This is a genomic window from Sphingobium sp. CFD-2 (assembly GCF_024611135.1).
Lineage (GTDB): Bacteria > Pseudomonadota > Alphaproteobacteria > Sphingomonadales > Sphingomonadaceae > Sphingobium > Sphingobium fuliginis.
In genome coordinates this window covers 1303333-1418189 of record NZ_CP084405.1, presented here as the reverse complement: position 1 = coordinate 1418189, position 114857 = coordinate 1303333, and the positions used below count along the sequence as shown (strand labels likewise).

Annotated in this window: 103 protein-coding genes, 1 tRNA gene and 1 pseudogene (2 of these 105 only partly in view); 45 read left to right on the top strand and 60 right to left on the bottom strand. The window is 62.9% G+C overall.

The genetic code is table 11. The annotated features are described in order from the left end of the window. A protein-coding gene (locus LDB29_RS06845) for a hypothetical protein (protein ID WP_056878445.1) crosses the window boundary here: on the top strand, nt 1–509 show its 3' portion. Its footprint begins 148 nt before the window's first position; the window shows 509 of its 657 coding nt (coding positions 149–657); its start codon lies beyond the left edge, outside the window; it ends in the stop codon at nt 507–509. Between the two features lie 33 nt (nt 510–542). Continuing rightward, entirely contained in the window at nt 543–1139 is a 597-nt protein-coding gene (locus LDB29_RS06840; protein ID WP_152569578.1) for a toll-Interleukin receptor, read from the top strand. Between the two features lie 62 nt (nt 1140–1201). Here the strand turns inward: LDB29_RS06840 and LDB29_RS06835 are convergent, their stop codons facing one another. The 3 genes from LDB29_RS06835 to LDB29_RS06825 all read right to left on the bottom strand — a co-directional run bounded on the left by LDB29_RS06835 (nt 1202) and on the right by LDB29_RS06825 (nt 5987). Continuing rightward, nucleotides 1202–1687 (bottom strand): toll/interleukin-1 receptor domain-containing protein, encoded by a 486-nt coding sequence (locus tag LDB29_RS06835; protein WP_235577909.1) that lies wholly within the window; start codon nt 1685–1687, stop codon nt 1202–1204. A gap of 531 nt (nt 1688–2218) precedes the next feature. After that, on the bottom strand, nt 2219–4717 hold the full coding sequence (locus LDB29_RS06830; RefSeq protein ID WP_114229177.1) for a S8 family peptidase: 2499 nt from the start codon (nt 4715–4717) through the stop codon (nt 2219–2221). Further along, nucleotides 4710–5987: an AAA family ATPase gene (locus tag LDB29_RS06825; RefSeq protein ID WP_235577910.1), complete on the bottom strand. Its 1278-nt coding sequence runs from the start codon at nt 5985–5987 to the stop codon at nt 4710–4712. The genes LDB29_RS06830 and LDB29_RS06825 overlap by 8 nt, the downstream gene beginning before the upstream one ends. Before the next feature lie 123 nt (nt 5988–6110). Between LDB29_RS06825 and LDB29_RS06820 the strand changes: the two genes are divergently transcribed. From LDB29_RS06820 to LDB29_RS06810, 3 genes are all read left to right on the top strand, one after another. Further along, a complete protein-coding gene (locus LDB29_RS06820; RefSeq protein ID WP_081420087.1) occupies nt 6111–6353 on the top strand; it encodes a DUF2188 domain-containing protein in 243 nt (80 codons plus the stop codon). Nucleotides 6354–6567: 214 nt separating this feature from the next. Continuing rightward, nucleotides 6568–6768, top strand: a complete 201-nt coding sequence (locus tag LDB29_RS06815) for a hypothetical protein (protein WP_025548941.1) — start codon at nt 6568–6570, stop codon at nt 6766–6768. Between the two features lie 305 nt (nt 6769–7073). Beyond that, on the top strand, nt 7074–7532 hold the full coding sequence (locus LDB29_RS06810) for a DUF983 domain-containing protein (protein ID WP_200887615.1): 459 nt from the start codon (nt 7074–7076) through the stop codon (nt 7530–7532). A gap of 220 nt (nt 7533–7752) precedes the next feature. Here the strand turns inward: LDB29_RS06810 and secA are convergent, their stop codons facing one another. After that, complete coding sequence (secA, locus tag LDB29_RS06805) at nt 7753–10482, bottom strand: preprotein translocase subunit SecA (RefSeq protein WP_099185780.1); 2730 nt, start codon at nt 10480–10482, stop codon at nt 7753–7755. 238 nt (nt 10483–10720) lie between these two features. Here secA and LDB29_RS06800 point away from each other — a divergent pair, with 238 nt between their 5' ends. Genes LDB29_RS06800 through LDB29_RS06785 form a run of 4 tightly spaced genes read left to right on the top strand, consistent with a single transcriptional unit; the run spans nt 10721 to nt 14932 of the window. Continuing rightward, a complete protein-coding gene (locus tag LDB29_RS06800; protein ID WP_025548944.1) occupies nt 10721–12232 on the top strand; it encodes a glycosyltransferase family 39 protein in 1512 nt (503 codons plus the stop codon). A 30-nt stretch (nt 12233–12262) separates the two neighbouring features. Further along, nucleotides 12263–13489 (top strand): bifunctional glutamate N-acetyltransferase/amino-acid acetyltransferase ArgJ, encoded by a 1227-nt coding sequence (argJ, locus tag LDB29_RS06795; RefSeq protein WP_025548945.1) that lies wholly within the window; start codon nt 12263–12265, stop codon nt 13487–13489. A 16-nt stretch (nt 13490–13505) separates the two neighbouring features. Beyond that, the gene (locus tag LDB29_RS06790) at nt 13506–14303 is read left to right on the top strand and encodes an inositol monophosphatase family protein (protein ID WP_025548947.1); all 798 of its coding nucleotides are present in this window, start codon (nt 13506–13508) and stop codon (nt 14301–14303) included. A gap of 17 nt (nt 14304–14320) precedes the next feature. Next, nucleotides 14321–14932 (top strand): glutathione S-transferase family protein, encoded by a 612-nt coding sequence (locus LDB29_RS06785; protein ID WP_025548948.1) that lies wholly within the window; start codon nt 14321–14323, stop codon nt 14930–14932. 45 nt (nt 14933–14977) lie between these two features. Here the strand turns inward: LDB29_RS06785 and trxA are convergent, their stop codons facing one another. Genes trxA through LDB29_RS06750 form a run of 7 tightly spaced genes read right to left on the bottom strand, consistent with a single transcriptional unit; the run spans nt 14978 to nt 26206 of the window. Then, the gene (gene trxA / locus LDB29_RS06780) at nt 14978–15298 is read right to left on the bottom strand and encodes a thioredoxin TrxA (RefSeq protein ID WP_044662313.1); all 321 of its coding nucleotides are present in this window, start codon (nt 15296–15298) and stop codon (nt 14978–14980) included. A 29-nt stretch (nt 15299–15327) separates the two neighbouring features. Further along, nucleotides 15328–18771 carry a double-strand break repair helicase AddA gene (gene addA / locus LDB29_RS06775; RefSeq protein ID WP_257556671.1) on the bottom strand — a complete coding sequence of 1148 codons (3444 nt, stop codon included), beginning with the start codon at nt 18769–18771 and terminating at the stop codon, nt 15328–15330. Beyond that, complete coding sequence (gene addB, locus LDB29_RS06770; protein WP_099185782.1) at nt 18752–21727, bottom strand: double-strand break repair protein AddB; 2976 nt, start codon at nt 21725–21727, stop codon at nt 18752–18754. Before addB ends, addA begins: the two co-directional genes overlap by 20 nt. Further along, nucleotides 21720–22430, bottom strand: a complete 711-nt coding sequence (locus LDB29_RS06765) for a nucleotidyltransferase family protein (protein ID WP_025548951.1) — start codon at nt 22428–22430, stop codon at nt 21720–21722. Before LDB29_RS06765 ends, addB begins: the two co-directional genes overlap by 8 nt. Then, complete coding sequence (locus tag LDB29_RS06760) at nt 22427–23413, bottom strand: aminoglycoside phosphotransferase family protein (RefSeq protein WP_025548953.1); 987 nt, start codon at nt 23411–23413, stop codon at nt 22427–22429. The genes LDB29_RS06765 and LDB29_RS06760 overlap by 4 nt, the downstream gene beginning before the upstream one ends. Beyond that, on the bottom strand, nt 23410–23868 hold the full coding sequence (tsaE, locus tag LDB29_RS06755; RefSeq protein ID WP_025548954.1) for a tRNA (adenosine(37)-N6)-threonylcarbamoyltransferase complex ATPase subunit type 1 TsaE: 459 nt from the start codon (nt 23866–23868) through the stop codon (nt 23410–23412). Before tsaE ends, LDB29_RS06760 begins: the two co-directional genes overlap by 4 nt. Beyond that, nucleotides 23861–26206: a PAS domain-containing sensor histidine kinase gene (locus tag LDB29_RS06750; protein WP_048578217.1), complete on the bottom strand. Its 2346-nt coding sequence runs from the start codon at nt 26204–26206 to the stop codon at nt 23861–23863. The genes tsaE and LDB29_RS06750 overlap by 8 nt, the downstream gene beginning before the upstream one ends. Before the next feature lie 167 nt (nt 26207–26373). Between LDB29_RS06750 and LDB29_RS06745 the strand changes: the two genes are divergently transcribed. Further along, entirely contained in the window at nt 26374–27570 is a 1197-nt protein-coding gene (locus LDB29_RS06745) for an IS256 family transposase (RefSeq protein ID WP_037449607.1), read from the top strand. 355 nt (nt 27571–27925) lie between these two features. Here LDB29_RS06745 and ettA read toward each other — a convergent pair whose 3' ends face one another. Next, complete coding sequence (gene ettA, locus LDB29_RS06740; protein WP_025551543.1) at nt 27926–29611, bottom strand: energy-dependent translational throttle protein EttA; 1686 nt, start codon at nt 29609–29611, stop codon at nt 27926–27928. Nucleotides 29612–29713: 102 nt separating this feature from the next. Between ettA and LDB29_RS06735 the strand changes: the two genes are divergently transcribed. From LDB29_RS06735 to LDB29_RS06725, 3 genes are all read left to right on the top strand, one after another. Continuing rightward, a complete protein-coding gene (locus LDB29_RS06735) occupies nt 29714–31090 on the top strand; it encodes a M28 family peptidase (RefSeq protein WP_099185783.1) in 1377 nt (458 codons plus the stop codon). Nucleotides 31091–31245: 155 nt separating this feature from the next. Next, the gene (locus LDB29_RS06730; RefSeq protein WP_007689093.1) at nt 31246–31458 is read left to right on the top strand and encodes a hypothetical protein; all 213 of its coding nucleotides are present in this window, start codon (nt 31246–31248) and stop codon (nt 31456–31458) included. A gap of 131 nt (nt 31459–31589) precedes the next feature. Continuing rightward, nucleotides 31590–31666 (top strand) — tRNA-Pro (locus tag LDB29_RS06725). 341 nt (nt 31667–32007) lie between these two features. Here LDB29_RS06725 and LDB29_RS06720 read toward each other — a convergent pair. The 7 genes from LDB29_RS06720 to LDB29_RS06690 all read right to left on the bottom strand — a co-directional run bounded on the left by LDB29_RS06720 (nt 32008) and on the right by LDB29_RS06690 (nt 41293). Beyond that, nucleotides 32008–33291: an alginate export family protein gene (locus LDB29_RS06720; RefSeq protein ID WP_306812540.1), complete on the bottom strand. Its 1284-nt coding sequence runs from the start codon at nt 33289–33291 to the stop codon at nt 32008–32010. A gap of 68 nt (nt 33292–33359) precedes the next feature. Further along, nucleotides 33360–34163 carry an ABC transporter ATP-binding protein gene (locus tag LDB29_RS06715; RefSeq protein WP_025551545.1) on the bottom strand — a complete coding sequence of 268 codons (804 nt, stop codon included), beginning with the start codon at nt 34161–34163 and terminating at the stop codon, nt 33360–33362. 17 nt (nt 34164–34180) lie between these two features. Then, entirely contained in the window at nt 34181–35137 is a 957-nt protein-coding gene (ntrB, locus tag LDB29_RS06710; protein ID WP_244968669.1) for a nitrate ABC transporter permease, read from the bottom strand. 14 nt (nt 35138–35151) lie between these two features. Further along, nucleotides 35152–36432: a CmpA/NrtA family ABC transporter substrate-binding protein gene (locus LDB29_RS06705; protein ID WP_099185786.1), complete on the bottom strand. Its 1281-nt coding sequence runs from the start codon at nt 36430–36432 to the stop codon at nt 35152–35154. Between the two features lie 663 nt (nt 36433–37095). Next, nucleotides 37096–37713, bottom strand: a complete 618-nt coding sequence (locus LDB29_RS06700) for a TetR/AcrR family transcriptional regulator (protein ID WP_235600751.1) — start codon at nt 37711–37713, stop codon at nt 37096–37098. Between the two features lie 146 nt (nt 37714–37859). Next, on the bottom strand, nt 37860–38702 hold the full coding sequence (locus tag LDB29_RS06695; RefSeq protein ID WP_044662299.1) for an NAD(P)-dependent oxidoreductase: 843 nt from the start codon (nt 38700–38702) through the stop codon (nt 37860–37862). Between the two features lie 128 nt (nt 38703–38830). After that, nucleotides 38831–41293 carry a TonB-dependent receptor gene (locus LDB29_RS06690; RefSeq protein ID WP_158298495.1) on the bottom strand — a complete coding sequence of 821 codons (2463 nt, stop codon included), beginning with the start codon at nt 41291–41293 and terminating at the stop codon, nt 38831–38833. Between the two features lie 310 nt (nt 41294–41603). On the opposite strand from LDB29_RS06690, the gene LDB29_RS06685 reads away from it, so the two are divergent. Next, the gene (locus tag LDB29_RS06685) at nt 41604–42512 is read left to right on the top strand and encodes a helix-turn-helix domain-containing protein (protein WP_061934146.1); all 909 of its coding nucleotides are present in this window, start codon (nt 41604–41606) and stop codon (nt 42510–42512) included. Between the two features lie 99 nt (nt 42513–42611). Here the strand turns inward: LDB29_RS06685 and LDB29_RS06680 are convergent, their stop codons facing one another. Further along, complete coding sequence (locus tag LDB29_RS06680; protein WP_044662298.1) at nt 42612–43835, bottom strand: cytochrome P450; 1224 nt, start codon at nt 43833–43835, stop codon at nt 42612–42614. A 116-nt stretch (nt 43836–43951) separates the two neighbouring features. Between LDB29_RS06680 and LDB29_RS06675 the strand changes: the two genes are divergently transcribed. After that, a complete protein-coding gene (locus LDB29_RS06675) occupies nt 43952–44317 on the top strand; it encodes a nuclear transport factor 2 family protein (RefSeq protein ID WP_044662297.1) in 366 nt (121 codons plus the stop codon). A gap of 36 nt (nt 44318–44353) precedes the next feature. Here LDB29_RS06675 and LDB29_RS06670 read toward each other — a convergent pair whose 3' ends face one another. From LDB29_RS06670 to LDB29_RS06660, 3 genes are all read right to left on the bottom strand, one after another. Next, entirely contained in the window at nt 44354–45157 is an 804-nt protein-coding gene (locus LDB29_RS06670) for an SDR family NAD(P)-dependent oxidoreductase (RefSeq protein ID WP_082718591.1), read from the bottom strand. A gap of 73 nt (nt 45158–45230) precedes the next feature. Continuing rightward, nucleotides 45231–47627, bottom strand: a complete 2397-nt coding sequence (locus LDB29_RS06665) for a TonB-dependent receptor (RefSeq protein ID WP_044662296.1) — start codon at nt 47625–47627, stop codon at nt 45231–45233. Between the two features lie 147 nt (nt 47628–47774). Beyond that, nucleotides 47775–48653: an AraC family transcriptional regulator gene (locus LDB29_RS06660; RefSeq protein ID WP_044662295.1), complete on the bottom strand. Its 879-nt coding sequence runs from the start codon at nt 48651–48653 to the stop codon at nt 47775–47777. A 234-nt stretch (nt 48654–48887) separates the two neighbouring features. On the opposite strand from LDB29_RS06660, the gene LDB29_RS06655 reads away from it, so the two are divergent. Next, entirely contained in the window at nt 48888–50174 is a 1287-nt protein-coding gene (locus LDB29_RS06655) for an MFS transporter (RefSeq protein ID WP_044663149.1), read from the top strand. 53 nt (nt 50175–50227) lie between these two features. Here LDB29_RS06655 and LDB29_RS06650 read toward each other — a convergent pair whose 3' ends face one another. The 4 genes and pseudogenes from LDB29_RS06650 to LDB29_RS06640 form a co-directional block, all read right to left on the bottom strand. After that, a complete protein-coding gene (locus LDB29_RS06650; RefSeq protein WP_009823703.1) occupies nt 50228–50620 on the bottom strand; it encodes a carboxymuconolactone decarboxylase family protein in 393 nt (130 codons plus the stop codon). After that, complete coding sequence (locus tag LDB29_RS29280) at nt 50617–50970, bottom strand: NAD-binding protein (RefSeq protein ID WP_306812574.1); 354 nt, start codon at nt 50968–50970, stop codon at nt 50617–50619. The genes LDB29_RS06650 and LDB29_RS29280 overlap by 4 nt, the downstream gene beginning before the upstream one ends. Before the next feature lie 27 nt (nt 50971–50997). Further along, a pseudogene (locus LDB29_RS29275) lies at nt 50998–51477 on the bottom strand (NAD(P)-binding domain-containing protein); the annotation flags it as partial. A 115-nt stretch (nt 51478–51592) separates the two neighbouring features. Beyond that, on the bottom strand, nt 51593–52921 hold the full coding sequence (locus LDB29_RS06640; RefSeq protein WP_044663148.1) for an MFS transporter: 1329 nt from the start codon (nt 52919–52921) through the stop codon (nt 51593–51595). A 145-nt stretch (nt 52922–53066) separates the two neighbouring features. On the opposite strand from LDB29_RS06640, the gene LDB29_RS06635 reads away from it, so the two are divergent. Both LDB29_RS06635 and LDB29_RS06630 read left to right on the top strand, forming a co-directional pair. Next, nucleotides 53067–53339 carry a PRC-barrel domain-containing protein gene (locus tag LDB29_RS06635; protein ID WP_044662293.1) on the top strand — a complete coding sequence of 91 codons (273 nt, stop codon included), beginning with the start codon at nt 53067–53069 and terminating at the stop codon, nt 53337–53339. A 70-nt stretch (nt 53340–53409) separates the two neighbouring features. Beyond that, entirely contained in the window at nt 53410–54039 is a 630-nt protein-coding gene (locus tag LDB29_RS06630; RefSeq protein ID WP_044662292.1) for a TetR family transcriptional regulator, read from the top strand. 15 nt (nt 54040–54054) lie between these two features. On the opposite strand, the gene LDB29_RS06625 is transcribed toward LDB29_RS06630, so the two are convergent. From LDB29_RS06625 to LDB29_RS06570, 12 genes are all read right to left on the bottom strand, one after another. Beyond that, the gene (locus LDB29_RS06625) at nt 54055–54588 is read right to left on the bottom strand and encodes a VOC family protein (protein WP_044662291.1); all 534 of its coding nucleotides are present in this window, start codon (nt 54586–54588) and stop codon (nt 54055–54057) included. Next, entirely contained in the window at nt 54585–55853 is a 1269-nt protein-coding gene (locus LDB29_RS06620) for a hypothetical protein (protein ID WP_044662290.1), read from the bottom strand. Before LDB29_RS06620 ends, LDB29_RS06625 begins: the two co-directional genes overlap by 4 nt. Then, the gene (locus LDB29_RS06615; RefSeq protein ID WP_044662289.1) at nt 55850–56626 is read right to left on the bottom strand and encodes an SDR family NAD(P)-dependent oxidoreductase; all 777 of its coding nucleotides are present in this window, start codon (nt 56624–56626) and stop codon (nt 55850–55852) included. Before LDB29_RS06615 ends, LDB29_RS06620 begins: the two co-directional genes overlap by 4 nt. A gap of 24 nt (nt 56627–56650) precedes the next feature. Beyond that, on the bottom strand, nt 56651–57838 hold the full coding sequence (locus LDB29_RS06610) for a sulfotransferase (protein ID WP_044662288.1): 1188 nt from the start codon (nt 57836–57838) through the stop codon (nt 56651–56653). Nucleotides 57839–57962: 124 nt separating this feature from the next. Continuing rightward, nucleotides 57963–59093 carry a phosphotransferase family protein gene (locus LDB29_RS06605; protein WP_044662287.1) on the bottom strand — a complete coding sequence of 377 codons (1131 nt, stop codon included), beginning with the start codon at nt 59091–59093 and terminating at the stop codon, nt 57963–57965. A 2-nt stretch (nt 59094–59095) separates the two neighbouring features. Next, complete coding sequence (locus LDB29_RS06600) at nt 59096–60178, bottom strand: TIGR03857 family LLM class F420-dependent oxidoreductase (protein WP_044662286.1); 1083 nt, start codon at nt 60176–60178, stop codon at nt 59096–59098. A gap of 60 nt (nt 60179–60238) precedes the next feature. After that, nucleotides 60239–60694 (bottom strand): nuclear transport factor 2 family protein, encoded by a 456-nt coding sequence (locus LDB29_RS06595; protein WP_044662285.1) that lies wholly within the window; start codon nt 60692–60694, stop codon nt 60239–60241. 11 nt (nt 60695–60705) lie between these two features. After that, nucleotides 60706–62019 carry a DUF1214 domain-containing protein gene (locus tag LDB29_RS06590; RefSeq protein WP_235600750.1) on the bottom strand — a complete coding sequence of 438 codons (1314 nt, stop codon included), beginning with the start codon at nt 62017–62019 and terminating at the stop codon, nt 60706–60708. Continuing rightward, entirely contained in the window at nt 62006–62770 is a 765-nt protein-coding gene (locus tag LDB29_RS06585; RefSeq protein WP_044662284.1) for a tyrosine-protein phosphatase, read from the bottom strand. The genes LDB29_RS06590 and LDB29_RS06585 overlap by 14 nt, the downstream gene beginning before the upstream one ends. Beyond that, nucleotides 62767–63288 carry a VOC family protein gene (locus LDB29_RS06580; RefSeq protein ID WP_044662283.1) on the bottom strand — a complete coding sequence of 174 codons (522 nt, stop codon included), beginning with the start codon at nt 63286–63288 and terminating at the stop codon, nt 62767–62769. Before LDB29_RS06580 ends, LDB29_RS06585 begins: the two co-directional genes overlap by 4 nt. A 63-nt stretch (nt 63289–63351) precedes the next feature. Further along, the gene (locus tag LDB29_RS06575) at nt 63352–64143 is read right to left on the bottom strand and encodes an SDR family NAD(P)-dependent oxidoreductase (RefSeq protein ID WP_044662282.1); all 792 of its coding nucleotides are present in this window, start codon (nt 64141–64143) and stop codon (nt 63352–63354) included. A 121-nt stretch (nt 64144–64264) separates the two neighbouring features. Further along, the gene (locus LDB29_RS06570; RefSeq protein ID WP_044662281.1) at nt 64265–65143 is read right to left on the bottom strand and encodes an AraC family transcriptional regulator; all 879 of its coding nucleotides are present in this window, start codon (nt 65141–65143) and stop codon (nt 64265–64267) included. Between the two features lie 124 nt (nt 65144–65267). Here LDB29_RS06570 and LDB29_RS06565 point away from each other — a divergent pair, with 124 nt between their 5' ends. The 3 genes from LDB29_RS06565 to LDB29_RS06555 all read left to right on the top strand — a co-directional run bounded on the left by LDB29_RS06565 (nt 65268) and on the right by LDB29_RS06555 (nt 67533). Further along, on the top strand, nt 65268–66584 hold the full coding sequence (locus LDB29_RS06565) for a sulfotransferase (protein ID WP_235600749.1): 1317 nt from the start codon (nt 65268–65270) through the stop codon (nt 66582–66584). A gap of 89 nt (nt 66585–66673) precedes the next feature. Further along, nucleotides 66674–66991: a 2Fe-2S iron-sulfur cluster-binding protein gene (locus LDB29_RS06560; protein ID WP_044662279.1), complete on the top strand. Its 318-nt coding sequence runs from the start codon at nt 66674–66676 to the stop codon at nt 66989–66991. Between the two features lie 38 nt (nt 66992–67029). Continuing rightward, nucleotides 67030–67533 carry an ester cyclase gene (locus tag LDB29_RS06555; RefSeq protein ID WP_009823722.1) on the top strand — a complete coding sequence of 168 codons (504 nt, stop codon included), beginning with the start codon at nt 67030–67032 and terminating at the stop codon, nt 67531–67533. Nucleotides 67534–67565: 32 nt separating this feature from the next. Here the strand turns inward: LDB29_RS06555 and LDB29_RS06550 are convergent, their stop codons facing one another. Beyond that, the gene (locus tag LDB29_RS06550) at nt 67566–68219 is read right to left on the bottom strand and encodes a TetR/AcrR family transcriptional regulator (protein ID WP_235600748.1); all 654 of its coding nucleotides are present in this window, start codon (nt 68217–68219) and stop codon (nt 67566–67568) included. Between the two features lie 78 nt (nt 68220–68297). On the opposite strand from LDB29_RS06550, the gene LDB29_RS06545 reads away from it, so the two are divergent. The 3 genes from LDB29_RS06545 to LDB29_RS06535 are packed head-to-tail and all read left to right on the top strand — an operon-like array spanning nt 68298 to nt 71460. Beyond that, on the top strand, nt 68298–69236 hold the full coding sequence (locus LDB29_RS06545; RefSeq protein ID WP_044662277.1) for a Rieske (2Fe-2S) protein: 939 nt from the start codon (nt 68298–68300) through the stop codon (nt 69234–69236). 14 nt (nt 69237–69250) lie between these two features. After that, nucleotides 69251–70324, top strand: a complete 1074-nt coding sequence (locus tag LDB29_RS06540; RefSeq protein ID WP_044662276.1) for an aromatic ring-hydroxylating dioxygenase subunit alpha — start codon at nt 69251–69253, stop codon at nt 70322–70324. Nucleotides 70325–70383: 59 nt separating this feature from the next. Further along, nucleotides 70384–71460: an LLM class flavin-dependent oxidoreductase gene (locus tag LDB29_RS06535; RefSeq protein ID WP_044663146.1), complete on the top strand. Its 1077-nt coding sequence runs from the start codon at nt 70384–70386 to the stop codon at nt 71458–71460. 94 nt (nt 71461–71554) lie between these two features. Here the strand turns inward: LDB29_RS06535 and LDB29_RS06530 are convergent, their stop codons facing one another. The 11 genes from LDB29_RS06530 to LDB29_RS06480 form a co-directional block, all read right to left on the bottom strand. Next, nucleotides 71555–73210 carry an FAD-dependent oxidoreductase gene (locus LDB29_RS06530; RefSeq protein ID WP_044662275.1) on the bottom strand — a complete coding sequence of 552 codons (1656 nt, stop codon included), beginning with the start codon at nt 73208–73210 and terminating at the stop codon, nt 71555–71557. 74 nt (nt 73211–73284) lie between these two features. Then, the gene (locus tag LDB29_RS06525; RefSeq protein ID WP_044662274.1) at nt 73285–74205 is read right to left on the bottom strand and encodes a TIGR03619 family F420-dependent LLM class oxidoreductase; all 921 of its coding nucleotides are present in this window, start codon (nt 74203–74205) and stop codon (nt 73285–73287) included. 393 nt (nt 74206–74598) lie between these two features. Next, complete coding sequence (locus tag LDB29_RS06520) at nt 74599–74985, bottom strand: 2-phospho-L-lactate transferase CofD family protein (RefSeq protein WP_235600747.1); 387 nt, start codon at nt 74983–74985, stop codon at nt 74599–74601. A 286-nt stretch (nt 74986–75271) separates the two neighbouring features. Continuing rightward, complete coding sequence (locus tag LDB29_RS06515; protein WP_235600746.1) at nt 75272–75424, bottom strand: coenzyme F420-0:L-glutamate ligase; 153 nt, start codon at nt 75422–75424, stop codon at nt 75272–75274. Nucleotides 75425–75434: 10 nt separating this feature from the next. Then, a complete protein-coding gene (gene npdG / locus LDB29_RS06510) occupies nt 75435–76091 on the bottom strand; it encodes an NADPH-dependent F420 reductase (protein ID WP_044662273.1) in 657 nt (218 codons plus the stop codon). Between the two features lie 43 nt (nt 76092–76134). Then, nucleotides 76135–78474 carry a 5-amino-6-(D-ribitylamino)uracil--L-tyrosine 4-hydroxyphenyl transferase CofH gene (gene cofH / locus LDB29_RS06505; RefSeq protein WP_044662272.1) on the bottom strand — a complete coding sequence of 780 codons (2340 nt, stop codon included), beginning with the start codon at nt 78472–78474 and terminating at the stop codon, nt 76135–76137. Then, complete coding sequence (locus LDB29_RS06500) at nt 78471–79478, bottom strand: LLM class flavin-dependent oxidoreductase (RefSeq protein ID WP_044662271.1); 1008 nt, start codon at nt 79476–79478, stop codon at nt 78471–78473. The genes cofH and LDB29_RS06500 overlap by 4 nt, the downstream gene beginning before the upstream one ends. A gap of 100 nt (nt 79479–79578) precedes the next feature. Beyond that, nucleotides 79579–81960 (bottom strand): TonB-dependent receptor, encoded by a 2382-nt coding sequence (locus LDB29_RS06495; protein ID WP_044662270.1) that lies wholly within the window; start codon nt 81958–81960, stop codon nt 79579–79581. Nucleotides 81961–82248: 288 nt separating this feature from the next. Then, nucleotides 82249–83343, bottom strand: coding sequence for a CaiB/BaiF CoA-transferase family protein (locus LDB29_RS06490; RefSeq protein WP_044662269.1), 1095 nt, complete (start codon nt 83341–83343; stop codon nt 82249–82251). Beyond that, the gene (locus LDB29_RS06485) at nt 83343–84272 is read right to left on the bottom strand and encodes a 3-keto-5-aminohexanoate cleavage protein (RefSeq protein ID WP_044662268.1); all 930 of its coding nucleotides are present in this window, start codon (nt 84270–84272) and stop codon (nt 83343–83345) included. Before LDB29_RS06485 ends, LDB29_RS06490 begins: the two co-directional genes overlap by 1 nt. Nucleotides 84273–84355: 83 nt before the next feature. Beyond that, entirely contained in the window at nt 84356–87037 is a 2682-nt protein-coding gene (locus LDB29_RS06480; protein ID WP_235600745.1) for a LuxR C-terminal-related transcriptional regulator, read from the bottom strand. Between the two features lie 215 nt (nt 87038–87252). On the opposite strand from LDB29_RS06480, the gene LDB29_RS06475 reads away from it, so the two are divergent. Genes LDB29_RS06475 through LDB29_RS06465 form a run of 3 tightly spaced genes read left to right on the top strand, consistent with a single transcriptional unit; the run spans nt 87253 to nt 89577 of the window. Next, nucleotides 87253–88254 carry a zinc-binding dehydrogenase gene (locus LDB29_RS06475; protein ID WP_044662266.1) on the top strand — a complete coding sequence of 334 codons (1002 nt, stop codon included), beginning with the start codon at nt 87253–87255 and terminating at the stop codon, nt 88252–88254. Further along, entirely contained in the window at nt 88251–89027 is a 777-nt protein-coding gene (locus LDB29_RS06470; RefSeq protein WP_044662265.1) for an SDR family oxidoreductase, read from the top strand. The genes LDB29_RS06475 and LDB29_RS06470 overlap by 4 nt, the downstream gene beginning before the upstream one ends. A 43-nt stretch (nt 89028–89070) precedes the next feature. Further along, a complete protein-coding gene (locus LDB29_RS06465) occupies nt 89071–89577 on the top strand; it encodes a nuclear transport factor 2 family protein (protein WP_044662264.1) in 507 nt (168 codons plus the stop codon). 35 nt (nt 89578–89612) lie between these two features. Here the strand turns inward: LDB29_RS06465 and LDB29_RS06460 are convergent, their stop codons facing one another. Genes LDB29_RS06460 through LDB29_RS06440 form a run of 5 tightly spaced genes read right to left on the bottom strand, consistent with a single transcriptional unit; the run spans nt 89613 to nt 95897 of the window. Continuing rightward, nucleotides 89613–90440, bottom strand: a complete 828-nt coding sequence (locus LDB29_RS06460; protein ID WP_044662263.1) for an SDR family NAD(P)-dependent oxidoreductase — start codon at nt 90438–90440, stop codon at nt 89613–89615. Then, nucleotides 90437–91315: a MaoC/PaaZ C-terminal domain-containing protein gene (locus LDB29_RS06455; protein ID WP_044662262.1), complete on the bottom strand. Its 879-nt coding sequence runs from the start codon at nt 91313–91315 to the stop codon at nt 90437–90439. Before LDB29_RS06455 ends, LDB29_RS06460 begins: the two co-directional genes overlap by 4 nt. A 23-nt stretch (nt 91316–91338) precedes the next feature. Next, entirely contained in the window at nt 91339–92496 is a 1158-nt protein-coding gene (locus LDB29_RS06450) for an acyl-CoA dehydrogenase family protein (protein ID WP_044662261.1), read from the bottom strand. After that, on the bottom strand, nt 92493–94661 hold the full coding sequence (locus LDB29_RS06445; protein WP_044662260.1) for a 3-hydroxyacyl-CoA dehydrogenase NAD-binding domain-containing protein: 2169 nt from the start codon (nt 94659–94661) through the stop codon (nt 92493–92495). The genes LDB29_RS06450 and LDB29_RS06445 overlap by 4 nt, the downstream gene beginning before the upstream one ends. A 33-nt stretch (nt 94662–94694) precedes the next feature. Beyond that, a complete protein-coding gene (locus LDB29_RS06440) occupies nt 94695–95897 on the bottom strand; it encodes an acetyl-CoA C-acetyltransferase (protein WP_044662259.1) in 1203 nt (400 codons plus the stop codon). Between the two features lie 152 nt (nt 95898–96049). Between LDB29_RS06440 and LDB29_RS06435 the strand changes: the two genes are divergently transcribed. Then, the gene (locus LDB29_RS06435) at nt 96050–97720 is read left to right on the top strand and encodes a class I adenylate-forming enzyme family protein (RefSeq protein ID WP_044662258.1); all 1671 of its coding nucleotides are present in this window, start codon (nt 96050–96052) and stop codon (nt 97718–97720) included. A 41-nt stretch (nt 97721–97761) separates the two neighbouring features. Next, the gene (locus LDB29_RS06430) at nt 97762–98544 is read left to right on the top strand and encodes an SDR family NAD(P)-dependent oxidoreductase (RefSeq protein ID WP_044662257.1); all 783 of its coding nucleotides are present in this window, start codon (nt 97762–97764) and stop codon (nt 98542–98544) included. A gap of 7 nt (nt 98545–98551) precedes the next feature. Here the strand turns inward: LDB29_RS06430 and LDB29_RS06425 are convergent, their stop codons facing one another. After that, a complete protein-coding gene (locus tag LDB29_RS06425; protein ID WP_235600743.1) occupies nt 98552–99262 on the bottom strand; it encodes a GntR family transcriptional regulator in 711 nt (236 codons plus the stop codon). Nucleotides 99263–99390: 128 nt separating this feature from the next. Between LDB29_RS06425 and LDB29_RS06420 the strand changes: the two genes are divergently transcribed. From LDB29_RS06420 to LDB29_RS06370, 11 genes are all read left to right on the top strand, one after another. Then, entirely contained in the window at nt 99391–100242 is an 852-nt protein-coding gene (locus LDB29_RS06420) for a fumarylacetoacetate hydrolase family protein (protein ID WP_044662255.1), read from the top strand. A gap of 52 nt (nt 100243–100294) precedes the next feature. Next, entirely contained in the window at nt 100295–101251 is a 957-nt protein-coding gene (locus tag LDB29_RS06415) for a VOC family protein (RefSeq protein ID WP_044662254.1), read from the top strand. 5 nt (nt 101252–101256) lie between these two features. Further along, nucleotides 101257–101997 (top strand): alpha/beta fold hydrolase, encoded by a 741-nt coding sequence (locus tag LDB29_RS06410; RefSeq protein WP_076605697.1) that lies wholly within the window; start codon nt 101257–101259, stop codon nt 101995–101997. Then, the gene (locus LDB29_RS06405) at nt 101994–102770 is read left to right on the top strand and encodes an SDR family oxidoreductase (RefSeq protein WP_044662252.1); all 777 of its coding nucleotides are present in this window, start codon (nt 101994–101996) and stop codon (nt 102768–102770) included. Before LDB29_RS06410 ends, LDB29_RS06405 begins: the two co-directional genes overlap by 4 nt. Before the next feature lies 1 nt (nt 102771). Next, the gene (locus tag LDB29_RS06400; RefSeq protein ID WP_044662251.1) at nt 102772–103326 is read left to right on the top strand and encodes an NADPH-dependent FMN reductase; all 555 of its coding nucleotides are present in this window, start codon (nt 102772–102774) and stop codon (nt 103324–103326) included. A 62-nt stretch (nt 103327–103388) separates the two neighbouring features. Further along, complete coding sequence (locus LDB29_RS06395) at nt 103389–104552, top strand: acyl-CoA dehydrogenase family protein (protein ID WP_044662250.1); 1164 nt, start codon at nt 103389–103391, stop codon at nt 104550–104552. A gap of 9 nt (nt 104553–104561) precedes the next feature. Further along, on the top strand, nt 104562–105020 hold the full coding sequence (locus tag LDB29_RS06390) for a hypothetical protein (RefSeq protein WP_044662249.1): 459 nt from the start codon (nt 104562–104564) through the stop codon (nt 105018–105020). Then, nucleotides 105017–105406 (top strand): MaoC family dehydratase, encoded by a 390-nt coding sequence (locus LDB29_RS06385; RefSeq protein WP_044662248.1) that lies wholly within the window; start codon nt 105017–105019, stop codon nt 105404–105406. Before LDB29_RS06390 ends, LDB29_RS06385 begins: the two co-directional genes overlap by 4 nt. Nucleotides 105407–105426: 20 nt before the next feature. Beyond that, nucleotides 105427–105981, top strand: a complete 555-nt coding sequence (locus LDB29_RS06380) for a VOC family protein (protein WP_235600742.1) — start codon at nt 105427–105429, stop codon at nt 105979–105981. 14 nt (nt 105982–105995) lie between these two features. Further along, the gene (locus LDB29_RS06375) at nt 105996–106835 is read left to right on the top strand and encodes an alpha/beta fold hydrolase (protein ID WP_235600741.1); all 840 of its coding nucleotides are present in this window, start codon (nt 105996–105998) and stop codon (nt 106833–106835) included. After that, nucleotides 106832–107587 carry an SDR family NAD(P)-dependent oxidoreductase gene (locus LDB29_RS06370; RefSeq protein ID WP_044662245.1) on the top strand — a complete coding sequence of 252 codons (756 nt, stop codon included), beginning with the start codon at nt 106832–106834 and terminating at the stop codon, nt 107585–107587. The genes LDB29_RS06375 and LDB29_RS06370 overlap by 4 nt, the downstream gene beginning before the upstream one ends. A gap of 15 nt (nt 107588–107602) precedes the next feature. Here LDB29_RS06370 and LDB29_RS06365 read toward each other — a convergent pair whose 3' ends face one another. Both LDB29_RS06365 and LDB29_RS06360 read right to left on the bottom strand, forming a co-directional pair. Next, a complete protein-coding gene (locus tag LDB29_RS06365; RefSeq protein ID WP_235600740.1) occupies nt 107603–108661 on the bottom strand; it encodes a hypothetical protein in 1059 nt (352 codons plus the stop codon). Nucleotides 108662–108746: 85 nt separating this feature from the next. Next, on the bottom strand, nt 108747–109271 hold the full coding sequence (locus LDB29_RS06360; RefSeq protein ID WP_017180908.1) for an ester cyclase: 525 nt from the start codon (nt 109269–109271) through the stop codon (nt 108747–108749). Nucleotides 109272–109431: 160 nt separating this feature from the next. Here LDB29_RS06360 and LDB29_RS06355 point away from each other — a divergent pair, with 160 nt between their 5' ends. The 5 genes from LDB29_RS06355 (at nt 109432) to LDB29_RS06335 (ending at nt 114588) form a co-directional block, all read left to right on the top strand. Then, complete coding sequence (locus tag LDB29_RS06355) at nt 109432–109887, top strand: nuclear transport factor 2 family protein (RefSeq protein ID WP_044662243.1); 456 nt, start codon at nt 109432–109434, stop codon at nt 109885–109887. Between the two features lie 37 nt (nt 109888–109924). Further along, entirely contained in the window at nt 109925–112261 is a 2337-nt protein-coding gene (locus LDB29_RS06350) for a membrane-bound PQQ-dependent dehydrogenase, glucose/quinate/shikimate family (RefSeq protein WP_044662242.1), read from the top strand. A gap of 141 nt (nt 112262–112402) precedes the next feature. Continuing rightward, nucleotides 112403–112846, top strand: coding sequence for a nuclear transport factor 2 family protein (locus LDB29_RS06345; RefSeq protein ID WP_044662241.1), 444 nt, complete (start codon nt 112403–112405; stop codon nt 112844–112846). Continuing rightward, the gene (locus tag LDB29_RS06340) at nt 112839–113840 is read left to right on the top strand and encodes an NADP-dependent oxidoreductase (protein WP_044662240.1); all 1002 of its coding nucleotides are present in this window, start codon (nt 112839–112841) and stop codon (nt 113838–113840) included. The genes LDB29_RS06345 and LDB29_RS06340 overlap by 8 nt, the downstream gene beginning before the upstream one ends. A gap of 22 nt (nt 113841–113862) precedes the next feature. Then, nucleotides 113863–114588, top strand: a complete 726-nt coding sequence (locus LDB29_RS06335; RefSeq protein ID WP_044662239.1) for an SDR family oxidoreductase — start codon at nt 113863–113865, stop codon at nt 114586–114588. Between the two features lie 30 nt (nt 114589–114618). On the opposite strand, the gene LDB29_RS06330 is transcribed toward LDB29_RS06335, so the two are convergent. Beyond that, a protein-coding gene (locus LDB29_RS06330; protein WP_076605696.1) for an NADH:flavin oxidoreductase crosses the window boundary here: on the bottom strand, nt 114619–114857 show its 3' end. It continues 910 nt past the right edge of the window; the window shows 239 of its 1149 coding nt (coding positions 911–1149); its start codon lies beyond the right edge, outside the window; its stop codon occupies nt 114619–114621.

Here is a 114857-nt window from a genome sequence, read left to right as displayed (position 1 = left end):
GTCAGCCAGCCATCACGCCAATGATTTGGGTGGTCGCCCATGACATTGGTGTCGATTATGGGAGCTGGGTTCAACTCTATCAGTCGAGACACTTCAAGGACGAGTTCCCTGAAGACAACGAACGCTTCCGGAACGTCACCTACACGGACGACATTGAGGGCGACCGTGAGAAAAGCCTGTTGGCTATGCGAGAGCGCATGTTCTCAGAACATGTGTTCAAGGCTGCCGTGTTTATCGGCGGCATGGGTGGAATCATTCAAGAGTATGAACTGTTCCGTCGCTTGCAGCCGCAAGCCTCCGTGATTCCAATCATATCAACGGGAGGGGCGACCTTGGAGGTGGCGCAACGAATCGGCGCGTTGCCCGCCGATCTCACCAATGAACTAGACTATGTGGCACTCCTTCATCGCCATCTTGGCGTATCGGTTAAGGAGGAGCGTTTCAGAAGTCCCGCCGAGCAGCCAGCCGCCGAGGATGAACGTTTCTGGAGACCTCGTGCCAAGGAGTAAACGCGAGCAATGGCTTTTCTAAGGGAACGCGAGATGCGCGCACGTGCCCAGCGTCGCGCCGCAGCGCAGGGGGCGACGGTTGAAGAGGCACTCGGTCGTGCGGCTCGGCAGCGGTCTGGGCATTACGACATCTTCTTATCCCAAACGATACGCGACGCCGAGATCGTGCTTGGAGTTTATGACCTCCTCACCTCCGCGGGTTATAAGGTCTTTTGCGACTGGATTGAAGCTCCGGCAGCCGATCGCAGCCAGGTCACACCAGCAAACGCTGCGTTTGTGCGAGCGACGATGGGCGTGAGCGATTCCCTCTTGTTTCTCGATACCGAAGGCGCGGTCCAATCACTCTGGATGTGCTGGGAGCTAGGATGGTTCGATGCGGCAAAGGGCACAGTCGGCGTTCTTCCAGTGCTGGAGGAACACGAGCGCTACTATCGTGGACGAGAATTTCTGGGCCTCTACCCTTATGTCGAACTTGACGGTGAGGGCCGGCTCAAAGTGGTAAGGCCGGTAGTCGCGGGGCCAAGCGGTATCATGATGTTTGAGGCACCGAACTCCCGCTCATTCGATTCCTGGCGGGCGGATCGTCGAGACTTCATGCGTCCGCGCGTAGTCGGAGGGCTTGGACGATGAAACGTCAAACTTGCCGTATTCGGCGAAGACACCGCGCGGCCCCCGGTTTAACCCCGGCGCGACTAAATGGCGACCAGCTCGGCTATCTTAGTCGCGACATCTGCCATCGACTCTTCGGCAGTGCTCAGCCCGGCTCGGGAGGCTAGCAGAAGACTGACCTGCTCAAGCTCGTCATAGGTCGTTCCGTGAACGACCGGGACCAGCCGCTCACGCCGAAGGAGCGCCGAAAGTTCCTTGTCGGCGATGCCTTCCGCCGGAAGGCGTCGCAACATAGCCGGGGTCACTAAAACGATACCGACGCGCGAATTCACTAAGCCCTTGTCGATCGCCCGCATCATCGGCACCCCGAGGCCAAGATCCTTCTCACTGAACCACACGCGGACACCGCGCGCTTCGAGCAGATCATGCAGCTCTTTGGCGGAGCCCTGCCTGTCATCCCATGCGTGGCAAAGAAATACGTCTCGAAGGTCAGGCTGCGAGGCTGCCAGATTCTCAACGTTCTCTCGAACGGGCGTAAGCGCCTGCACTTGTTCGGGCGTGTACCACACAGCCGAGCCAGTTCCTGACCAACGCGGCTTTGAGGTGCGCCGCCCCGACCCGCCAGTGCTCCTTGAGGGCGAATATGAAGGTGCTGAGTATGATCCAGAGCTGCCATATCCGCTGCCGTAGCCACCGTAACCGCTGTAACGACCGTACCGGCTCCCGCATGCAGGACAGTCGGCTGCGGCGGCTGCTGAACGGTGCCCCCTCGATGGTGCAGTGCATCTAGCCATGTCTTTTCCTCTCCTTCGTCATTCCGCCAACTCGCGGATCATATTTTTGCGCTTTGCGGCCCATCTAAATTGACTGGTAAGTCGCATCGCGCACGTCGAAGACGAGCAATGCCTCACGCCTTACGCCTTCAATATCTCGAACAGATGGGTGGCAGAGGTGATCTTTGAATCCACATCCTATCCTGTAGTCGCGACCAATCTTGGAAACGCTGACCACGACCTCAGTTCCATCAGGCCCCTTTCCTCTGAGATAACCAATTCGCTTCTCTTTCGAACGAGCCAAGTAATTTCTCCTATATGAGACGGCTAGATGCGCGGCGTGATACGGGCTGCGGTGCGAATGTCCGCGATCTGCGTACCAATAGCCTGAAGGCTTTGGCGCATATCATTAAAGACCGGCTTTTCCGCATCAGGGTCGCTGATCGTCAGGATCGCTGTGAAAGGAACGCCTTCATCAGGCATAACTTCGCCGGTTCGTGTCAGGTATTCAATGAACAGACGCCAGTTCGATGATGGTCCAACGCCCTGTGGGAATGTCTTTCCAAAGACCTTGACCGGGCTCCACTTGAGATCATGCTCGATACGTTCAGCTTCTACCGCATGGGCACCACGAGAAGAAGGGAGGTACAATGGGTCCAATCGCCCCTTCCAACCTTTGGCTTGCTCCTGTTGAAGGGCGGCATCGATGTTGATCCTAACGAACTCCGAGCCGAATCTCGCGTCCAGCGGAGGTGTAGTTACAAGAGTGAGCTTCGCACGCCCCCGGCACTTTCCTCCTGGACCAACAAGTGACGCCGGCCACGGAAATCGGAAACTAATCTGCTGGCCGTGCTGAATACGAGATGCGAACACCAGAGTGATGGAGTGATCGCCAGTCTCCAAAATTCGCTCTGCAGAAGGTGGCATTCCAAAGCCGACCAAATGGCGAGCTACAGCCCCCAACTCCTTGGCGCGTAACGGCTCAGGTATCTCCGCATGGTGGACCAGCAAACCAATCAACGTTTCTCGCGATACTTCCCCTTCGATTGCATGATCAAGGGCCGCCGCTGTTTTTGCGACCAACGGCGAGGCGTAACTGGTCCCACAACCATCAGTGACCGTGCCATCTGGCAAAATGGAGAATAGGCCATGTCCCAATGTCGGATGCAGCGTGCCAGAGCCACCGACATGAGCGAGATCAGGCTTGACGCCAGAACGAAGCCCCGGCCCCCTGCGGCTGAAGCGGGTGGGTGCGAATGGCAGGCAACCCGCATGGTCAGGCGGGTTAACAGCCGCCACAGCGACGTTCCGGGCGCTTTCTGCCGGAGTGAGAAGACCATCGTTACGAGCAAGCGCCAGGTTAGCCAAAGCTGCCGCAGCGTCAGACGGCCACTCCGCTCGGAGATCCTGCGGCTGGATGTTGCCTGCCGACACGAACACCACAGCGTTATTTTCCTCCGCGAGACGATCCAGACGGACGGCGTGCGGACTATATCTGTCAGGCGCAGCAGGCTGAAGAATGTTCAGACTCATATTAAATACGCGCACACCATGTCGCGCACGGGCATCCGCCACAGCAGCATCCATTTCATCGAAGAAATGTGGAAGTCCGCCCGAATAATAGGATGCGAAAGCGCCCGCTTTCCTTTCGTTGGGAAAAATCGCGAGATCGACAAGCTCCGTCCCATCTGCCTCCGGGCATGTGGCTGCACCGTTGAGGCTGGAACCCGCCACCGCAAGGCCGCCAATAAACGTGCCGTGAGACAGGTCCATGTCTTCATCAGCAAGAACATCCCATCGATCGATAACCCAATCTGCCAATGTCGGGCTGAGACCTCCGTCAATGATTCCCAGCTTCGGATGGGAACGCCGACTGTCGCGAACGGGCATGGTGACATTATCCGGACGGACACGCGCAGGTGCCGGAGGCCGGGCCGAACGCACGACGATACCAGGCAGTTCAATGCGCTTCACCAGCGGGTGCTTGTCGAGAAAATCCAGCAGTCTACCGTGACGCTGAATATCTGGATCGAAGGGAGCCAGATCACGTCGCTCTTTGGTCGGCGTTCCAGTGAGGCGCAGAATTGCGCCATCACCAGCTTGATCAAGGCGTACTGCCAGCATCGGCAACTTGTTTCGCCCAATGGGCAAGCGCTCGACCGACATGCTGTAACCAAGACGGTTAAACCCGTTTACGAAGGATTCGACGAGACGACGATGGGAGTCATCAAGACGATCCCACTCAGATCGCGGAGGCACCACGTCAAACAACTCAACCTCATACCCACTGCCGGTCATGGGGTTTGAAAGCCAGGCAACGGCCTCCTCGACGGAAAACCTGCGCTTATCGGATGCCCCATAGAGTTCAATCCGCTCGATGGCCCCGGTTTCGCTCTTCTGAGCGGAAGGGTTGGGAACGTCCTTCCCCTTGTTTTCATCGAACTTCATGCGCGTCAGCGTTTCGGCTTTCCCGATCTCAGCCTTGACCTTCGCAAGCGCGGATGGATGCCCCTCGACAATCATGACGCCAAGGTCGCCACCTCCAACGACTGGTGCGCGGTCATTTCGGAACAGCGCCCCGACGGGACGATGACTTTTGGCCCAAGCCTCCCGTTTCAGGATTACCTTCACATAACCAATGGGACCTTGCGATTGCGCAGAAAGGACATCGGCTATCGTGTCGAGCTGGCTCATAAGCGCAGCCTTGTGTGCGCCAAAATCGCGATCCCGGTTGGCGAAGAAATCCTTGCGCCCGCCGCCGCCGCCGGCCTCGCGCGCCTCCTCGAAATTCTCCGGGTTGAGGACGATCTGAATAGGACTAGCCATGCGTCACCTCGCCATCACCCGATTTTCCGCCCTGACGACCAAGCCATCTGCTGATTGTGGATTTATCCTTCCCGGCGATATCCCCAATATCGCCCATGGAAAACGCAAGTGCGGGATCCTCATGCATCGCTCGAAAGAGGTTGGCCGGATCGTCAAACAAAAGTGCTCGCCGCTCGCTTTGAATGCGCGCTGCATTGAGCGTTGCGAATTGCCGGAGCGTATCTAGCAAGCCGCGACGATCCTCCTCTCGAACCGTCGTGGCTTTCTTGTAAGTACGAACAAGCGCTTCGATTTCCGCGCCAGTTGACCCTTCGGTAAACCACGCAATTAATCGGAGATGACTGTCCGGTGCCTGGACCGGCGGCATGAAGTGCTGCGCTATCGCCTTTCTCACAGCAAAATCGGGCTTCGGAATCTCTAGCTGGATCTCAAAGCGGCGCCAGACCGCAGGATCAAGAAGCTTAGGATGATTGGTGATACCAATGGTGAGACCAATATTCTGACGCACATCCAAGTTTTGAAGAAGTGCATTTACAACACGCTTTATTTCGCCGACCTCTTGCGGATCATCCCGCACCTTCGCAATTGCGTCGAATTCATCGAGCAGAAGAACACAGCGATAGCGGTTGGCAAACGTAAACAGATTCCCGATGTTCCTGGCTGTCGTCCCAAGAAACGAAGAGACCAGCCCATCCAACTTAACAAGTATCACTGGCAAATCCAGCTTGCGCGCGATCCAGAGAGCCAAGCGCGTCTTCCCGGTGCCTGGTGCTCCATAAACCAAGCAGGTTTTCGCCGGCGAAATGTCGACGGCTGACAGTGCTTCAAAGTTTGTCCACTCATCAATGATCGTGCTGACCGCTTGAGCAACGGTCGGATTGAACAATGGCGAATCTGCATTGATCTCTGCGGGAAAGATAATCTCCGCCAGCGGTGCCGCAGTTTCACGGTCCACGGGCACTGGCGTATTACGGCCCAGCACTTCACCGGGAAGCGTTGCGCGAGAGCGCTCGATACGGCTGGGAGCCATCTCTTTCAGGCGCTCCGCCGCAGCCAGTATGCCGCCAAGCGACGCCGCCTGCTTATCCTCTCCATCCTTACTCAAGGCATCACGCAATCGCTCGACCTGCTTGCGCAATGCTGGCGACGGCTCCGCCATGGCTGCCCGGCAAAGGGCCTGTATGATTGAGAAGTGCTCCATGTGCGCTAAATCCGTGATTTGATGCATGCTTAATGTCGTATGGTGCATATAATGCGACAAATGTTGCATGTCAATCAAAATTGTTGTATCTGCCTTCTTGCTCGATGCGTAACACTAGCCATCCGTTGCACATGAAGTGAGGCTTGTTGCAAAACCGGGCGTGGATCACGGCAAAACGAAAGGAATTCGCCAATGTCCAAAGGTAAGAGCAGTGGGGGCACCCATCACGTGGTCCCGAACCCGAAAGGCGGATGGGACGTCCGTCGCGGAGGCAGCGACCGATCGAGCGGCCATTTCAACATCAAACAGGATGCAGTGGATCGTGGTCGTCAGATCAGCAGAAATGCCGAGACGGAACTGAAAATCCATAACCGGGATGGCCGGATCGGACAGTCAGACTCGCATGGAAATGATCCTCGCAACATCAAAGGATAGCCGAAACCCCTCCATGGCTACCCAAAGGCGCGCGATCGGCACCTATAGCTGCCGATCGCCGCACAGACTAAACTTTCATATCTGTAATCAGATGCTTATGACGACTTCATAGTGCTCATCTTCGTCGGGCACTGCCCGCCATCCAATTTGATCCCCGTTAAAGCGCGGCGGTTTTCTTCATGCTAGAAGCGGTCGACAATCATCGGAGGTGACGATGTCTGCCGATAACGATGCGCGCTACATGTTCCGGCGCGCAAGAGAAGAAGCCGCGAAAGCCGATGCTGCTGAAAGGCGCAGCGCTTCGTCGCAGGAGGTTGCGGTCCATCGCGAACTTGCGCTGCGCTACAAGGTCAGGGCCCTTGCCATGTCCTGTCCCGATCAGGTCCTTCATGATGCGATGGAACGGGAGCCCTGATCGGCTTCATGCCCATTATCATGGGCCTATCGGCCATCAGGCTGGCGGGAACTTTTGGCGTCGCAATGCATTGCAAATAAAAAGCGCTCCCGGGCAAGGGAAAGCCGGGAGCGCGATTTGTTTGCTGTCGGGCATCCAAATCCTCCCCGGATTAGCAGGTGCAGATGTTCTTGGCAATCTACCCAAAGGTAGAACGCTGCTTTCCGTAACGTCAATTCCATGAGCGGGGGCAGACTGCCCTGGGGCAAAAAGCCCAATTGAAAATCCGCAGGATATGACGACATTTCTGCGACAGGCAGAATGGCATGACGATGAGCGACACGGACAGGATAACAACGATGCAACCGGCGGCGGAAATGGAAGGTCGCTGGAAGCGGCTTTCTCCAATGGAGACCGGCCCCTTCGGCCGTTGTCCCCGATGCGGCGAGGGACATATCTTCCGCGGCTTCCTTACGGTGCGCGATCATTGCGAGATTTGCGGGCTGAATTATGATTTTGCCGATCCGGCGGACGGGCCAGCCGTATTCGTGCAGCTATTCGCCTGCGTTCCGGGCGTGGTCTTCATCATCATGCTGGAGATTTTGGCGCGGCCGGGCCTTTGGGTGCATTTGGCCGTCGGTGTCCCGGTGCTGATCCTGACGACAGTGCTTCCGTTGCGACCAATCAAGGGTTGGCTGATCGCCGCCCAATATGTGAACAAGGCGCAGGAAGCGGGTACAGCCCAATTATGGGCGAAACTGCATGGGGACGGGCCCGGCGATTAGGCTGTATCGGCATTCAGCCATATCGCGCGATTGCCCCGGCCTTATTCCCTTCGTCCTGCTGAAGCCGGGTCAGCATGCCCATTGTTGAAACGACGGGCTTGTTCCGGAGCGCGCTGCGTCAAATCGGGCGCAGGTCGCGCGCTCCGGTTTCCTGCTGTCGCATTCTTCCAAGCAGAAAGCCGCCATTTGCAGCCCGCCATGGGCTGAATCCCCACACAGCCTAGCTGAGCGCGCCGTGGCAATGCTTGTATTTCTGGCCCGAGCCGCAGGGGCATGGCGCATTGCGGCTGATGTCCAGATTGGCGAATTCTCCGCCCTGTCCGCCCACCGGCGGACGCGGCAGGGTGGTCGTGATCCCGCTGATCTGCCCGCCGTCGATGTCGCCGCTATTATCCTCGCCCGAAAAGGGGTCGATATGGGTGGTGATGAAGTCGGGCAGCACCGGCAGGTCGAATTCCGGCAGCGGCTCTTCCATGCGGAACTGGACGCGCGCGATGGAGCCGGTCACATCCTCGCGGATATTGCCCAGCATGCGTTCGAACAGGGCAAAGGCTTCCTGCTTATATTCGTTGATCGGCGTCTTTTGCGCATAGGCGCGCAGATGGACGACCTGGCGGAGCGCGTCGAGAGTCGACAGATGCTCCTTCCAATGGTGGTCCAGGCTCTGGAGCAGGATCGACTTCTCGATCATGTGCCAGTTTTCGGGATCGAGTTCCTTGACCTTGTCGGCCACCGCCTCGTCCGCCAGTGCCCTCAGCCGTTCCTCGATCATTTCCGGATCGACATGGTCCTCAGCCAGCCAGCCGTCGAAATCGGGTTCCAGGTTCAGCACTTCGGCCGTGCGGGCCTTCAGCCGCTCCATGTCCCACTGTTCGGGGTAGGTGCCCGGCGGGCAGGACGCGCCGACCAGATCGTTGACCGTCTCATGCCGCATGTCGACGACGACATCGTCCACCGTCTCCGCGTCCATGATGTCGCTGCGCTGCTCGTAAATGACCTTGCGCTGGTCGTTCATCACGTCGTCATATTCGACGACCTGCTTGCGGATGTCGTAGTTGCGCGCCTCGACCTTCTTCTGCGCGGTCTCGATCGCCTTGCTGAGCCATTTCGAGGGCGGCAGCGCCTCGCCATCTTCCAGATTGGAGCGGATCATCTTCGCGAACATTGTGTCCGGGCCGAAGATGCGCATAAGATCGTCGTCGAGGCTGAGATAAAAGCGCGACAGGCCGGGATCGCCCTGACGGCCCGAGCGGCCGCGAAGCTGATTGTCGATGCGGCGGCTTTCATGGCGTTCCGTGCCCAGCACGAACAGGCCGCCGGCGGCGAGCACTTCCTGCTTCTCCGCCTCGATCTCGGCATCGATGCGGGCGATGGCGGCTTCGCGCTCCGGGCCTTCCGGCATGTCCCGCAGCTCGTCCTCGACGCGGAATTCCAGGTTGCCGCCCAGCTTGATGTCGGTGCCGCGCCCGGCCATGTTGGTGGCGATGGTGACGGCGCCCTTGCGGCCCGCCTGCGCCACGATATGCGCTTCGCTCTCATGGAAGCGGGCGTTGAGGACGGCGTGCTTCACCCCCTCCTGCGTCAGGAATTCGGACAGCATTTCCGACTTTTCGATCGACACGGTGCCGACGAGGACCGGCTGGCCCTGCTCCGCATGGACCTTGATGGTCTTGGCGATGCCGCGGAACTTGTCCTCCAGATTCTTGTAGAAGCTGTCTTCCTCATCGACACGCTGCACCGGCCGGTTGGTCGGGATGGTGACGACGTTCATCTTGTAGATTTCGTAGAATTCGGTCGCTTCGGTCGCGGCCGTGCCCGTCATGCCGCCAAGCTTGGGGTACATGCGGAAATAATTCTGGAAGGTGATGGAGGCGAGCGTCTGGTTCTCCGGCTCGATATTCACGCCTTCCTTGGCTTCCACCGCCTGGTGCAGGCCGTCCGACCAGCGGCGGCCGTCCATCATGCGGCCGGTGAATTCATCGATGATGATGACCTTGCCGTCCTTGACGATGTAATCGATGTCGCGGCGGAACATGACGTTCGCGCGCAGCGCCTGGTTGACGTGATGGACGACGGCGGTGTTCTCGAAATCATAGAGGTTGGCGCCTTGCAGCAGCCCGGCCTCCTCCAGCATGCGCTCGATCTTCTCGGTGCCGTCCTCCGTCAGGGTGACGGTGCGCTGCTTCTCGTCCTTCTCATAGTCGCTGTCGTCCAGCCGCTTCACGATGGCGTCGACGGCGACATAGAGTTCCGACTTGTCGTCGGTTGGGCCGGAGATGATCAGCGGCGTGCGGGCTTCGTCGATCAGGATCGAGTCCACCTCGTCGACGATGGCGAAGTTGAACGGCCGCTGCACCATCGATGCGCGGTCATATTTCATATTGTCGCGCAGATAGTCGAAGCCGAGTTCGTTGTTCGTCGCATAGGTGATGTCGGCGTTATAGGCCTCGCGCCGCTGGTCTTCCGACAGGTTCGGCACGATGACGCCGGTGGTAAGGCCCAGGAAGCGATAGACCTGCCCCATCCATTCGCAGTCGCGGCTGGCCAGATAGTCGTTCACCGTGACGACGTGGACGCCCTTGCCCTCCAGCGCGTTCAGATAGGTGGCGAGCGTCGCGACCAGCGTCTTGCCCTCGCCGGTGCGCATTTCCGCGATCTCGCCGCGATGAAGCACGATGCCGCCCACCATCTGCACGTCATAATGGCGCTGGCCCAGCGTCCGCCTGGCGGCCTCGCGCACCGTGGCGAAAGCTTCGGGCAGCAGGTCGTCCAGCGTCTCGCCCTGCGCCAGCCGTTCCCGGAACCGCAGGGTCTGCGCCGTCAGTTCCTCGTCCGTCATGGCCGAGATGGTGGGTTCGAAAGAGGCGATCTGTTCGACGGTCTTGCCCAGCGACTTCACGTAGCGGTCGTTGGAGGAGCCGAAAATAGACTTGGCGAGTGCGCCGAACATGCAAGTTCCTGACAAAAGGGGACGCGCACGCCTTTGGGGCGATGCACGCGGACATGCGCGGCGATTTAGGGCGCGCACGGGCGTTAGTCAATCAGAGCGGGTATGTCGCGAGGGCGTAATAATGAGCGATCAAGCGGATTTTTCCGTGCCGGACATGGGCGGAAGCAGGATATGGGCGGATCGCGGCGTCCAGTGACGGCGCCGGTGCCGAAGCCTGAGGAATGAGAGCGATTTGACGATGATCTCCAGCCCTGCCCGCGTGGAACCGCGCGGCGCGACCTTGCCTGTGGCGGCGACGGCCGCGGCTTTGCTGTGGTTCGGGATCGCGGCGCTTGCGACGCCGTTCGATCATGATGAGAGCCAATATATAGCAGGCGCATGGTTCAGCTCGCACCTGCTGATCTATCGCGACTTCCTGTACCTGCAACCGCCGCTTCATGCCTGGCTGTTCGCGCCCCTGGCCCTCGGTTTCCCGGGCAGGATGCTGGTCGCCATGCGGCTCGCCACGGCGGCCTGCGCCCTGATCACGCTGCTGCTGCTCCATTTCGCGCAACGGCGCGCGGGCATATCGCGCGCCAGCGCGGCCCTTGCGACTGCCTTCATCGCCGCGACCGCCGCCTTTCAGTTCACCGCGAGCGTGACCCGCAACGACATGCTGCCCACCATGCTGGCCACATTGGCGATGCTTCTTTCGGTGATTGCACTGCAAGCCGGTGGGCGACGCCATTGGTTTGGAGCGGGGCTGTTCTTCGGGCTGGCCGTCGCCGCCAAGCTCAATTTCATCCCATTGGGGGCGGCGGTCGGCGGCTTTGCATTGCTGGCCCGCCCGCGCCATGCCGTCTGGCTGGCCCTTGGCGCGCTGGCGGGGCTTGCGCCCATGCTCGTCGCCAGCGCCCTTGCGCCGGCCGCCTTTTTCTATGGAGTCGTCACCTTTGCGGCAAGCGGCCCCTTTGCCTGGTATGCAGCCAATGGCGCGGGCGACGAACTGTCATGGGGCGAGAAGTTCGGGGATCTCGCCAAATATCTTTGGCGGGGGCCGGCGCTGCTCAGCCTGGCAGCCATCATCGCCCATGGATGGGCAAGTCGCGGCCGGGCCGGTCCGCCCGAAAGGCGCCTTGCCTGTTGGATGATCGGCGGCGGACTGATCGGGGCCGCGCTGCCGACGCCGTCCCAGCTTCAATATGTGATGCCGTTGCTGCCGCCGCTGGGCCTGGCGCTCGGCTTCATGCTGGACGACGCACGGGCCTGGCCCCGTCGCGCCCGTCCGGTCCTGATCGCATCGCTCTGCCTGTCCGCCGTGCCGGGGCTGCTGCCGGCGACCCGCCATGTCATCGCCATGGCGGGTCATGGATCGCCGATATTGGCGGCGAGCGACCATGCGCGCTGGGCCGGCGCGCAGGTGCGCAGGCTGACCGGCGACGACGAGATCGTCACCCTTTCGCCCCAGCAACTGGTCGACAGCGGGCTCAACATCGACCGGCGGTTCGCGCCGGGCCCCTTCGTGTACCGGACGGGATGGACGATGGAGGGCGCGGAAGCCCGGCGCATCCATGCCATGATACCGGCGACCCTGGCCGATCTGGACCGCGATCCGCCCGAGGCGATCCTGGTCGGATATGAAATGGGGACTCGCAAACTGCCGCTGCGGCCCGACGACAGCCTGATCGCCTATGCGAAGCGGCGCGCCTACCGGATGCTGGCCATGCCGGACGGCGTCGGAAAGCTCTATGTCCGCCCATCTCGCCGTTGACGGGCGGGCATATTGCGCTAAGCGACGGGCATGACTGAACGCTCCCCCCTCGCCCCCGCCGCTTTCCCCGACCTTCCGCCCGTGGCAGGCGTCACGGCTCGCGTAGCGCGGGCGCGATACAAGAATTGGGATCGCTGCGACCTCACCTATGTCGAGCTGAGCGAAGGCACGGCGGTCGCGGGCGTCACGACGCAGAGCAAATGCCCTTCCCCGGAAGTCGAATGGTGCCGGGACGCCATTCCGCTCGGTTCCGCACGGGCTCTGGTGGTGAATGCCGGCAATGCCAATGCCTTCACCGGGCACCGGGGCCGCGCGGCGGTGGAGGCGATTGCCGCCAAGGTCGCGAACCATCTGGACTGCCAGCCGTCGGACGTCTTCATCTCCTCCACCGGGGTGATCGGCGTTCCGCTGCCGGTGGACAAGGCAGAGGCGGGGCTGGAAGCCGCCTTTGCCGCCGCGCCCTGCGGCTGGGAGGATGCGGCGACCACCATCGGCACGACCGACACCTATGCCAAGGGCGCCCGCGCCTCCGCCATGATCGGCGGCGCGCGGGTCGAGCTTGTCGGGATCATCAAGGGGTCCGGCATGATCGCGCCCGACATGGCGACGATGCTGGGCTATATCTTCACCGACGCGGCCATCGAGCCCAAGCTGTTGCAGCAGATGCTGTCCGCCGCCAACCGGACGAGCTTTTCCTGCATCACCGTCGACAGCGACACCTCCACCAGCGATACGGTGCTGGCCTTCGCCACCGGCAAGGCGGGCAATGCGCCGCTCGCCTCCATGGAGGATGCCGGGGCGGACGCCTTCGCGGCCGCCTTGGACGATCTCTGCCGCCAGCTTGCGCATCTGGTGGTGCGCGACGGGGAAGGCGCGACGAAATTCGTCGAGATCGCCGTCGAGGGCGCGGAAAGCGACGCCAGCGCGCATCGCATCGCCCTTTCCATCGCCAACTCGCCGCTGGTGAAGACCGCCATTGCGGGTGAGGACGCCAATTGGGGCCGCGTGGTCATGGCGATCGGCAAGGCGGGAGAGCCTGCGGATCGCGACAGGCTTTCCATCCGTTTCGGCGCGACCCAGGTGGCGTCGGGCGGTCTGGCGGTCGAGGGCTATGACGAGGCGCCGGTGGCCGCGCATCTCAAGGGGCAGGACATAGCGATCGGCGTCGATCTGGGGCTGGGCGACGGCCGGGCGACGGTTTGGACCTGCGACCTGACCCATGGCTATATTTCGATCAACGCGGATTATCGCAGTTGAGAAAAGGACGGCCCTGATGCCGACGGAATTGCATGAACCGGTCGTGGCGCTGATGCGCGAGGTGGGGCGGGACGTGGTCATGCCGCGCTACCGCAACCTCGCCAGCCATGAGATCAGCGAGAAGGCGGCCGACGATTTCGTCACCATCGCGGACAGGGAAAGCGAAATCCGGCTGGCGGAAGGATTGGCGGCGATCCTGCCGGAAGCCGGCATCATCGGGGAGGAAGCCTGCGCCGCCGACCCCGCCATATTGGACCGTGCCGGCGAAGGGCTGAACTGGATCATCGACCCGATCGACGGGACCGGGAATTTCGCCGCCGGAAGGCCGCCCTTCGGCATCATGGTCGCGCTGGCGGACGCAGGAACGATCCTGGCCGGGTGGATATTGGACCCACTGACCGGACGCCTGTGCCACGCCATATTGGGCGCCGGCAGCCATATCGACGGGGAGCAGGTCTATGCGCGGGAGAGCGGCGAACCGCTGCCGATCGCGGCGCTTGCCGTCTATTTCATGACGGAGGAGGAGCGCGCCGACGTCAGACGCCGGTCGGAGGCCATTTTCCGGCTGGTGGATATTCCCCGCTGCGCCGCCGAGCAATATCCGCGCCTGGTGCTGGGACAGAATGACCTGTCGGTCTTTGCCCGCACCCTGCCCTGGGATCATGCGGCGGGAACGCTGTTCGTGAACGAAGCGGGCGGCCTGTGCCAGCGGCTGGACGGATCGCCTTATGTCGTGGGCGATTTGCGGCGCGGGCTGCTGGGGGCTTCATCCCCGCGCCTCTGGGATCTGGCGGCGGACCGGTTGTTCCGCTGAAGAAGGGAAGGATGGACATGCTGACGATCTGGGGACGCCCGAACTCGCATAATGTGAAGAAGGTCGCCTGGTTCGCCGGTGAAATCGGCCTGCCCTATGTCCGGCACGATGTCGGCGGTCAGTTCGGGATGAGCGACGCCTATGTCGCGATGAACCCCAACCGGCTGGTCCCGACGATCCAGGACGGCGACATGGTGCTGTGGGAATCCAATGCGATCCTGCGCTATCTGGCGGCACGCCATGCCCCGGAAGGCATGTGGCCCACCGATCCAGCGATACGGGCCCAGGGCGACAAATGGATGGACTGGCAGTTCAGCTTTGCCGATGCGCAGCGGGGCGCCTTTCTGAACCTCGTCCGCAGGAAAGTGGAAGATCGCGACATGGAGGCGGTGGCTGAGTCGGCGCGGCAATCGGGAGAGGCGATGCTGATCCTCGACCGCGCCCTGGCTGGGCAGCGCTGGCTGTCGGGCGAAAGCTTCGGCATCGCGGACGTGCCGATGGGCGTCTATGCGCACAGCTTCTTCACGCTGGACATGGAACGGCCGGACGTGCCCCATGTGCGGGACTGGTATGACAGGCTGCGCGAAAGACCCGCCTATGCCGGGACGGTCATGATCCCGCTGACTTGAGGCAAAATGCCCCTGCCTTTGCAGGGGCACCTTGCGGGCAGGCTATCAAAGAACGCTTTCGATCCAGCCCTTGAGCGCGCTCTTGGGCGCGGCGCCGACCTTGGTGGCGGCGGCTTCACCATTTTTGAAGAGGATCATCGTCGGAATGCCGCGCACGCCATAGCGGCCGGGCGCATCGGGATTTTCGTCGATATTGATCTTCGCGATGGTGACCTTGTCAGCCAGTTCGTCCGAAATCTCTTCCAGCGCGGGGCCGATCATCTTGCACGGACCGCACCATTCCGCCCAGAAATCGACGAGCACGGGCTTGTCCGCGTTGATGACGTCCTGCTGGAAGCTGAGGTCGGTGACTGCCTTGGTAGCCATTTTGGGTATCTCCTTCGGTTGCCGGATATTTAGGATGGCGACGCATCCGCCTCAACGGTCGGAAGCGGCAAATTCTCCTGCGCGGGCGGAAAGCCGGGCTTGTGCCGCTCCAACAGTTCCGGCGGCAGGGTGATCAGCCTCGGCGCGGATGTGTAGAGCAGGCCGGCCTCTATCCTGCGGCCCGGAAAGATCACCTGGAGCGCGGCGGCATAGGCGGCCATCTGCCGCACATGGGCCAATGGCACCTCCTCCACCACCAGCGGCGATATGCGGCCGGTCTTGAAATCGACCAGTTGCACCACATCGTCACCGATGCGCAGCCGGTCGACCGTGCCGGCGATCACCGCCTCGCCCACCACGGCGGCGATGGGCGCTTCGGCCAGAGCATCGGGACCGAACAGCGGGGCAAATCGCGGGTCTTCGATCACCCGCAATGCCTGTTCCATGACGTCATGCCGCCGCGCCGGATCGCCAAGGCCCTGTTGCGCCAGCCAGTTGTCGGCGCGGGAGCGGCGGGCATCCGACGGCACATCGGCCAGCCTCTCGAACAGCCGGTGCAGCCAGCGGCCGCGTTCGGCCGCGTCCCGCATCGCGGGGGTCGGCGGCGGATAGGGCACATCGTCCTCCACCGCAGCGGAGGGCGCCAGAGGACGCGGAGGGCGCGCCTCGACAGGGGCGCGGCGGCGGAGCCAATCCGGTTCGTCATGCGCCGTCCGGTTTTGCGCAACAGCCGTCTCCAGGGGTCTGGCGGGCAGGATTTCGCTTCCACGCCAGCTCCGCCGCGCGCCCCAGAGCGGATCGGCCTCCCATTCCGCGTCCAGCGAAATGAGCGCCGCTTCAACGGCGGCATACCAGCTTTCGGGCTTGACCTCGCCCCTGGCGCGGGGACCGAGCGAGCCGGCGACGACCAGCCTTTCCTCCGCCCGGGTGAGGGCGACATAGAGCAGGCGCCAATGTTCGGCGCGCTCGACGGCGCTGGCCTCCTCGGCCACCTGGCCGATCGCCCCCTGCCTCTCCCCCTTGCGCGGCGCGATGATCGGCAAGCCGTTCCACTCCAGCGAATCGGCGCGATTGCCTGCGTCCGGATCGAGGCATGCGTCGGCCAGGATGACGATGGGCGCCTGCAGTCCCTTCGCCCCATGCACCGTCAGCAGGCGGAGCGAGTCGCCCTGCGCGGCGGCATCGCGCACGATCTCCACCTCGCCCCTGTCGAACCAGTCGATGAAGCGCTGGAGCGAGGGATGATCGTCATTCTCGAAGGCGAGCGCGGCATTCAGCAATTCCTCTATCGGATCGGCCGCTTCCGACCCCAGACGCTCGATCAGGCGGCGGCGGCCATCCACCGGGCCGGACAATATCGCCTCCAGATAACGATAGGGGGTGGTGAAGTCCGCCTGCGCCAGCAACTGCCGCAAGGGGTGCAGCAGTGCATCGTCCAACGTCGCTGTCAGATGCTGCCACAACCCCACCCGGCGGCCGATGAGGCGGGTCATCAGTTCATCCTGCGTCCAGCCGATCAGCGGCGACACCAGCAGCGCGGCCAGGTTCAGGTCATCCTCCGGCTGCACGGCGAAACGCAGTGCCGCGAGCAGGTCGCGCACGGCGAGCGGCGCGTTCAGGCGCAGGCGGTCGATGCCCGCCACCGCCACCTTCTCCTCATTGAGGCGCGCGACGATCAGCCGCGCCAGTTCGGACCGGCGGCGGACCAGGATCATGATGTCGCCCGCCGTCACGGGGCGGCCCCGGCTCTCCAGCATCAGCCCGTCATCGATCCACTGCCTGATCTGGCGCGCCATGGTCTGGGCCAGCACCCGCTCCTGATCGGCGGCCCAATCCTCCTCCCCCTCCGCATCGTCGGACAGGCCGGCGATGACGGGTTTCCAGAGCAGCACTTCGCCCGGAAAGCGGTTGGCGCTGATGTGCCGGACTTCGCCCGGCTCCAGGCCGAAGCGTTCGGCGCGCAGGGTCGCTATGGTGCGGTCGACCACATCCAGCACGGCCGGCGTCGAGCGGAAGCTGTGCTGAAGCGAGAGGTCGTGGAATATATGGCTTGCGTCCTCCGCATGGCGTTGGAAGACGATCTGCGCGGCGCGGAAGGCTTCGGGGCTCGTCCCCTGAAATCCGAAGATCGCCTGCTTGAAGTCGCCCACCGTGAAGATGGTGCGCACCCTGTCGCCCTTGGCGCCCTCGCCCGCGAAGAACTCCGCCGCCAGCGCGCCGACGATCTGCCATTGGCTGACATTGGTATCCTGCGCCTCGTCCACCAATATATGGTCGATTTGCTGGTCGAGCTTGTAGCGAATCCAGTCGGCAATGCCCGGCTGGGACAGAAGTTGCGCCGTATTGGCGATCAGGTCGTCGAAATCCACGGCTCCTGCAAGGCGCTTGGCTTCCGCATAGGCCCGCGCATAGACGCGGCCGGCATGCAAAGCCCTGGCGAGCAGGGCGGCATAGGCTGCGCGGGTCCGAAGGCCCAGCAGCCCGGAACAGCATTCGTGCATCCGCGCAATCGCATCGCCATAGCCGTCCACCGAAGGCGCCCAGCCCCGGGCGGTCGAGATCGGCTCGCCGTCCGCCTTTGCCCAGACCGCGTGGAGGTCGGCCAGCGCAGCGGCCCGCCCCGCTGGATCGAGAGCCCGCCAGCGCGCGATCCTGTCGCAGCGTTCCAGCGCCCGTCCAGTGCCCCAGTCCGCATTGGCCTGCGCGATCCAGATGAGCGTGCGCATATCGAACAGCTCGTCCGCGCATCGTTCGGCAATATGCGCGTCGATGTCGCCTTCTGGCAGGTCCAGTTCCCGCAGCAGCCAGGGCGCGATGTCCTCCGGCAAGGCGTCCAGCGCGTCCAGCCGGGCCGCGCAGCGCAGCAGGAAATTCTCGGCCCCGCCCTCCCCCAGGCGCAGGCTCAGCGCCTGCAACGCCTCCATCAGGGCCTCGTCCCCCTGCTCCTGCGCGACCACCACCATGTCGGCCAGCGTCTGCCGCGCCAGCGTCGCCTGCTCGCGCTGGTCGAGCGGACGGAAACCGGGGGGCAGGCCGGCCTCCAAAGGGAAGGCCGTCAGCAACTGCTGGCAGAAGCCGTGGATCGTCTGGATGCGCAGCCCGCCGCCGGTTGATTCCAGCACCTCGGCAAAAAGGCGGCGGGCGCGGTCGCGGGCTTCCGGTCCGGACTCCTCGCCCAGCGCATCCAGATCGTGGAAAAGGTCGGCCTCGTCCATCAGCACCCAGGCGGCGAGTCGATCGTGCACGCGATCCGCCATTTCCGCCGCGCCCGCCTTGGTGAAGGTGAGGCAGAGGATATTTTCCGGCCGCACCCCCTGAAGCAGCAGGCGGAAGACGCGGGCGGTCAGCACATGGGTCTTGCCCGTGCCCGCCGATGCGGACAGCCACACATGCGCATCGGGCGCGGCGGCCTGCGCCTGCGCGCCCGCCAGCGGTTGTAGGGCGTTGTGCTTTCTAGCCATCGTCCCGGCCATACCATTCCTCCAGCCGCATGAGCTGGTCATAATCGCCATAATTGGCGACTTCCGGGTTCACCTGCGCATCGAAGGGCGCCGATCCGTTGAGCCAGGCGGCGGCGATTTCCTCGAACTGCGCATGAACCTGGGAGGTGAAGTCGGCGGTGACGATCTTATCCCGCTTGCCCAGCGGGTCGACGGGGCTTTCGCGATAGCCGAATGCGTCGCCCTTCTTCGCGAGCGACCAATATTCGAAACTGCCCGCCACGGGTGCGGAATCGGTGCCGGGGAAGCCGCCATGCTCCGCGATCAGGCCCAGCAGGCCGAGTTGCAGCGCATAGCCCGCCTTCACCTGCCGCGCGCTGGGCGGCTTGCCGGTCTTGTAGTCGACTATGCCCAGCCTCCCGTCCGGCAGCAGGTCGATGCGGTCGGCCTTTCCGGTCAGCGTCACCCCGGCAATCTCCGCCCGGCCCTCCGTTTCCACCGAAAGGATCTTCCGCCCGGCGGCAAGATCGCTCGCCACCTCCGCCGCTATCCATCGTATCGCTTCGATGAGGCGCGGTTGCCAGAGCGCCTTGAGCAAGGGATGGACGTCCGGCCGGTCGAACATCGCCCGCGCACGCGCTTCCAGATCGGCCAGATCGCCGTCGCCCTCCTCCGCCCATCGCTGGAGGATCTCATGCACGGCCGTGCCGCGCCAGGCGGGTCCGGCATCGGCGTCCACCGGGTCGAGCCGCGCCAGTCGCAGGATGCGCTTGGCGTAGAAGGCGTAGGGATCGGCCTTCAGCCGGTCGACGTCAGTGACCGGAATGACCTTCGGACGCACTGACGAAGGCGGCGCCGGCGCGGGCCGTCGGGCGGGCCTGTGCTCCTCCGCATGGTCGATCGCCTGCGCCAGAGCGGCATAGCGGTCGGCGCTCTTCCATTGCGGCCCCGCCATAGCCTTCAGCCGCAGCCAGAAGCGGGAGGCGACCGCCGGACCGCCCGCGCCGCGCCGGGCGCGCGTGATCAGCACCTGCGGCGCGCCAAGGGCGCTGGCGAAATCATGGGCGGCAAGGCCGATGCGGCTTTCCAGCCCGGGCAGCCCGATTTCCCGGCGGATGCGCGGGGCAAGCCATGGATCGGGGGCGGGCAGCCCCGGCCATGTGCCCTCGTTGAGGCCGCCCAATATCATGAGGTCGGTCTGCACCAGCCGCGCTTCGATCAGGCCGAGGATGCTGATCCGGGGGTGGCCGCCCTGCGGCGGGCGAACCGAAAGGCCGCCCAGAAGATGGTCGAACAGGGCAGGCAGCGCGCGTATGTCGGCCTGACGCGGCCCTTCGCTCGCCGCCTCCTCCATCTCCGCGAAAAGGTCGGCGGCGGCATGACCCTGATGCCCGGCCCAGACCGCATCATGGGAGAGACGGCCGGCATGTTCCCGGATGGCCGCCAACTGCCCGGCAAGGTCCGGCGCGGCCATGAAGGCCTGCTCCAGCGGTTCCAGCAGCGCGCGGGCTTCGTCCCACCACTGCCGCGTGCGGGCGCGCAAGGCGCTTTGCCGGTCTTCGCCCTCCCGTTCGGCCAGCAACAGGTCGATCCCATGGATGCCCGCCCGCGGCCTTGGTCCGCGCAGCAACAGGTCTAGCCCGCGCACGCCCTCCAGCCAGGCAAGCCGCCCTTCCCCCCGCATGACGAGCGGATGCTTGAGCAGGGTCAGCAGCGCGACGGGGGCAAAGCGCTCCGCCAGCGCCTCGGCCATGGCGATCAGCAGCGTTCCGGGCGGCAGGCGCGACAGCGGCTGCCCCGCCGAATCGTCCGCCTCCATGCCCCAGCGGCGCAGATGCGCGGACACGCGGGTCGCCAATTGCCGGTCAGGCGTCACCAGCGCGGCGGTGCGGCCCGGCGTCTCGACCGCTTCGCGCAGGGCGATGGCGATCGCCTGCGCCTCTTCGCCCGGCGTCGCGACTTCCAGCGCCTCCACCCCGGCGAGCGAACGGTCTGCGGTCCTGAGATCGCGCCAGCGGCTCGTCAGGCGCGGCGGCAGCATGGCGTTGGAGATGTTGCGCCCCCTGACGGCGCGGGCGTCATGCTCGCTGCCCCAGCGCCAGAGCGCCACATCGTCGCGCGTGACGCTCATCCGGTCGAGCAGGCGTTTCAGGGCATATTGGGGATGGGTCTCATGCCCCGCAGGCGCGCGGCCGGTCAGAGGGTCGGCATCGAAGGGGCCGATGGCGTCCCAGGCATCGCCGTCCATCTCCTGATCCAGACCGGCAAAGACCACCGCCCCCTGCGGCAGCATCGCGATCCGCCGGAGCAGCATGGCGACTGCCGGCGCCGTGGTGGACATGCCCGCCGCGATGACGAAGCCCTCCGGCGGCGCCTTGGTCCAACGCACCGCCATGCGGTCCAGCAGGCGATTGCGGCGGTCCGCGAGGTCGATGCACCCCAGCCGCGCCAACTCCTGCGGCCATTGCGCCAGCAACAGGCCGAACAGCCTTAGCGAGGTCTGCCAATGCTGCGACAGATCGTCCGACAGGCTGAGTTCCGCCAGCGCGCGCATGGGAACGCGCTCCACCTGCATCTGGTCGAGGATCGCGCCCAGCGCCTGGGCCAGCTTCAACGCCTGGCCCGCATCGACGGGGTGCGCCGATCCCTGTTGCACCATGCGCGCCAGGATCATCTGGCGGCGCATCGGCGCGATGGCGGGCGCTATGGGGTCATCCTCCCCCAACGGATCGAGCGCGCCGCCCACCTGCTCGCCCAGATCGGGATCGCCCAGCGCGACGAGGCGCGGCAACAGCAGGCCGCCGCCCGATTTTCGGACGAAGGCATCGCTGACCGATCGGATGGCGCGGTTGTTGGGCAGCAGGATCATGCCCTGCGCCAGCCGCATCGGATCATCGCCATGCCGGGCGAGGATGCCCGTCACCAGCGCGTCGGAAAAGGCGCGGTGCGCGGGTATGTTGAACAGCGCCGGGCGGGTGCGTTCACCCATGGGCCAACATCGACTCCACGACCGGAATGGCCTGCGGCGTGCCGACATCGAACCAAAGCCCCTGATGCGAGACGCCGTAGAGACGACCCGTTTCTATCGCCCGGTTCCAGAAGACATTGGTGGAAAAGACATCCGACGGCGGATCGACCAGCAGCGCGGGCGACATGATCTGGACGCCGGTGAAGACGAACGGCGCGACATGGGCGGTCTTGCGCCGTGTCAGCCGTCCGTTCGCGTCCATGTGAAAATCGCCCGGCCCCCGATGGCAATGGGCGCGTGCGAGCGGCACCAGCAGCAGCAGCGCGTCCATCCGGTCCGGGTTCCAGATCCTGCGCATCATGCCCAGCGTTTCCTGCGGGCCATCGATCCACAGATTGTCGCTATTGGCGCAGAAGAAGGGCGCGTCGCCCAACTGCTCCCTGGCGTGGATCAGCCCGCCGCCCGTTTCCAGCAGCTTCCTGCGTTCGTCCGAAATCGCGATCTGCATGCCTTCATTATGCGCGGCCAGATGCGCCTCGACCGTATCCGCCAGATAGTGGACATTGACGACCACCTTCCGGATGCCGCCAGCCGCCAGCCGGTCCAGCGCATGGTCCATCAGCGGCTTGCCGGCCACCTTGACCAGCGGCTTGGGGCGGGTGGCCGTCAACGGCCGCATGCGCTTGCCCAGTCCAGCCGCCATCAGCATCGCGGTGTCGATCATGCCGGGGCGTAATCCTCTAGCGCGTGGTGCCGCTTCCCGGCAGGGATATTGGCCGCGAACCATGCCGCCACGGGCGCCAGCGCCGGGTGGGCGAGGTCGCGTTCCAGCAAGTCCCACATGCGGGGCAGATAGGCGAGGTAACGCGGCTTTCCGTCGCGCTTCCACAGGCGGGTGAAGATGCCGATGATCTTCGCGTTGCGCTGCGCGCCCAGCACGGCATAGGCGGCGTCGAAGTCAGCCGGGGGATGGGCGATGGCGCGATAATGGTCGAGCATCGCCGCCTCCAGCGCGGGCGGCACGTCCCGGCGCGCATCCTGCAGCAGCGAGACGAGGTCATAGGCCGGATGCCCCGCCAGCGCATCCTGGAAGTCGAGCAGGCCCAGGCCATGCGACGCCGCCCGGTCGATCAGCATGATATTTTCCGCATGATAATCGCGCAGCACCGTGACGACCGGGCTGGACGACCGTTCGACCATCGGCAGCACGGCGTCCCATGCCGCGACATAGCCCGCCTCATCCACCGGCAGGCCGATGGCGGGACAATACCATTCGGTGAGCAGACCGGCCTCCCGCTGATAGACTGCACGGTCATAGGGCGGCACATTGCCGGCCGGCAGCCGATGCAGGGCGGCGAGCAGGTCCACGGCGCGGCGATAGACATCCCGTTCGGCTTCGGGCTGCTCCTCGACATGCTCCTTGACGCGCAGATCGCCGAAATCCTCGATCAGGACCAGCCCTTCGTCCAGGTCGCGCGCCAATATCCGGGGCGCGGCAAAGCCATTCTCCGTCAGATGCTCGGCAATGGCGATAAAGGGCCTCGGGTCCTCATGCGGCGGGGGAGCGTCCATCAGCACGGCGCGGCGAGGCCCGTCGATCACCCGGAAATAACGCCGGAAGGATGCATCGCCGGCGAGCGGCACGATGGCGGCCTGCCCCCACCCCGCCTGCGCGAGAAAGGCGGGAGCGGCGGCGGGCGGGATCATATCTGTGACCATCGCTCCGTCCAAGCGTCCGGCACGTCCGCTGTCAAGCGCCGAGCGCCGTCGGGTTCCATCGCGATGTGGAAGCGCAGGGCATCGGGCCATGCGCCCTCGCCCATCCGGTCGGGCCATTCGACGATCAGCAGGCTGTCCGTCAGATAGTCGTCGAGCGCCAGTTCCCCAGCCTCTTCAGGCCCGTCGAGCCGGTAGAGATCGACATGGGCGACGGGCAGCTTCACATCGGGAATGTCATAGGGCTGGACGATGGCGAAGCTGGGGCTTGGCGCTTCCTCCTCAAGCCCCAGTCCTTCCAATATCCCACGGGCAAGCGTCGTCTTGCCCACGCCCAGCCCGCCTTCCAGCGCAATGACGTCGCCGATGCGGGCCAGCGCGGCCAGCCGATGCCCGAATGCCAGCATGTCGGCCTCCCCGGCCAGCACGATCTCATCCTCAGCCACGGGGCAGCTCGATCACGACCATGGTCCCCTGCCCCGGCTCCGACACCAGTTCCAGCGTCCCGCCATGCGCCTGCGCCAATTGTCTGGCGAGTGGCAGGCCGATGCCTGCCTTGCTGCCGTTGCGCGCCTGCTCGGTCCGGGAAGACGCGTCGAAGATCGTCGCCTGTCGCCTGGCGCTGATGCCCGGGCCATTGTCCGATACGACGAGGCGTGCGGAGTCGCTCGTTCCATCGCCGTGCAGCAGCACCCGGCCGCCCCGGTTGCAATAGCGCACGGCATTTTCCAGCAGATGATCCAGCGCCTGACCGATCCGCCGCTTGTCGCCCTGCACCGTGCCAAGGCTCGATTGGAGCGACATGGCAAGGTCGATCCCCTTGCCCGTCGCGTCCGCCTTGATCCGCGCCACGGCGTCCCGCGCTTCCGCCGCCAGATCGACATCTGCCTTTTCGATGGGCAGCATCCCCGCCTCGCCCTGCGTCAGGTCCAGCACATTGTCGATCAGCATGGAAAGGCGGTTGGTGCTTTGCAGGATGCCGTCGACATATTCCCGGGCGGAAGTGCTCAGTTCGCCCGCATAGCCCGCGCTCATCATCTCCGCGAAACCGGCGATGGTGGTGAGCGGCGTGCGCAGTTCGTAGCTCATATTGGTGACGAACGCGGTCTTCACCTTGTCGGCCTGCTCCAGCGCGTCGTTGCGGTCGCGCAGCACCTGTTCCACGCGGCGGCTGTCCGTGACGTCGAGCATGGTGAACAGCGCATTGCCGTCGGGCAGCGGGATCGCGGCGAATTCGAAGATGCGTCCGTCCGCAAAGCCGACATGGCCGACGCGCTGCTTGCGCTCCACCGTGGCGGCGCGCACCAGTTCGCGGACGAGGTTCGCCTGCTGCGGCTTGGCGAGGCGCGACTGGACGGCGCGCATCAGTTCGTCGATCCGGGGATGCCTGGCCAGCAAATCCTCCGGCACGTCCCAGATCGACCGGAAACGGCTGTTCCAAAGGTGCAGGCGTCCGTCCGAGGAAAAGACGCCGATCGATTCGAACAGATTGTCGAAGGTCGCGGTACGGACGCGGAGCAGGGTGTCGCGGGCGCTCGACAACTGGACCTGCTCCGTCCGGTCCTCGAAGATCAGCAGCAGCCCGCCATCGGGCAGCGGCTGCGCATAGACGCGCAAATGGGTGCCGTCCGCCAGCAGCCAATTTTCCTCCCGCGGGTCGGGCGAGAGGAACCAGTCGCGCCTTTCCGCGCGCCATGCCGGAAAATCCCTGTTCTCGGGCAATCTTCGTGCTTCACGCATCTGGTCCAGAACCCGCTCGAACGGCGGATTGTCGGCCAGCCGCTCCTGATCCAGCCCGAACAGGCTCATGAAGGGCTGGTTCCAGAAGCGCAGCGCCCGGTCCGACCCGAAACGCGCCACGCCCGCGGACAGGCGATCCAGCAGGTCGCGTTGCGCCGCCTCCAGCCGCCGATGTTCGACGCGCGCCTGTTCCAGCTCATTCTGGTCCATGGCGAAACCGGCGACGCCTGCCCCGCCGAGGGGAACATCGACCACGCGCATGGTCCGCCTTTCGCCGTCGATGGTCGCGGGAACCATGCGCTCCACCGGCGCGCCGTCGGCAAGGGTCTGCGCGGCGGCCGCCTGCGGCGTCAATCCGCCGACCGTCTCGACCAGTTCGGTGCCGTTGGCGATGACCTCTCGAGCGTTCTCTCCGTCCACAGCACGGACATAGGCCGTGTTGACCAGGCTGAGCCGCATGTCCGCCGTGCGGTGCCACATGGGAAAGGGCGCCGCTTCCACCAGGCCTGCCAGCGCTTCCAGCGCTTCCCGAAGCTGTTCCACCCTGCCCTTCAGGGTCTGGATTTCCGACTGGCTGTCGGTCGCGTCGAATATCCAGAGGACAACGCCGCCGCTTTCGGCCAGCACCGGCCCGGCGGGCGCGCCGCGAACCAGCAGCAGGCGAGACGAATCGACGCCCCGCACCGGCAGCGCGAAGCTGCGCCCCGCGCGCTGGGCCGCCTCGATCTCCCGAGCCAGCGCGGCGGCATCATCGGGTTCCAGGCCGCCGTCGGGCGCGGTCAGTTCGGACACGAAAGTCGGCACCCGATCCTTGCCCAGCCATTTGGCGAGGCGGTCTGCCGCCTCCAGCCGCCCGTCGGGATGAATGACGATGGGCGCCGCGGGCGCGGAGGCGAGCAGGACCGACAGCCGGTCGAGCTTTCCCTGCGCCTGCATGCCTTCGCGGCGCCGGCGCTGGCCGCTCGACAGCGCCCAGACCGCCGCACCGAGCCAGAGGGCCAGGACGACGCCCAGTATCACGGCAGCAAGAGGGGTCAACGCCATTAAACCTGCTTCGCCCTCATCGCCGAATGTCTGCCCCCGTCCTTGGTTCTGAGGGGACTAACCCAAGTCAGGTAGTGTGCGGGATGTTCTGCAAAATCCATTGAGGATTTGAGCGGCCATGGCAGGCTGGTGATGTTCAAAGTCGCCAACCCCAATGGAGCCCCACCATGACCAGGAATGAGAATAGACCATCGATAGCGGCCGTCAAAGATTTGATGGGCGCGAACCGCGACGCCTTGCGGGAGATCGTGCAGGATTTGCTGCAGGAGATGCTGGAAGGTGAGATGACCGATGTCCTTGGCGCCTCGAAGAGCGAACGCATTGACGGCCGTGTTGGCTATCGATCCGGACATTACAATCGGACGCTGATCACGCGGGTGGGCAAGCTGGAGCTGCGGGTGCCGCAGGATCGCGACGGCCGTTTCTCGACCGAGCTGTTTGAGCGCTATCAGCGCTCGGAGCAGGCGCTCGTGGCATCGTTAGCCGAGATGTACGTCCAGGGTGTGTCGACCCGGAAGGTGAAGGCTATCACCGAAGAGCTTTGCGGCCACAGCTTCTCCGCCTCGACCATCTCAGCGATCAACAAGCGACTGGACGAGAGCCTGACAGCCTTTGCCCGACGTCGGCTGGACGAGCCGTTCGCCTACCTCATCATCGATGCCAAATATGAGAAAGTCCGCCAGGCAGGCGTGGTGCGCTCCTGCGCCGTACTCGTCGCACTGGGTGTGGACTGGGAAGGCCGGCGCCAGATTCTGGCTGTAGAGCTCGCCAACCGCGAGAGCCGCTCTTCGTGGAAGGACTTTCTCGTCGGCCTCAAGGAGCGCGGCCTCCACGGTGTCGAATATATCGTTGCCGATGACCATGCGGGTTTACGAGCCGCTGTTCGTGAAGTGTTGCCAGATGCCTGGTTCCAGCGCTGTTACGTGCACTTTTTAAGAAATGCTCTCGACCATCTGCCGCGTAAAGCTGATGACGACTGCCTGCAGGAGCTGCGTTGGATCTACGATCGTCGCGAACTATCAGAGGCCAAAAGCGATCTGGCTGCCTGGCTGAGAAAATGGTCGCCACGATACCCCAAGCTCACCAGCTGGGCGGAAGAAACCATCGAGGAGACGTTCACCTTCTACCGGCTTCCGCGGCAGCATCATAAACATATGAAGAGCACCAATATGCTCGAGCGCTTTAACGAAGAAATCAAACGCAGGACGATCGTCCTGCGTATCTTCCCCAATGAAGACAGCTGTTTGCGCCTCATACGCTCGCTTGCTGTCGAGACCCACGAAAACTGGCTCGAAGCCAACCGCTATCTCAACATGAACGACCTTAAGGAGATGAAGAAAGCCGATCTACGTCAAGCCGCCTAGCCAGCATGCCCGCCGCTATTTGCAGAACTTGACGCACACAACCCCAAGTCAGATGCAGGGTGAAGCACCGAGATGGAAAGAATCATGCTTTGCGGTGAAATCATTGTCGGGGAACATCGCGGAAGGGATCGCGGCGGTGCCGGAAGATCGCCCACATGGGTGAGCAGGCTCTATCGAGGCGCTTTACACCAAAAAAAAGGCCGATCCCGAAGGACCGGCCTGAAAGTTTTAGGAGAGGATGCCTGAAAGGCCCCTCCTATGTGCAGTGCAGCACGTCATTTTGCAAGTGCGAAAAACATGCCCATCGTTGCAATGATTGCAATCCCTTGGCCATATTCGCGCTGCATCGCCGGACTCAGCGCGTCAGCTTCTTGTAGGCAAGCCGCGTCGGACGATCCGCCGCATCGCCCAGACGACGCCGCTTGTCCTCCTCATACATTTCGAAATTGCCCTCGAACCATTCGACATGGCTGTCGCCCTCGAACGCCAGGATATGAGTCGCCAGACGGTCGAGGAAGAAGCGGTCGTGGCTGATGACCACCGCGCAGCCCGCGAAATTCTCGATCGCCTCTTCCAGCGCGGCCAGCGTTTCGACATCAAGGTCGTTGGTCGGTTCGTCAAGCAGCAGCACGTTGCCGCCCTTCTTCAGCATCTTGGCGATGTGCACGCGGTTGCGCTCACCGCCGGACAGCTTGCCGACATTCTTCTGCTGGTCCTGCCCCTTGAAGTTGAAGGCGCCCACATAGGCGCGCGTCGACATGTCGTGGCCGTTGACCTTCACATAATCGAGGCCGTCGGAAACCTCTTCCCACACATTCTTCGACGGGTCGAGATGGTCGCGGCTCTGGTCGACATAGCCGAGGCGGACCGTCGAACCGATGTCGATCTCACCCGAATCAGGCTGCTCCTGCCCGGTGATGATCTTGAAAAGGGTGGACTTGCCCGCGCCGTTCGGCCCGATCACGCCGACGATGCCGCCCGGCGGCAGCATGAAGGAGAGATTCTCGAACAGCAGCTTGTCGCCATAGGCCTTCGAGATATTCTTCGCCTCGATCACCTTGCCGCCCAGACGCTCGGGCACCTGGATGACGATCTGCGCCTTGCCGGGGGTACGGTTCTCCTGGCTGGCGACCAGTTCCTCGAACTTCTTGATGCGCGCCTTGGACTTGGTCTGGCGGCCCTTCGTGCCGGCCCTGATCCATTCCAGCTCGTCGTTGATCGCCTTTTGCCGGCCGGTCGCCTCGCGGTCTTCCTGCTCCAGACGCTTGGACTTCTTCTCCAGATAGGTGGAGTAGTTGCCCTCGTAGGGGAAATATTTCCCGCGATCGAGTTCGAGAATCCAGCCCACCACATTGTCGAGGAAATAGCGGTCGTGGGTGATCATCAGCACCGCGCCCGCATATTCCTTCAGGTGGTTTTCCAGCCATTCGACGCTCTCGGCATCCAGATGGTTGGTCGGTTCGTCGAGCAGCAGGATGTCCGGCTTCTGGATCAGCAGGCGGGTGAGCGCGATGCGGCGCTTCTCACCGCCCGACAGGCTGTCGACCGGCCAGTCCGAAGGCGGGCAGCGCAGCGCTTCCATCGCGATCTCAAGCTGGTTGTCGAGCGTCCAGCCGTCCACGGCGTCGATCTGCTCCTGCAACGTGCCCATTTCCTCCATCAGCGCGTCGAAATCGACGTCCTCCGGCGGATCGGCCATGATCATGCTGATCTCGTTGAAGCGGTCCAGCTTGTCCGCGATCTCCCGCGCGCCGTCCTTGACGTTTTCCAATACCGTCTTGTTCGGGTCCAGTTGCGGTTCCTGCGGCAGGTAGCCGACCGAGATATTCTCGCCCGGCCACGCCTCTCCGCTGAAATCCGTGTCGATGCCGGCCATGATCTTCATCAGGGTCGACTTGCCCGCGCCGTTGGGGCCGACGATGCCGATCTTCGCGCCGCGATAGAATTGCAGGTTGATCTGGTTGAGCACCGGCTTGGCGGCGCCGGGAAAGCTCTTGGTCATGCTCTTCATGACGAAGGCGTATTGGGAGGAGGCGGACATGGCTTGAAGCAGCTCCGAAAGGACAATCGTTGGAAATTGGCGCCGGGTTAGCGGAGGCGGAACGCGTTGGCAAATGGGGGATGTCCCGCTAAGCCCTGATCCATGCAGAAAATCCGATCGGGCACGCTTGCCGCCCTTTTCCTCGGCAGCATATCCACCCCTGTCCTTCCTCTTGCTGCGGCGCCGGCCGGGCTGGAGGCGATTCGCGCGTCGGCCCTGACGGACGAGGTCGCGATGGACTTCACCGAAGGCCTGACCACCGAGGTCGGACCCCGCCCCGCCGGCACCCCGCAGGAAGCGCGGGCCCGCGATTGGGCCGTGGCGAAGCTCAAGGGCCTTGGCTTCTCCAACGTCCGGGCCGAACCCTACACCATGCCCGTATGGCTGCGCGGCCATGACGAGGCCCGCGTGATCGCACCCTTCCCGCAGACCCTGGTTCTCGCCGCCCTCGGCAACAGCGCCGCCACCCCAGACAAGGGGATCGAGGGAGAGGTCGTCTATTTCCCCACGCTGGCCGATCTGGAGGCCGCGCCCGAAGGGAGCCTGAAGGGCAGGATCGCCTTTGTCAGCCATGCCATGCACGCGACGCAGGACGGCAGTTCCTATGGCTATTTCGGCGCGACCCGCCGCCAGGGTCCCAGCATCGCCTCTAAAAAGGGCGCCATAGCCATTCTGATCCGCTCGATCGGCACCGACAATCATCGCCAGCCCCATACAGGCGTCCAGATGTGGGCGGATGGCGTGAAACCCATTCCCGCCGCCGCGCTCAGCGTGCCCGATGCCGAACAGCTTGCCCGGATTGTCTCCCGCGGGCAGCCGGTGCGGCTTCACCTCACGCTCAGTTCGAAGATGCTGAAGGACCAGCCCTCGGGCAATGTCCTGGCCGAAATCCCCGGCAGCGATCCCAAGGCGGGCGTGGTCGTCGCCGCATGCCATCTCGATAGCTGGGACCAGGGCACGGGGGCGATAGACGACGGCGCAGGCTGCGGCATCGTGGCCGCTGCGGCGCTTCAGGCGGCCAAGGCCGGGCCGCTCCGCCGCACCATCCGCGTGCTGATGGCCGGTGCGGAGGAAGTGGGCGGCAATGGCGGCCGCGCCTATTACGACGCCCATGGCAAGGAAGCACATGCCATGGCGATGGAATCGGACTTCGGGGCAGATCGCGTCTGGCGGGTGGATTTCAAGCTGCCGCAGGGCCATGATGCGCTTGCCCGCCGGGTCGTGGCCGGGCTGGCGCCGCTCGGCATCGGGGCCAGCCGATTGCCCGCGGGCGGAGGTTCCGACATCGAACCGCTGGTGAAGGCCGGCGTTCCGGTGATCGATCTCCAGCAGGACGGCACCCGGTATTTCGACATCCACCACACGCCGGACGATACGCTGGACAAGATCGATTCCGCGCAGCTTCGCCAGAATGTCGCCGCCTGGGCAGTTGCACTTTTCGAAATCGCAAATGCGCCGGAATCGCTAGGCGTTAACTGAACTTTTATTGTAGACAACACCCTGTCGCGTGATTCTGTCGCTTCACCGACGCAGAAAAGCATTGATTTGTGCAGCGCACACGTTAATGCGGGTCGCTCGCGTAAGTCACGATTTTGGTGTGACGACGCGGCAAAATGCTATGGGAGCCGTACACAATGAAGAAGATCGCTGTTGTTTTCGCTTCGGCCGGCCTGATGGCCCTCGCCGCTTGCGGTGAGAAGCCGGCCAACGAGACCGCGAACGCTTCGAACGCTGTTGTTGAGAACGTTGTCGAAAACGCCACCAACGCTGCCGACAACGCCGCGAACGCTGCCGACAACGCCGCCAACGCTGCGAACGTCGCCGGCAACGCCGCGAACGCCGAATAATCTTCGCTCCAGCGAGATTTTCGAAAGGGCGGATCGTCTTGGTACGATCCGCCCTTTTTCTATGCGGGCGGGATTGGGGCCAAAAGCGCGATTGACGTGCGGCCTGCTTCGCCGCTAAGGCCCGCGAGCGCCGGGGAGTAGCGCAGTCTGGTAGCGCGCCTGCTTTGGGAGCAGGATGTCGCAGGTTCGAATCCTGTCTCCCCGACCATTACCCTGGATACCGGGCTCTTCCGGCAGGCCGAGCGACGGCCTGTTCAGCGAAACAGCAGCCACAGGATAATGATGATGGGAATGGGCACGCCCAGCAACCACAGCAAAATGCCCTTGCCCATCCTGTCGATCCTCCATCGCCTGCTATTACTTTCGCAGGCTCAACGAGCAGGGAAGCCAGGAGGTTCCGCCGATGCCGCGCCCTTGCCAAAGCGGCCGGGGGCAGCCCGGCAACGGGCCGTGGCGACAGGCGTTGGCAACAGGTGAAGGCCACCGCCGCCGGTCCTTTGATCCGGCAGCGATGGCCCGCAACGGCGGCCCTGGAGCCGCAGGCAAATGTCAGAGCGCGTAGTCGATCTGCGCCCAGAACTTCCTGGTGTCGGCATCGCCGGTGTAGCTGGCGATCCCCTTGCGATCATAATCCGCATATTTGACGAGCGCGCTCAGATGCCTGTTCAGCTTCAGCGTCACCTGCGCATCATATTCGTCGCCATAATGGATCGACAGCCGGTCGCTGCTGAACCGGTGGTAGATGAAGGAAGCGACCAGCGGTCCGGCCTTGCCTACATTCAGCACGCTATAGGCGACGCCGGCATAATAATCCTGAATGCCGGTGCCGGGCGTGGTCAGGAACTTGTCGGCCCAACCGTTGAACTTGTGCAGCGTGGCAAAGGGCGTCTGGAAGGCGAAACCGCCCGCAATGCCGGTCGCGCCCGCATCCGACCCCAGCAATTCATAGCCCGCCGTCAGCTTGAAGGCGGCAATGTCCAGCCCCAGTTCCGCCGTGACGAAATCCGCCGAATAATCGACGGGATTGGTCGCATGGTCGCTCTGCCGCGCATAGCTGGCGAGGTAGCTGAGCTTCACCTTCTTCGCCAGCGGCTGCGCACCGGTGAAGCGCAGGCCATAGGTCTGGCTGCTGTTGCGCCTCGGCGGGGCCACCGCCTCATCCTCGTCCACCAGATAGGCGAAGCCGGTCAAAGTCCCGAGCTTGGTCTTGTAGGAGATGTTGGCGAAGACATCGTCGCCCTTGATGTCCGTCGGCCGGTTGGCCGAACCGAACTTGCCGCCGTCCATGCCCCAGATCGTCCGCGCCGCCATCGCGTAGCTGAGGTCGACCTTCAGGTTCTTGATCCCCATATATTCGATGCGCACGGCATCGAAGGTCTGCTCATTCTGCCGCCAGGCGACGGAGCCGACGAAACGCTGATCGTCCAGGTTGATCCGCTGACGGCCCACGGTCACGACCAGCGGCTTTGTGCGGTACTGGATCTGCACCCGGTTGGCCTCGACTGTCTCCGGATCGGCTACGATGGGATAGAGCGTCTTTCCGTTGACGCCGCTATTATAGTCCTCATCGATCGCCAGCGTGCCTTCGGCTTCGGCCAGGAAGGCCCAGGGACCCTTCGAAACCTCCCCGCCCGCGCGCAGCCGCATCGTCACGGAATGGGCATCGCGGCTGCTGCTGAGCGGCGCCGGGCCCGCCTGATCGACCGTTTCGTACCGCAAGCGGGCCTCCACGATCGGCTTGAAAACGACATCCTGCGCCAGCGCCGGCGCCGCGATCGCGGACAGTCCCATTATTGGGGCCGACGCCGAAAACAGGAAAGAAACCTTCTTCATAAATCCCCCTTCATTTGCTCCCGATGGCCTTTCCGGGCCTGTTCAGGGCATCCTCTCCAAACCGGATTTCAGGCGGCAAGCGTCGCCGGATTGCGGTAGCGCTCGTGCAGGAAGTGGATGACGGCGGAACGCGCTTCGGCATATTGGGCCGTGTCGATAGCCTCCAGCCGGTTCCGGGGACGGGCCAGCGCCACGGCAAGGTCCTCCCCGATCCGCGCCGCCGGGCCGTTGGTCATCATGACGACCCGATCAGCCAGCAGCACCGCCTCGTCGACATCATGGGTGATCATCAGCACGGTGTTGTTCAGCCGCGCCTGCAAATCCATGACCACGTCCTGAAGCGCCGCCCGTGTCAGCGCGTCGAGCGCGCCGAAAGGTTCGTCCATCAGCAGGACGCGTGGGTTCATGGCGATGGCGCGGGCGATGCCGACGCGCTGCTTCATGCCGCCAGACAGTTCGCCGGGCCGCTTGCCCGCGGCATGGGCCATCTGGACCAGTTCCAGATTGTGCATGACCCAGTCCCTGCGTTCGGCCCTGTTCCTGCCGCCCGCCGTCTGGTCGACGGCCAGACGCACATTCTCCTCGACCGTCAGCCAGGGCAGCAGGCTATGGTCCTGAAAGACGACCGCCCGGTCCGGCCCCGGCGCGTCGACCAGTTCGCCGTCGAGGAAAATCGCGCCCCGCGTCGGCTCGACCAGCCCGGCGACCGCATTGAGCAGCGTCGACTTGCCGCAGCCTGAATGGCCGATCAGCGCCACGAACTGGCCCTTTTCAACCTCCAGATCGATCCCGTCGAGCGCGCAGAAGCGCCCTGCCCTGGTCGGAAATTCGACGGTGACGCCCTCAAGCGCGAGATAGCTGCGCTGTTTCATGAAAATGCCTTCCCCTGTCAGCCTGCGCGGCCGATGATGCGGCCCGCAAAGGCGACGATGCGGTCCAGCGCGAAGCCCACCATGCCGATCCAGATCAGCGCGACGATGGTGTCGGTCAGCAGCGAACTGTTGTAGCTGTCCCAGATGAAGAAGCCGACGCCGGTGCCGCCCTGCACCATCTCGGCCGCGACGATGGCCAGCCAGCTCATGCCGACGCCGATGCGAAGACCGGTGAACATGTGCGGCACGGTGGCGGGCAGCATGATGCGCACGAAATATTCGATCGGATTGAGCGCCAGCACCTTGGCGACGTTGCGATAGGCGGCCGGAATGGTCTGCACCCCTGCCGCCGTGTTCAATATGATCGGCCAGATCGCGGTGATGAAGATCAGGAAGATGGCGGAGGGCTGCGCCTGCTGGAAGATGGCGAGGCTGATCGGCAGCCATGCCAGCGGCGGCACGGTGCGCAGCACCTGGAACAGCGGGTCGAGCGCGCGGAAGGCGAAGACGCTTTGCCCGATCAGGATGCCCAGCGCCACGCCGATCACCGCCGCGATGCTGTAGCCGATCAGCACGCGGCTGAGGCTGGTCAGCACATGGCCGGCAATGCCGACGTCGCCGCCGTCCTGGATGCTGAAATGGGTGAGGCCGATCTCCACGCCCTTGAACGGATGCATGATGACGTCATGGCTTTCCTGCCAGACGGCGAGCGGACTGGGGAAAGTCGCGCTCGGCGATCCGCAGAGCAACTGCCAGAAGGCCAGCAGCCCCGCGATCATCACCATGGTCGGCAGCACGCTGGCCGCCACGGATCGCGCTACGCGGATCAGCGGATGTTCGGGCGCTGCCACCGGCTCGAAACTGCGGCGGGCGATAGCTTCCTCGGGATAGGGCAGGATGACACCCAATTCGGTGCTGGACCCGCCGGTCGAAGCCGACGGCCCACTCATCCTGCCGGGCGATGGCGATGCCATGCTGATCTCCTTCATCAGACGCGCTTGATCGCCAGGCTGGCGAGATAGGCCTTGGGGTTGGCGGGATCGAAGGTCTTGCCGTCGAAGAATTTCTCGACGCCGCGGCTGTCGCTGGCCGGGCCCTTGCCGCCCAGCATCGCGGCGGCCTTGCGCCAGATGTCGGACCGGTTGACCTTCGCGATCACGCCCTTGCTATCCAACGTCATGGGCAGCTTGCCCCAGCGCTGGTTCTCCGTGAGGAACCAGAGATCGTGGCTCTTGTAGGGGAAGGAGGCGTAACCCGCGAAAAACTTCATCCTGAAGGCCGCGTTGGGGAATTTACGTCCGTCGCCCATGGTGAAATTGCCCTGCAGGCGGTCGGCAATGTCGGTGATCGGGCACTTCAGATAATCGCGCCCCGCAATCGTCCCGGCCAGTCGCGCGATATTGCCGGGATTGTCCGCCCATCGCTGCGCCTCGATGATCGCCGCCGTGATCGCCAGCGCCGCCCTGGGATACTTCGCCACCCAGTCGGACCGCATGGCGAAGCTCTTTTCGGGGTGGTTCATCCACATCTGGCCGGTCGAAACGGCGGTGTAGCCCAGTTGCTGCGCGACGAGCTGGTCGTTCCACGGCTCGCCCACGCAGAAGGCGTCCATCGTGTCGGCCTTCATGTTCGCCACCATCTGCGGCGGCGGCACGGTGATCAGTTCGACATCCTTGTCCGGATCGATCCCGCCGGCCGCCAGCCAATATCGCAGCCACATGTCATGCGTGCCGCCGGGGAAAGTCATCGCCATGGAGATCTTCTTGCCGGCCGCCTTGCGCTGGGCGATCACGCCTTTCATCTTTCCGGCGTTGAGGTCCGCCCTCGCCCCCAGATATTCCTTGGATACGGAGATCGCCTGGCCGTTGACATTGAGGCGGGCGAGGATGCTCATCGGCGTCGCCTTGCCGATCGCGCCCAGCGTCAGCAGATAGGGCATGGGCGTCAGGATATGCGCCCCGTCGATGCCGCCGCCCGCGCTTCCCAGCACCAGATTGTCGCGGGTCGCGCCCCAGCTCGCCTGCTTCGCCACCTGCACGTCGGGCATGCCATATTTGGCGAAGAAGCCGAGTTCCCTGGCGATGATCAGCGGCGCCGCATCGGTCAGCGCGATGAAGCCCAGCTTGGCGCCCGTGACTTCCGGTCCTGCCCCGGCCGCGAACGCCCCCGATGGAAATGCCTGCTGCACCGCAGCGAGCAGCGCCGCCGTGCCGCTCCTCTTCAGCAGCCCGCGCCGGCTGACGCCATGCTGATTATCCCCCTCTGCCATTCCCTGATGTCCTTTCCTTGTTGCCCGTGACTGCCGGAAGCAGCGCGCAACCAGCCATCGCCGGAAGCGATCCAGCGCACGAAAATCGATGCCGAAAGCCGCCCGGCAGCATCCATGCCGCCAGCGAAAACCCAATAAAAAAGCCGCCGGAACGAAGGTCGTCGGACCTTGTCCAGGCGGCGTCATTGCCATGTCGGTCTTTTCATCAACCGAAGCTGAACCTGACCGTCATCGGCAGGCCCAACCTATGTGCCGAAGCGCCCCTGCTTCGACGGGAGGGAAGCTGTCACCGATTCATCCGAGTCGCAAGCGAAATTTTTGCATTGCACAAACTATAACCGCCAAGCGCTTTGCCGGATCGGGCGGCAGGCGTCATGAACCCTGCACGTTCGCGCAAGATATGTCCGGCCAAGCAGATCGACGGTGTGAAGAAATTGGTGGGCCCGGCATCTCCTTAAAATAACAAATAACCATTTAAAACTATTACATATTATTCATCTCCTTGCCGACGGTACCCCAATGGATACCCCTATCACCACGTGACTGGCTTTAATGCTTTTTTTCATTATGCTTCACTCTTCTCCATTCAGTAAGTACAGCATGGCCAACAAATGGACCTTATACAGGAGTGAAGTAATTGAGCATGAGGGTGATGAAGGCCGATTAGTTACGAGCAAAGGCACGGAGGAAAATATCCCGTACCTCATTCACATCGGAATCAATAACTTCAGCGCGATAGATTTCGGTTGCCCCAGACAGCAAGAAATCCTCGACTTTTGATATGCAAAGACCTCTCAATGCCTGGGCTAATCTTAGCGGGTTGCCTTCGCGTAATGAACCACAGCTCATGGCTTTGGCGAAATAATGGGCGAGTATCTTGTTGGTAACTGACTGTACTCGGGCATGATAAATTTGACCAATCTCCGGAAATCGGGCTCCCTCGCCTACGACCAATCGGTATAAGGATAAGGCATCTGCCGACGTTACCGTTTTCAGGAAATTAAAGCAAAAGCGTTCGACCGCCGTGGCGACATCCTCAGAGGGATCAAGTATCAAGCAAAGCCGTTTGTGATACTCGGAGGTTGCTTGGTCCAGGACGGCGGTAAACAGCTCTTCTTTCGAAGGAAAATAACGCCACAAGGTGCTCTTTGAGCCACCGAGCGTTGCAGCTATTCCTGACATGGTAGTCCGGGCATAGCCATCCTGCAGAAAGGATCGGCGAGCCACGGCAATGATGAACTGCCGTCGATCGGACTGACGCTCTTCCCTTCGAGAAGGCACCCCCTTAATCTTGGACGGCATAACCACAACTACAAGTTCGCCCTGGGATCAGAAAGGATAGGTCGCGGGTAGTGGGATAATCAATACAAAATCGCGCCCGTAAAGCTTTGTCCTCGAAACCTTATTTTCTGCGAATTTTTGACAATCTAGCTCTCACAGATTGCGAGCAGCGTTTTCTTGATCAGTGTCTTGGTATGGCTGGTGATTGGCGACGGGGCATCGGCACCAGCCGCCAGCTCTTCGGCCAGCGCAAGGTCCTTTTCGCCGATGCCGGCCTGGCTGGCGAAAAAGGCGCGACGGGCGGCGTCTCCCGGATTATTGCGAAAATCGATGAAACCCGCCATGGGCGGGGTGAGATTGCCGTTGCGCTTCATCACGGTCAGCAGCTTGTCCATCGGCACGCCGGACGCCTCCGCCACATTGGCGACTTCGACACCTAGCATGATACCACACCAAGATACGAGATTGTTGCAGATCTTGAGGGCCATCGCCGATCCGAGCGGGCCGATATGCATCGTGTTCGTCGAAAAGGCGTCCAGTACAATCTGGACGCGCGCGGCGACGGCTTCATCGCCACCCGTCATGCAAAAGACGAACGGGCCGTTCTTGGTCATTTCAGTGCGCGTAACTGGCGCATCGATGACATCGACACCCACGGTGGCAGCTCGTTCGGCTATCTGCTGTGCAGTTTTGGGCTTGATTGTGCTGTGGATGAGCAGGCTCGCCCCCCGCTTCATTACAGGCAGCAGCGCATCAACACATTCCAGCACCTGCGTGTCGTCCCGGACACAAATCCCGACGGCGTCGGCGTCCTCGCCTACCTCCGCTATGGAGGCGGCGAGCTTCGCGCGGCCCTCGAATTTCGCCAGCGCATCGGGAAACACATCGTAAACAGTCAGGTCGAGCGGCAATTTGGCCAACTCCCGCGCCTGATCGCCGCCCATGCTGCCGAGGCCGATGAACCCAATTTTCCTGATACTATCTGTCATGAAATATCCCTCAGGCTTCGTCCAAGTTCGCGAATGAGCTAATCACTCCGAACGTCTTTCGTAAATCCCCGACGGGGTCCGCCTGACCGCCAAACTATTGCGGGAGCGCCAAGGCCGACAGGTCACGCCTAGCTTTTCGGCCCGAAACGAAAGGTGGCGCCGATGCCCCATGTGAAGGGATCGCCAATATAGTCGATCGCCGTGCCCAGTGTCGGCAACTGATCGGCGAATGCGCGGGTCACATATTTCTTGCCGCCGATGTTGCGGCCGAATACCGACAACTCAAGATTGGGATCTTCGATCTGCAGGGCGATACGCCCATTAAAGAGCCCGTATCCCGAAATGGTGTTGATCCGGTTGGCGATGGCGACCGCATCACGATAAGCCTGCGGACGACGCGGATCGGCGGTGAACAGACCGAAATTCTGTCGACCGATATAGGCGTAGTTCGCGTGGATCGAGAGTTCCCCGACCGAAGTGACGAGTTTCTGGGTCACCGAGATGCCGAACTGCTTTTTGGGCATCTGCGGCAGAGCCTCGCCGCTGCGGACGACCGAACAGCGGACTGAACCCACAGCGGTGCCAGCGGCGCAATCGGACACATTGGCGCCGGCGACGGGAACGAACTGCTGCTGCTCAACGAAGGTACCGGCGACATATTTGCCGTCGAGCAAGGCAAGATTGCCGGAGACCAGCATTCCTCCCCAAGGAACAGCGCTTATTTCGAGTTCGCCGCCATAGACACGCGCGTCACCCGAGTTGCGGAGGAATTGCGTGGTTGTACAAGCGAGCGCACCCGGTGGAGTGATGCAGTCGGAAGCATTGCGCTGCACCTCAGACTGCCAGGAATGGAAAGCCGCGGCATTGATACGCAAACGGTTATCCGATGTACTGAACTTGACGCCGAGTTCAACGTCCCTGACCTTCTCCGGCTTGAACGGCGGCGTCGCGGCCGAACCATTACGCATGTTGAAGCCGCCGGCCTTCGATGCGGCGCTCGTTTTCACATAAGCAAACAGGCCGTCGGTGATCTCCACATCGATGCCTGCCGTCCAGGCGGGATAATCATATTTGACCGAACGCGGTAGGCTGCAAGGCGCAATGAAATCCGGATTTGAGAGCAGTTCAGGCGCGCAGCTATTAGCGGCCAGATTCGTTCTGTTCAGCAGAACAACCTCTCGCTTATCCCATGTCCAACGGACGCCTCCTGTAAGACGGATCGTGTCGGTCAGACGGTAATAGCCCTGGCCGAACAGGCCGACCGAGATATTCTTCACTGTGCCGTAATTCAGGCTGAAACCGAAATTGGGTGCCGGGGCTGCGGGGGTAAAGGAGCCGAACGTCTGCGCCACCGACGATTCACGGCCGCTTTCTGTCGAATAATAGCCGCCGAGAATATAACTGAACCGATCGCCAAGCTCTCCGGACAACTGAAGTTCCTGGGAATATTGATCGGACTTGTAGGCACTTTCGGCCGCCAGAATCTGAGCAGGCGTACCATCGAGTTCGTTCAGACCTATTGCGTTGCTGTAGCGATAGGCAGAGATGGATTTCACCGTAACAGAACCGATTTCGCCATCTATCGTGAGATTGCCGCCATAAGCTTCCAGCCTGTTATAGGCACTCCGGCTGCCTGCGGTCAGAAACCCATAATTGGACCCGACCGGCGGATTGGTGCTGAATGGAACGCCATAGGCATTATACCAATGGGCGTTGTTGTGCAGATATGCCGCAAGAGGGGTTGCGGCGTTGATCGCGCCGATTGCCGCGCTGGCGCCCGGATTGACCCCAGCGAGGCCGACGAACTGACCATGATCCTTGATGATATTGTAGTCGCCGCTGAGCGTCGCGGACCAGCTGCTGCCGGCGGGCGCCCAACGCAATTTAGCACGGGCATAATGGCTGTTACGGTCCTTCAATTCGCTGTTCGAGGTCACATTGCGGGCGTAGCCGTCGTGATCCACGAAATCATAGACGAAGCGCGCCGCCAATTCATCGCCCACCAATGGTACGTTGAGCACCGCGTCGATATTGCGATAATCATAGTTGCCGCCTTGAATGCGGAACTGTCCTTCGAAATCGCCCGTAGGATTGACCGTGACGATGTTGAGCGCGCCGCCGGTGGTGTTGCGACCGAACAACGTGCCCTGGGGGCCGCGCAGGACCTCGACCCGCTGGAGGTCGATGAGATCGGCCGAACCCTGCGAAGGACGCGGAATATAGACCCCGTCAACATAGGTCGCGACCGAAGGGTCGTTGGCGACGCCCGGGTTCAATGCCGGCATGCCGCGAATGGAGATATAGACGAAACCCGAACCGCCCGGGGCGCCGGTCGCGATCGACAGGCTGGGCGCGGTGCGCTGCAGACCAGCCACATCGCCGACCTGCGCCTGTTTAATCATTTCAGTCGAAAGAGCGGTGACGGCGACCGGCGTCGTCTGGATATTTTCCTCGGTCCGCCGGGCGGTGACCACGATGTCCTCTATTCCCACAGAACCGGTCTGATCCGCCGCCACCGCCGGCGCAGCGGCCGTGACAAAAACCGACAAGCTCGCCAAGGCGCTTGTCCGAAACCATTTCTCTGAAGCCATATTATCCCCTCCCAGAGCCATTGCATACGGGCAGGACGTTTTTCTATCTCTACCCATCCCCATCGACCGCTAGCATTGGCAAGGAGCCCGGAAAACCGGCTTCCGCGCCATGTCCTGTCTGCGATCAAACCAATGTCCGCTTCGCGATGCTTTGGAATTTTTCGACCGTCGGGTCATGAACATGATGACGGTTTCGCGATGGGATGTCCGGTTTGCGCAATATGATGAGCATCGACCTGTTTTGGATGAGGCCCCATAACATCGCTTATAAAAAGGGTCGACAGTAGGCTTTGAAAAGGGGGAGCGGACAATGGCGATGGCGAGCGAACGATCCAAGATTCAGCCGACTGGCACCATTCTCCCATGCCAACCGCTAACAACCGCCTATTTCCATGTCGAGGACAGCATCATTGCCAACGGCATTCGGGCCGACATCCGACATTTTGCCTGGGATCGCAGTTGTGACGCAATATTCGAGCCGAACAGTCACTATCTCGACTATTCGCTTGGCCCGCGCGCGCGCGGCTCACGCCTGTTCCCCGACGGGCGTCGTCATGCGCCGCCCTTTGGCGAAGTGTCCTATCTGCCCAAGGGGAGCCAATTTGCGGCGCGCTGCGAACCCAGCGAATATCGCATTTTCTGTTTGACGTTTGAAAGCCACGCAGCAGATCAACTCTTCGAGAATGACACGCTACCTTCCTCATTGCCCCCCTGTTTCGATGTGAAGGCACCGTGGATACTGAACGGTATGTCTCGGCTTGCACACGAGGTGCGCCATCCCGGCTTCGCTCCCGCCATCATGGTCGAGACCATTGCGTTGTCACTGGTCATCGACCTCTGTCGACACCTTCAAATTCCACACAAATCCGATGTTGAAACCGATCAACGCATGGCGGACTGGCACCTGCGCCGTCTTCAGGAACGGATCGAGGCGGAACTGGCGGGACCATTGTCGATCGTCGACCTTGCGACAGAATGCGGTGTCAGCTCACGGCATCTGGCGCGGATCTTCAAGAACACGGTCGGAAAGACGCTCGGCAGCTACATTGCCGATGCGCGGATTGCGCGGGCCAAACGGGAATTGGCGCAGGATGGCGCTCTCATCAAGGTCATCGCGGGCAATTGCGGCTTCCAAAGCGTTGCAGCCTTCAGTGCCGCCTTCCGGAAGGCGACAGGCCTCAGCCCGCGGGCATTCCGGAAGGATATATTATACAGCTAGACAGCACCAGAGCAGGGGCCGACGCTATCGACCCCGCTCCAGATTCCCGTTTCAGGCACTCACTCCCCATATCGGTGAGCGTGAGAGCGTTGGGAATATTCAGCCCCATTGCAGGTGGAGGTCCGGCACATGCAGGATATTGCCTACATAATATGGCACCCGGAAACCGTCCTTGATCCGGAATTCCGGTATGGCCTTGACGAATTCCTCGACCGCGATCTGCAGTTCCAGCCGTGCCAGGTGCATCCCCAGGCATTTGTGGATGCCACTGCCCAGCGACATGTGCGGCGCCTTGCGATCGAAGCGGATCGCCTGGGGATCTTCATAGAAAGCCGGGTCGCGTCCCACCACGGGGGAACTAAACGCCACATAATCGCCGGGCATTATTTTCTGCCCATGAATCTCGATGACCTTGGTTGCGATACGGAAGGCCGTAACCGGCGCGAAGGCGCGCAGGAATTCTTCGACTGCCAGGACGATCAGCGATGGATCAGCGCGCAGCTCGTTCTGTTTGTCCGGGTGCGACGCCAGATAGTTGAAGATGTTGCCGAGCAGGGACGTAACCGTGTCGAGGCCACCAATGTACAGATTGAAGCAATGGCCGAACACCTCGTCATCATTCCACAAACGGCCATCGACCTCGAAGGTCAGCACCTTGCTGATATAGTCGTCGCGCGGCTGCTGGCGGCGTGCCTCAATCTCTTCCAGCAGATAATCCTTCACGCAGCGTACGGCGTTACCGCGCACTTGCCAGTCGTTGGAATGGAGCATTTCCTTTTCCCATTTAAGGAATTGCGTCATTCTTTCCTGCGGAAGGCCCAGCAGATCGAGGACGATGAAGATCGGGAATTTTTCCGAAAACTCATCGATGAAATCGCATTGGCCGCGATCCTTGAAGGCATCGATCAAGGCCTGCGCTCGCTCGCGCACCTGTTCCTTCATCGCGAACATCTTCTGGGGTGCGAAATGACTGTTCAGCGCCTTGCGATAGCCGGTGTGGATTGGCGGGTCGGCCTCGGTCGGAATGACTAGCCAGTTCTCGCCGATATTCTGCGCCCATTTGCCCATGCCATTCTTGGTGAAATTGTCGGCATCGCGCAGCATCGCCTGTACATCCTCGGCATTTTTGAGCAGCCAGCCAGGTTGATCGCCCGGGAAGATGTTGGTGACATAGGTGATCGGCGGCAGCTCCGCATGCATCGCGGGGATCAGCACTTCCTGCGGGTTGTCATAGATCACCGTCCGCGAAAAGAGCGGCAGCGCCATCGCCAGTTCGGGCGGCACGTGATCCGGCAGGGATTGTTGTGCGACTTGGGTCATCATAGTCTCCGAAGCAAAAAGAGATAAATTCCACCCCTGCCAAAGACAGGTGCGATCGTGGCCGTCCGTCTGAGACTGACGAGCATGCGGACGATCCGCAATGACAGGAGACGATGCACATGAGTGAGGCAGACGTGCTGGATCTGGAACAGGCGATCCGGGACAATTACCGGCTGTGGAATGAAGGGAAGCGCGACGAACTCGATCGCCTTTTCCGGGCGTTGGGGCCAGAGGGGTTTACGATCGAATATGTCGGATCGCCCCCCGTGGACGGCGACGCCGCGATGGCCGACATGTGGGCGGAGTATGGCGGAAAATGCACGACAGAACCGCTGGAAGTGATCGTCAACGGATCCGAGGGCGCCGCCTATGTCGCCAACCGCCTGCAAACCAAGGAGGGCATCGTGACGCTGCCAAGCCTCGAAACCTACAAGGTCGCCGACGGCCGGCTGACGATCCGCTATTTTCATCGAACCGCCCATTAACCTTCCATGTTCCGACGTGCAGGCGCTGGACACGGCTCAGTCCTTCGCCTGCATGAAGGCCAGCAGGTCGGCATAATGGGGTTGGTGGACGAGGCCGCCGCCCGAAATCGAGATATTTTCGCCCGTGATGTAGCGCGCTTCGTCAGAAGCCAGGAAGGCGACCAACGCCGCGATATCATCCGGCGTTCCGAATTCCGGCGTCAGTATATGCCGCTGGATGATTTCCTTGAGCCCCGGCACGGTCTTTTCGAGGGCTTCGGTCAGCACGACACCCGGCGCGATGCTGTTGCAGCGGATATTCTGCCGCCCATGCTGGGTCGCCACATATTTGGTGAGTCCGATGATCGCTGCCTTCGACGAACCATAGGCGATCCGCGCCAGATCTCCCGCACTGCCCGAATTGGAGGCAGTGTTGATGATCGAACCGCCGCCGCCCGCGACCATATGCGGGATGGCATATTTGCATCCGAGCAGATAGCCGGTGAGATTGACGTCGAGAATTTCGCGCCAGATGCCGATCGGGATATCGACGGCTGTGGTATCCTGCGGGCTTTTGTCCGGATCGGTCATTGCCGCGTTGTTGTGCAATATGTCCAGCCTGCCGAAATGGTCTACGGTGCGATCGACCATCGCCTTTACCGATTGCGGATCGGCAGCATCGAACTGTACCGGCAGTGCCTTGTCGCCCAGCGGTTCCGCCGCGCGAACGGCGGCAGCTTCGAACAGGTCGGCGATCACGACGCGCGCGCCCTCCGCGACCAGACGTCGGGCGACCGCGGTACCGATACCGCCGCCGCCGCCCGTGACGATCCCTACCCTGTCTACCAACCTCGTCATCATGCGCCCGTCCCCGGTGATGGCTGGCGAGAGAGAGCTGCATGGATTGCAGATTGTCCCGCCAGCCGCTTATCGATCAAAATTTAAACGTTGTTTCAACGCCATAGGTAGCCGGCTGGCCAACATAGGCGGCTGTGATTCCCAATGTCCGATAGAGATCGGGGAAGCGGCGCAGCAGATATTTCTTGTTCGTGATGTTACGGCCATAGACCGCCACTTCGACATTGGGATTTTCAAGCTGGAACGCGATACGCCCGTTGAAAATGCCATAGCCAGGTACGAAGCCGAGGCGGTTTTCCGTCTCGTAGGCCGCCTTTGTCGCCGCCGACGCCTGATCCGCCGCCCGGACCGCATCGAAATGCTGACCCCCGACATAGGAATAGGCGCCAGTGACGGCGAGCGTGCCGCCGCCGACAGGAATCTTCTGCGTGGCGCTGACGTTAAGCTGCTTCTTGGGCAATTGCAGCAGCGGCAAGCCGCTCAGATCGACGACGCAGCCGTTGGCGACCCCGGCGCTGTTGGTGCAGCCGCTGCCGGCCACCACCTGGATTTCGCTGAAGCTGCCCTTCGCATATTTGCCATCCTGCAGCGAGCCGTTGACGCTGAGCGTCATGCCTTCCCAGGGCACGGCGGTGATTTCATTTTCTATGCCCCAGATACGGACCTTGCCGTTGTTCTGGATATATTGGGTAACACCGATACCGGTCACGAAGCTGTTGACGATCGCCTGATTGTCATCCTTCCAGGTATGGAAGACCGCCGAGTTGAAGCGCAAGCGTCGGTCGAAGAGATCGACCTTCAGACCGGCCTCCACATCCTTCACCTTTTCAGGAGAGAAGGCAGGCAGGCCGCCTGCACGCAGGTTCCAGCCGCCAGCCTTGGCCGCGCCGCGGGTCGCGGCATAAAGGAAGAGATTGTCGCTCGCCTGCCAGTCAAGACCCAGGTTCCAGGCCGGATAGTTGAACTTGGCATTCTGCTCCTGATTGCAGGTGGTGGCTGTCACGGGGCTCGTTGGCGTGACGGTGCAGTTGATGCCGGTCGGCGTGCCCGCCACGGCGACGTTATAGGGCAGACCATATACCTGTGCATTGTGCAGCACGCTGTTGCGGGTGTCCCAAGTATAACGGAAGCCGCCGACCGCACGCAGCTTTGGGGTCAGTTCATAGTAGGCCTGCGCGAACAAACCGAAGGTCTTGTTGGTGACGTCGGCGTTGGAATCGCGGATGAGTCCGCCAAAAATCTGCGAGCGACTGAATTCATAGCCGCTTTCCTTGCCGGCATAAGCGCCCGTGATGAAGCTGAGGCTGTCGGTGATATTCCCGGAAAGCTGGAATTCCTGAGAAATATAATAGGATCCAGACCCTGCAAAGGTCGCCAGCAACGGGACGGCCGTACCGTCCGTATCATTCTGGCCATAGTTCATCGAATGGCGATAGCCCGTGATCGACTTGAAGTTCAGCCCGCCCAGTTCGACGTTGAGCGTACCGGAAAACCCATATACTTCCAGCGTATTGAATGGCTTCACACCGTAGAGAGCCTGCGCTTCCGGAGTCAGCGCACCGATCGTGGCCGGGGTCGATGTCCCGGTCGCGGTGTTGCCCCACCAATGATCCTTGGTCAGCAGACCGGCCGTGAGGCCCGGCTGAAAGGCGGCGGGGACGATCGCCGGATTGAAGGCCCAGAGCGCGATCTGCTGACCATGGTTGGACTGGCGGTTCCAGTCGCCCGAAAGCGTCAGGTCCCAGCCATTGCCTTCATATTTAAGCTTGCCGCGTAAGAATTTGCTGTTGTTGTCGGAAAAGTCGCGGTGGGTGGCGAGATTGTCGCCATAGCCGTCCCGCTCGTTGATCGCGCCGCTCAGGCGGATCGCGAGCCCCTCTGCGAGCGGCACATTGATATTGGCCTGCGCACCTAGCGTACTGTAATTGCCAAACTCCGCCTTGAAGGTGCCGCTGAGCTGGTCGTTTGGATCGTTGGTGACGATGTTGATCGCGCCGCCGGTCGTATTGCGGCCGAAGAGCGTACCCTGCGGCCCGCGCAGAACCTCCAGCCGCTGCACGTCCTGAATGTCGGTCATGCCCGTCGAGGGCCGTGGGATGTAGATCCCGTCAATATAAGTGGCGACCGCCGGATCGTTGGCGAGAATGGGCTGGAGATTGCCCTGACCGCGGATGGCGACGAAGACGATGCCGTCGCCGCCCGCGGAACCGCGGCCGATGACCAAGCCCGGCGCGGTGCGCTGAAGATCGACGACATTTTCCACCTTGGCCGTCGTCAAAGCTTCGGGGGTGAGCGCCGTGACAGCGATCGGTGTCGTCTGAAGACTTTCTTCAGTGCGGCGCGCAGTGACGACGATATCCTGAATACCTTCGCTCGCACCCGATTGCGGCTGCTGCGCATAAGCGGGCTGCGCCATGGCGGCGACGAGCGCACCCATGCCGATCGCACCCTGAGTGACGGCCTTCTTGCTCATATCTTCCTCCCCATCATTGTATCTTGCCTCGATTTGCACATATGAGCCCGTCTAGCTTGGAGCCGATCTGCTCCATAGTGGCCGGTCCACGGTTGACTGTGCGGCGATAGAATTTGGCCGCTCATCGACATTTTCCTGCTTGCCCGATCAGTGGACCTGCGCTGATGTTGACCGGAAAGCCTTGGGCGTTTGACCCGTCGCGGATCGGAAAGCGGCGGAAAAGGCCGACGTGCTGTTGAAGCCGCATCGCCAGCTGATTTCCTTGATGCGGGCGCCATCGCTGCGCAGCAGTTCCTTTGCCAGGGCGATCCGGCTGCGCGCGACAAATTCACCCAGGCTGACGCCGGTCCCTTCCTTGAAAACGCGGGCGACATGACGCACGCTCATGTTGCAGTCGCGCGCGATATCGGCGACGCCAAGAGGCGCGGAGAGATTTTCCAACACATAGTCGATAATGTTTTGGACCTGGCGTGGGCTACGCGAATGCTGGCTGCCCCGTTCGCGCGAACCCATGTGCCGGGCCAGTTCGACCGCAAGCCCCATGAGCATCGATTCGACGAGCGTCTGGCTGGCAAATCCGGGCGTCCGCAATTCCGCAGCCAGTCCCGCAAAGAGTCGGCGCATGGAGATATTTTGAATGTCTGCGCACGGCTCTACCTTGTTCAGCGGCTGCTCCCCGTCGAACAATTCCTCCAGAAATTCTTCCCCAAGCGCCACGCAGACGAGATGCCGCTCCTGAAGCGCCGGCTCGCCGAAATATTGGCGGTGCGGCGGCATGTAGAGGATGTCCCCCGACGCGGCGCGCCGGTCCGGGCGGCCCATGCTGACCATGCTGCGCCGCGGCTGACCGTCGAGCGAATAATCCAGATAATGTTTCTCTGGACTAAAGACGCCGCTGCTAGGCTGGACCCAATCGAAATGCCGCACATCCACATGCGCGTCGCGAACTCTCGCCGCCGCTTCGATGTAGAAATTCTGGACGCCAGCTCTACCCTGACCGGTCCAATCGCTCTCCGGACGAAACATCTCTACCTCTGCCAGGTTCTATTCTCTCGATGCCCCGAATAGGCGCACCAATGCGCTTTTACTTCTATCTTCGGATAGGTGGTCAAGGCTCCATGCGCGGGCACATCCCTGCCTGTGCTCGATCGAGGCGCGGCATGGGAACAGGGGCGACAGGTTTCGCCATGCACCCGGTTCGATATTCAAAAACAGGAGGCGCTCAATGTCCATCGCACCGCTCTTGCAGCCGGGGACGTCATGAGAGCGCTGTCGGACAAACCAGCGGCCATCGGCCATTATCCCTGGTATGTGCTAGGTATATTGACGCTGGCGCAGACCTGCCATGGCATTGATCGCGCCATCATCGGGCTGGTGCTGGCGCCGGTCGGGCATGAATTTGCACTCTCGGATGGGCAATTGGGAATATTGGCCGGATTTGCCTATGGCATATTCTTTGCCCTTGCAGCCCTCCCCTTCGGCATAGCCGTAGATAGCTGGAACCGACGCAACCTGATGGCGGCCGCGTTGACGCTGTGGAGCGGTGCGACCGCCCTGTGTAGCCTGGCGACAGGGTTCTGGACATTGCTCATAGGCCGCGCCGCCGTAGGGACCGCCGAAGCGGGCGGATCACCGACCGGCATGTCGCTGCTGAGCGATTATTTCGGCGAAGACCGGCGCGCGACCGCCATCGGTATCTGGTATCTGAGTTCGGGAATCGGCCTCGCCATCGCGTTCATCGTAGGCGGCGCGATCGTGCAGAGCGCCGGATGGCGCTGGGCGTTCGTGGCCGCCGGCGTGCCGGGACTGGTGCTGGCGCCGCTGCTGCTGCTCACGGTAAGGGAACCCGTGCGCGGCGCACATGACGGGCCGGCCCCGCAGCAGGAAGAAACGCTGAGACTGGGGCAACGCATCCGCCTGCTCGCCGCGCAGCCCGGACTGCTGTATTGCATCTTCGCCATCGTCCTGATCGCGGCGGGCATTTACGGCATGAGCACATGGCTCACCACTTTCCTGATCCGGGTCCACGGCATGCCCATTGCGAAGGCGGGCATCCTCATCGCCATCGCCTATGGCGGCCTCGGTTCGCTGGGCGGATTCCTCGCGGGCTGGGTGATCGACCTCGTCAATCGGCGGCGGGGTGGCTTTGATCCGGCAAGGACATCCCTGTTCGGCGCGGTGATACCCTTGCTGACGGCTGTGACCGGGGTCGGTACGGTCCTGTTCCACGACGTCGATCTGATGCTGGCGCTGCTGATGGCTTGCGGCTTCCTCAGTGCGTCCTATAATGGCCCAATTTACGCCGTCATCGTGACAATCGCCGGACCGCGCCTGCGGGGCCTTGCGGTATCGCTGGTGCAGCTGGGCGCGAACCTGATCGGCGTAGGCGCGGGCACTTATCTGATCGGTGCGGTCAGCGACTTTGTCGGAGGCACGGCCGGTGTCGCTTGGGGGATCGGCACTGCAATGCTGTTCACATTCGCTGGGGGCATATTGCTGCTGCTGGCCTCGCGCGCGATCCGGCGTCGGGGTAGCGGCGAAGCATAAGAAAAGGGCGGCCCGGTCTTTCGACCAGACCGCCCTTCATTATGCGCACCCTGTCATTTCGCGGCGTTGCGTTCCTTGCGTCGGGCCTTGGCTGCTTCGATCCCCCGAAACACGGTAGTCGTATTGCCCGCCCCGGCATAGAACAGCACGAACAGCGGCAGGAAATCCAGCTCCTCATCAGTGAATTCCTCATTGATGAGGGCGCCGTTCATCTGGATTTCGACCAGATCTGCGCGGCCCAGCATAGCCGTGGCGCCCAGCACCAGCAGGCGCTTCTCCCGCATCGAGAAGATGTCGCTCGCCCACAGATTGGCGAACTGATTACCGACGATTTCTTGGTTGAAGGATGATTCCCGATACGGGAGGGTCATTTCCGACGATCCCGGTCCGTAGACCTTGTCGAAGACTTCCAGCCCCTTCTGCCACTGCGCTTCGTCGATGCTCATGCCTTTTCTCCCATTACATTTTCCAAGCCCACGACCGTCTGATCGGTTCGGCGCGTCAATTCGACCAAGGGCAGCGCGATGCCGTAGCTGCGCGCCAGATCGATGGCGGCGTCCAGATCCTTGACCATCAGGCTGCGGGTATATTCGCGCACCGCCGCTTCCTGCTCGCTGGACGACGGATCGTCGCGCACCGCCAGCATCAACGGGCCGCCCACGCTGTCCGAACTGGCGTCGATCACATGCGCAAGCTGGCGGACATCCACCCCGGCATTGCGGCACAATACCGACGCTTCATAGCCGGCGCGCAGGCAGCCGAAGACGATGACGTTGCGGGCGATCTTCGCGGCCATGCCCGCGCCTGGGCCACCCATATGCGCCACCAGCTTGGCAAAGCCGTCCAGAACCGGACGCACCTTTGCGATTGTTTCATCCGTACCGCCGACGAGGCAAACGAGGCCATGCTCGCGGGATTTGGGGCCACCCGTCACGCCGCAATCGACCAGTTCCACGCCCGCCGCGTCGGTCAGGACGCGAATGGCGTCCAGATCCTCGATCGAGACGGTCGCGACCAGCACCACGATCATGCCCGGCCGCGCGCGCGCAAGCACGCCGTCGGGGCCTGACAGCACATCGATCGTCTGTTTTGCGTTGACGACGGCGATGATGACGACGTCGGACTGCGCGGCCAGCTCCGCCGGGCTAGCGACGACGGGCGGCACGCCCTCCAGCGCGTCAGCAGCATCGGCGCGAATGTCATAGACCGCAGCCAATTGCTGTGTCCGCGCGAGGCATATGGCGACGCCCGCGCCGATCTGCCCCAGGCCGATAACCCCTGCTCTTCCCATCCTCATCTTCCTTTCTGCCGCTTGCTCGCGGTCCTGTCATAGCCAGGCCGCAAGGATGGCATGGCCGGGGCCGCGGCGTCATCCCATCCGGCGCTTCGTGGCCGAACGTCGACAGCTTTCCCGTCCTTCACGATGCATTTGCCTCCAGCGGCAGATTTTTCGCAGCCAGGCTATAATGGATAACCGCGATCAGGAGCACAGATGCCGACAATTGCATACTCAGTTGCAGGCCGCTTGCCGATGCCGAGAGACAAGCGGCTGGCAGCGATGCCTTGCCCGAGACGAGGCAGTCTGCGGCATAATTGCCCTTATAGAGAAAGACAGCGAGGCGATCGCTGAGATAGCCCAGCACAACCGATCCCAACCCCAGCCCGGCGACGGTCTGGCCGAAGGAGTGAAGCGCGGCGGCGGACGCCCGCATACGGGGTTCAACCAGTGACTGCGTGATGGTCATGATCGCGGGCGTGAACGCATAGAGCAAGGTCGTCGCGACGAAGAGAAAGGCGACCAGCCACCACCAGTCGGATTGATGGATCGCCAGCAGATAGAATGGCAGAGCCAGCCCCACCGCGATCGCGGGCGCCCAGCCGCCCCAGCGTATATCCCGCCGGATCAGCCGGCCGATCAGATAACCGCCGCTGACTTGTCCCACCATCGTCGCGAGACTGAACGACAGCGCGAACACCAGACCCGCCTGCGCCAGCGGGAGATCGAAGCGGCGAACCAACAAGGGAATGAGGAACAGGTTGGTGCCGAACCCCACCAGCCCGACGAAGCCGCTGCCAAAGGTCAGGTGCAGGAAGGAAGGCGAACGGGCGAGCCGCCGAAGCACCATGGCGAAGGGGGGCGTATCCGCACTCTGCCCGGCATCCTTCCGTTCAGGTTCGGGAATGGTCGCAAGCAGTAGCAGCGCCAGCAACAGGCCGGGCGCGCCAACCGCCACGAGCGCAAGCCGCCAACCAAATGCCTGCGCCACCGCGCCGCCCGCAATCGCAGCGATGGCGCCGCCCAGGGGCACCCCCATCGCAATCAGCGAAAAGACCACCGCCCGGCGCCCGGCATCGAACCGATCGGAAATCATCGAAACGAGCGCCGGTGTGAAGCCGGCTTCGCCGACGCCGACGCCCATGCGGCAGAGCAGGAGCTGGACATAGCTTGCCGCCGCACCGGACAACGCCGTCATCAGCGACCAGAGCATCGTCACCATGGCAATGATCCGCACCCGGCTGTAGCGTTCGGCGAGTCGCGCCAGCGGGATACCCAGCACGGCATAGAAGATCGAGAAGGCGAGCCCACCGAGCATACCGAGTTGGAGATCGCTCAGGCGCAGGTCGTGACGAATCGCCTCGCCAACTACGGCGATGATCGTGCGATCGATGAAATTGAACATGTAGATCGCGCCCAGCAGCAGCAGGAACCATTTGTCGTGGAGCCGAAACCCGCCTGCGCCCTTCATTGCCTCTCCCCCCACCATCCGGCAGCTTTCATTTTCCATATGGGACAGATAGAACAGATTCTTTTCGATGTGTATCGATTTTCCCTTGAAACCATCTTGGGACTGCGCCAACAGATCGTCATCTTCGACAAAGGAATCTCAGCATATGAAGACGATCATCATCGCGCTCGCCGCTCTGGGCCTGACCGCACCTGCTTTTGCCCAGGCGCCTGCGGTGGATCGCAACGAGACGATCTACTCCGCAGACGGCACCAAGATCGGCAAGGTCGATCGCGTGCTGACGGCTGCCGACGGCGCCGTATCTGCCATTCGCGTTATCTATCGCGGCAAGTTCATCGCCATCCCCGCCGCCACGCTGAGCGCGGGTGAGAAGGGCGTGACGACCAGCCTGTCGAATGCCGAACTGAAGAAGCTGTAATCTCTTGCTCCACGGTCTTGCGGCACCGTGGGGCATGGACCAGTGCCGTTCCTGCGCTTAAAGCAGACGCATGAGGGCAGACCAGCAACCGCTTGCACGGATTTCGCGGCGCGGCCGACCGCCGCAATGCGAAGGGCCTGCGCTTGACCGCGCGAGGCTGGTCGCAACGTTGCTGGACATGGCCCGGTCGGGCGGGATCGACGCGCTCAATATCCGCCCGGTCGCACAGCGTCTGGGCGTGTCGCCACGCCTGCTCTACCACCATGTCCGCGACAAAGAGGCGATGCTCGCCCTGCTGACCGACGAGATATTGCGCGGCCGGATGCCCGATTTGTCGGCGCCCGACTGGGAAAGCCGCCTGCGCAGCATCGCCCGCGCGGTCCATATGGCCTACAGGGATTTTCCCGGGTCCGCCGCCTTTATCCTGTCGCGCAGCGCCAATCGGCTGGAGTTGCCCAATGCCTTGGCGATCCGGCGCGCCATCTTCACCGCGTTGGAAGAGGCCGGGCTGTCGCGCCGACAAAGCGAAGAGGTGCTCGTGATCTTCTCGGTCATCGTGCTGGGCAATGTCGTCGTGGCGGAAAGCCTGGACGACAATGACGACCGGCTGGCGATGCAGCGCAATGTCGTGGAAGCCGCCCTCACCCGCGCGACCGACATGCTGCTGACCGCGATCCGTGCCATCGCGGAAGCGGCCTGAGCTCCAGCCTCGGATTCAGCCGAGCTCGGCGATGGACCGGATGGGGCGGTCGATCCCGTCCCATGTGCAATGGGCGGCGTGCATCCGGTGGAGCGACGCCTCCATCGCGGGCGAAATCTCCATGAGTTCGACATAGCCGCCATTGCCTGCGCGGGTATCGAACAGCGCGAAACGTTCGCCCGACGGCATCTGGCCGCTGAAGGCCATGGCATAGCCTTCGCTGGACAGCCGCTCCACGCCGTCATCATAGGGGATGCGCAGCATGACATGATGATAGCCCTCGCCATGACGGTCGAGCATTTCGGTGAAGACCGAAGGCCCGTCATTGGTCTGCTGGAGCAGTTCGATCAGCAGTCCGCCGGAAAAGCCGAACGCGACCTTCAGCGCCACCTGCGTCGGCGCGCCGCGATAGATCTGGCCCGGCAGCACGGGCACGTCGAAGACGAAAAACGGCCCCGCGCCCATGACCCGTGTCCAGTGATCCAAGGCGCGCTCCATGTCGCGGACCACCTGACACAATTCCAGTATAGAGCCCTTGGGCTGCATCATGCATCTCCCCAGGTCGCGGCGTGGGTCCGCAGGTCATGCTGACGCGCGCGGTCGCGCAACTGCTGCCCCCGCGCGGCTAGATCGACGCGGGGAACCCTCGCGTCCACCTCGCGGTCGATGGCCGCCAGATCGACGACGCGCACGTCGCGGATGAAGCAGGCAGGATCGGCGCCGTCGGGTACGCCCTGCCAGCGCAGCAGCACCCAGCCTTCTTCGAGGCCTGCCGTATCGATCCAGTTGGCGATGCCCGGATCGACGCCCGCCACCACATAGCTGATCATGCCATCGGCCGCTGGCGTGACCTGAGCGCTGTTGAGGCTGACCAGGCGCAGCATCGGATCGGGGGAGATGGTCCACGGATCGGCAATCTGGATGCCGGTATAATAGCTGCCCGCCGGATCGATCGTCACCAGCAACCCCTGCCCTTCTCCAAGGGCGAAACGCCCGCCAGCCAGATAGCCCCAGCCCCCGTCGCGGCCATTGGGTCCGATGAGCCGGTTGGGTTCGGGATGACCGAGAAAATCATTCTTGAACCCCGACCAGAAGGCGACCCAGGCTGGCAGGTCGGCGACGACGGTCCGGGCGATCTCCTCCTCGTCGCGCGGGCGGTGGCCGGATGGCGGATCGACGCGACGGACGCTGACCTGTGCCGGCACCTGCCGCCAGTCGCGCTGACTGTCGCGGATATAGACCTGAATCCGCGCGCCCGGCTCGGTCCGTAAATGGGTCGCGCCGCCCTCCTGCGGGCCGACCGTCACAGTCACCTGCCCGTCGGCATCGCAGAACGGCAGAAGTTGCTGAAGCGTCAGCGCTCCCAGATTGCGGCCAAGTCCCGCATGATGCGCCGGCTCCACCTCGGCAACGATGCTGAACTGCGGTGGATCGGCGGAAAAGCGGATGTCGACAGCATAGTGCCCATCGCCATCGATCGGAATTTCGCGGTTGAAATTGTCGGGATTGTCTATCGCCACCGCCGCGCCCGGATAGATGTGGCCGAACCAGCGCCGCGGGGCGTTGCTGATATTCCAGACGACCCTGGGATCGGCGGGATCGCCATTGGCTTCGCGCATGGCCAGTCCCAGCACCCACTGATCCAGCGCCCGATCCAGCCCCAGCCGTCCATCGAGCGTGCCCGCGAGCGAGTCGGCGAGCAGCATGAGGCGCGCTTCTTCGCGTGCGGCACGGATGTCGGCCCGTTCGAGGAGGCGCAGCGCCAGCTTTTCCGCCGCTGCCTGATCGTCGGTCCAGAGAGGGTTGACGGTCATGAAATCGTCCCCACCCGGCCGCCTTCGGTGAAGATGGTGCTGCCGGTCGTATAGCTGGAGCCGTCTCCCGCCAGCAATACCGCCGCGCCGACCGCTTCGTCCGCTGCACCGAAGCGCTTGATCGCGTTGCGCTCGGCAAGACCCAGCCCCTTGTGGATGGCGGCCTCCTGCCCGTCCGGGCTCATCGATCCGACGCACAGGCAGTTGATCCTGGTGTGTGGCGCCTGCGTCTTGGCCAGCTCGCGCACCAGGAAAAGCAGCGCCGCCTTCGACACGCCATAGGCGACGGCGGGCGGAATCGGCGTGAAGCCGCCGCAGCTCTGGACCGAAATGATGCTGCCCTTGCCATGCGCCTTCATATCGGCCTCTGTCAGTTCGGTCAGACGCCAGGTCGCCATGACGTTGACGTCCATCGCCGTCTTCCAGACGTCGTCCGTGTTCGCCCAGAGCCCGCCGTCTGCGGCATAGACCACGCCCGCCGCCGCATTGTTGAACACGATATGGATGGGACCGAAGGCGGCGCGCGCGCCCGCCACCAGCCGTTCAAGATCGGCCTTCTCGCCCGCGTCGGCGGCGATGGCGATCGCCCGGCCGCCGTCGGCCGCGTTAATCTCTGCCGCGATACGGTCGAGCCGATCCTGCGAGCGGGCGGAGAGGACCACATTGGCGCCCAATTCAGCATAGGCCTTGGCGATATGTTCGCCCACGCCCGGCCCTACCCCGGTCAGGATGGCGGTGCGCCCATCGAGGCGGAAACGGTCGAGAACACTCATGCTGGATACTCCAGAAGATCGGGGTCAGGCGCGGTCGAACAGATGGCCGTAGCGCGTATAATAGCCGGCGAGCCGCTCGTGCACCTCGTCCGGATCGATGCCGAACTGGCCGGGGCTGTGCCTGTGCTTGCCGAGGCGGCTGGCGGCGGGGTTATCGGCCAGAAAAGCGGCGATGCGCGCGCGATGCGTCTCGGTGAAGGGCAGGCCGAAGCGGTCGTAGATGCGTCCGATTGTCGCCATCGGATCGGCGACGATATCCCGATGGGCGAGGTCGATAATGCGGCCCTCGATCGCGGAATCGCTTGCGCGCGCTTGCGTCGCCCGCGCCATCGCCGCGCACCAGGTGTCGACCACCGACCGGCCGATCGCCTGAAGATCATTGGCGCCGCCCACAGCCGCCAGGAAGCCGGCGATCATGCTCGATAGCGACGAGAGGGTCAGCACCGGATCGCGATGCGTCCACACCAGCATCGCGCCCGGATAGGCCTCCACCAGACCCGGCAGGTCCATGAGATGCTGCGGCGATTTCAGCGTCCAGCGGCCCCTGGGGCCTTTCCACTGGAAATGCTGGAGCATCCGCTTGTGGGTGCGATATTGCCCTTCCGGCACAATGTCCTGCAGCCATCGGGCGAAGGCAGGAACCCCCAGTTCGGCCGGGAAATTTGTGCTGGCGAAATGCAGCATCATGCCATGATTGCACTCGCCCGGCTGGGTGCAGTCCATCCGCTGGATGTCAGCCAGTTGCGGCGCATGTTTCAACCAGTTTTCATAGACGGCCTGCACCTGCGCGATGCGCGGATCGCTGTCGAAACTGGATATTTCCGGGGCCGGCCAGGGGATATACCATTCCCATTCGCGCGGCGCCCGGGCCGCCGGATCGAGGCAAAGCAGATCGTAGGTAATCGTTGTTCCGGTGCGCGGCAGGCCGCAGACGATCAGCGGGTCGCCCACATCCTGCGCGACGATGTCCGGATGCAGCCGTTCGTCTTCGGCGAAGCGCAGCCGGGTCGCGAGCAGGCCGACGATTTTGTGATGCGCGGTCTCGCGCAACTGGGCGGGCGGGTCCATCGCCTCGACTGCATCGACCAGACGGCGAAAGCCGGTCATGAAGGACATATCCGGCCCGAAGTCCGACAGTCCGGTCACGGCGCGCGCTTCCGCGATCAGTGCATCGGCGGAAAGCGGCGCGCGCTCTGCGACAGCGCTTTTCATGAATGCCCTTCGACCGGCCGCTGCCGCATGACTCACCTCTCCATTTTATTATTCCACACTGTATATTTATTGATTGAGGCATCGGTCAAGCGGGCAATTCGCATTTACACGCAGCGGCCCGGTTTTAGGCCGTCTTGTCTTCCACCGGCGTCAGATTCTTCATGAAGGCTACGAAATCCGGTCCGAGTTCGGGGATAGGCAGCCCCAGCTTTTCAGCCAGATACAGGGTCATGAAATTGTCGTTGAGCGATTTGTTGGTCCCGGGGATATTGCCGATGCCGACCTGCCGGTCGAAGGCGCCCACGGCGACCAGCGCCATACGGAGCGCCGCAACGATGTCATAATAATCGAGATGCCCGGCCTTCTGGCCGCTTGCCGCTTCCCAGATGGCGATCGTCTCGTCCTTGGTCGGCAGGCCTTCCAGCCGGGTGATGCCGAAGCGACGGCCGAACAGATCGTCGAAATAGAGCCACCAGGCGAGGTCAAGCTCGGCAGGTCCCAGCGCCGCGAGTTCCCAGTCGATCAGCGCGTTGACCTGACCATCGGCGGAAAACATCACGTTCGATGGTGTGGGATCGCCCCACAGCACATTCACCCCCGCATCGGCCGGCATGTTGGCGCGCACATAGGCCATGGCTGCATCCACGATGGGCATGGCGCGGCCCCGGCCGGCCGCCTTGTGCCACGCTTCGAGGGCACCGACATATTGATCAAGCCCTGGCTGCCCATTTTCAGGCTGGGCGAGAAATTCAAAGCCATCGCGCCAGTCGATCTTCGCCAGGCTGGCAAAGGCGTTGATGGCGTTCGTGAAGCTTTGCCGTCGCTGCGCGGGGCTCATCTCGACCAGCCAGCCCTCCAGATTATAGTTGGGCTTCTGCTTGGCGCATTCCCCATCGACCTTACCCATCACGAGGAAAGGCAGGCCGAGAATATCCGGATCGAGATGCATGCCGATCCAGGGCGGCACGGGCAGGTCGCCGCGCGCATCGAGCGCCGCCATCATCTTGCCCTGCAGCGCCAGGCTGCTGCCGAACACCACTTCCAGATCCATCGGCTGACGGCGGACCACGAGCGTCTGGCTCTGGGGACCAGCTGGATCGACATAGTCGACGTCGACGAAGAAGATGTCGGCCGAAAAGCCAGCGCCCAGCGTCACATCGAGCGGGCGAACGCGGATGTCGCGCCATTCGGGCTTTTCGCCCGCCAGCCAGTCCTGCAGCTGGACGGTGATTCGATCGGGGGTCAGCAATTCCATGATTACAGCCCCTTCGCTGCCAGGGCGCGCTTCAGTTCGATGGTGAGCGGCCCCATATCCTTGGGCGACGAACCATGGAGCAGAATTTCATCGGCGCCGGCGTCCAGATAGGCCATTAACTGGTCGGCGCACTGGGCTGCGGTCCCCACCGCGGCGCCTTCATCCAGCCATTGCTGCGGAATGAGGCGGCTCACATCGACCAGTTCCTGCCGTGTATAGGCCTGATCCGCCGGCTTGCCGTTGAGGCCGGCGATTTTGGGATGGGCGCGGATATCCTCCAGCACCTTCTTGTCCCATCCATTGATGTCGACGATCAGGTCGCCAAAGCCGGGCAGTTCGAAATAAGTGATGGCGCGGCCGCCGACGACGGCCTCCTCCTCCTCCTTGGGCAGGTCCGGGGCGACGATGATATTGTGATAGATGCGCACGGACATGGGATCACGGCCGGCCTTTTCGGCCGCGTCGCGGACAATCTTCGCGCTGTTCTTCACCCCCTGCGCCGACACGAAGGGATGCAGCAGCACGCCGTCGCAATGTTCGCCGGCAAATTCCAGGCTCTTGGGACCGATCGCGGTAAAGATGATCGGCGGCGGCGTGCCGCCATGACGATCGGTGAGGCTGATGGCGGGGAATTTGCCCAGCACGCCCTCATAATTGATCTTCTCGCCCGCCCAGAGACGCCGACAGATCGAGATCAGATCGGCCAGCCGTTCCATGGTGATCGGCGGCGAACCGAGCATTTTCATATAGGCCGGCACGGCCCGCGCGAACATCAGGCGGAACCGATCCCCGCTCATCGCCTGCATCATGTCGGCAACGCTGGCGGTGACGAGCGGATGGCGCATCGTCGCATACATGGTGCCGGTGATGCGAATCTTCGACGTGGCCTCGGCCACCGCGCCCGCCAGCACCGCCGGCTCCTTGAGCGCATAGCGTTCGGAAATCCACACGCAACCAAGGCCGATGCGCTCCGCTTCCTTCGCTTCGTCGATGCCGCGACGCGGATCGTTCACGCGGCCGGGCAGGATATAGGTGCCGAACTTATCGAAAAGTGCCCGTGCGCCCGGTTCCACCGCTTCCGTCATTCCCTTGTCCTCTCAAATATATGCCACTGCATTGCCGTTGGGAGGAGCATTGGCAACCTGTCAAACGGCAGGTCCGGGATGCACCTCGACATAGAGGCGGGTGAGCTTGAGCGCCGCGATTTTCCACTGTCCGTCCCGACGCACATAGCGTTCGGTATAATGGCCGAAACCGGTGATCGACTGGCCGCCGGGGATAGGGCATTTGCCCGGCGCCCAGACCACCCGGTCCTGCATCGCCGTGATCATGTCCGCCTCATCGCCGCGCAGGTCGATCTCCGACGAGTGGATCTGATGCGCCGACCGCGCATCGATGACCGCAGAGCGCACCTGCTCCAATATGGCGGCATGTCCGCTCATCGGCGGGTTGCCGGTATCCTCCTCGACATCCAGCACCGCATCGGGCGTGAACAGGGAGAGAAAGCCGTCCCAGTCCTTCGTGTCGAGAAAGCGGCAATAGCGCGCCTTCACGTTGCGGATCGCCTCATAGTCGAGCAGCCTGGCCAGATCGTCGCTCATTTAATCCTCCATCACCAGATGATACGCGTGTGCGCGCGGAGCGTACGTTCGCGGATCGCTTGCGCGCGCGCATCCGGTGTCACCAGCACGGTGTCAGCGGGTAGATGGCTGCGCACGTCGGCCAGCTTGACCTTCTTCGTCGTCGGCGTGGGCCGCTCGTCGGTGTTGAACCAGCGCCCCTGCACCGCGCCGCTGGCATAGCCCGACGTGTCGAGCCAGTTGTGGACGCCCGGGTCGCGCGCGGAAATGACGGCGCGGAAATAGCCGTCGCCGTCGAGCACGGCCTGCGCCGCGTTGAGACTGGACTGGTTATGATACCAGTCGGTCGTCTCATAAAGTTCGTTGGTCAGGATCAGCGACCAGTAGTCGACTTCCTTCGGGATCTGCACCTCGGTAATCAGCGCCTCGTCATCAGCCAGCTCGTAGGCGCCCTCATAATAGGACTGCCGGGCAAGACCGGTCATCTGCGAGAAGTCGACGACTTTCAGCATATTGATCAGCCCTTCGTCGCGCAACTTCTGCACCTTGTCGGGAAAGGCCAGAGCGCAGACGGTCGCCGTGGCCGGAATCTCGGCGAAACGGTGCGCCAGTTGCGCCAGCGTGGGGCGCCCCTTGGCGGCGCGATCGGCGTCCAAACGCACGATGCCGAAGCGCGGCTCGCGCTCGACGCCCCAGTCGCAGGCGACGATCCGCACCATCAGCTTCTCGGTCGCGGGTTTCAGTTCCCACCAGTCGCCCTCATAGCCGGTAGGCCGGGTCGGCGAGAGGATGACATCGAAGGTTCCGTCGGCACCGATATGCAGGTCGTTGAAATCATTTGCATCCTGCGCGGGATGATGCTGCCCGGTGCGCAGCGTGTCCGGGCCGAGCTGCGCCAGGATCATCATCCGCGTCGTGCCGCGATCCCCCCGGATGCGATAGGTCCCGCCCTTTTCGATCAACGCCGCCTTGTAGATGGTGTCCGCATTGGGCTGAAAGATATTCTGGCAGATATTGAGTTCGGGCACGAAGATCGGGTGACTGCGATCATGCATGATCGCGTCATTGGTCGTGCGCAGCACGCCCGACAGCAACAGCCGCATCGATTCCTGCATGACGCGGGGATCGCTGCGCAGCCTTTCCGGGATACGATCGCGCATCAACTGGCCCAGTGGACGAAGCTGGTCGAGCAGATCTTCCCATTCGAAAATGCCGTTGTCGCTCATCTCATTCTCCACCATAGTCTTCCGGTTGACGACGGAGGCACCGGCGATCCCGCCCGGCAGCAGAAGCCCGGCGAGGACGGTCGGCACGCCCGCGCAGATTTCCCGCCTAGTCTGTGGCAAGCAATTGCCTCAGCGCAGTACGCCGCTCCGCGTCGACGCCTGCCGCCTCGAAATACCCTTCAATCCCGCCCCATCGCGTCGCGACCATATCGAGCGCGCTCAGAAGGAAATCATCCTGTACGCCGATCAGGATGGCCACCATGTCGTCGGGCGGCACGAAGCCGAAGGTCTTTTGCAGATCGCGCTTGAGATGACCCGACACGCGCAGATTCTGGCCGAATATATCGGATTTGCGATAATCCTCCATGATCACGGGACGCGGCACGGCGAGCAGGTCGAGGAACAGGGCGACGACGACGCCGGTTCGATCCTTGCCGGCGGTACAATGGACCAGCATCGGCGTGTCCTGCGCCAGCAGCGCATCGACCATCCGCGACAGATGCGGCAGAAAGGCCTGCGGCATGAGACCGTAATTATGCGACATAACCTCGATGGCGCGCGCGGCGGTCGGCTCGCGACCGAGCGACAGCCACATGTCCTCCCCCTGCGCGCGCAGGTCGGTGTTCATGTCGAGGTCGAGAATCCGGCAGTCCGGGCCGCACCAGCCATGCGGCGCCGCGTCCCTTTCGATCGTCGATCGGAGGTCCGCCACCGAGCGGAAGCCCAGCTCCGACAGCTCCGCATGATGATCCTCGAAGAAACTCGCCGGCCCTTCGGAGCGGAACAGGATGCCGGACCGGACCTGCCCTCCACCCGCGGTCGGCAGGCCGCCTATGTCGCGGAAATTGAGGCGGGACAGGGCGATGGTCATGCAGTCAGTCCTTCAACGGGCGGATAGGTAGGGATGACGGCACGCATCTGCGCCAGAAGGTCGGGCGCCATCCAGACATGCTCGACATAATGGCCCAGCGTCGCGCGCTCGTCGGTGTAGATATAGCGCAGCGCGTCGCCCAGCGCGCCTTCGAACACGACCGGGTGCCGCATGAGGTCGAGCGAAGCGACATGGGCGTCCCAATGGGCAAGCGGTCCGTCGATCCGGGTCGCGACATGATGAAAGCGAATGGCCAGATCGTCGCCCTCGGGCAGAAAATCGCTGAACAAGGGGGCCGTGTCGCCCACCGGCTCGATCAGTTCGACCTCGACGCCGCCGACCACCGCCAGCGCGATCTTGAGCACCGGCTTGCCGGTCGGATCTTCGCCGGGCTGGATGTTCGATAATTCGAAGAAGCCGGGCGTGCCATAAGCGTCCTTGAGCGCGGCCATCGCCGCGTCGAGATCGTTGGTGACATAGGCGACCTGGCAATGCTGGCTGTTGGGCCGGGCGAACATGCATATCTCCTGCTAATATCGACAGTCAGGCCGTAAAAGCCCGGCGCGGCACCTGCCGTTTGGTCAGTTGGCGGACATCTTGCCGCCGTCCACGACCAGCGTGTCGCCGGTGTGGTAGGCCGCCATATCGCTCGCGAGATAGACGACCGCGCCTTCCAGATCGGACGGCTTGCCCGCCCGCCCGAGCGGGGCCTTCGCTGCGACCACGTCTGCGATCATCCTGCCGACCTCCGGATCGGCAAATGTCATTTCGGTTTCGATGAAACCCGGCGCGATGACGTTGCAGCGCACGCCGATCGGACCGAGTTCGGCCGCCAGCGCCTTGCCAAGGGCGTTGAGCGCGCCCTTGGCGATGCCGTAATGCGCCATGGTCGGCACGCCCTGGAAGATCGAGCCGCTGCCGCAGATGATCAGCGAACCGCCCGGGTCGCCGGCTTCCGCGCGCGCCTTCATGTGCCGCGCACCCTCCCGCAGGGTGAAGACGGCGCCATCGAGATTGACGTCGATCAGCTTGCGATAGGTGGCGACGTCCATGTCGGTGAACGGCACCCGGCTGGCGACGCCGGCATTGGCGACCACCGTGTCGACCCGGCCCATGGCATCGAGCGCGCGGGCGAAGCCGGCGACGATCGCGGGCTCGCTGGACACATCGACGACATCGGCGAAGACCCGCACCCCATGCGCGCGCAATGCGGCCGCCGCCTCTTCATTCTTGTCGGCGCGCCGTCCCCAGAGGACGACGTCGCTGCCGGCACGGGCAAGACCGCGGGCAAAGCCGAAACCCAGCCCCGAATTGGCGCCCGTGATCAGCGCCACCTTGCCGCTCAGATCGAACAGATTTTCCGGCACGTCCATTCTCCCGATGGCCGCTCGAACGGCGGCGGCGCTTTGGCGCAACATTGCTGGCGACCGGGCCGATGAACAAGCGGCCCCAGTTTCGCGATCGTGCCAATGCCATCGCGAAACGGCCCTGGCTTCAATGCATCACGCCCTCTCGGAATTGCCGCGGCGTCAGTCCGGTCGCCTTGCGGAAGGCCGCCGAAAAGGCGGCCGCGCTGTCGAAGCCGCAATCCCAGGCGATGACCTTGATCGCCGGACCGGCCTGACGCAGCAACTGCTTCGCCCGGCCGATCTTGCGGTCGGCGACGTAGCGGGTGAGCGTCTGTCCCGTGGCGATCTTGAACTGGCGGAAGAAATGGCGGGTGGAAAGGCCGCATTCGGCCGCCAGTTCGGCGACGGACGGGGGTTTCCCCGGCTGTTCGACGCGATCCTCGATGCGTTGAAGCTGGGTTCGGGACATGCCGCCTCCTCCCGTTCCGCCATCGCGCGCCGAACCACGCAGATAGCGCTGCAATTCGATCGCAGCCTGAAGCCATATCGCCTGCGTTAGCATCTCGCTGCAAAAGCCGGGTTGCGCAATCTCGCCGGCGATACGCCGCAGCGCCTCGCGCACAGTCGGACTGCGCACGTCGAGCGAAGCCTGCAATGCGTCGCTCGACAGGTCCGGCCCGTCATGATCGAAGCCCATCCCGTCGAAGCCGCAGCATATGGATGTCTGCTCACCCTCGCCCCACTCGGTATGCAGTTCGCTTCGCGCCGGAACGAACAGCACGTCGCCCAGGGCGCTGGCCCTGCCCTGTTCCATCCCGCCATAACCGCCGCAAGGACGACCCGGGCGAGGGGATAGCGCAAGATCGAGAAAGCTGCGCGGCGACGAAAAGACCCCGCCCTGCTGGCCGCGGAAGCGATAATGATGCAATTCCATCACCACGCCGGGCAGCGCGATCCGACCCCGGACCGTGCATTCCATGGCCGGCGTGACGGGCAGATCATAGACGTGGGAAACAGCGTGCATCCAACCTCTCCGAACAGTTTCGCCTGCCGCGACGCCATCGCTGCCTAGCATGGCGCTTTTGCGGAGTATTTGGCGCGGCGGCGATGGCTGCGCACCTTGCGGAAGAAAGGGTCCGCGCTTTTAGATGGCGCATCGAAAAGAGGAGAGCGACATGGGCAGTGCCGGGCAGGAAGAGGCCGCGCGCCGGAACATCATCGACATTACCGACCTGCATCACCCCGTGCTGACCGATGTCCAGAAGCAGGTGATCGCCGGGGCCGAGGCGGCGGCGGACCAGATCGTCCTGAAGCCGGAGGTCATCCTGGCCGCAGCGCAGGCGCAGACCGGGCTGTCGGATTTCGGCGCGGAGGATTTTCGCGAACGGCTGGCCGTCTGGTGCCAGGCGGTGGACGAGGATGCCAACGCCTCTGCGGTCACGCGCGCCAATCTGTTCCAGATGATGATCCGCTTTGCCGCGACGCGCCTGCGAATCGAGGACATAGTGAAGCGCCACCCGGAGATATTGGACATTCAGATCGACCGGCCGATCATCGTCGCGGGCCTTCCCCGATCGGGCACGACGCATCTGCTCGGCCTGCTGTCGGCAGACCGCCGCTTCCGCTCGTTGCCCTGGTGGGAAGCGATCGCGCCGGTTCCCGCCCCGGACGAAACCCCGACGGAAGAGGATAGCAATCCGCGCTGGACCAAGGCCGAACAGGGCTGGCGGATGATGGAATCCATCCTGCCCTATATGGCGATCATGCACGAATTTTCGCCCGATCATATCAGCGAGGATATCGAGCTTCAGGCGGTCGATTTCTCCTCCTATCTGATCGAGTGGCTGGCGCGTGTGCCGCGCTGGCGGGACTATTATCTGAGCCACGACCAGTCGGGCACCTATGCCTATCTGAAGAAGGGCCTCCAGGTCCTGACCTTCCTGAACGGACCGAACCGCTGGGTCATCAAATGCCCCCAGCATATGGAGCAGTTGCCCGCCCTCTATAAGACCTTTCCCGACGCCACCTTCGTCCTGACCCATCGCGATCCGGTCGGGTCGATCCGGTCCCAGCTCACCATGTACAGCTATGCGGCGCGCATGTTCCGCAAGACGATCGATATTCAGGAGCCGCTCGGCTACTGGCCCGACCGCTATGAAAAGCTGCTCCGCGCCTGCGTGCGGGATCGCGACATCCTGCCCCCCGACCAGACGATCGACGTCTATTTTCATGACTGGATCAAAAATCCCGATCCGATTCTGAAAGAGATTTATCGCATTGCCGGCATCCCGCTGACCGATGAGGCTCTGGCCGACCTGCACGACTATCTGGCCGAACATGGCGAGCAGGCCAAGGGCAAGATCGTTTACGATTTGGAGCGCGATTTCCGTGTGACCGGCGAGGAGTTGCGCCGCCCTTTCGCTTTCTATTTCGATCGGTTCCCGGTGCAGGTCGAGGTGAAATAGCCCATCTCACAACCTGCCTTTCGACAGGATGGAAATCCGCGCACCCTGATTAGCAGGGGCATTACTTTCGATTCCACCAGAGGAATGCCATGCCCGAATTGAATGTCATTACCCGTGACGGCGCACAGCAGACGATCAATGCATCCGCCGATACCTCGGTAATGGAAGCCATAAGAGATTCCGGTTTCGATGAGTTGCTGGCGCTGTGTGGCGGCTGCTGTTCCTGCGCGACATGCCATGTCTATGTCGACCCGGCCTTCGCTCAATCCCTGCCCCCGGTATCGGACGACGAAAGCGATCTGCTGGATGGATCGCCGCACCGCAACGACTATTCACGCCTGTCCTGTCAGGTCATGATGACGGAAGCCCTGTCGGGCCTTACGATCACCATCGCTCCTGAAGACTGAGCACAACACCAATCCTGAATGTATGAGAGAGGACTATCGTGGCCTGGAAAGAAGATATTCGTGAACAGCTGGACGTGTCGGATTCGACCGTACTGACCGACAAGCAGAAGCAGATGGTCAAGCATTGGACCGACCTGCAGGAAACCCTGAACGCCGGCGATTTTGACGGCATGGATCGGTTTTTCCATCCCGATTTCCGGTACGGCAACCCCAACCGGCCGGATCTGGGCACCTATGAAGAGTGGAAGACCTCGCCGGTCGCGCTCTACAAGACCTTCTTCCCCGCCGCCTACAAGACCATCGACGCGGTGGGCAAGGGCGACGACGAGATCTGGATCTACGCCACCCACTACTGCAAGCATGTCGGCGGTCCCTATATGGGCGTGCAGCCGACCGGCAACGAGTTTCAGGTTAACTGGTTCTCGATCGTCAAGTTCAAGGACGACAAGATCGTCAGCATCTTCAGCATTTCCGACGTGCTGACCATGCTGAAAGACATCGGCGTGGTGGAAGTCCCCCAGCCGGTCGATCCCTACAAGTAAACGGATGTGCTACTGTTCTTCTTCCGCTCCGGTCAGGCGACCGGCGGAAGGAGGGCAGCGAGCAGGAAGGCGGCCAGCCTGTCCGCATGTTCGGCGGCATGGACATCATCCACTTCCCGCCCAGCCCCCAGCCGTTCCTGCATCGGCACGGCGCAGAAATAATAGCCGACCCCCTGCACCAGCAGCGCCATCAATGCGGCCGTCGACAAGCCATGAACCGGCCGCTGGAGCCGCACCGCGTCGAGCAGGCCGTCGAGCCGTTTCTGGAACGGCAGCACGAAATGTTCGACGATATGATCCAGCCGCCAGGTCGAACGGCAACCTTCCACATTGGTCAGCGACACGATATCGCCATTGTTCGTCGCCCAGAGGCAGAAACGCTGGATCAGATGGCGCAGCCGAACTTCCGGATCGGCCGGTTCGTCAAAGGCGGCTTCGACGAAGGGCGAGGCCTGCGCCATCCGCCAGTCGACCGCGCGTACCCACAAATCTTCCTTCCGGCCAAAACGGACATTCAGGAGATTGTGACTGACCCCCAGCCGCTTCGACAGATCACGCAGCGTCGTACCCTCATAGCCGCGTTCCGCGAAGGTCGCGAAGGCCAGACCCAGTAACTTGTCCTCGTCCACGGCTTGGGCGGCATTGAGCGCGGGGCGACCGCGTGTGCGCTGGGGGCGATCGAGCATCAGCAAATCCATAGCGAAAAGACGTTGACATATAAATTGTCATCCGTCAATTTAATGGAAAGGAGAGTGGATAGCGCTATGAGTCTCGATTCTGATCTTTGGTGGGCTGTCGCACGGTCCGAGGAAGTGACCTCTCAAAAGCCCCTGTCCGTCGACATCGGCGATCAGCCAGTCGTGCTGTGGCGCGACAATCAGGGTATCGCCCGCGCGCTGGAGGATCGCTGCCCGCATCGTCGCGCGCCTCTGTCGCTCGGCTGCATCCGGGACAATGGCCAGATCCAGTGCGGCTATCATGGCTGGAGCTATGACGGCGAGACGGGGCGCCTCAAAGAAATCCCGAACATGAAGGATCAGCAGAAATTCCCGCCGATCTACAAGGCCAATGCCTTTGCGGTGACCGAACAGGCCGGCTTCGTGCGGGTCTGCCTCAATCCCAAGGCGCAGGCACCGCTCAGCGCCGACCCGAAATATACCTATGTCGGCACTGTCAACGTCAGTTGCAGCCATCAGGAATATCTGAACGCTCTCTATGATGACCCCAGCCTGATCCTGTCGATCCGCGGCGTCCGCTTCAGCCCCTATCTGATGTCGGAATTGCACGAGGAAAACGGCCTGCTGGTGATGGAGCGCAACTGCCAATGGCATCCGCTGCACTGGCCGTCCCATTTCGTGGCCGAATTCCCGCTCACCCTGCTGACGCGCACCCATCCGCTGACCGGCGAAACGCAACTGACACTGCGCGACGACCAATTCAACGATCTGCTCCACGCCGTCCTATCGCCCGTGCCCTCGGCGCGGGGGGTGACAGCCGTCCGCTGGCGGGCCGAACTGGGCGTGCGCCGTCCAGGCGTGCGCGGCGCCGTGCTGCGCGGTATCAATCCGCTGTCGGTGCTCGCGTCGGTCGACGGATCGAAATTGCGCGCCACCAAGCCCACCGTCTCGCTGCACGGCGAGGATTTGCGCAAGGTGATGCTGGAAACCACGCCCGCGCCCCACGATCAGACCGTAGCGGCCTGAAGGAGGATTTGAAGATGCTCGAAACCGCCGATCGTCCCGTCTCGCACGACGATATTTCCGCCGCGCCATCGGGTGGCAGCCCGATCGCGCTGAATGCCATCAACCGCTGGGTGCCGCATAATCTGGTGATGCGCGACAGCTGGTTTCCGGTAGCGCATGATTATTCCGTGACCGGCAAGCCCGTCCGTCGCGCCGTCTATTCACACCCCATCTTCCTGTGGCGCGACAATGGCGTCGCCGTGGCGAGCGAGTTCCATCCCAATGAGCGAATCGCCCGCGACAAGAGCGAGTTCACCAACGCCCAGGGCCGCTATCCGGTTATGGAACATTATGGCGTCGTCTGGGTATGGTTCGGCAATCCGCTGGCCGCCGATCCCCGCCATTTGCCCAGCCTGCCCTTCCTCCCGCCCAAGGGGGGGCTGCCGCGCCACATGACCGCGACCGTCCGTTTCGAAAGCTCAGCGCCGATCAGCCTGGAAAATCTGATCGACCTGACCCATGCCGACTTCCTGCACGCCGATGTCGTCGGCGACGAACGGTCGGACAGCGAGACAGTGGAAACCTTCTACGACAGCGAGACCGTCACGATGGTCCGCACCTGCGTCAACAAGTCGGTCGCGCCGGTGATGAAGTTTTTCAGCGGCATCAAGCAGCCGACCCAGAATGTGCGGCAGGTGATCCGCATCTATCTGCGTTCGCACTGCGCCATCGCCTATGGCCGGTTCAGCCCCGGCGACGATGTGCCGCTGTTCCACCCCTGCACGCCTGAAACGCGGGACCGCACGCGGATGGAAATGGTCATGAACACGTCCAACGCGGGACTGATGTTCCGTCATGTCATGCCCAAGGCAGGCTACAAGGTGTCGCGGCAGGACAGCTACATGACGTCCCCGCAAAGCCCGCGCTACATGCGCCATACCGACCGCAAGGACCTGCACAGCAAGTTCGACCAGGCTGGGCAGCGCTATCGCATGGCGATGATGGAGCTTGCGGACCGGCAGGCGAATGGCGATTTCGCCTATCGTGACAATGTCAGCGCCGATTGCAGCGACATCATTGGCCTGCGCAAGGAACTGTTCCAGTTCTGATCTGATCTCTCCCCATGGGCGGACGGCAGCGTCCGCTCTTTTTTCTTTTCGGAGACGCCATGTCCACGCTCGTCAATGCCGTCGGCGGCGAACGCCGCTGGTGGGCCGTCATGCCTACCCTGCCAGCCCCCGCCATGGCGGGTATCGGCCAGCAGATGGAACAGGCGGGTTTCGAGGGCTGCTTTTCGCTGCAGATTTACGGGCCGCCCTTCGTGCCGATGGCCGCCACCGCCGCACTGACAAACAGCCTGAAGGTCGGCACGGGCGTCGCCATCGCGGGAACGCGCAGTCCGGTGGAGACCGCCTATGCGGCGATGGACGTCGATCGCATTTCCAATGGCCGTTTCGTGCTGGGGCTGGGCTCCAGCATCAAGAGCTGCGTCACGGGCATGTATGGGGAGCCGGAACGCAAGCTGCTGTCGCACCTGCGCGAAAGCGTCAAGGTCATCCGCTACGTCATCGCCAACGCGCATAAGGGGCTCGATCCGGTCGCAGGGGAATATTTCTCCGCCGATTTCGAGGAAATGATGCTGACCGCCCCGCCGGTGCGGGAGGAAATCCCGATCTGGATCGCAGCGCTGCAGGACAAGATGACCGCGCTGGCGCTGGAGGTCGGCGACGGCCTGATGGTCCATGCCCTCTGGTCGGCAGCCTATACCAAGAGCCGCCTGCCTTTCATCACCGACACGCTGGCCCAATATGGCCGCAAGCGCGGGGATATCGAAATCAACGCCTGGCCGTGGATCGCGGTCAATGACGACAAGCAGAGGGCGATCGACGACAGCCGCGCCACCGTTGCGGCCTATTCGGGCTACAAGGAATATGAGCCCTTCTTCGAGGCGATCGGCTTCGGCGATCAGGCCCGCGCCTGCCAGCTCAGCCTGGGCGAGCATGGCGATATCGGCAAGGTCATCGGCAATGTTTCCGACGATATGGTCGAAGCCTTCGTGACCTGCGGGCCGGTGGACGAAGTGCTCGAAAAGATCGAGCCGTTCTGGGATGTTGTGGATTCGCTTTGCCCGATGACGCCCTATCGGGACCTGACCATGGAGCAGTTGACCGACTATAATGCGGGCCTGTTCAAGCTGGTGGCGACCGCCCGGACGCGGGCGGGCATGGTTGCCGAACCGGCGTAGCAGCCCACAGCCATCTCAGAAATTGAAACGGCAGAAGCCGGGATCAGGGATAACCCGATCCCGGCTTCTGCCGTTTCGCCTCATTCAAAAAGGGTCAGGCCGGCACCAGTGACTCGGCCATGGCTTTGCCCGCGATGAATCCGGTCACCATGGCCGGGCCGACATTGCAGCCGTGGGCCGGCGACTTGCCGCGCCAAATGGAATTGGCGTCGAGTCCTGCGGCGAACAATCCCTCCACCGGCGCGCCATCGGTGCCGATCACGCGGCACTGCGCGTCGATCTTGAGGCCCACGGTCGTCGACCCGTCGCCCGGATGGATTTTGATGGCATAGAAGGGCGCGGTTTCCACCCGGCCCAGGCACGGGTTGGGCTTGTGCTTGGGATCGCCGATCTCGATGTCGATCTGCGTGTCGCCCTTGCCGAAATCCGGATCCTTGCCGGTCTCGGCATAGCGGTTCATCTTCGCTACCGTCGCCAACAGGCCATCGGCATCGACCCCGATCTTGCCGGCCAGTTCGCGCAGGCTGGGCGCTTCCGTGACATAGCCCGCCGCGATCAGCTTTTTCAGGCCGCCACCGCCGGGATAGACCATGCCCATGCCATATTTCTTGATGAAGGCGGCGTCGCCGATGATGTGGGCGGGCACGGTGCCGCTCTTGTGCATGGCCTCCACGAAATGGACCGAAGCCTCGTTCCCGAACCGCTCGCCCTTGGCATCGACCGCGATGCAGCCGGGCTTCGACATGTCGATCAGATGGGCGTAGCGCGCGACATAGCCGTCTGGCCGCGTCATCTTCGACACGACGGCCCAGACGGCATTGACCAGATTGTCGCCGTCCAGCGAAGCCCCGGCCTCCAGCCCCATATTCATCCCGTCGCCGGTATTTTCATAGGGGAGGATCGAGACATGCTCCTCGGCATATGGAATATACGCCTTGCGCAACTGCTCGCTGGCCGAAAAACCGCCGGACGCCAGAAGAACACCCACCCTTGCGTCAATTTCCTCACCATTGACGCGCACGCCGGTCACCCGGCCGGCCTTCACCAGCAGCCGGTCGACGGCCGCATCCTTGCGGAGCGTGACGCCGGCATCGATCGCCGACCGGATCAGCCGCGCCGCCAGCGCATTGCCCATGGTCAGCCGCGTGCCGCGCGGATAGCGACGAACCTTATCCAGGCCGAATTTCGCGGCCAGCTTGCCGAAATGGAACAGCGACTTGGGTGAGGGCATTTCGGCCAGATAGGGGAGATCGAACAGATCGATCATGAAGCCGCCCGGCGCGTTGAACTCTTCGCGCGCTGGACGAAGATCGGCGAAATGATCGCCCAGCTTCTTGCCGTCATATTCCTGCGGCGAAAGCAGGCGGCCATGATCGGCCGCGCCGGGGACTTCCGGATACCAGTCGCTGCTGGGCGGCGAGAGCAGGAAATGCACCTGGCTGTTCTGGTCCAGCCATTCCACCATCTCCGGACCGGCATCGAGATAAGCGTCGATCAGCGCGGGATCGGCCGTCGGTCCGATGACGTCCAGCACATATTGGCGCGCCACGGCGCGACTGTCTTGGACACCGGCCGCCCTGGCCTGCGGGCTGTCGGGGATCCAGATGCCGCCGCCCGAAACCGATGTCGTACCGCCGAAATGTTCGGCCTTTTCCAGCACGAGAACCGACAGCCCGGCAGACGCGGCCCTGATCGCCGCCGTCATCCCGGCCGCGCCCGATCCGACCACCACAACATCATATTGGACCATCACGTCCTCCCGATCCTTCTTTCGATATCCTGGGGGAAAAAGCGCAGCCGTCCGCGACTTTCCCCCGGCAGGTTTCAGATTTTGGGCATGATTTCCTCGGCCACCCACTGGAGCCGATCGAGATATTCGGTCAGCCCGGATATCCCCGGCGGCAGCGGAACGATGGTTTCATTGACCCCCAACTCCTTCAGCCAGCCCACCTGATCGATGACCTTTTGCGCATCCCGCGTTCCGGGCGCGCGCGGGTCGTCCATGATCTCATGATGGGCGCCGACATTGAGCATTTCCAGCGCAAAGAACAGGTCGATCGGCCGCCCGTCATATTCCGGCTGCGAACGGATGAAATCGAGGCATTCGGGGAATTTTTCCGGTGGAGTGCGGAAGGGCGACCAGCCATCGCCGAATTTCGCAACCCGCCTGAGCACCGGTTCGGCGTCGCCCCCAAGCCAGATCGGCAAGCGCGGCTGCTGCACCGGCTTGGGCGCGAAACCGACATTCCTGAACTGAACGAATTCGCCTTCGAATTCGGGCTTTTCCGACGTCCACAATTCGATGATCGCGGCGATATACTCATCGGCCATGCGTCCGCGCTGGTGGAAATCGACATTCAGCATGTCGAACTCTTCCTTCAGCCAGCCGACCCCGAACAGGGCCGTGGCCCGTCCGCCGCTCAGCCAGTCGAGGGTCGACCAGGCCTTGGCCTGGACGATCGGACTCTGCAGCGGCAGGATCGACACCGAAGAACTTAATTTCATCGTCTTGGTGCGGCCGGCCAGAAAGGAGAGGGCAACCGTGCCATGGACATAATGGTCGCCCGACAGGCCAATATGCTCCTGCGGAATGATGAAATGTTCACCCAACATGCACTTGTTGAAGCCCAGTCGATCGGCCGTCGCCATCGCCTGTCCGATGTCGTCCCCGGTCAGGCTATATTCCCAAGCTTGCGTCATAGCCGCGACATGCATGCTGTTGGGCACGCCCACGTTCAGTTTCATCGACCGATCCTCCCTGATTTCCAGATTGGCTGGCAGAATGGCCGGGATCGTTTCGACCACACCTTCCCTTGGGAAGGATAGCGCAGGTCAAGATTTCAGTCTTGCCCTGCCCAAAACATATTATGAAGCGCGCGCCCTCCAACTCTGGATTAAGGCCTCTGCCGCTGTCGGGCAACCAATGCGACGGCCATTCGGATACTTCCGTCGGCGCAAGAAGATATAAGGAATTGATCGCATTCACATCGGACAGACAGGTCATGCCTCGCGCGGCCATCGCCGACGCCACCGCCATGCGAATCTTGTCACCCTGGGTCGTCATCAGGGTCGTGCAACGCCCAACGACGATGTCCGGGGGCTCGCAACGGTCTCCGCCATCGATCAAGATGGCGGTTATCAGCCCGCATAATGCCGTGCGATGCTATCATTATCGACCGCCATGCTCAATTCCTGCATCAGCTTGGCGGTTGGGCCCTTGACCGCCGTGCCGCCAACGAGCGGAGACACGGCGATGAGGGGTGCCTTCGTCTGTTTGATCGCCGAGCCTATGCCGGGCACCGCGAGCAACGGATCGATACTGAGAAATGGGTTGGATGGAGCGAACAATATCGCGTCGGCCGACTCGATAGCATCAAAGACGCCGGGGGCTGGAACGGCGTGCGTCGCGCCCTCGAACATGATGTGCCGCACGGCCGGCGCGCAACGCTGTTCGACGAAATAGCGTTGAAACTCCAGCCGTCCCTGGGCCGTATCCAATATCGTGGCTACCGCCTGGTCGCTCATGGGCAGTATCCGAGTGGCGATGCCCCATTGGTCGGCAAATCGCGCCGTGATCTGCGACAGACATCGCCCTCCGCGTCACGGCATGGGTCCGCGCCACATGGAGCGCCAAGTCGCCGTCGCCGAGCTGAAACCAGTCCTCCCCGCCTAATTCGCGAAGGGCCGCCATGAAGCTCCAGCTTTCGCCTTATCCAGCACCAGTTGCGCCAACCGCGCATCCTTGCGCGTGATATTGGCCAGGCGCCGCGCCTCTTCACGGGCTCTACGTCAGCCAGGGACATAAACCGCCCTATGCCTTGGACACGATCTTTTGCGTCACGACCAGGAGGTCGCCGGCGCGGGGTTCGACACGGCACCGGTCCAACGCCACATGCAGGATGTCCGCCAGATCATCGCCCGGTTTGACCTTCCCAATTCCGGTCAACGGTACGATTTCGATCATCGAATACACCTCAAGCCTCGGGCGGGATCAAATCTCCTGTGATACGGATGCCCGCGCCGTCAACCTTATAGGTCTTGTTCATGAAAATGAGGATCGACGTGAGTGCTTCAGCGGCCGCCGAGTTTACAAGCGCGCCGCCGTGGAGTCCCCTCAATCCCATGGCATCGGCCAGCGCCACGATGCGACTCCGGGCATCCTTGTCGTCGCCGAAGACCAGCACGTCGCAGCCGACATCGATGTCTTTGGCCAGCTTGTGCGCGGCGACATTGTGGAACGCGGACACGAGTGTCACGCCCTCTCCCAGCACCGCCTGCGCCTTTTGGGCGGCGGAGCCTTCATCGGGCAACTGGACCCGCATCACCTTGGGCGGAACGAGGGGAACGGTCGTATCCACGACCAACTTGCCAACGACATGCGGTGCGATGTCGCGAAGCGTCGCCTCCTGCGCGCCAAAGGGCACCGTCACGATGATGATGTCCGCATTCGCGACGACATCCACATTGGCGCCAGCCCGCAGGCCATGCCCCAATTCCGCGGCGGCCTTTTCCGCGCTTTCGGCGTTGCGCGATCCGATCGTCACGGGATAGCCGGCACGCGCCAGCCGCCAGGCGATCGCAGCGCCCAGATTACCGGTGCCGCCGACGACGGCAATGGCGGGAAGAGTCATATATTGTCCTTCAATGGAACTGGCGAACGATGTGGCAGATCGTTCACGATGGTTCAGCCAAGACGGCGCGACGAGGTCGCACCGGCTCGTAAAGCGTGGTGCGTTGGCGCACAGGTCGCCCGACAGATGCCGCCAGGGCCTGCATTTCCCTGGGGCCGAATTCCTGCCCGTTGACGCCGCCGGCAGCCCTGGTGATCGATTCATCCATCAGCGTACCGCCCATGTCATTGGCGCCCGCCTTCAGAATCGCCGCGGCTCCCTCCGGCCCCATCTTCACCCAGGACACCTGGATATTGGGGATCACCGGATGCAGCACGATGCGCGCCACGGCGTGCATCAGCACCGCTTCGCGATAGCTCGGCCCCGATCGCGCCAGCCCTTTGCGCCATATCGGCGATTCCATATGGACGAAGGGCAGCGGCACGAATTCGGTGAAGCCGCCCGTCTCCTCCTGCAATCCGCGAATGCGCAGCAGATGGCGCGCCCAATGCTTATATTCCTCGACATGGCCGAACATGATCGTGGCCGTGCTGCGCAGGCCCACCCCATGGGCCACGCGCATCACCTCGATCCATTCGTCCGCTGTCACCTTGTCCGGGCAGATGATATCGCGAACTTCGGGGTCCAGTATCTCCGCCGCCGTACCGGGCAGCGTGGACAGCCCCGCTTCCTTAAGCCGCGCCAGATAATCCTCCAGCGGCAGGCCGAGCGTGCGGGCGCCATGCGTCACTTCGAGCGGCGAAAAGGCATGGATATGGATATCCGGCGCGGCCTCGCGCACCGTCTTGAGGACATTGAGATAGGTATGCCCGTCATAATCGGGATGAATCCCGCCCTGCAGGCAGACTTCGGTCGCACCGCGATCCCAGGCTTCGGCCGCACGGCGTCCGACCTCTTCCATATCGAGCCTGTAGGCCGGACCGCGCATGGCCTTGGTGCTGCCCTTGGAAAAGGCGCAGAAGCCGCATTTATAGAGGCAGATATTGGTATAGTTGATGTTGCGGTTGACCGCATAGGTCAGCGTGTCGCCCACGGCCTGCCGCCGCAACCGGTCGGCCCGGTCGACGATGGCGGCGAAATCATCCTGTTCGGCATCGAACAGGGTCACAATGTCCGATTCGCTCAGCCGTTCACCCTCCTCCGCAGCGTCAAGGATGGACAGGATCGATCGGGAGGCGAGAACCGGCTCCATCACCATGATGTCGGGCGCGGGATCGCCATGTCCCGCGGACCATTCGTCCACCTTGGGCAAGCCCCGCCCGTCGATGGCGCGCAGGATCTGGGTGGCGATGGCTGGCGCAGCCCAATTCCGCGCGGCAAGGGCATGACGCGGGCCGATGGCGAGCCGCTGCATCAATATGTGGCCTGCGGCTTTGGTAGCGTCCTCCAATATCTCCAGATGCGGCCAGGGCGCCTCCGGGTTCACATGATCGGGCGTCACGGGGGACACCCCGCCCCAGTCATTGACGCCGGCCCGGATCAGCGGCGTCAGATCGACGCGATCGTGGAGATTGGGCGGCGCCTGGATCGTCATCTCAGGCCCCAGGATGATCCGCGCGGCGGCGATGGCCCAGAGATGATCGTCGAGCGACGGTTCGGCATGATCCGCCATGCGCGTTCCCGGCTTTGCCCGGAAATTCTGGATGATGACTTCCTGAATATGCCCGTAGCGGCGATGCAGATCGCGAATGGCGACCAGCGCCTCCACCTGATCGTCGCGGGTTTCGCCGATACCGATCAGCAGGCCGGTCGTGAACGGCACGCGCGCGCGTCCCGCATCTTCGATGGCAGCCAATCGCAGGGCCGGTTGCTTGTCGGGCGAGCCGAAATGCGGGGCGCCGCGCACGCACAAACGATTCGAGCTGCTTTCCAGCATGATTCCCATGGAGGCGGCATGAGGCCGTAACTGCGCATAGTCCTCGCTGTTCATCAGACCGGGATTGAGATGCGGCAGCAAGCCCGTCTCGCGGAACACCAGTTCCGCCATTTCGGCCAGATAGGACAGGGTCGAGTCATGCCCAAGCCCCGCGAGCGCTTCGCGCGCAGCGGCATAGCGGGCCTCCGGCCGATCGCCGAGCGTGAAGAGGGCTTCCCGGCAACCGGCGCCCGCGCCCGCGCGGGCGATGGCCAGAACCTCGTCTCTGCCAAGATAGGCATCACCCGCGCGGGCCGGCGTGGTGGCGAAGGTGCAATAGTGGCACACGTCGCGGCACAATTTGGTGAGGGGAATGAAAACCTTGCGGGAATAGGTCACGCGATGGCCATGCGCCGCCACCGTCATCGCCTCCGCCGTCGCCATCATGTCGTCAAGCGACCGGGATCGCAGCACCGTCGCTATGCCCGCCGCTTCGTCTTCGCTGAGATGCAGTAGATCCAGTGTCACATCATACTCCGCGCTTGGGCAAGCCCGCGAATGGTTTCTAGCGGCGCGGCGTGCCCGGGCAAGGCCGCGATGAAGGTCGAGACGCCCATCGCCTCCATGCGCCGCAACATGTCCACCGCCGCATCGACCGGTCCCGCCAGCGTATCGAAGTCCGCCAGAAACTCGGTCAAACCCAATTCCTCCATCAGGGCCACATTCCTGCCGCCCACGACCACATGCTCGGTCGGATCATAGCGCGCGTGCAAGGCGTCGATCTTGCCGCGAAACTGCGTCGGGACACGCGCCAGGGTTTCGGGCGTGCGGAAGGCCATGCCGTTGACGACGATGAACGCCTTGAGATCGTCTATGGCCTCGGCCCGGGTGGGGCGGATCGAGGCGAAGGAAACGACCCAGATATCGATCGACAGGGGATCGCGGCCCGCCGCCTGCGCCGCGGCCCGGACGGTGTCGATCCGGTCCTTCAGCGCGTCGAGATGGCGTTCGCCCGCGAACAATATGACGCCGTCGGCCTGTTCGCCCGCCAGCGCCAGCGCCTTGGGACCGAAAGCGGAATAATAGATCGGAATCGGGCGGGCGAAACGAAGCGGCGTGATCTGCGCGCCGTTCATCTGCGTCGGCCGTCCGGCGAACAGGTCCCGCAACACAGCCAGTTCCGTGCGGATCTCTCGCTGCGTCGCGGGCGACCGGCCGATCGCCATGACCGTGCTACCGCCAGTCGCCAGGCCTAGCGCCACGCGCCCGCCAGAGAGATCGTCGATAGTGCTGAGGGCGGAGGCCGTCACCAGCGGATGCCGCATGAAAGGCGAGGTAACCAGCGGCGCCAAAGTCGCCTTCGGCGCGTCAAGCGCAGCGAGCGTCAGCGACACATAGAGTTCGTGCCAACCCGCCGGCGAATCGCCCACGCTGATCAGCTCAAAACCGAGATCGGCGGCAAGACGGACCTCTTCGCGAAATCCGTCCAGCCGGTCCCCCCACATGCTGCATATGCCCAGCTTCATGGTCATCCTCTCCGGAACTTCCTACGCCCTGCCGTCTCGCTGCAAACCTGTCCTTGTAGAGGGGGGAGGCGGCCAGGTCGCTCACCCCTCCCCTCTCACGGGCGCGTCAGAACGTATATTTGGCCGTGATGCCCCACGTCCGCGGATCGCCGGCATAGACCGAACTGGTTGGGAAGGACGGCAGAAGAACGCTGGAAGCCGAGAAATATTTCTCGTTGAAGAGGTTCTTCACATAAATGCCCAGATCAAGGCCCGTGCCGCCTATTCCACGCCAGTCCAGACGCGCGTTGGCGAGTTGGTAACCCGGCAGCTTTTCGCCATTCTGACCGCCAAAATCGTCGGTCATGAACAGGTCGGCGTTGACCACCACATCGCCGTCAGCCGGGCGAATCGGCAGGGTCCAGCTCACGCTGGCCGTGCCGGAGAAACTGGGCGAATATTTGTTGATCTGGCCCTCGCCCAGCACGATGGTCGAAGGCAGTCCTGCGGGAACGGTCAGGCTTTCCACCTTCACATTGGTATAGGCGGCATTGAAACCGACGGTGAGGCTGCGCACGGGGCTGATGGACGCCTCCAGTTCGACGCCCCAGATCCGCAGATCGGCGACATTGGCGGCCAGGGAGCCGTTGGTCGGCGAATCCGGCGCGCCGTTCGGGACAGTCGTCTGCGTATTCAGGAACTGAAGCGCATTCTTATATTTGCTGTAATAGGCGGCCAGATTCAGGCGCCCACGTGCGGACCCGACATGATAGTCATATTTGGAGCCGATCTCCACGTCGGTGATTGTTTCCTCCCCCGTCTTCTGGAAGGGACGAAGGTCTGCGCAGACGCCTCCGGTCGCCACGCAGGCCGGATTCGTGCCGCCCGTGGTAAAGGGCGTTTCGAACAGCGGCGTGTTCACATTGACGCCCCGATAGCCCCGCCGCGACACGATATAGAGTAGCCAGTCCGGGGTCGCCTTATAGTCGAGGCCGATGGTCCAGCTCGGCTCCTCGCCCTTGTTGGATACGGTGCCGACGCCGTCGGCCAGACCCAGGGCGGCCGTGCTGAGGCAGGTGGATTCGTCGACATAGGTCGTGCCGATGGTGCCGCCGCAGGCCGACACCTTGTCCCAGCTGTAGCGCGCGCCGAGATTGAGCTTCAGCTTGTCGGTGAATTCATACCCGATCTGACCATAGACCGCCCAGTTCTTGTTGCGGACGTGGGCTGTCACCGCAGGCGCCGGGACTCCGCCCACCGAAAATGCCGTGAACTGCGATCCACTGGGGCCGTCGGGCTTATCATTATTATAGAAGGCGCCGACGATGAAGTTGAACGAGCCAAAATCGCCCAGCAACTGGGTTTCATTCGTCAGATATTGCCGATCCAGCACGGAAGACGCCGTGAACAGGGTAAACGGCACGGCCGAGGGCGCGGGAGATGGCAGACCCGTGGGAATTTGCAGTTGCGGCAGCCCGCCGGTGTTGATCAACTGATAGCTGTAATTCTTCCGGTAGCCGAAAATGTTGCGTAGCGTCAGATCGCCGAAGCTGAAGGAGGTATCATTGGTGATCGACGTGGTCTTGCGATAGGCCGCGCCGCCGTTGATGCCGCCGTCGAACGACCCGCGGCGATTGGCTTTCTGTGCCTGCAAAGCCGCCTGCACCTGTGGTTCGACGACGCCCAGACCCAGCACCGCAAAGGGGAAATTCTCGCGCAGCAAATAGAGACCGCCAGCGAGTTCGTCGCCTTTGAAATATTCATAGATGGTGGTGCTCTTGAGGCCCTCGAACGGCTCGACCAGCAGCGAGAGACGGTAGGCGTCCTGATGGATATTGTCGAATCCCGGACCGCCGTCGAAGGCGATCGTTCGGGGGTCCTGACGACGGATCTGGCCTGCAGCGCGGAAAGCGACCTTGTCCTCGATGATCGGGATATTCACCGCGCCTTCCAGTTCGCGATAATCGAAGCGTCCATAGGTGCCCTCAACATAGCCTTCGAAGGCGTAGCTCGGCTTCTGGCTGCCGATCACGACCGCGCCGCCCAAAGTGTTGCGGCCGAACAGCGTGCCCTGCGGCCCCTTGAGCACCTGAATGCTGCCAATGTCATAGGTCGGGACGTTCGAGCCGACCGACGGCAAAGGGGTGTCGTTGAGATAGATGACGACGCCGGGCGTCACCTCGCCCAGGGGCAACTGGCCGATGCCGCGCAGGGTCAGCGCGACATTGTCCTTGCCCCCTTCGGACGAGAAGGTGAAGCCGGGCGCGATCGTCTTGACGTCGCTTACCGTCTGGACGGTGCTGCGTTCCAGCGCCTCTGATGAAAAAGCGGAAATGGAAACCGAAACGTCCTGCAGTCGTTCTTCCCGGCGGCGAGCCGTGACAACTATGTCACCGGCATTCGCACCATCCGCCTGCGGCGCGGCCGAAGCGACGGACTGCGCCCATGAGGGAAATGCCACCGCTGCGGCGCTCGCAACCAATGCCAACTTCAGTGCGGTCAATCGCATAAAAATCCTCCCATTTAACCAATTTTTCGGTGCGACCTGCGCGTAACGCAGGCCTGATCGCGTGTGGCAAAATCGACATTGGTCGCGATTTACCACCTATCGCTGGACAGGATTTATATGGATCAGACATAATTGGTCTCGATGTGGCATTTGCGCCGCAGCGGCGCGACAAGCCGCCGCGCACCGGTCTTGCCGTTCGACACGGCAAGCGACCCGGCGAACGCCCCGCCCTGATCCAAGCAAGTTTCCTACGGAGGTGAATGCCGCTGTCCTGGCGCGATCCGCGCCTTAAGACCAAGCCGCGATCAGGTCCGCGGCGGGCGCGACGGACGGCTCGCCAATGACACCCGCGTCGAGGGACAAGCGGGGCGCCGGCGATGGCTGGACCACTCCATGACGCCGTACGAAAGTCCCCCGCGCTTCATTATGCGCGTGCCGGGGCGCTTCCTCCATTGACAGAACCGGCGTCACGCAAGCGTCGCTCGCAGCAAACAGAGCGGCCCACTCATCCCGGCTCCTGGTCAGAAATGCCGCGGCAAATTCAACCTGCATCGCGGACCAGCCTTCACGGTCGTTCTGGTCATAACATTTGTCGGAGAGACCCAATCCGTCCACCATCTGGGCAAAGAATTTCGGTTCCAGACATCCCACCGCGACATGCCGTCCGTCCGCGCATTCATAACAGCGGTAGAAGGGTGCCGCACCGTCCAGCAGATTGGAGCCGGGCGCATCTTCCCACAAACCCTTGGGCTGCCATGCGTAGAACAGGCTCATCAACGACGCGACGCCGTCCGTGATACAGGCGTCGACGACCTGCCCCCGGCCCGTCCGTTGCGCCGCCAGCAATGCGCTCAACAGACCGAAGATCAGGAACATGGCGCCACCGCCATAATCGCCCACCAAATTGAGCGGCACTGGCGGCGTACCCTGTCGCTCTCCCATCGCGTGGAGCGCGCCGGTGATCGACAGATAATTGATGTCATGGCCCGCCCGCAGCGCAAGCGGCCCGGACTGGCCCCAGCCTGTCATTCGTCCGAACACGAACCGCGGATTGCGCGCCAGGCAGACATCGGGACCGACGCCGAGGCGTTCCATGACGCCGGGCCTGTATCCCTCGATCAGCCCGTCCGCCCGCTCGATCAATGCGAGCAACTGTTCGCGATCCGCGTTCTGCTTGAGATCCAGATAGGTCACGACCCGGCTGCGGTGCAGGATGTCCCCACCGACATCATCCCAATCTCCCGCCGCGGCCGATGGCGGCCGGGCGATGCGGACGATCTCGGCGCCCATATCGGCCAACAGCATCGCCGCGAGCGGTACGGGGCCGATCGCGTCGATCTCCAGCAGGCGAATACCGGCCAGCGGCCCGCTTTTTTCCGTCATCAGATATTCGTCCGGTCCGCGCCCTTGAGGTCCAGCATGGCGCGCGCCTCATCGGGCGTGGCGATTTCAAGACCCATGCCTTCAACGATCTGCCGCGCAGTCTTCACCTGCTCCGCATTGGTCTCGGCGAGCCTACCCGGGCCGCCCCACAGCGAATCCTCCAGACCGATACGGACATTACCACCCATGGATGCCGCCATCGCGACAATGCTCATCTGGCGCGCGCCGGCCCCCAGCACGGACCATTCATATTGATCGCCGAACAGCCGGTCGGCCGTCCGCTTCATATGCATGATATCGTCGGGGTGGCTGCCGATGCCGCCCAATATGCCGAAGCAGGTCTGGATGAACAACGGCGCCTTGACGAGGCCGCGATCGAGAAAATATTTCAGATTATAGAGATGGCTGGTGTCATAGCATTCGAATTCGAAGCGCGTGCCCAGCGGCGACAAGGTGGTCAGTAGATGTTCGATGTCGGCATAGGTGTTCTTGAACACCAGGTCGCGCGATGCTTCGAGCGCGGCGGGTTCCCAGTCATGCTTGAACGACTTGTAGCGATCCAGCATCGGGAACAGACCAAAGCCCATAGTCCCCATATTGAGGCTGGCCACTTCCGGCGCGAAAGTCTGGGCGGGACGAATCCGTTCCTGCACCGTCATGGAGGGGTGCCCGCCCGTAGTCAGGTTCAATACGGCGTCGGTACGCTGCCTGATGACCTTAAGGAAAGGTTCGAACAGGTCGGGATTCTGGTCCGGGCGCCCATCGACGGGATTGCGCGCATGGAGATGGATGATAGCGGCGCCCGCCTCCGCCGCGCCGACCGCCGATGCCGCAATCTCCTCCGCCGTCACGGGCAGATAGGGCGACATCGAGGGCGTGTGGATTGCGCCTGTAATCGCGCAGCTGATGATGACCTTGCGTTTTGCCATGATATTTCCTTTCGCGCAGATTGCGCCGGTCGCAGGTTGCGCGAACGGCGCAATCTATCCTTCGATAGGAAGCGGCGCGCGCTTCAGGGCAAGATGCCGAGCTGCCGCGCCCGCAGAACCGCCTGCGGCCGACGGCGCACGCCCAGCTTGTCGTAGATTTGCTGCATATACCATTTGACGGTGCCTTCGGTCAGGCCGAGACGGTCGCCGATTTCCCGGTTGCGCAGGCCTCCGCTCACCATCGTTAAAATGTCGACTTCCCGGTTGGCGAGGCGCCCGGTCAGGCCGAAATCATCCTCCTCTTCTTCATCCGCTTCGATCTGCGGTCCCCGCCGCAGCATCGACACAAGGCGGACGGCGAAGCGATCAGCGGGCGTTTCCAGTTCCGGCCCCTGCGAATAGGCTTCGATGATGAGAGACGCGATGACTTCCCCCTCATCGACGAAGACCCGCACCCAGCCGGCCGGTTCGGCCATCTCTACGGCAGCGCGAACGGCCCTGCGCGCCTCGGACCGGTTGCCCTGAAGCACCGCGATTTCCGCCAGCAGCAATTCGAAGATCACGGCGGACCGGACCGCTCCCGCGCGTTTGACGAATTCCAGCCACCGATAGGCGACCTTGCGCGCTCGGCCCAGCCGATGGCGCTGCATCTCGATCCTGAGCCAGGCGATCGCGATATTCTCATTGCGCCGCGTCGGGTGCAGGGTGGGAATGGGTTCGCCGTCCAGTTGCGGATCGCCCGCCAGGAAATGCTGCTCCGCCTCGTCGATCTGCCCCGCCTTGATCAAAAGCCGCACCTCTTCGGCCACGATGAAGGAGCGCAGACGATCAAGCCCGCATTCGATCGCCACGAGATGGGCATCGTTAAGCGTCGAAAGCGCGCTGGGCAGATCGCCCCTTGCCGCCCGCAGGCGCGCGCTGACCAAATAGCCGGACGCCATCTGATCGGAAAATCCCCATTGCCGCACGACTGGCAGATACTGGTCCGCCAGTTCCGCCGCCTGTTCAAGGTCGCCTGCATCATAAAGAAGTTCGGCCAACGGCAACGCGGGCAGCGCGGCCAGACCGGAACCTGCGCCATGGATTTCAACAGCTAACGCGAAGGCCTCTTCCAGAAAGCGTCGCGCCAAGGGAATCTTGCCCTGCGCCATCATGGTCGGCGCGACCGAGGCCTTCAGGGCGATGGATGCGAAGGCCGAGCCGGGACGCGACAGAGCGCGGCTGGTTTCCGCCTCCAGCTTGAGCATGTCCTGAAAATGATAAAGTTCGCGCCGCGCCGACATGAGCTGCGCCAGCAAGGTGCAGCTGAGATAGGCATGGCTGTCGGCCAGTTCGGCGAGCAGCGGCTCCGAATCGGCCTCGACCCTGACCATGTCGTCTCGCGCCGCCGCAAGCATGACGAAGCGATGGCGGATCAGCAGGTCCAGTTGCTCAATTTCGTGCGCGGGCAGGGACTGGGCCTCGCGCTTCGCTTCATAGGCCTGCCGCGCAGCGGAAATCAGCCTGTCAGCCGATGAAAAGGCCAGTTGGCGGATGCGTCTCCAGGCCAGAGCCAGGAGCAGATTAGGCCGTTCGGCCAGGATCGGCCAGGGCAGTTCCGCGCCGAGTTCGTCGATGCGGTAGAGATAGCCCGAATAGGTCAGCCCCTCGGCCAAGCGATCCAACTGGTCGGCGAGAAACGCCTTGTCCCCGCTCAGCCGCGCATGTTCGATCGCCAGGGCAAGCTGGCCGGCTTCGGCAAAATATTCGCTCGCCCGTCGATGCATGACGGCAGCGCGGTCCGGTGCCCGATCGATCAGCCGGCCCAACACCATTTCGCGGAACAGCCGGTGATAGGCATAGCGGCTATGTTCCTGATCAATCGCGTTCAGAAACAAGCCTTCACGAAAGACATGGTCCAGCATCGCGCGCGCATTTTCGTCGCCGGTTACCGCGGCGCAGGCGGAAGGCGTCAATTCATCGAGGATCGAAGTGTCGACGAGGAAGCGGCGGACGTCGTCCGGTTGCAAACTTAACACTTCATCATGAAAATACTCGGCAAATTCGGGGCGCAGGCCAGTCAGCCGGAGCTTGACCGCGCTGTCGCTGGTGCGGCGATAGAGATCGCAGGCAATAACGATACCGGAAACCCAGCCTTGGGTATCGCCCACAATGTCCTGAAGGTCTCGCGAATCCACCGGCGTCCCGATTGACCGCGTGACCAGTTCCGTCGCTTCCGCCAAGGTGAAGGACAGATCGGCGACGCCCACTTCGACCAGAAATCCGAGCGCACGCATACGCGCCAGCGACAGGCCGACCGTCCCGCGTGCGGCGATGATGATCGTCAATGCGTCGCGCGCGCTCGATGATAGTTGCGCCAGGAATTCCAGAATCGGTTTCGCCAGAAGTTGCGCGTCGTCAACGATGATAACCGGCCTTACACTGCCCATCGTCGCAAGCACGGATAGCCAGCTTGCGTCAGACGCGTTACTGTCCAGTGCATCCCAGGGCATACCGGCCGCAATACCTGCGGCCTTGAGCGCCTGGAGGAATGACCGCTTGCTTTCAATGCCGGCCCTTGCCGCGAGCCACAAAACGGGGCGCCCCTGCGCCCTGAGTTCATCCGCCCAGAACAGCATTGCGGTCGTTTTTCCGCTCCCAGCCGGCGCAGACACCACGGTCATGCGCGACTGCGCCACTCTTTCCGTCAGCGCCACCAATGCAGCACGCCGGATCGGCATATGAGTCGAACGCGGCGGCAAGATAGCTGTGGGCACAACGGTCATGCTCTTCTCTCCTAGCGCGGGTGGCGCGATTCGTTTGTTATGCGAAATATATTCTGCGCGATGAATCTATAACGCAATCCCTTTTTCCTATCGGCAGATAGGTTCCCAATGAGATGGAAAAATGTCCAGCTTTCCACCCAGGAAGCCAAGGTCGTTATGCAGCCAGCGTTGCCATACAGACCGCGGCGCGAGCAGGATTTTAGGAAAGGTTGACCATGAAGGCCCTTTATCTCGAACGGATCGACGGCCCTGAATCCGTCGTGGTGGCGGAAGTCGACACGCCAGTGCCCGGTCCGGGAGAGGTGCGTGTCGCGCTGCGGGCCGCATCCATAAACCATCGCGAACTGTTCATCACCCACGGGCAATATCCCGGCATGACCGTGCCGATCACGCTGGGCTGCGATGGTGCGGGCGTCGTCGACATGATCGGCGAGGGCGTGACCGGCGTCCGCGAGGGCGATGAGGTCGTGCTGTATCCTGCACGCAACTGGGGGCCGAACCGCCACGCGCCGGCCGCCGATTTCGGCCTGCTCGGCATGCCCTTCGCCGGCACGATCGCCGAATATATCTGCGTGCCGGTCGACAATCTGGCGCCCAAGCCGGCCTTCATGAGTTTCGAGGAAGCCGGGGCCATGCCGCTGACGGCGCTGACCTCCTGGCGCGCGCTTATGTTCAAGGGACGGCTGGAAGCGGGAGAAACGCTGCTCATCAGCGGCATAGGCGGCGGCGTGGCCACGTTCGGCCTGGCCTTTGCCGTGGCCAAGGGCGCCAATGTCTATGTCACCGGCGAAAACCAGGGCGTGATCGATCGTGCCGTGGCAATGGGGGCCAAGGGCGGCCTGCTCTACACCGACCCCGACTGGCGCAAGCAGGTCGGCAAACTCACCGGCGGCATCGACGTGGTGCTGGACGGGGCGCCCTCGCCCAGCTTCGCCAATTATGTTCGCGCCGTCAATCCGGGCGCGCGGATCGTCATCTACGGGTCTACCGCCGGCAACGAGATCAAGTTCAACGCCACCGACATCTTCCTCAAGAGCGCCAGCATCGTCGGCAGCCAGGTCGGCGATGCGCAGGACTTCAAGGAAATGCTCGCCTTTGCCGAGCAACATGCAATCAAGCCGGTCATCGAGGCGACCTATCCGCTTGCCCGGGCCAAAGAGGCGCTTCTGCATCTGCGCGACCAGCACAAGTTCGGCAAAGTCGTGGTGACGATGTGAGCGATCTGTTCAGCCTGGCCGGCAAGAAGGCGCTGGTCACCGGCGGCGCGCAAGGTCTGGGCCGCATGATCGCCGAAGGTCTGCTGCGGGCTGGCGCTACAGTCGCGATCACATCCCGCAAGGCCGACATCTGCGAAGAGGCCGCCCGGGAGATGGCCACGCTGGGGTCGTGCATCCCCCTCCCCGCCGACCTGTCGACGCCCGAGGCGGCGGTCGACCTCGTCGCCCGTTATCGCGAAGCGGTCGGCGAATGCCATATATTGGTCAACAATGCGGGTAAGACCTGGGGCGGGCCGATCGACAGCTTCCCCGACAAGGCCTGGCCGGGCGTGATGGCCGTGAATGTCCAGACGCCGTTCACCATGGTCCGGGAACTGCTGCCCGAACTCGGCGCGTCCGGAACGCCCGGCGATCCGGCGCGAGTGATCAACATCGGTTCGGTCGCAGGCATGAAGACAGAGCGGCTCAGCGCGTACAGCTATGCCGCGAGCAAGGCCGCGGTCCATATGATGACACGCGATCTGGCCGGCGATTTGGCGGCGCGTAACATCACCGTCAATGCGGTCATTCCCGGCTTCTTCCCAACCAAGATGACGGCGCATATGCGGGATGAGGATCAGGTCGATCCTGCCCTGCTGGCACATATTCCGCTCCAACGTCTGGGTTCGTCGGACGATATTGCAGGCATCGTCATTTTCCTGTGTTCGCGCGCGGGCGCTTATGTCACCGGCGCACAGATCCCGGTTGACGGCGGGGTCGTTGGCTGCGGCTGAGATAAGCCCCTACCCTCGCGGCCGGTAAAGAAAGGTATTCGCCATGATGATCGACCTCGCCATGCTGGCGGACCGCCTCGCGATCGAGGAATGCCTCTATCGTTACGCCCATCTGGTAGATTCGATGCAGTTTCACCGCATTGCGGAGGAAGTGTTCACGGAAGATGGATCGATCGACTTTGGCGGCGCGCGTTCCGTGGGGCGGGAGGCCATCCATGCCCAGTGCATGGGTTATCAGGGCGCTCTAATGGGCTGTTCGCACAACATCACCAATGTGGTGATAGAGGTGAACGGCGACGAAGCCCGCGCAGCCAGCCGCGTCATGGCCTGGCAGTGGTTCGATATCCCCGGTGCCGATCCGCTGCGCCCGACGGACCTTCTGGCCGTGGGCGGCTATGAGGACAGGCTGCGGCGCACGGCCGAGGGATGGCGGATATATGAACGGCGGGGGATCAATTTCGGCACTGGCATCGGCGCCGGATCCGTACCCGATCCCATGCGTCCTATCTTTCAGGCCATGCAGGGCCGCACGCCTGGCTGGCCCGCCTGATCGAGGGCGGGCGCCAAGGCCCGCCCATCATATCGTCAGAGTTTCCAGCCCCCGCCCGCGACGATCACCTCGCCGGTGATATAATCGGCTTCGGGCAGGCAGAGCAGGTAGACGGCGCCGGCGGCTTCTTCCGGCGTGCCGGCACGGCCCAGCGGAATGCCCTTTTCCATGGCTTCCAATATTTCGTCGCTAACGCCGGCCTTGATGTCCCGGCCCTTGACGCTGATGGTCGAGCTGCCCGCCTCGCCCGCGGTCATGCGCGTCATGATGGCCCCGAAAGCCACGGCATTGACGGTGACATTATATCGCCCCCATTCCTTCATCACCGTCTTGGTGAGACCGACGATCCCCGCCTTGCCCGCCGCATAGCCCGACTGACCGGCATTGCCGCCGAGACCCGCCACGGACGATATATTGATGACTGTCCGGCGTGTGGCCCGACCATGTTCGGCGGTCTCCTTCTTCGCCGCGGCGGCGATCACCGGTTGCGCGGCGCGCAAAATGCGGAAAGGGGCATTGAGATGAACGTCGAGCATGGCCATCCACTGCTCGTCGCTCGTCTTTTGAAGCACCGAATCCCAAGCATAGCCCGCATTGTTCACGATGATGTCGATCGTGCCGAAATGCGCGACCGCCGCTCCCACGAATTTGTCGCCGAAATCGGCATCCGTCACGTCGCCCACGCACACCACGGCATGGACGCCAAGGCTTTCGATTTCACTCGCCGTCGCCTTTGCCACATCCTCGTCCAGGTCGTTCACCACGACATGGGCGCCGGCGCTTGCCAGTTTCAGCGCGATAGCCTTCCCGATGCCCCGTCCGGAGCCGGACACCAGTGCGACCTTGCCATCCAATATATTCACTTCAATATGTCCCGTTCTTTCTTGAAACCACCGACGCGGGCCTCGCCGCCATCGATGACGATGCTATTCCTGTCAGGCACGCTAGCCCGAAACGATACGGTGTCGCCCCTGCGCCAGATTTCCGCCCGAACTGTTTCGCCCGGCCAGACCGGCGCGGTAAAACGTAGCCGCATGTCGGTCAACAAAACGGGATCGCCACCGCAGCACAGATGGATCAACGCGCGACCGACCAGACCCATGGTGGCGAGGCCATGCAGTATCGGCCGATCGAAACCCGCCGCCTGCGCCGTGCCCTGATCGATATGCAGGGGGTTGCGATCGCCGGTCAGACGATAGAGCATCGCCTGATTGGAGGCCGTCGGAAGGTCAAGGCAGGCGTCCGCGGGCGCATCCGGCATGACGACCGGCGCCGGCCCGTCAAGATCACGCGGCCCACCAAAACCGCCCGCTCCTCGCAAGACCCACACTTCCTCCATCTCAGCGATCGGCCGGTCCGTCGGCGTGGTGATCACGCGTTTTGCCCGCACGAGGGCAGGCTTGCCTACCCCCTTGTCGGCGAGACCGACAATCTCGATCCGGCCGTTGACCAGTTGGCCCAGTTCGAGCGGCCGGAACAGTTTCAGCGTCTGCTCGCCATGCAGGATGCGCGGCCAGTCCCAGCCCAGTTCCGGCGCCATCGGCCAGAAGCCGGGTGTTCCCAGAACCAGCGCCATGGTCGGCAACACGGCCTGATCGCGTTCGAAGACCAGATGCCGTTCATCGATCGCGCCCAGCCCGGCGCCGACACCCAGCGCGTAGAGAATAGCGGATCGCGGATCGCAGGCATCCTGTGCTTCCGGCACCCGGAAGCCGCGCAATCGTTCGACGTCAAGCATTCGACTCATCCCCGGTTTTGCGGTCAGGACAGCTTGCGCTCGTCCAGGCCCAGTCCGCGACCGATGATTTCGCGCATGATTTCCGACGTTCCGGCGAAGATGCGGCTGATGCGGGCGTCAGTATACATGCGGCTGATGCGATATTCTTCCATATAGCCCGCGCCGCCATGAAGCTGGACGCATTCGTCCATCACCCTGCCTTCCAGCTCGCTGGTCAGAAGCTTGGCCGCCGACGCGTCCTCGGCGGTCAGCTCGCCCGCGTTGAGCAGCATCACGCACTGGTCGACATAGGTCTGAAGCGCGTCAAGTTCGGCCCGCATCGAAGCCATCTTGAACCGCGTATTCTGGAACGCGCCGATCGGCTTTCCGAAGGCCCGGCGTTCCTTCACATAGTCGAGCGTGATGTCGAAGGCGGTCTGCGCCGTCGCCATGAAGCCGATGGCCGCGACCAGCCGCTCCTGCGCCAGGAAGCGTGCGAGATATTTGAAGCCCTGGGCAGGGTCCCCCAGCACATTCTCTTTGGGCACCTTGACGTCGTTGAAGAAGAGCTCGGCCGTGTCCTGCGCCTTGAGCCCCATCTTCGCCAGCTTGCGCCCGCGTTCGAACCCTTCCATGCCGCGTTCGATGACCATAAGGCCCAGGCCGTGGCGGCTATTGGGGTCGGTCCGCGCCGCAACAACCACCAGATCGCCCAGAATGCCATTGGAAATATAGGTCTTGGCGCCGTTCAGCAGCCAATGGTCGCCCTTGTCCACCGCGCTGGTGCGCATGCCTGCCAGGTCGCTGCCGGTCGAGGGTTCGGTCATCGCAACGGCCAGGATCTTTTCGCCGCTGACGATGCCGGGCATCCACCGATCCTTCTGCTCGTCGGTTCCCAGCTTGGCGATATAGGGCGCGACCAGATCATTATGCAGATTGATGTAGAAGCCTATGTCACCGTGGCGCATATTCTCTTCGATGATGATCTGCTCGAAGCGGAAATCGTCGATCCCCGCCCCGCCATATTTCTCGTCCGCCCAGGTGCAGAGCAGGCCCTGTTCGCCCGCCTTAAGAAACAGTTCACGGTCGACCATGCCCTGTTCGCGAAAGCGTTGGGAATGGGCACCGACTTCCGTCGTCATGAATTTGACGACGGAATCGCGGAACTGCTCATGTTCCGGCTCGAAGATCAGGCGCTTCATGCCGGCATGGGCTCCTTGACCGTGGTTTCGCTCGCAGGCGTGTAGAAATCCTCACCCTTTGCCGCCTTGTCGCGCAGCCATGCGGACGGCAGGAAGCGCGGGCCATAAAGCTGCGCGAGCCGATCGGATTCCTCAACGAACTTCTTAATGCCGATCGTGTCAATGTAGCTGATCGTCCCGCCGGTCCATGCCGGGAAACCCCAGCCGTAGATCGCGCCCAGGTCGGCGTCCTGCGGGGTTTCCAGCACATTTTCCTCCAAACAACGGGCGGTTTCCATCGCCTGCGCGTAGAGATAGCGCTTCTTCAGTTCTTCGACATCCCAGCCCTGCTTGACCGGGAAATGATCGGTCAGGCCCTTCCACAGATGCTTCTTGCCGCCTTCGGGATAGTCGTAGAAGGCGCCGCCCGCCTTGCGGCTGGATCGGCCGATCTCGTCCTTCATCCGACGCATGACGGCAGTGCCGGCAGGCGGCGTATATTTGTCGCCTTCCTCCGCGATCGCCTGGTCGACGATCTTGAGCGGCAGGTCGAGCGTCAGCTCGTCCAGCAGCGCCAGCGGCCCGACCGGCATGCCGACAGCCTTGGCGGCGTTTTCGATCACCGCCGGGGGAACGCCCTCCGCCAGCATCGCCGCGCCTTCGTGGATCAGCATCTGGAACACGCGGCTGGTGTAGAAGCCACGGCTGTCGTTGACGACGATCGGCGTCTTGCGCAGCTGCGCGATGAAGTCGAGGCTCTTGGCCAGCGTTGCCTTGCTGGTCTGCTTGCCCATGATCACCTCGACCAGGCCCATACGGTCGACCGGCGAGAAGAAGTGCAGGCCGATGAACTGATCCGGGCTCCGCGATGCCTGCGCGAGCTGCGAGATCGGCAGGGTCGAGGTGTTGGACGCGAAAATGGCTTGTGCCGGCAGTACCGCTTCGGCCTTCTTCGTGGTTTCGGCCTTGATCGCCGTATCCTCGAACACCGCTTCGACCACCATGTCGCAGCCATCGAGCAGCGCGAAGTCGTCGGTCGGGGTGATGCGGGCGAGGACGGCGTCCGCCTTGTCCTGCGTCAGCTTGCCCTTTTCGACCAGCTTGCCCAGCACCTTGGCCGAATAGTCCTTGCCCTTCTGCGCGGTCGCTGTGTCGCGGTCGATCAGCACGACGTCGATATTTGCATTGGCGGAGACGAACGCGATGCCCGCGCCCATCATGCCCGCGCCCAGCACGCCCACTTTCTTCGCTTCGAACTTCGGGAAGCCTTCGGGACGACGCGCGCCTTTTTCGGCCGCCTGCTTCGAAATGAAGGTGGTACGGATGATGTTGCGCGCAACCGGATCGGTCAGCAGCCTGGCGAAATATTTACCCTCGACCGCGAGCGCCTTGTCGAAGGGCAACTGCAAGCCGTGGAACACCGAGTTCAGGATCGCGGCCGGCGCGGGTTGATTATAACCCACCTTGGCGAGACCGCCCGTATACATCATGTAGGCGGCCGAATCCTCAGGAACGGTCAGGCCCTTCTTCTGCGGCGGCGTCCAACCCTTGACGTCCCAGGGCTTGACCGGATCAGGCCCGGTCGCAAGCCACGCCTTCGCCGCGTCGATCAGCTTGTCCGCCGGGACGACCTCGTCCACGATCTTGAGCTTGAGCGCTTCCTGCGGCCCCACCGAGCGGCCCGACAGCAGCAGGTCGAGCGCGATCTTCATGCCCGCGATAATGCCCAACCGCACCGTGCCGCCCGATCCGGGCAGCAGACCGACATTGACTTCGGGCAAACCCACCTGCGCCTTGGCATCATCCACCAGGATGCGCCGGTGGCAGGCCAGCGCCAGCTCGAAACCGCCGCCCAGCGCCAGGCCGTTGATCGCCGCCACCCAAGGCTTGCCCGATTGTTCGATGGCGCGGTGCATGTCGGTGGCGCGCTTCGAAAAGGCATAGGCTTCCTGCGGCGTCAGCGTGCCGAACCCATTCACGAGCTGCTTGAGGTCCGCACCGGCCATGAACGTCTTCTTGGCGGACGTCAGGATGACGCCCTTGATGCTTTCGTCCGCGGCAATCTGCTTCGCCGCCGCTTCCATGTCAGCGATGAAAGCATCGTTGACGACGTTCATCGAGCCTTCGGCATCGAGGGTCAGGATCGCAAAGCCGTCCTCGGCCTTTTCCAGTCGCATAGTCTTCATGGGATGTCCCGCTCTATAGTTCGGTATGCGCGTTCAAACGCGCTCGATGATGGCAGCCGTGCCCAGGCCGTTGGCCGCGCACAAGGTGATGAGGCCGGTTTCCGCGTTGCGCCGCTCCAGTTCGTCCAGCACGGTGCCCAGGATCATCGCGCCGGTCGCGCCAAGCGGATGACCCATCGCGATCGCCCCGCCATTGACGTTGATCTTGTCGTCGGGAACGTTCAGCTCCCGCTGGAAGCGCATCACCACGCTGGCGAAGGCTTCGTTCAGTTCCCAGAGATCAATGTCCTTCTCGGTCATGCCGGCCGCCTTGAGCGCCTTGCGCGACACCGCCGCCGGCGCCGTCAGCATGATCGTCGGCTCAGACCCGATATTGGCATAGGACCGGATACGACCGCGCGGCTTGAGGCCGGCCTTTTCCCCAAATTCCTTCGACCCGACAAGAACCAGGCCGGCGCCGTCGACGATACCGGAGCTATTGCCGCCATGATGGACATAGTTCAGCTCTTCGATTTCTGGATATTTGGCCTTCGCGACCGCTTCGAACCCGGCCTTGCCGAACCCTTCGAAGGCGGGCTTGAGCTTGGCGAGGCTTTCCAGCGTGGTGTCGGGTCGCATATGCTCATCATGATCTAGCACCACGTCGCCCAGCACATCCTTGATCGGCACGATCGCCTTTTTGAAATAGCCGTTTTCCCAGGCATGGGCGGCCTTGCGCTGGCTCTCGACGGCGAAATTGTCGACATCCTCGCGCGTGTAGCCGTCCAGCGTCGCGATGAGGTCGGCGCCGATGCCCTGCGGCGCGTAATAATTGCTGAAGGCGACCGACGGATCGGACGTCCAGGCGCCCGAGTCATAACCCATTACCGTGCGGCTCATCGACTCGACGCCACCGCCGATGCCGGCCTGGATCATGCCCGAATGGACCTGCGCCGCGATCAGGCTGACAGCGTCCAGCCCGGTGGCGCAGAAGCGATGGATCTGCTGGCCCGCGACCGTCTGGGCATAGCCGGCCTGCAACACCGCCGCGCGCGCCAGCACGCCGCCCTGTTCACCGACGGGCTGGGCCATGCCGATGATCACATCGTCGAGCAGTCCAGTGTCGAGATCATTGCGGCTCTGGAGCGCCTTCAAAAGCTGCGTCGCCATTTCGACAGAGGTGATCTCGTGCAGCGCGCCATCGGGGCGGCCCTTCCCGCGCGGCGTCCGGACATGATCGTAGACATAGGCTTCCATCGTGAATTCCCGACCAGTGATACAAAATCTCTGCCCTTGCTCTTGGACCCGGAAGGCAAGGCTGCACCTATCCAACGAAAGGCGCAGACAGAGGCGATGGCTGCAATCTGATCATCATCGATAGCTGACCGGCATTTTAGGAGCGGACATCCGTGGTCACACCAGGCGAAGATTGCGCCCCATTCCGTATTTCTGCAACCACTCTGGGCGATCTGCTTCTCAAAGGGTGGGACAAGGCATCCGACAAGGAAGCATTGGTATTCCCGGGAGAACGCAAGACATATGACGATGTCGTACAGAGCGTCCTGAAGCGCGCGCGCGGCCTGAAGGCGCTGGGCATCCGGCGCGGCGACCATGTCGGCATCCTGTTGCCGTCCAGCATCGAATTTGTCGAAACCCTGTTCGCCAATGCGATGTGCGGGGCCGTGTCAGTGCTGATGAACGCGCGGTACAAGGCGCCCGAAATGGCCTACGTCGCGCAAAATGCCGATCTGACAGCGATCATCACCAATGATATGGTCAGTGAGCATATCGATTTCGGTCGACGGCTGGAGGAGGCTTTCCCCGACCTGCCCGATGCCGCCGACTCCTCCTCACTCACGCTTGCGGGCGCGCCTCTGCTCAAGCGGATCGTGATGCTGGGCGGCCGTTCTGTCCCCGGTTTCGTCGATCAGGCGACCTTCGACGCGGCGGTGCAGCAGGTGGAGGAAGCGGAGATTCACGCATCCCGTCTGACCGTCAGGGTCCGCGACACCGCGATGATCCTCTATACGTCAGGGACGTCGGCCAATCCCAAAGGGTGCCTGCTCAGCCACGAGGCCGTCACCCGGGAGGCATCGAATCTCGCCCGCTATCGCTGGTCGTTCCAGCCCGACGAGCGCGCTTGGTCGCCGCTGCCTTTATTCCATATCGCCGCGATGCTCTGCATGCTGGGCGCGATCGACGTGGGCGGCACCTTCATCGGCCAGCCGCATTTCGATGCCGGAGAGAGTCTGCGGCAGATCGAGGATGAACGGGTAACGATGATGTTCCTGCCCTTCGTCACTTTCCATCAGGCCATGATCACCCATCCCGACTGGGCCAAGACCGACATGTCGTCGGTGCGCCTGCAAAATAGCTGCTTCGCCTTCATGCCGGATCGCGTAGGCCAGGCCTATCGGGAGAAGGCCCCGAACATGCTCCAGGTGGGCACCATGGGCATGACCGAGGCGACCGGCATCGTCACGACCGGCGGCTATGCGATGGACCCGGAAATGGGCTTCAAGAAGCTCGGCTTCCCCCTGGCCGGCATAGAGATGAAGATCGTCGACCCCGAAACCGGTGCGGAAAAGGGCGTGGACGAACGCGGCGAAATTCTCATTCGCGGCTACAATCTGTTCGACGGCTATTACAAGGATCCTGAGAAGACGGCGCAGGCGCTGGATGCCGACGGCTGGTATCATAGCGCCGACATCGGCTCGATCGACGAACAGGGCCATGTCATGTTCCATGGCCGGTTCAAGGACATGCTGAAGGTGGGAGGAGAGAACGTCGCCGCGGCCGAGGTCGAGGCCGTATTGGCGACCCATCCGGCGGTCCGCCTGGCGCAGGTGGTCGGGCTTCCGGACGAGCGGCTGGCGGAAATCCCCGCCGCCTACATCGAACGCGAAGGCGATGTGGAGGTCGAGGCGGAGGAACTCATCGCCTATACCAGGCAGCGCCTCGCTTCCTTCAAGGTTCCGCGCCATATCCGTTTCATCGACGAATGGCCGATGTCAGCATCGAAAATCCAGAAGTTCAAGCTGCGCGGCGCGTTGATGGACGAACTGGGCCTGAAGGACTGAAACACGGCGCATCGACGCCATGAAAGTGTAGGGAGAGTGACATGCGGGTGATCATCACGGGTGCCGCAAGCGGCATCGGCAGGGCCTGCGCCGAACTTCTGGCGGCCGGGTCGATGATTCCGGGCGAACATCAAATGCTGCTCGCGGATCGCGATGCCGCCAATCTGCAGGTGGTGGCCGATGCGGTCGGCCCCGCCGCCGCGGCCTGCGTGGTCGATCTGGCCGAACCCGATTGCGGCGACCGGATTGTCGCGGCGGCGCTCGCCCACATGCACGGCATCGACGCCGTCATCAGTAATGCCGGCATCATCATGGGCGGCGCGCTGGTCGAACTGCCGATCAGCGATTTCGATCGCATCTTCGCCATCAACACCCGCTCGTCCTGGCTGCTGGGCAAGGCGGCCCATCCTCACCTCAGGGAGAGCAAGGGCGCCTTCGTCGCGACCGCGTCCATGTCGGCCACCCAGCCTACGCCCGGGCTTGGCTTTTATTCCTCCAGCAAGGCCGCCTTGCTGATGATGATACGCCAGCTCAGTATCGAATGGGGTCCGGACGGTATCCGATGCAATACGGTGTCGCCCGGCCCCACCTACACGCCGATGACCGCTGCAGGATATAAGGACCAGTCGCGACGCGACCAGCGGGAAGCCAATATTCCCCTGCGCAAACTCGGCGTGGCCGAGGATGTCGCACAGGCGATCCTGTTTCTGATCAGCCCTCATGCCGGCCACATCAGCGGTGTCGACCTGCTGGTCGATGGCGGCATGAGCAACATGCTGATGCCCGCCAGCGGCGGTGGCACCGGTCAGAACCGGCAGAGCTGACATGAGATCAAAAGGTCCGATCCGCGCCAGCCGCCCATTCGGCGTCGGTTCCGCCCCCCGCATTTTGCGGGTCGATCAGCAGCCGCGCCGTCGCCATCAAATGGTCCGTCAGCAGCGCCTCGGCGCGGTCGGCATCCCGTGCCAACGCGGCGTCGACGATCTGCGCATGTTCGTGAACCAGATTCCGGTCGCCATGGGCCAAGGGCACGGTGAGATAGCGATAGCGTTCCGACTGGGCATAGAGCCAGTCGCGCATCTTGAGCAGCCATGGACTGTCGCACGCTGCGACCAGGGCGTGGTGGAAGGCCGCATGGGCGTCCGCATAATCCTCGTTCAGACGGGCCGCCTCCCGCGGGTCGCGGGTCGGAGTCTTGCTCAACCTATGGGCTGCGCTAACGATCGAGGCTTCCCAGTCCAGGCCTCCCTTCTCGATGGCGCGCCGGAGGCATTGCCCTTCAATATCGCTGCGGACCCTGACCAGATCGGTCAGATCGCCGATCGATATCGGCGTCACCCGAAATCCCCGCGCGTCGTCCTGCGTCACAAAGCCCTCGGACGTGAGCCGCGACAGGGCTTCGCGCACCGCCCCGAGACTGAAGCCCTGCGTTTCCGTGATATCCTTGATGTTGATTTTGGCGCCGGGCACCAGCCGACAGGTCAGGAGATCGTCGCGCAATTGCCGGTAGGCGCGTTCGGTCAGGCTCAGCTTCTTGGTCATCGGAACAACTATATCAGCTCCGCCACCCATGGCAATTCAACAAGATGTATTTTATAGCTTGAAATATATTTCATTCAATTCCATGCCGTCGGTTCAGCGGGTTGGACAGATTCTCAGGAGGTTTGCATATGCGGTTGGCCAAGGTAACGAAGAACGGCGCAGTCGGTCTGGCAGTAGACACGGGCGCGGGCGTCAAGGCGCTGTTCGGCGATGCTGCCCTCTATGATCTGGATGCGCTGATCGCCAGCGGCGGCAGCGCCCTGACGGATGCCGGCGCGAAAGTCAGCGCAGAGGGCGAGGAAGTGCAGGTTGAAGACCTCACTTTCCTCCCGCCCCTCGTCAAGGCGCCCAAGATCCTCTGCCTGGGTCTCAACTACAAGGATCACGCGGCTGAAGGCGGATTCACCGTGCCCGAATTCCCGACGATATTCGGCCGTTTCAATTCGAGCCTCATCGGCCATGGCGCACCGATCATCAAACCGACCTGTTCCGATCAACTCGATTATGAGGCGGAAATGGTCGCGGTCGTCGGCAAGGGCGGCAAGAATATCAGCGAGGACGACGCGCTGTCGCATATCGTCGCCTATTCGGTGTTCAACGACGGTTCGATCCGCGACTATCAGCTCAAGACGCCGCAGTGGACGGTCGGCAAGAATTTCGACGATACTGGCGCCTTCGGCCCCTGGCTGGTAACGGCCGACGAACTGCCTGCGGGCGGTGCCGGCCTCAAGATCGAAACCCGCCTCAACGGCCAGGTGGTGCAGAGCGCGAACACCTCCGACATGGTGTTCGATGTCGTCGACACGGTCGCCCTCCTCTCCACCTGCTTCACGCTGGAAGCGGGCGACGTCCTGGTCATGGGAACCCCGTCGGGCATCGGCCTTGCCCGCAAGCCTCCGCTGTTCATGAAGGATGGCGATGTGTGCGAAGTGGAAATCGAGAAGATCGGCCTGTTGGTGAACCCCATCAAGGCAGCATGATCGAAAGGCCGGGCGCCGTTCTGTCGGCGCCCGGCCAGCCAAGGAGGGAAGGATGAACCAGAACAGCCCGTCGGGACGCCGCGCCAATAGTTTGGGCGTCCATTCCATCGATCATTTCGCGGTCGAAGTGCCCGATCTGGAAGCCGCGCGGACATTCTACACGCTCTTCGGGCTCGACGTCCGCGAGCGGGATGACACGCTGGAATTATATGCGGTCGGCAATCCGCATCGCTGGGCCGTGCTGAGCCAGGGCGGCGACGCCAAGCGGCTGCGCTATCTGAGCTTCGGCATCTATCCGGACGAAGCGGATGCCTTTGCCGCCCATCTCGACGGCTGCGGCGTCACCCGGATCGAAGCCCCCGAAGGCGCGGAAGCCGACGGCATCTGGTTCGCAGGCTTCGATGGCCTGCCGATCAACGTCCGTGTCGCAGACAAGGCGACGCCATCGGAAAAGAGCCATTTCACCTTCGTCAGCGCGGCGCCGGGCCAATCCGGCGCGATCCCTAACAGCAAAGCGCCCAAGGTTCATCCGCGCCGCCTTTCGCATTTCGCGATCTTCACGACCGACGTGAATGCCGCGATCGACTTCTATGAAAAGACGCTCGGCCTGCGCCTGTCCGACAAGAGCGAACCGGCCGTCGCCTTCCTGCACGGCGCCCATGGCAGCGATCATCATCTGCTTGCCCTCGTCCTTTCCGATCGACGGGGCATGCATCACAATAGCTGGGATGTCGGATCGGTAATGGAAGTGGGTCTGGGCGGCGCGACCATGGCCCGGGCGGGCTATGGCCCCAACTGGGGCGTGGGCCAGCATGTGCTGGGCGCCAATTATTTCTATTATGTGCGTGATCCCTGGGGCAGTTTCAGCGAATATTCGGCCGATATCGACTTCATTCCGCATGATGTCGACTGGCCGGCCGCCAACCATGCACCGGAGGACAGCATGTTCCTGTGGGGACCCGATCCGTTCCCCGAATTCATCCAGAACACAGAACCGGCGGAGGCCTGATCGTCATGACCACATTCCTACTTCTCCATGGCGGCGGCATGGGCGGCTGGACCTGGAAATATGTCCGCGAAATTCTGGAGGCCGGGGGCCACAAGGTCTACACTCCGACCTTCACAGGCTTTGGCGAGCGCGAACATCTGATCGGCCGCGACGTGGGCAATGCGACTCATGTGCGCGACATCGTGAATGTCTTCAAATATGAGGATCTGCGCGACGTTGTGCTGGTCGCGCACAGCTATGCGGGCACGGTCGCGCCTGGCGTGATCGCAGAGGTGGGCGACCGCATCGCATCCATCATCTATCTCGACGCCATCGTGCCCCGGTCGGGGGAACGGATCGCGTCCCTCATGGGCTATGTCCACGAAGACCAACTCGCTGCGCTGGATGCGATGCTCGAAGCGGGCGAAGGCCCGGTGGGGTCGGGCGTGCATGAAATGCAGCGCGCGGCGGCCAAGGAGCACCCCCATCTCATGGACCCGGCGCGGGAGAAATGGCTGCTCGACAATTTGTCGGACCAGCCGATGAAGGCGACCGCCTGCGTCATCCCCGTGGGCGCCGAAGTGATCGACCGGCCCGTCGACTATATCGCGGCGGCCGTCACGGTGATGACGGCGATGCACGACCGGGCGCGCGAACTGGGCTGGACCATCCATGACCATCCGGGCGATCACGCCCTGCTGGTGGGCGATCCGGAGGGAACGACCGACCTTATTCTGAAGATTTCCGGCGCGGGAACTCCGGCATGAATGCGGCTGAGCTGTTCTCGGTACAGGACCGCGTCGCCGTCGTCACCGGCGGGTCGACCGGCATCGGCCGCCATATCGCGACCGGTCTGACCGCGGCGGGCGCCACCGTCTATATCTGTGCCCGCACGCAGGCCAAGGTGACGGCGGCCGCGGCGGAGATTTCCGCCACGACCGGCGGTCGCTGCACCGGCCTGGTCGCCGATCTGTCGACGCTCGCGGGGATCGAAACTCTGGTCGCGGCGGTGTCCACCCGGGAACAGGCCGTGCATGTCCTAGTGAACAATGCCGGAACCATGGCCGACGCGCCCATCGACGATTATGGCGAGGACGAATGGGATCCGGTCATCGACCTGAACCTGAAGGCCCCTTTCTTCACGCTTCGGAAATTTCTGCCCCTGCTCCGCGCGGGCGGCACGGCGGAGCGCCCCGCGTCGATCATCAACATCGGTTCGGTCGGCGCGCTCAAGGTCGGGCCCAAGGAAAATTATGCCTATCAAGCCTCGAAAAGCGCCATCCACTGGATGGCGAAAGGCCTCGCCAAGCGGCTGGGCCGCGACAACATCACCGTCAACGTCATAGCGCCCGGTTTCTTCGAATCCGAGATGACCGTCATCACCTCCGACGAGATGCGCACGATGGTGGAATCGATGGTGCCCCGCGGCCGCGTCGGTACGCCGGAGGATCTGGCAGGCGCAGCCATCTATCTCGCCTCGCGCGCGGGCGCCTATGTCACCGGATCGGTCATCCCTGTCGAGGGAGGATTGTCGATCTGATATGACCCAACTTCATTTCGTCGCCATTGGCGGCACAATGCGCGCCTATTCCTCCACCGAGCGGGCGCTTCGCAAGGCGCTTGCCATTGCAGAGGAACGCGGCGCACGCACGACGCTGCTTGCCGGGGCGGATATCGACTTCCCGTCTTACGCGCCCGACAATCCGGATCGTCCGGATGCGGCACGACGCTATGTCGACATCCTGCGGTCGGCGGATGCCGTGATCATCGGATCACCTGGTTATCATGGCGCGATCTCCGGCTTTGTGAAGAATGCGCTCGATTATGTCGAGGATATGAGCCGCGACGAGCGTTGCTATTTCGACGGTCTTCCCGTGGGCTGCGTGGCGACGGCGGCCGGCTGGCAGGCCGCGGTCGCCACGCTCCAGCAACTGCGGGTGATTACCCACGCGCTGCGGGGCTGGCCGACACCGCTGGGCATCGCCATCAACACCATAGGCGGCGAAGGCGATCCGATCGACAACGCGCCTATCCCCGACCAGTTGGGGATGATGGTGGACCAATTGTTCAGTTTCTGCCGACGGCCTGCCCTATAGTTGGATAGGTTCGCAATGCATCTGCCGGGCGCTTAGTCGCAGTGCCACTAACGGGAATGACGATGGATTTTTCACTCACCGAGGAACAGCGGGCGTTCAGGGACATTGTCCGCCGCTGGGTCGATGCGGAAGCGCCCAAGGACTGGATGCGCGCGCTGGAAGCCGACGAAGAAAATTATCCCTATGCGCTGTGGGACAAGATCGCTGAGCAGGGATTTTTCGGGATAGGCATTCCCGAGGAATATGACGGGCTGGGCGGCGACGTCATGATTCAGATGATCTTCGCCCGTGAATTCGCGCGAACGGCCGGCGGCCTGCTGTGGGTCTGGGGCCTCACCTCCTTCGGCGGCGCGAAGACGATCGGTGCGGTCGGCACGGAGGAGCAGAAGAATCGCTGGCTGCGCCCCATGGCGCAGGGCAAGCTGCGCGTCTCGCTGTCGATGACCGAACCCGACGGGGGCACCGACGTCCTGGGCGCGATGAAGACCCATGCCGAAAAGGTCGACGGCGGCTGGAAGCTGAACGGCGCCAAGATGTGGACCACCGGGGCAAAGGCCGCCGACAGGCTGCTCGTACTCGCTCGAACTGATAAGAACGCGGAAAAGAAGCATCATGGCCTCACCATGTTCTTCGTCGACGCCAAATCGCCCGGCATCACCGCTTCCCTCCTGCCCAAGCTCGGCATGCGCGCCATGGGATCGTGCGAGGTTCATTATGAGGACGTCTTCGTTCCCGACGAGGACGTACTGGGTGAGCCTGGACAGGCCTGGTATGCGATGTTGCCCACACTCAATAATGAGCGGATCATGGTCGGCGCGCAATGTCTGGGCGCGATCGACGGGGTGCTGGAAGACGCGCTGGAATATATGCTGCAGCGCAAGGCGTTCGGCGGCATTATCGGCCGCTTCCAGATTTTGCAGCATTATGTCGCAGACATCGCGACATGGCAGAAGCTGACCGAGCTGTTGCTTTACAACGTCGCCTGGATGCAGAGCAACGGCATGCCGTGCGGTACCGAGGCCAATATGCTCAAGATGGTCGCCACGGAGAATGCCGTGAAGGCCGCGGACCTTGGCATCCAGATATTGGGCGGCATGGGCTATTCGGCGGAAACCGACATGCAGCGTTACTGGCGCGACCATCGGATCCTGCGGATGACGCCGATCAGCAACGAAATGGTGCGCAACACGATTGCCGAGAGCCTCGGCCTGCCGCGTTCTTTCTAAGGACCGACCATGAGCGATCTTGACGATCTTCCCCCTGCCCCCGACGCCGCCGGCACATCGCTCGATGGCGACAAGGTCTTCACCATCACGGCGGAAGAGAATGCCGCCCTGTGCCGGTCGACCGGCGTCGAACCAGCCACTGACGGTAGCGCTCATCCCATCTATTATTATATCGCCACCCAGGTCGCGATGGGCAAGACGGTGGCGGGCGTCTGCGAAGCGTGTGAATTCGATGTCGAGGATGGCCCGATGATGGGCAGCAGCGGCGTACGGTTCGATGCGCCGCTGAAGGTGGGCGAAAGCTACAAGGTAACGGGGGAGATACTCAGCCTGGTCCGCAAGCGCAGTCGTAAGCTGGGCGTCATGGACGTGCTGACCTATCGCCTCCGCCTGCACCTGCTCGATGGAACGCGGGTGCTGGAAACCGATAATGTGTGGGTATTGCCCCGCAAGGAGTTCGCCGCATGAGCCATGCCGTCGGAGACACGCTGCCGCCCTTCACGATCGAGAGCGTTAGCCCGCAAGCCATGAAGCAGTGGGCGGGGTTCCTCGCCGATCCCAATCCCATCCATCTCGATGTCGAGGTGGTGAAGGCCAAGGGGTTGGGCGACCGGGTCATCAACCAGGGCCCAATCAACGTCGCCTATATGATGAACATGCTGATGCGCGCCTTCCCGGGCGGACGGATCAAAGCGATGGATTCGCGCTTTCTGGACAATGTCTATGGCGGCGACCGGGCGGTGGTGACGGGCAGGATCGCTGCGATCGAAGGCAATGCCGTGACCTGCGAATTCTCGCTGGATGTCGATGGCCGCGGCACGGTCAATTCCGGCACGGCGACGGTGGAAATCTAAAAGATCAGAGGAGAATAGCAATGCCTAGCGGACCTTTTGCCCATGTGTGCATGGTCGTGCGCGATCTGGACAAGGCGATCGAGGATTGGACCAAAATCCTGCGCGTGCTAGATCCTGCGTCGCTGGAAGAACGCCTCGTCAAATATGACGAATTTTCCAGCGGCGACGACGCCGGCATGAAGTGGGCGACCTTCGTCAACAATGGCGGCACGGAAATCCAGTTCATTCAGCCGGCCCCGGGCACCCCCATGGGCGATCGCCTCGAAAAGGTGGGCGAGCATGTCCATCACCTCTGCTACGCGACCGACGATGTGCCGGGCGCGATGGAAAAGCTGAAGGCGGAGGGGCTGCACCTGCCCGGCGGCGGTCAGACCTTCAACGATCCGGACATGACATGGCAGAAATGGAGCTGGGTTGGCCATAAGAGCACCCATGGCTGCCTGATCGAGGTCGCCTCGCCCTATGAGAGCCGCAACGACGGCAAGTGGCACCATGCACCCGGCAAATTCGCCTATAAGGGCCCCGGTGAGCATCCGTCATTCGCGGAAATCGTCCCGCCGGTCGCCGCCGAGTAATGCAGGCGCCCGGTATGACTGTTCCCACGCGGATAAGCGTGCCGGGTGACGGGCTGGAGATGGTTGCGGACGCCTATGGCGACCCTGCCGCGCCGCCCGTCTGCTTCTTCCATGGCGGCGGCCAGAGCCGCCGTTCCTGGGCCGGGTCTGCCAGGCGGGTGGCGCGGGCCGGCTATTACGGCCTGACCTTCGATCTGCGCGGCCATGGCGACAGCGGATGGGCCGCCGACGGCGACTATCTGCTGGAAGCCTATGGTCGCGATGTCGAGTCCATCATCCAGGCCTTCGACAGGCCGATCGCGCTGGTGGGGGCCTCGCGCGGAGGCCAATCCGCGCTGGTCGGTGGGTCGCGCCATGCCGATCTGGTGCGCCTTATCATGCTCGCCGACGTCGCGCCCTATATGGTGGATGACGGCGTTGATGACATTCGTGGCTTTTTCCGCGCCAGCGACTCCGGTTTCGCATCGCTGGAGGAAGCGGCCGACGCCCTTCACACCCATCTGGGCCAGCCCCGCCTGCCTGACGTTTCCGGTCTCGCCAAATCGATGCGCAAAGCGGATGGGCGGCTGTTCTGGCACTGGGATCCCCGCACGACGGCGCCGGAATTTCTGCATCCCCCGTCGGAAGGGGAAGCGCTCATCGCCGCAGCGCGCCGCGCGCAATCGCCTCTCGTGCTTGTGAAAGCAGAGCTGAGCGAGATCGTCTCGGACGAAAGCGTCCGGCAATTTCGGGCGCTCGCCCCGCAACTTGAGGTTGAGATCGCCCACGGCGTCGGCCATATGTTCACCGGCGACCGCAATGACGCCTTTGCCGATCGCCTGCTCCACCACCTCGCACTTCATCTGCCGCTATGACGAAGGGCGCGGCTTTCGTCGTCGGCGGGACAGGCGGCCTTGGCAGCACGATCTGCCGACGCCTTTCGACCGAATGGGATCAACTCGCCATCGGCTATCGGTCCAGCCGGGAAAAGGCGTCGGCGGTTGCGGCGTCCCTGCCAAACAGCTCATGCGAGACGCTGTCCGTTGCCTGCGATCTTTCCGATCGCGCCTCGATAGAGACCGGCATCCGCGAGACGGTCGAGCAATTCGGCGCCATCGGCACGATGGTCTTCGCCAGCGGGGTCGACATCGCCCAGCCCTTCGTCAGCCAGATCAGCGAGGAGCAATGGCGTGAAGTCATAGAGATCGAACTGGTCGGCTTCACCCGTATCGTGTCCGCCACCCTGCCATATTTCCGCGCTCAGGGCTTCGGCAATTTCGTCACCGTCGTTTCGGTCGCGAATTACTGCTTCCCCCCCGGCGACGCCCTCTCCTCCGTGCCCAAGGCGGGAATGGAAGCGCTGGGCCGCGCCATCGCCAAGGAGGAAGGCCGTTACGGCATCAGGGCGAACATGGTCGCTCCGGGAATCATCGACGCCGGGCTTGGCGCAGAGTTCCTCACATCGCTCTATTCGCCGGAAATCTGGGAAACGCAGCGCAAACGCATTGCCCTGCAACGCTTCGGCAGCGGCGAGGATATTGCCGAGGCCGTAGCCTTCCTGGCTTCGGCCAAGGCGCAATATATGACTGGCCAGACCCTGATCGTCGATGGCGGCTTCAGTCTCTGAAGCCAACGGCCGCGCTCAACCCAGCCGCCGCTGCGCCGCGACGCCATCGCCCCAATTGTGAATGCGCTCCCAGAAGCGGACGCGGGTCGGCGCGAAATTATGCATGTGCGCCATCCGGGGACAAATGAAGAGCTGGATGTCTTCCGCGCTTTTATAGGCCCGGGGCTCGCCCAATGGATCCGGGACAACGTCGCGCTCGCCCACCGCGATCAGCACGGGGACGCGTACGACCGCTGCTTCGAGCGCCACCGCGCCCGGCGCGACCATATATACGCCGCAAGGCGGCGTGGTCGCCGAACGCCATTCGGGCAGCGGATCGACCAGTCCTGCGGACGCCATCATGTCGAGCGTGACGATATCCGCAGGCTCGTCATCATGGTGGAAGGACCATTGGAAAGGATGCTCGCCTGCCCTTGCCGCCGCCTGGAGCGCTTCGGCGTCGCCCAGCTTCACGCCCGGAGCTTGAGCCAGCGCCGCCGCGTTCAGGACATGCGGGGCATCGAGCGATGAACGGCGCGAAATCCAGGGCCACGCGGCGGGCGGCTGGCGCGGCCGGGTCGGCACGACAGTATGGACGCCGCTATAGCCCAGCACGCCGATGCCGTGGAATGTCTGGTGATTGCCCTGCGCGACGACCGTGAAGCATCCGCCCATCGACTGGCCTATGCCAAGGCATGTGGCGTCGACGATCGGGTCCAGTCCATCGACGAGCGTGCCCGCTTCCAGCCGGGCCATGACCTGGCGCACCATCGCGTCGTTGGCCGCCGCCACATTATCGAGATTGAGGGCATTGCCTTCCGGGATGGTGGACTCGCCAAATCCCAGATGATCGCAGGCGACAAAAATCCATCCGCGCTTGCAATGGAAACCCGCTTCCCCGCCGCCCGACCCATCCGGCATGTCGAAGCTGTAATAGCGCCGGCAATAGCCCCCGCCGGGAAAAGCGAAGCAGACGGTCGTGGGATTGGCCAATGCCGTCATATCCGGAAGATGAACCGTGATCGCCACATGGGCGGCAATGCCGAGGGCCGCCGCCTCGCTGACATCGATCTTCAGTTCGACTGAGCGCTTCATGCCCTTGCTCATCCTTCCATTCCAAACACCGACGCCCTCCTTCGCCGGACCGGCGCGCCCTCGCCGCGCCGGTCCGGCCTGTCGGTCACTTATAGGGGTCGACGGGCTGGGGAACGTCGATGACTTCCAGATCCTTCAGCATCGTCAGCACGTCGGAGATCGAATAGATATGATCGATCTTGTCGCCCCGGAAGCGCAGCCACGAGAACCACAGGACGTTGAGGTCGTTGCCGGTGGGTTGAACGCCCATATAGGGACCGCCGGTATGTTTGCCATGATGATGGCACAGTACGCAGATCTCGTCCTCGCCGCGGCCCCAGGCCTTCAGCGTGCGATAGATGCTGGGCGGGAAGGTCTTGTAGAGGCCCTGCGGCGAGGTCTTCCACACATGATAGGTGCCAAGGTCGGGCCGGTTCGGGTTGTCGTAGGTCATCGTGTCGGTATTGAAGAATGCGTCCATTCCGTCCCAATCGCCGCGATTGATGACTTCATGCAGGTCCATCCAGTGATTGACCATGAACGCCTGCCGCTCGGTCAGCCCGGCTGTGATGTCTGCCCGCTTCTCCTTGGACAGGACGAAATCGGCTTCCGTGAACGGGGCGAGGCCCATAATAGTCTCCTTGATCAAAAACGGTCCGCGGGATCGGTCCCGAGGGCTGTGGTTTCTTCCCCATAGCCACCGCGCTCGGCACCTACCTAATGGAAGGCGGCGAACCTCCTCCTCTGTGCCAGCGGAGATTCTATAGAATGAGTGAGACGGAGGAGAGGCCATGACACTGACCCTGCAGGAGATGTCGGACCGGTTCGAAATTCAGGACCTGATCGTAGGCTATTGCTACGCAGTGGATACGCGCGACTGGGACGCGCTGGACCGCTATTTTACCGACGATGCGGTGATCGACTATTCCGAAATGGTGGGCGTGGTCGGAAGCCTTGCGGAAATCAAGGCATTTCTCTCTGCAAGCCTGACGCCGATCCTGGCCTTTCAACATGCCGTGTCCACCACCCAATATCAGATCACGGGCGACCGGGCGAAGACCAAAACCGCCTGCTACAATCCGATGACGGTCAGCAATGGCGAAATGACCGATACTTTGGTCTTCGGTCTCTGGTATCATCATGAATTCGTCCGCACCGCGCAGGGCTGGAAGATCAGCCGCCTCTATGAACAGAAGTGCTACCGGATCAATGTGCCGGACTGGCTCGCGGCCCAATTGCCCGCCTGATTGCTTTCCAAGCCTTTTGGGATTTCGAGGGGAGCCGATGCGCCGCTTTCTGAACATGCTGTTCGTTCTGGTTCTGCTCCTCGCGGGCCTGTCGCTGCTCTGGCTTGGCGGGCAGCTCGCGCTGCTCGGCGGGTCGATCTGGTATTGCGTGTCCGGCCTCGTCATGACGGTCACCGCGTTTCTCGGCTGGCGTCGTTCGCCGCTCTCGATCACCCTCTTTTGGACCTTTCTCGTCGCCAATCTGGGCTGGTCGCTCTGGGAAGTTGGACTGGACGGCTGGGCGCTGGCGCCTCGGTTGGCCATGCCCGTCGCCATGGGCTTCTACATGCTCACCCCCTTTTATCGGCAGCATGTCGGGCTTGGCCGTCCCCTGCCCGCCGCCCGCGCGCTGTGGCCGGCTCTTCTCCTGCTCGTCATAGGCGGCATCGGCAGCGCTTTCTGGGCGGATCGTTCGCCGTCAGCGCCCAGCACGCTCTGGGGCGCCGCACCTGCACGAGCAGCCGATGGCGACTGGGTCGCCTATGGCAACGACCGGGGCGGGTCGCGCTACTCGCCACTTGCGCAGATCACGCCCGCGAATGTCGGCAATCTGGAAAGGGCGTGGACCTACCACACCGGCAAGCTGACAGACGGCAAGCAAGGCACCGCCTTTCAGGCCAATCCGCTCAAAGTGGGCAATCGCCTTTTCCTGTGCGCGGGCAATAATGATGTGATCGCGCTCGACCCCGAAACGGGCCGACAATTATGGCGGCACCAGCCCAAGACCGATCTGGCCGGCGTCTATGGCCTCGTCTGCCGCGGCGTCACTTATTATCGCATCCCGCAAGCCCAGGGCGACTGCGCCGAACGCATCTACACCGCGACACTCGACGCGCGGCTGATCGCACTCGATGCCGCCACCGGCAGGCTATGCCCCGGCTTCGGGCAGGGCGGACAGGTCGATCTGAAAACGGGACTGGGCACGATCGACAAGGGCTATTATTTCGTCACCTCGCCCCCCGCCCTCGTGCGCGGCCGCCTCGTCCTGGGCGGCTGGGTGATGGATGGTCAGAAAATCCGGGAGCCTTCGGGCGTGATCCGGGCGTTCGATGCCGTCACGGGCGATTTTTCCTGGGCCTTCGACATCGGCCGCCCCGACGATCACGGCCCGCCGCCGCCCGGCGGCGTCTTCACGCCGGGCACACCCAATAGCTGGGCGCCGATGAGTTCAGACGACAGGCTGGGCCTCGTCTATGTGCCCACGGGGAACGCTACGCCCGACTATTTCGGGGGACATCGCACCGCCAATGACGATCGCTATTCCAGCGCCGTGCTGGCGCTCGACGCGGAAAGCGGGGCGGTGCGCTGGTCCTTCCAGACGACCCATCATGACCTGTGGGACTATGACGTGCCCGCCCAGCCCACGCTGGTCGACCTCCCGGGCGGCGTGCGCGGCCTGCTCCAGCCGACCAAGCGTGGGGAGATTTTCTTCCTCGACCGGGCGACTGGCAAGCCCATTCTGCCGGTGGAGGAACGCCCCGTCCCGCAGGGCGCCGTTCCCGGCGAACGCCTTTCGAAAACCCAGCCCTATTCGGTCGGCATGCCCAGTTTCGGCGGTCCGCGTCCGACGGAAAAGGGCATGTGGGGCCTGACACCGATCGACCAGGCGATGTGCCGCATCCGCTTCCGCCAGGCCCGCTTCGACGGGGACATGACCCCGCTGTCCACCGAGCATCCAACCCTCACCTGGCCCGGCTATCTGGGCGGCATCGACTGGGGCGGCGTATCGGTCGATCCCGGGCGCGGCCTGATGATCGTCAACAACAATCAGGTCGGCAACTATAACCGCCTGATCCCCCGCGCCGTTGCGGACCGGCAGGGCATCAGGCCGATGACCGCCGCCCATATGAGCGATGTCGGTGGCCCCGTCGCCCAGATGGGCGTGGCCTATGCCGCCCATATCGCGCCCTTCCTCTCCCCCCTCGCCATTCCGTGCCAGCAGCCCCCCTATGGCCGAATCAACGCGGTAGACCTGAAGACCGGCAAGCTGGTGTGGAGCCGACTGTTCGGCACCTCGCGCGACAGCGGCCCGCTGGCCCTGCCGACCTTCGTGCCGATTCCCATGGGTGTGCCCAATATCGGCGGATCGGTGGCGACCGCGAGCGGCCTCACCTTCATCGGTGCGACGCAGGAGCATATGTTCCGCGCCTATGAAACCACGACCGGCCGGTTGCTGTGGAAGGCGCGCTTGCCGGCGGGTGGCAACGCCTCCCCCACCACCTATTGGTCGAATGCCAGCGGACGCCAGTTCGTGGTGATCGCCTCGGGCGGACACGGCGCCATGCTGTCAGGTGCGAGCGATGCGTTGATCGCCTATGCCCTGCCCAAGCAATAGCGGGGAGCGAGAAACGGGCGCCTCAGCACTAGCCAAGTAAACGCGACGAGTCGCGGGAAGATGCCGCCCGATCCTATCCTTTGGCGGGCAAGATTGGCCTAAGGGGCTTTATGTTTCTTCGGGAAACAAGGGGAGGAAAACATGTCTGCACATGGCGGTCTGGTGAGACGCTTGCCCGTCGGCGCCGACGATGAACGCGAGATCAAACATGTGCTGCTGCGTTACGCCACCAGCATCGACACGCGGGACTGGCCGCTTTTCCGGACCTGCTTCGCCCAGGATTGCGAGACCGATTACGGCAGCTTCGGACATTGGCGCGGGCCGCGTGAAATCGCCGAATATATGGCCGATGCGCACCGCCACATGGGGCCGACGCTGCACCGCATCACCAATATCGTGATAGAGAAGCGCGACGACCAGGTGCACGCGCGCAGCTATGTCGACGCAATCCTGCCGGAGGCGGCCCAAGGCGGCGTCACCCATCGCGCGGCCGGCTATTATGACGATTGCCTGGTCCGCACATCGGACGGCTGGAAGATTTCCCGTCGAAAGTTCACCATGGTCAAGGCAGGGCTGGATGACTGATCTCAACCGTCAGGTCCTGTTGACGTCGCGTCCGGCGGGAATCGCGCAGGCGGAAAATTTCGCGATCGGGCATGCGCCGATCCAACAGCCCGCGCCGGGCCAGATACTGGTGCGCAATCATTATCTCTCGATCGAACCCGCCATGCGCGGCTGGATCGCCGATGCGGGCAATTATGCCGTGCCCGTCGCCATCGGCTCGGTCATGCGCAGCCTGGCGTCGGGCGAGGTGGTGGCCTCTGCACATCCCGACTATGCTGTCGGCGAGTATGTGTCCGGCTGGTTCGGCTGGCAGGATTACGCCTGTGTCCCAGCCGATGAGGTCGTGCAGCGCACCACCGCGGCCGAGATGCGGGCGTCGCTAGGCATTCTGGGCATCAACGGCATGACGGCCTATCTCGCGCTCACACTGGTCGGCCAGCCCCGCGCAGGCGAGACCATCGCGGTATCCACGGCGGCCGGTGCCGTCGGTTCGGCCGTCGGCCAGATCGCCCACATCCTTGGTTGCCGCACGATCGGCATCGCGGGCGGGCCGACCAAGGTGCGGCGCTGCGTGGAGGAATATGGCTATGACCGCGCCATCGATTATCGGGCCGGGAACATAAGCGCGGCGATCGCCGAACATGCCCCGGAGGGAATCGACATTTATTTCGACAATGTCGCAGGGGCGATCAGCGACTCGGTTCTGCCGCATCTGGCCCAACGCGGGCGCGTCATAGTGTGCGGAACGGCATCGATCGACCGCTGGGATCCATGGCCTATGGGGCCGCGCGTCGAACGGCATCTGCTGGTCAAGCGCGCCCGCATGGAGGGCTTCGTCATCTTCGACCATCTCGATCGCTATGCCGAAGCGACGGCACAATTGCGGACATGGATCGCGCAGGGCCACCTCACCTGGCGCGAGGACATACTGGAGGGGATCGAGGCCTGCCCCGACGCGCTCGCCGGTCTTTATCGCGGCGAAAATGACGGCAAGCGGCTCATCCGTCTCGTCTGATCTGGGAAGAGGACATAACGTCATGGAGTCTCTGGAAGGGCAAATCGCCATCGTTACCGGCGCATCGTCGGGCATCGGCGCTGCCAGCGCCCGTGCGCTTGCTGAAGCGGGCGCAACCCTGGTGCTGGTCGCCCGCCGCGCCGACCGCCTCACCGCACTGGCCGATGAACTGGGCCGTGGCAGCACGGCCTACGCAGCAGATATGGCGGATCCTGACGCGCCGCAAAGGCTGCATGATTTCGTCTTGGGTCACTTCAGCCGGGCCGACATATTGGTCAACAATGCCGGTATGCTGCATGCTGCGCCGATCGACGCATTCGACCTCGACCAACTCCGCCCTATGATCGCGATCAACTATGAGGCAGTGGTGCGCGCCAGCACCCTTTTCGCGCGGACAATGAAGGCGGCCGGAAGAGGGCAGATCATCAACATATCCAGCATCGGCGCGAACATCACCGCCCCCGGCGTGGGCGTCTATGGCGGCCTCAAGCGCGCGCTGGAGGCCTTTACCGACTGTCTTCGCGTCGAGCTTGCCGGATCGGGCGTCAAGGTAGGGATCGTTGCGCCGGGCACGACCAGCACCGAGATTTTCGAGGATATGAAGGCCAGGGGGCAACCGTCCTGGGACAGCTTCATCCCGCCGATGCAACCCCGCGACATTGCGGAAGCCGTCGCCGTCATCGCGCAACAGTCCGAACGCACCAATATCGCGCGCATCCAGGTCTATGCCGCAGCGGACAGTCATTGACGCCCCGGCCTGTGCCGGAGCGTCCTGTCATCAGTCAAGCGTGGCGTAGGCGTCCAGCCGGAACGGATTGACCGCGCCGCCATCGCGCATCTTCGCCACCCATTGCGCGTCCATCAGGAGGGCGCGGCCGACCGCGATCAGGTCGAATTCGCCCCGCGCCATCCTGTCGGCCACCAGCGCCAGATTGTCGGTCATGACGGTCGGCTGCGCGAAGGAGGATTGCAGATCCTTGCTGAGGCCCACGCCGCCGACCGCTATGGTCGGCTTGC

Coding starts and splice junctions, on each gene's coding strand:
- ettA (WP_025551543.1), bottom strand. CDS start 29,611: ATGTCCGCCTCCTCCCAATACGCCTTCGTCATGAAGAGCATGACCAAG.
- LDB29_RS06620 (WP_044662290.1), bottom strand. CDS start 55,853: ATGACCGTCAACCCTCTCTGGACCGACGATCAGGCAGCGGCGGAAAAG.
- LDB29_RS06335 (WP_044662239.1), top strand. CDS start 113,863: ATGGAGTCTCTGGAAGGGCAAATCGCCATCGTTACCGGCGCATCGTCG.
- LDB29_RS06500 (WP_044662271.1), bottom strand. CDS start 79,478: ATGACCATGAAGCTGGGCATATGCAGCATGTGGGGGGACCGGCTGGAC.
- LDB29_RS06415 (WP_044662254.1), top strand. CDS start 100,295: ATGAACCAGAACAGCCCGTCGGGACGCCGCGCCAATAGTTTGGGCGTC.
- LDB29_RS06685 (WP_061934146.1), top strand. CDS start 41,604: ATGGCGATGGCGAGCGAACGATCCAAGATTCAGCCGACTGGCACCATT.
- LDB29_RS06565 (WP_235600749.1), top strand. CDS start 65,268: ATGGCGCATCGAAAAGAGGAGAGCGACATGGGCAGTGCCGGGCAGGAA.
- LDB29_RS06820 (WP_081420087.1), top strand. CDS start 6,111: ATGTCCAAAGGTAAGAGCAGTGGGGGCACCCATCACGTGGTCCCGAAC.
- LDB29_RS06610 (WP_044662288.1), bottom strand. CDS start 57,838: ATGAAAAGCGCTGTCGCAGAGCGCGCGCCGCTTTCCGCCGATGCACTG.
- LDB29_RS06490 (WP_044662269.1), bottom strand. CDS start 83,343: ATGACGGAAAAAAGCGGGCCGCTGGCCGGTATTCGCCTGCTGGAGATC.
- LDB29_RS06745 (WP_037449607.1), top strand. CDS start 26,374: ATGACCAGGAATGAGAATAGACCATCGATAGCGGCCGTCAAAGATTTG.
- LDB29_RS06365 (WP_235600740.1), bottom strand. CDS start 108,661: ATGAAGCGCTCAGTCGAACTGAAGATCGATGTCAGCGAGGCGGCGGCC.
- LDB29_RS06515 (WP_235600746.1), bottom strand. CDS start 75,424: ATGATCGAAATCGTACCGTTGACCGGAATTGGGAAGGTCAAACCGGGC.
- addA (WP_257556671.1), bottom strand. CDS start 18,771: ATGGCCGGGACGATGGCTAGAAAGCACAACGCCCTACAACCGCTGGCG.
- LDB29_RS06380 (WP_235600742.1), top strand. CDS start 105,427: ATGCCTAGCGGACCTTTTGCCCATGTGTGCATGGTCGTGCGCGATCTG.
- LDB29_RS06450 (WP_044662261.1), bottom strand. CDS start 92,496: ATGAAGCGCCTGATCTTCGAGCCGGAACATGAGCAGTTCCGCGATTCC.
- LDB29_RS06445 (WP_044662260.1), bottom strand. CDS start 94,661: ATGAAGACTATGCGACTGGAAAAGGCCGAGGACGGCTTTGCGATCCTG.
- LDB29_RS06690 (WP_158298495.1), bottom strand. CDS start 41,293: ATGGCTTCAGAGAAATGGTTTCGGACAAGCGCCTTGGCGAGCTTGTCG.
- LDB29_RS06375 (WP_235600741.1), top strand. CDS start 105,996: ATGACTGTTCCCACGCGGATAAGCGTGCCGGGTGACGGGCTGGAGATG.
- LDB29_RS06640 (WP_044663148.1), bottom strand. CDS start 52,921: ATGAAGGGCGCAGGCGGGTTTCGGCTCCACGACAAATGGTTCCTGCTG.
- LDB29_RS06495 (WP_044662270.1), bottom strand. CDS start 81,960: ATGCGATTGACCGCACTGAAGTTGGCATTGGTTGCGAGCGCCGCAGCG.
- LDB29_RS06595 (WP_044662285.1), bottom strand. CDS start 60,694: ATGAGCGACGATCTGGCCAGGCTGCTCGACTATGAGGCGATCCGCAAC.
- LDB29_RS06825 (WP_235577910.1), bottom strand. CDS start 5,987: ATGCAACATTTGTCGCATTATATGCACCATACGACATTAAGCATGCAT.
- LDB29_RS06695 (WP_044662299.1), bottom strand. CDS start 38,702: ATGACAGATAGTATCAGGAAAATTGGGTTCATCGGCCTCGGCAGCATG.
- LDB29_RS06580 (WP_044662283.1), bottom strand. CDS start 63,288: ATGTTCGCCCGGCCCAACAGCCAGCATTGCCAGGTCGCCTATGTCACC.
- LDB29_RS06655 (WP_044663149.1), top strand. CDS start 48,888: ATGAGAGCGCTGTCGGACAAACCAGCGGCCATCGGCCATTATCCCTGG.
- LDB29_RS06355 (WP_044662243.1), top strand. CDS start 109,432: ATGACACTGACCCTGCAGGAGATGTCGGACCGGTTCGAAATTCAGGAC.
- LDB29_RS06730 (WP_007689093.1), top strand. CDS start 31,246: ATGAAGAAGATCGCTGTTGTTTTCGCTTCGGCCGGCCTGATGGCCCTC.
- LDB29_RS06815 (WP_025548941.1), top strand. CDS start 6,568: ATGTCTGCCGATAACGATGCGCGCTACATGTTCCGGCGCGCAAGAGAA.
- LDB29_RS06420 (WP_044662255.1), top strand. CDS start 99,391: ATGCGGTTGGCCAAGGTAACGAAGAACGGCGCAGTCGGTCTGGCAGTA.
- LDB29_RS06720 (WP_306812540.1), bottom strand. CDS start 33,291: ATGAAGAAGGTTTCTTTCCTGTTTTCGGCGTCGGCCCCAATAATGGGA.
- LDB29_RS06735 (WP_099185783.1), top strand. CDS start 29,714: ATGCAGAAAATCCGATCGGGCACGCTTGCCGCCCTTTTCCTCGGCAGC.
- LDB29_RS06585 (WP_044662284.1), bottom strand. CDS start 62,770: ATGACCATCGCCCTGTCCCGCCTCAATTTCCGCGACATAGGCGGCCTG.
- argJ (WP_025548945.1), top strand. CDS start 12,263: ATGACTGAACGCTCCCCCCTCGCCCCCGCCGCTTTCCCCGACCTTCCG.
- LDB29_RS06840 (WP_152569578.1), top strand. CDS start 543: ATGCGCGCACGTGCCCAGCGTCGCGCCGCAGCGCAGGGGGCGACGGTT.
- LDB29_RS06830 (WP_114229177.1), bottom strand. CDS start 4,717: ATGGCTAGTCCTATTCAGATCGTCCTCAACCCGGAGAATTTCGAGGAG.
- LDB29_RS29280 (WP_306812574.1), bottom strand. CDS start 50,970: ATGGCCGCGAAGATCGCCCGCAACGTCATCGTCTTCGGCTGCCTGCGC.
- LDB29_RS06425 (WP_235600743.1), bottom strand. CDS start 99,262: ATGACCAAGAAGCTGAGCCTGACCGAACGCGCCTACCGGCAATTGCGC.
- LDB29_RS06760 (WP_025548953.1), bottom strand. CDS start 23,413: ATGATCCCGCCCGCCGCCGCTCCCGCCTTTCTCGCGCAGGCGGGGTGG.
- LDB29_RS06750 (WP_048578217.1), bottom strand. CDS start 26,206: ATGGCGTTGACCCCTCTTGCTGCCGTGATACTGGGCGTCGTCCTGGCC.
- LDB29_RS06680 (WP_044662298.1), bottom strand. CDS start 43,835: ATGATGACCCAAGTCGCACAACAATCCCTGCCGGATCACGTGCCGCCC.
- LDB29_RS06545 (WP_044662277.1), top strand. CDS start 68,298: ATGAGTCTCGATTCTGATCTTTGGTGGGCTGTCGCACGGTCCGAGGAA.
- LDB29_RS06660 (WP_044662295.1), bottom strand. CDS start 48,653: ATGTTTCGTCCGGAGAGCGATTGGACCGGTCAGGGTAGAGCTGGCGTC.
- LDB29_RS06715 (WP_025551545.1), bottom strand. CDS start 34,163: ATGAAACAGCGCAGCTATCTCGCGCTTGAGGGCGTCACCGTCGAATTT.
- LDB29_RS06530 (WP_044662275.1), bottom strand. CDS start 73,210: ATGGTCCAATATGATGTTGTGGTGGTCGGATCGGGCGCGGCCGGGATG.
- LDB29_RS06630 (WP_044662292.1), top strand. CDS start 53,410: ATGAGGGCAGACCAGCAACCGCTTGCACGGATTTCGCGGCGCGGCCGA.
- LDB29_RS06575 (WP_044662282.1), bottom strand. CDS start 64,143: ATGGACGTGCCGGAAAATCTGTTCGATCTGAGCGGCAAGGTGGCGCTG.
- LDB29_RS06385 (WP_044662248.1), top strand. CDS start 105,017: ATGAGCCATGCCGTCGGAGACACGCTGCCGCCCTTCACGATCGAGAGC.
- addB (WP_099185782.1), bottom strand. CDS start 21,727: ATGGGTGAACGCACCCGCCCGGCGCTGTTCAACATACCCGCGCACCGC.
- LDB29_RS06520 (WP_235600747.1), bottom strand. CDS start 74,985: ATGAGCGACCAGGCGGTAGCCACGATATTGGATACGGCCCAGGGACGG.
- LDB29_RS06465 (WP_044662264.1), top strand. CDS start 89,071: ATGATGATCGACCTCGCCATGCTGGCGGACCGCCTCGCGATCGAGGAA.
- LDB29_RS06535 (WP_044663146.1), top strand. CDS start 70,384: ATGTCCACGCTCGTCAATGCCGTCGGCGGCGAACGCCGCTGGTGGGCC.
- LDB29_RS06340 (WP_044662240.1), top strand. CDS start 112,839: ATGACTGATCTCAACCGTCAGGTCCTGTTGACGTCGCGTCCGGCGGGA.
- LDB29_RS06485 (WP_044662268.1), bottom strand. CDS start 84,272: ATGGCAAAACGCAAGGTCATCATCAGCTGCGCGATTACAGGCGCAATC.
- LDB29_RS06560 (WP_044662279.1), top strand. CDS start 66,674: ATGCCCGAATTGAATGTCATTACCCGTGACGGCGCACAGCAGACGATC.
- LDB29_RS06370 (WP_044662245.1), top strand. CDS start 106,832: ATGACGAAGGGCGCGGCTTTCGTCGTCGGCGGGACAGGCGGCCTTGGC.
- trxA (WP_044662313.1), bottom strand. CDS start 15,298: ATGGCTACCAAGGCAGTCACCGACCTCAGCTTCCAGCAGGACGTCATC.
- LDB29_RS06605 (WP_044662287.1), bottom strand. CDS start 59,093: ATGGAATTGCTGACCCCCGATCGAATCACCGTCCAGCTGCAGGACTGG.
- LDB29_RS06360 (WP_017180908.1), bottom strand. CDS start 109,271: ATGGGCCTCGCCCCGTTCACGGAAGCCGATTTCGTCCTGTCCAAGGAG.
- npdG (WP_044662273.1), bottom strand. CDS start 76,091: ATGACTCTTCCCGCCATTGCCGTCGTCGGCGGCACCGGTAATCTGGGC.
- ntrB (WP_244968669.1), bottom strand. CDS start 35,137: ATGGCATCGCCATCGCCCGGCAGGATGAGTGGGCCGTCGGCTTCGACC.
- LDB29_RS06400 (WP_044662251.1), top strand. CDS start 102,772: ATGACCCAACTTCATTTCGTCGCCATTGGCGGCACAATGCGCGCCTAT.
- LDB29_RS06785 (WP_025548948.1), top strand. CDS start 14,321: ATGCTGACGATCTGGGGACGCCCGAACTCGCATAATGTGAAGAAGGTC.
- LDB29_RS06405 (WP_044662252.1), top strand. CDS start 101,994: ATGAATGCGGCTGAGCTGTTCTCGGTACAGGACCGCGTCGCCGTCGTC.
- LDB29_RS06675 (WP_044662297.1), top strand. CDS start 43,952: ATGAGTGAGGCAGACGTGCTGGATCTGGAACAGGCGATCCGGGACAAT.
- LDB29_RS06550 (WP_235600748.1), bottom strand. CDS start 68,219: ATGCTCGATCGCCCCCAGCGCACACGCGGTCGCCCCGCGCTCAATGCC.
- LDB29_RS06650 (WP_009823703.1), bottom strand. CDS start 50,620: ATGAGCATCGACGAAGCGCAGTGGCAGAAGGGGCTGGAAGTCTTCGAC.
- LDB29_RS06665 (WP_044662296.1), bottom strand. CDS start 47,627: ATGAGCAAGAAGGCCGTCACTCAGGGTGCGATCGGCATGGGTGCGCTC.
- LDB29_RS06705 (WP_099185786.1), bottom strand. CDS start 36,432: ATGGCAGAGGGGGATAATCAGCATGGCGTCAGCCGGCGCGGGCTGCTG.
- LDB29_RS06475 (WP_044662266.1), top strand. CDS start 87,253: ATGAAGGCCCTTTATCTCGAACGGATCGACGGCCCTGAATCCGTCGTG.
- LDB29_RS06670 (WP_082718591.1), bottom strand. CDS start 45,157: ATGATGACGAGGTTGGTAGACAGGGTAGGGATCGTCACGGGCGGCGGC.
- LDB29_RS06430 (WP_044662257.1), top strand. CDS start 97,762: ATGCGGGTGATCATCACGGGTGCCGCAAGCGGCATCGGCAGGGCCTGC.
- LDB29_RS06440 (WP_044662259.1), bottom strand. CDS start 95,897: ATGGAAGCCTATGTCTACGATCATGTCCGGACGCCGCGCGGGAAGGGC.
- LDB29_RS06525 (WP_044662274.1), bottom strand. CDS start 74,205: ATGAAACTGAACGTGGGCGTGCCCAACAGCATGCATGTCGCGGCTATG.
- LDB29_RS06570 (WP_044662281.1), bottom strand. CDS start 65,143: ATGCACGCTGTTTCCCACGTCTATGATCTGCCCGTCACGCCGGCCATG.
- LDB29_RS06390 (WP_044662249.1), top strand. CDS start 104,562: ATGAGCGATCTTGACGATCTTCCCCCTGCCCCCGACGCCGCCGGCACA.
- LDB29_RS06625 (WP_044662291.1), bottom strand. CDS start 54,588: ATGATGCAGCCCAAGGGCTCTATACTGGAATTGTGTCAGGTGGTCCGC.
- LDB29_RS06540 (WP_044662276.1), top strand. CDS start 69,251: ATGCTCGAAACCGCCGATCGTCCCGTCTCGCACGACGATATTTCCGCC.
- LDB29_RS06635 (WP_044662293.1), top strand. CDS start 53,067: ATGAAGACGATCATCATCGCGCTCGCCGCTCTGGGCCTGACCGCACCT.
- LDB29_RS06615 (WP_044662289.1), bottom strand. CDS start 56,626: ATGAGTGTTCTCGACCGTTTCCGCCTCGATGGGCGCACCGCCATCCTG.
- LDB29_RS06765 (WP_025548951.1), bottom strand. CDS start 22,430: ATGATCGACACCGCGATGCTGATGGCGGCTGGACTGGGCAAGCGCATG.
- LDB29_RS06790 (WP_025548947.1), top strand. CDS start 13,506: ATGCCGACGGAATTGCATGAACCGGTCGTGGCGCTGATGCGCGAGGTG.
- LDB29_RS06810 (WP_200887615.1), top strand. CDS start 7,074: ATGACGATGAGCGACACGGACAGGATAACAACGATGCAACCGGCGGCG.
- LDB29_RS06600 (WP_044662286.1), bottom strand. CDS start 60,178: ATGACGGAAGCGGTGGAACCGGGCGCACGGGCACTTTTCGATAAGTTC.
- secA (WP_099185780.1), bottom strand. CDS start 10,482: ATGTTCGGCGCACTCGCCAAGTCTATTTTCGGCTCCTCCAACGACCGC.
- LDB29_RS06480 (WP_235600745.1), bottom strand. CDS start 87,037: ATGACCGTTGTGCCCACAGCTATCTTGCCGCCGCGTTCGACTCATATG.
- LDB29_RS06455 (WP_044662262.1), bottom strand. CDS start 91,315: ATGCTTGACGTCGAACGATTGCGCGGCTTCCGGGTGCCGGAAGCACAG.
- LDB29_RS06800 (WP_025548944.1), top strand. CDS start 10,721: ATGATCTCCAGCCCTGCCCGCGTGGAACCGCGCGGCGCGACCTTGCCT.
- LDB29_RS06410 (WP_076605697.1), top strand. CDS start 101,257: ATGACCACATTCCTACTTCTCCATGGCGGCGGCATGGGCGGCTGGACC.
- LDB29_RS06345 (WP_044662241.1), top strand. CDS start 112,403: ATGTCTGCACATGGCGGTCTGGTGAGACGCTTGCCCGTCGGCGCCGAC.
- LDB29_RS06395 (WP_044662250.1), top strand. CDS start 103,389: ATGGATTTTTCACTCACCGAGGAACAGCGGGCGTTCAGGGACATTGTC.
- LDB29_RS06350 (WP_044662242.1), top strand. CDS start 109,925: ATGCGCCGCTTTCTGAACATGCTGTTCGTTCTGGTTCTGCTCCTCGCG.